The sequence below is a fragment of the Streptomyces sp. M41 genome (assembly GCF_043673425.1).
In the GTDB taxonomy this organism is placed as follows: domain Bacteria; phylum Actinomycetota; class Actinomycetes; order Streptomycetales; family Streptomycetaceae; genus Streptomyces.
The window spans coordinates 1-115,343 of sequence record NZ_JBIMKE010000017.1 but is presented as its reverse complement, the minus strand read 5'-3'; the positions used below and the strand labels follow the sequence as shown (position 1 = coordinate 115,343).

Genomic DNA, 115,343 nt, shown 5'->3' with positions numbered 1-115,343 from the left:
TAGTCCATGTCGAGGGTGACGCCGATGACAGGGTGGGTCGCCCTGCCGGTGTTGATCAGCTCCTCCGCGACCCGCTTGGCCTGGTTGACCGGGATGGCGAAGCCGAGGCCGATGGAACCGGCCTGCCCGCCGTCGAGGTCGGAACCGCTGTCGGCGGAGCGGATGGCGGAGTTGATGCCGATGACCCGGGCCTCGGCGTCGAGGAGGGGGCCGCCGGAGTTGCCGGGGTTAATGGGCGCGTCGGTCTGCAGGGCGTCCACGTACGACACGTCGCTGGCGTCCCCGCTCTCGCCGCCGGCCGTGATGGGCCGCTCCTTGGCACTGATGATGCCGGAGGTGACGGTGCCCGCCAGGTCGAAGGGGGCGCCGATGGCCACGACCGGGTCGCCGACGCGGACGTTGTCGGAGTTGCCGAGCGGCAGGGGCTTCAGGCCGCTGACGCCGGTGACCTTGACGACGGCGAGGTCGTAACCACCGTCGCGCCCGACGACGGTGGCCTTGGCCGTGTCGCCGCTGTGGAAGGTCACCGTTATCTCGCCGTCCTCACCGGCGGGTTCGACGACATGATTGTTGGTGAGGATGTGGCCCCGGTCGTCGAGCACGAAGCCGGTGCCGGTGCCTTGCTTCTCCTGTCCGCTCACATGCAGGGTCACGACGCTGGGCAGGGCCCGCGCGGCGATCCCGGCGACGCTGTCCGGCGCCCGCCCGGCGGGCTCGGCGTCGGCCTGCGGCAGCTCCACGGTCCCCACGCCACCGTTGCGCTCCAGATAGGCCCCCACGATGCCGCCGACGCCCCCGGAGACCAAGGCGACCAGCAGCACCACGAAGACCAGCACCTTCTTGACCCGCCCACGCCGCTGCCGCTCGGTGGCCACGCCGACGCCGTTCTGCTGGAGAGGTGCCATGGGATGCGTGGAGCGGGCCCAGGGGTCGTAGTTCTGCCAGGGGTCGGCGGGCGGCGGGGCGTCGGCGTGGGCAGGAGTGGGGGCGGGAGTGGGCTGGGCGGGGATGTCGAGGGACGCGGACGCGCCGGCCACTGTGGGGGCGGAGGCGTCGACGGCGGTGGAGACCGGGGGCGGCACGGGGGTGGGGGGCGCAGGGGCCGGGACCGGGGGTGCGGGCGCGGCGGGGATGCCGGGAGCGGGTGACTGGGCGGACGGGCCGGACGTGGGCGTCCGCAGGCCCTGTGCCGACGGCTGCGGCATCGGTACGGCCGTCCCGTGTGCGGGCGTGGTCGCCGGGTGCTGCACCGGTGGAGCGGGCGCCCAAGGGCCGGGCTCGCCGTAGGGCGGGGTGCTGTAGGGGTCGGGGTCGTGCAGCGGCTTGGGGCGTTCGGCTGCGGGGGCCCGGTCTTCTCCGGTGGGGGTGGGGGCGGAGTTGTCGGTGAGAGCAGGGGCCGGGTGGCCGATGGCCTCGGAGGTGGCGGGGTCGGTGGCCTCGGCGGCGGGACCCGCCTGCACGGCGACCGAGGCACCGGCGTCGGCGGAGGCAGGGCGGCCGGTGGAAGCAGGGGCGCAGTGGCCGGTGGTCTCGGCGGCGGGGCCCGCCTGCACGGCGACCGAGGCACCGGCGTCGGCGGAGGCAGGGCGGCCGGTGGAAGCAGGGGCGCAGTGGCCGGTGGTCTCGGCGGCGGGGCCCGTCTGAGCGGCGGCCGAGGCACCGGCGTCGGTGGAGACGGGGCGGCCGGTGGCCTCGGCGGCGGGGTGGTCGGTGGGAGCAAGGGGCGGGTGGCTGACGCCCTCGGAGGCGGACTGGCCAGTGGTCTCGGCGGCGGGGCCCGTCTGAGCGGCGGCCGAGGCACCGGCGTCGGTGGAGACGGGGCGGCCGGTGAGAGCAAGGGCGGAGTGGCCGGGGCCCTCCGAGGCGGCGGGGCCGGTGCCCTCCGAGGCGGGGCCCGTCTGCGCGGCGGCCGAGGCGTTGGTGTCGATGGAGGCGGGCCCGGCTGTCGTGTCTGTCGGCGGCGTGACCCCCCTCTCCCCACTCGGCCGTGCCAACTCGAAGTCACCCTCGTCGGAAGCCGCGTCGAAGCCGCTGCCGCCCGCGTCGGGCCGGCGAAGCTCGAAGTCACCCTCGGGCGAGATCGCGTCGCCGCCGCTCTGCGCCGCGGGGCGGGCCAGCTCGAAGTCGCCCTCGGACGAGGTCGCGTCGGCGGAGGGGCGGCCGGCCGCCGGACGTGCCAGCTCGAAGTCGCCGCCCGGGTCCATGGGGAGGGCCTGCTGGGCGGGGCCGCCGGCTGTCATGGGTGCGTCGGCGTGCGGCCCCGCCGCTGCCGTCCCGGTGTCCGCCCTCACCGGCGCCGGCCCGGTCATCCGGCCCGGCGTCAACTCCATGCCGCCCGCCGACGCATCGGTGCCGCCCGCCTCGGCCGAAGGCCCCTGGGGGCGAGGGCGCTGCCACCACTTCGGCTTTGTGGGCTTCCCCTCGTTCATGCTCTGCTTCCTACTCCGCTGCTGACTGTTGCTCGAGCAGGACGTCGCACTCTTTGTCGTGTCCGAAGAGACACGGCACCGGTCCACGGCAGGCCCGCCACCGGGGCGCCCCGGTGCCGATGCCTGCTCAACCCTGCGCTGTCGCACTCGAGTTCCCTCACGGAACCGGCGACCTGGTGCTACCTCCCCCTCAGGCACGCGGCGGCCCACCCCGGATTCAATCAGGTTCGCGGGCCGCTGCGCAGAGGCCGGGTCAGCGACCGGTCACAGGGGAGGCGGAGGGGGAGGAGGGCGCGTCGGTGACGGGTGCGGTGAGCAGGTCCGGAGCCGCCGTGACCTCGGTCGCCATGGACCAGGCGGTCAGGGCGAGCGGCGGGGTCGCGGTGAGCGGACGTATCAGCGGGGACATGGCAGCCGCGCCGGCCACCACGGGCGCCGTCAAGGTGTGTACCTCCTGGTCGGCCGCCTTGGCGGGCGTCCCCGGCAGCAGGGGAGCCGATACCTCGGTCGGCGCGACCGCCGCGTCGAGGGAACGGTCGCCCTGCCCCTGCGCGACCAGCGGGCCGGACACCCGCCGACGCTGGTTGTCCGGCGTCGGAGTGGCGTTGGTGCCCTGCGTACGCGTGGGCGTCACCTTGCTGCCGCTGCCGGAACCGCCGCGTGCCTCGGCGTCGGTCGGCACGCTGGTCGTGACGCCGCCCAGCGCGATCGCGGCCAGGGACACCGCGCCCGCCGCGACGAACGCGAACCGCATCCGGGAGGATGCCGGGCGATCGGTGTCGTGACGGCCCACGGGGTGGGTGCGGAAGCCGCCGTCGGAGGCGGGGAGCGCGGTGGCGTGCGCCCGGGCAGGGGCGTATCCGAACTCGAAGCGGTCGCCGCGCTTCATTCCGAACGCCCCGGCGCCGTCCGACCGTCCGGACAGTCCGCCGAAGCCTCCCCCGCCGAGCGGCGAGCCACCGCCGTCCAGGTCCCCGCCACCGGGGAGGCCCTGAAGACGGGCGAGGAAACTCTCGGAGGGAGGCGGCGGGGCCGCCTCCGCGAAGACGTTCTTCAGCCGGCGCTGTGCGTCGACCTCGGCCTTGCACTTGGCGCAGGTCGCCAGGTGGGCCAGGACACGCTCGCGCGTCTCATGACCGAGCTCCCCGTCCACGAGGGCGGAGAGTCGGTCGCCGAGGTGCTGCTCGGCCAGGAGCCGTTCGGCGGGGTTGGGTCGGGAGCCGTTCACGCGGTCGCGCCCCCTCCCCCCAGAGCTGCCACACGCGGCACGAAGGAGCGGCGCTCGGCACGCGCCTCCGGCGAGCGGTGGGCGAGGGCCTTGCGCAGCTGCGAGCGGCCCCGGTGGATACGGGACCGGACGGTGCCGAGCTTGACGCCGAGGGTCGCGGCGATCTCCTCGTACGACAGCCCCTCGATGTCGCACAGGACGACCGCGGCGCGGAACTCGGGCGCGAGGGTGTCGAGCGCCTGCTGGACGTCCGCGTCGAAGTGGGCGTCGTTGAAGACCTGCTGCGGGGTGGGCTCCTTGCTGGGCAGCCGCTCGGCGGCGTCCTCGCCCAGCGCGTCGAAGCGGATGCGCTGCTTGCGGCGGACCATGTCCAGGAAGAGGTTGGTCGTGATGCGGTGCAGCCAGCCCTCGAAGGTGCCGGGCGTGTACGTCGACAGGGAGCGGAAGACACGGACGAAGACCTCTTGCGTCAGGTCTTCCGCGTCGTGCTGGTTGCCGGTGAGGCGGTAGGCCAGCCGGTAGACCCGGCCGCTGTGCGTGCTGACGATCTCCTCCCAGGTGGGCGGAGTCCACGCCTGCCCGTCCGCGTCGGTGGAGAAGGTCGCGGTCTGGGCGAAGTCGCCGGCGTGGCTGTGGTCAGCGGTGTCGTTCACGGATTTCGGCCTGCCCGCCGATCCGAGGAAGCGCCGCAGCACTCCTCCCCGATCCACAGGCGCAGCCGCACCTCCCCTGTCGGCTCTGGTGGTGTCCAGCGGAGCCCCTACCATAGCCACCTCGCCCGTTAGCTCCGGATAAGCGGTTTTACGAGAATTTGATCTGGGCTGACACGGCTGGTGCGCCTGCGTCAGCACTTGCTCGCGGCCGTGCTCGGCATCGTGATCCAACTGTGTCCCCCCGCTCGTCTTCCCACCCCTCTAAACGCCTGGTCCCATCTGCGGGTTCCCGGCCGCAACGGATACAGTCACGCCCAGGCAACCACGGGGACAGGAGAGGGTCATTACCGGCAACCGGCAGACGAGCTGGGCGTTCGCCGACGCCTATGTCGCCGAGGACGACGCGCTCCGCTGGGCCCGCGACCGGGCCCGTGAGGCGGGGCTGCGCTCGGTGTCGCCCGGCACGGGTGCCGCGCTGCGGTTGCTGGCCGCGTCGGTGGACGCGAAGGCCGTCGCGGAGATCGGCACCGGCACCGGTGTCTCCGGGATCCACCTCCTGCACGGCATGCGCCCCGACGGCGTGCTGACCACCGTCGACCCGGAGCCGGAGCACCAGCAGTTCGCCCGCCAGGCCTTCCGCGCCTGCGGCTTCGCCAGCAACCGGGCCCGCTTCATCCCCGGCCGGGCCCTGGACGTCCTGCCCCGTCTCGCCGACGCCGGCTACGACCTGGTCTTCTGCGACGGCGACCGGCTGGAGCTCCTCGACTATCTCGCTGAATCGTTGCGCCTGCTGCGTCCGGGTGGACTCGTCGTCTTCGAGGGCGTCTTCGCCAACGGCCGCACCGTCGACTCGGGCCCTCAGCCCACCGAGGTCATACGCATCCGGGAGCTGCTGCGGGCGGTGCGCGAGAGCCAGGAGCTGGTGCCGTCGCTGCTCCCGGTCGGGGACGGGCTGCTGTGCGCGGTCAAACGCTGATCATACGGGTGACCGGGCGCCGCCGACGCACCGGACGAGCGGGGCGGGCCGGACGAGCGGCGACCCCGGCACCATGCACGATGCCGGGGTCGCCGAAAGGGTAGGGTCGCTGCCGCGTCAGCCGACGACCTTCTTGAGGGCGTCGCCGAGCGCGTCGGCCTCGTCCGGGGTCAGCTCGACGACGAGCCGACCGCCGCCTTCGAGCGGAACGCGCATGACGATGCCCCGCCCCTCCTTGGTCACCTCGAGCGGGCCATCGCCCGTCCGCGGCTTCATGGCCGCCATGCTCGTTCCCCTTCCTGAAACCAGCTCATCGTCAAAGCCGACGGCCCCATGGAGGGCACGCGCGTCAGGCATGAGACACGCGACACCGGCATCGAACACATTGCTTCCAAGCCATTATCCCGCATCTCAGGACCCGATGACCAACATCAGTAGGCATCGCTTGGGCAACGCACGCGAGCAAAACCACTCAATTCGGCGATGTGACTGCGATACTGCGCCACCGCACGTACTTCGGCCGAACGGAACCGGGCGACGATTCTTTGACGCAGGTCACACGTCCGGTCAGACCCGTTGTCCGTGATCTCCGCCATGCTGTCCTTCAGACGAGCGCGTACCGACGAGTACGCCGAGCCGCTACCGGAGGGGATACGCCATGACCGACGCCGTGCTCTACGAGGTGAGCGACGGACTCGCGACGATCACGCTGAACCGCCCCGAGGCGATGAACGCGCTGAACGTCGCGGCCAAGGTCGCCCTACGGGACGCGGTGCAGGCCGCGGCGGACGACGACGCCGTACGGGCCGTGCTGCTGACGGCGGCCGGGGACCGGGCGTTCTGTGTGGGGCAGGACCTCAAAGAGCACATCGGGCTGCTGGTCGCCGACCGGGAGACCGGGTCGCGGCAGACCATGAGCACGGTGCGGGAGCACTACAACCCGATCGTGCGGGCGCTGGCCGGCATGCGGAAGCCCGTGGTGGCCGGGGTGAACGGCGTCGCGGCGGGCGCCGGATTCGGGTTCGCGCTCGCCGCGGACTACCGGGTGGTGGCGGACACGGCCGCCTTCAACACGTCGTTCGCGGGGGTCGCGCTGACCGCCGACTCCGGCGTCTCCTGGACGCTGCCGCGGGTGGTGGGGCCGGGGCGCGCCGCCGACCTGCTGCTCTTCCCGCGGAACATCAAGGCGCAGGAGGCGTACGAGCTGGGTATCGCGAACCGGCTCGTCCCCCAGGCCGAGCTGCGCGGGGAGGCCGAGAAGGTGGCGCGGGCGATGGCCGAGGGGCCGACGGTGGCGTACGGGGCGATCAAGGAGGCGGTGGCCTTCGGACTGTCGCACTCCTTGGAGGAGACCCTCGAGAAGGAGGACGAGCTCCAGACCCGGGCGGGGTCCTCGGAGGATCACGCGATCGCCGTGCAGGCCTTCGTCAACAAGGAGAAGCCGAAGTACCTGGGCAGGTGAGCTCGGGGCCGTAGCGTCGTCGGGGCCGGGAGCGCGTGGGGCTGCTCGCGCGGTTCCCCGCCCCTCCTACCGCGCCCCTAAACGGCGCTTCTCGCCACGCACGCTTCCAAGTGGTCGTCCACCAAGCCGCACGCCTGCATCAGCGCATATGCCGTCGTCGGTCCTACGAACCTCAGTCCCCGCTTCTTCAGCGCCTTCGAGAGGGCCGTCGACTCCGGGGTGACGGCAGGGACGTCGGCGATCGTCTTCGGTACCGGGCGGGCAGCCGGATCCGGGGCGTGGGACCAGATCAGCTCGTCCAGCTCGCCCGGGGCCCAGTCGGCCAGCACGCGCGCGTTGGCGAGGGTCGCGTCGATCTTCGCCCGGTTGCGGATGATGCCCGCGTCGGCGAGGAGCCGCTCCCTGTCGGCGTCCGTGAAGGTCGCGACCTCGGCGATCTGGAAGCCCGCGAAGGCCGCGCGGAAGCCCTCGCGGCGGCGCAGGATCGTGATCCAGGACAACCCGGACTGGAAGGCCTCAAGGCTGAGGCGTTCGAAGAGGGCGTCGTCGCCGTGGACCGGGCGGCCCCACTCGTCGTCGTGGTACGTCACATAGTCCGGGGTGGACAGGGCCCATGGGCAGCGCAGGGCGCCGTCCGCGCCCGCCAGGGCCGTGCCGTCGCTCACTGCTGGTCCTCGCCTGCGGGCTTCTCCATCGACACATGGCCGGTCGGGGCCTGCGCGCCGGCCAGCGCGGACTCCAGGTCGGCGATGCGCGCGTCCCGCTCGGCGAGCTCGGCGCCGAGGCGGCCGAGGGCGTCGTCTACGTCGGCCATGCGGTAGCCGCGGACGGTGAGGGGGAAGCGGAGGCTCTCGATATCGGTGCGGTCGACCGGGCGGTCCAGGGGCAGCAGGTCCTGGAGTCGCTCGGGCGGCGCCTCCGGCAGCGGGCCGTCGCCCTCGCCTCCGCCCACCACGGCGAGGGTCACCGCGGCGACCACGACGGCCAGCGCGACGACCAGGAACAAGAACATAACCATCGCTGTGGCCCCCACGGTCGGTGAATGCGAGCGGTCGAGTGTGTCAGTGTCCGATCGTGCCATGCGACTCTGACAGTTAGGGTCGCAGGCGGCCGAAAGGCCGGACGGACCAGGACGGACAAGGAAGAGGTCACAGGGGATGCTCAGGCTGGGCAGGCGTGAGTTCGACACGCACGAGCCGGTGATCATGGCGATCGTGAACCGGACCCCGGACTCCTTCTACGACCAGGGGGCGACGTTCCGCGACGAGCCGGCCCTCGCGCGCGTGGAGCACGCCGTGGCGGAGGGCGCGGCCATCGTCGACATCGGCGGGGTCAAGGCCGGGCCGGGCGAAGAGGTGACCGCCGAGGAGGAGGCACGGCGGACGGTCGGGTTCGTGGCCGAGGTGCGGCGGCGTTTCCCGGATGTCGTGATCAGCGTGGACACCTGGCGGGCCGAGGTCGGCGCGGCCGTGTGCGAGGCGGGGGCGGATCTGCTGAACGACGCCTGGGGCGGGGTGGACCCGGGGCTGGCGGAGGTCGCCGCCCGGTACGGGGTGGGCCTGGTGTGCACGCATGCCGGTGGCGCGGAGCCCCGGACCCGGCCGCATCGGGTGACGTACGACGACGTCATGGACGACATCCTGCGGGTGACCGTGGGCCTGGCCGAGCGGGCGCTCGCGCTGGGGGTGCCGCGGGAGTCGATCCTCATCGACCCCGGGCACGACTTCGGAAAGAACACCCGGCACAGCCTCGAGGCGACCAGACGGCTCGGGGAGATGGTTCGGACGGGGTGGCCGGTGCTGGTGTCCCTGTCCAACAAGGACTTCGTCGGGGAGACGCTGGACAAGCCGGTGAAGGAGCGGCTGCTGGGGACGCTGGCCACGACCGCGGTGTCGGCGTGGCTGGGGGCTCAGGTGTACCGGGTGCACGAGGTCGCGGAGACGCGGCAGGTGCTGGACATGGTGGCGTCGATCGCGGGTCACCGGCCGCCGGCGGTGGCGCGGCGGGGGCTGGCGTAGCGAGGCCGTTCCCTCGCCCGAGCAGGGGGCCGGGGCTGGTCGCCCCGGCCCCCTGCTCGCCTCGCATTCCGGTGCTAGCGGCCCGCCTCCTTGGACACCAGCGCCACCGCCTCCTGCACGTCGTCCGTGACATGGAACAGGAGCAGGTCCTTCTCCGACGCCTTGCCCTGGGCCGCGACCGTGTTCGTCAGCCAGTCGACGAGACCGCCCCAGTACTCGGTGCCGAACAGGACGATCGGGAAGCGGGTGACCTTCTGGGTCTGGACCAGGGTGAGGGCCTCGAAGAGTTCGTCGAGGGTGCCGAGGCCGCCGGGGAGGACCACGAACCCCTGGGCGTACTTGACGAACATCATCTTGCGGACGAAGAAGTACCGGAAGTTCAGGCCGATGTCGACGTAGGGGTTCAGACCCTGCTCGAAGGGCAGTTCGATGCCGAGGCCGACGGAGGTGCCGCCCGCCTCGCACGCGCCCTTGTTCGCCGCCTCCATGGCACCGGGGCCACCTCCGGTGATCACCGCGAAGCCGGCCTCGACCAGCCCTCGGCCGAGCCGGACTCCCGCGTCGTACTCGGGCGTGTCGGCCGCCGTGCGCGCCGAGCCGAAGACGCTGATCGCGGGCGGGAGTTCGGCGAGGGTGCCGAATCCCTCGATGAACTCCGACTGGATGCGCAGGACTCGCCACGGGTCCGTGTGGACCCAGTCGGAGGGTCCGCCCGCGTCCAGCAGGCGCTGGTCGGTCGTACTCGCCGTCACCTGGTCCCGCCTCCGGATGACCGGGCCCAGGCGTTGCTCCGACGGTGGCTGCTTCTTCCCCTCGGGGTTACCGGTAGCCATGTACGCTCCCTCCGCTGCGGGGCCTGCGGTCGTGCAGGTCGTTCCACCTCAGCGTAGATCCACCCGGGTTACGGACGAGGGACGTGAGCATGTCCGCCGTGCAGCGCCGGGCCCGAAAGGCGGCCGCTACGCCGTGAGCCACGCCCTCAACCGCTCCTCCCCCGCGAGGATCTTCGCCGTTTCGACCCGTTCGTCCCGCTTGTGCGCAAGGTGCGGGTTGCCGGGGCCGTAGTTCACCGCCGGGACGCCCAGGGACGAGAAACGGGAGACGTCCGTCCAGCCGTACTTGGGCCGCGGGGTGCCGCCGACCGCCGCCATGAACGCCGCGGCGGCGGGGTGGGACAGCCCCGGCAGCGCGCCGCCGCTGTGGTCGTCCACCACGAACTCCTCGACCCCGCAGTCGGCGAAGACCTCGCGGACATGCGCGATCGCCTCCTCCTCCGTACGGTCGGGCGCGTAGCGGAAGTTGACCGTCACCACGCATTCGTCGGGGATCACGTTGCCGGCCACACCGCCCGAGATGCCGACCGCGTTCAGGCCCTCGCGGTACTCCAGACCGTCGATCACCGGGTAGCGCGGCTTGTACGAGGCGAGGCGGGCCAGGATCGGGGACGCCGCGTGGATCGCGTTCGAGCCCATCCAGCCGCGCGCGGAGTGGGCGCGCTCGCCCTTGGTCCTGAGCAGCACCCTGAGCGTGCCCTGGCAGCCGCCCTCCACCTCGCCGTCCGACGGCTCCAGCAGCACCGCGAAGTCGCCCTCCAGCCACTGCGGGCGGTGCTCGGCCACATGCTTGAGGCCGTTGAGTTCCGCCGCGACCTCTTCGTTGTCGTAGAAGACGAAGGTCAGGTCGCGGTTGGGGGCCGGGACCGTCGCCGCGATCCGGAGCTGGACCGCGACGCCCGACTTCATGTCACAGGTGCCGCAGCCCCACAGCACGCCGTCCTCGTCCAGCCTCGACGGGACGTTGTCCGCGATCGGCACCGTGTCGATGTGACCGGCGAGGATGACGCGCTCGGTCCGTCCGAGGTCCGTCCGCGCCACGACGTTGTTGCCGTACCGCTCGACCGTCAGATGCGGCAGGGCGCGCAGGGCGGCCTCGATGGCGTCCGCGAGGGGCTTCTCCGTCCCGCTGACGGAGGGGAGGTCGACGAGCTGCGCGGTGAGCCGCGCGGCGTCGAGCGTGAGGTCAAGGGAGGTGTCGGCCATGGTGCCGACCCTAACGCGCGTGGCCTTCCCCCCACTTTTCGCTCCGGCCTCATACCCCTCAGTAGCCTCGGCTACCTTGTAGGCGTGCCAGAGCTGTCCCCTTCCCCCAAGCGCCGTGGCCGCCTCCTCCGCCGAGGGGCGTCCTTCCTGGTCCTGCTCGCCGTCGCGGGCTATCTCGCGGTGCAGTACGTCACCGGAGGCACAGGGGCGCCGGGCTGCCAGGTCGTCTCGGGCAAGGGCGACGGGGCACGGTACGAGTTCACACCGGAGCAGGCGGTGAACGCGGCGACCATCGCCGCCGTCGGCACCGGGCGCGGGCTGCCCGAGCGGGCGGTGACGATCGCGCTCGCCACCGCCCTCCAGGAGTCGACGCTGCGCAACATCAGCCACGGCGACCGTGACTCGCTCGGCCTGTTCCAGCAGCGGCCCTCCCAGGGCTGGGGCACCGAGCGGCAGATCATGGACCCGATCTACTCGGCCGGCATCTTCTACGAGCACCTGGTCAAGGTCCGGGACTACACCGAACTGCCGCTCACCGTCGCCGCGCAGCGCGTCCAGCGCAGCGGCTTTCCGGACGCCTACGCCAAGCACGAGCCGGACGCGGCACTGCTCGCATCCGCTCTCACGGGGCGTTCTGCGGCCACGCTGACCTGCGAGGGGCGCCCCGGGATCACGCGGACCGCCGGTCCGGACGCCGTACGGGCGGCGCTGGTACGGGACTTCGGGCGGGACGCGCTGCTGCCGGCCGGGGCCGAGGTGGGCGCCTCCGACACGACCGACCCGGCACCCACCGCGTCCGGCGACGGGGGCGACGAGCGGACCGTCGTGCTGCCGGTGACCGGGGACGGGGGCGCGAAGGGCGGGCGCGCCGTCGATGAGCGTGGCTGGCAGCTGGCCCACTGGGCCGTGGCCAACGCCTCCGATCTGCATATCAAGCGGGTGTCGTACGCGGGGCGGGAGTGGACCGCGGGGAACACCGACAGCCAGTGGCGCGCGGGCGGTGCGCCGGGGGCTTCGGGGGCGGACGGCGATCTCAAATCGGTCCGGATCATGACGAGTCGGTAGTACGCCCAGCCGTTCGGGAGCTCACTCCGCGGAGTTACCCGGGGTGTTGGCCGGCCGGGGTGTGGGCAGGTTTAGGCGGGGTCACCCTTCGATCCACCAAACCCCTTGAGAACAAAGGGCTGTAAGGATTCGGCAGGCTTTCCGTCGGGAAGCGTTTTGACCGTTTTTATCCGCAGGCGATTATGCGACGCATTGCCAACTCTTTACGTTGTGCCGCCGCAACCTTCGAGGGCTTCGAGCGGTAGTCACTGCGTCCGAGCCCGGAGATCAACAGCCAGTCGGTCAACTGCCGGGAGCGGTCGGACACTTCATCGTTCTCATCCGACATACCCGTCGAAGGAGCATCATGTCCCTCCCCCTGTCCCGCCGGATCGCCCGTGCCGCGCTGATCGTCGCTGCGGGAGCGGCTGCCGGGGTCGGTGCGGCCGGCTCCGCCAGCGCGGCCCCCGAAATGCCCGACGCCTCGAAGGCCGGCCTGACCGCCCTGGACGGCGCGAGCGTCGTCGACGGTGCGGCCCAGAACGCCACCGGGATCGCGGGTGGCGCCGTCAACACGGCGGTCGACAAGGCGCTGCCGGCCGCGCAGAAGGCCAGTGGCAAGGTGACCAAGACCGGCGGCAAGGCCGCGAAGAAGGCGATGCCCGCGGCGGCCAAGGCCGGCAGCAAGGTCACGAAGAAGGCGACGCCTGCCGCGCAGGCGACCGCGGGTGGTGTGGCCGGGTCGGTCGGGACCGTGCTCGGTGACGCCGCCGGGACGGCGACGCAGGGTGGCGTGCCGGCGACCGGGTCGCTGCCGGTGCAGGGTCTGCCGATCAGCTGACGGCCGGCCGCGCCCGCTCCAGCCGGCGGAGTGCAGGGAGTTCCCTGGGCTCCGTCGGCTTTCGTATGTCGAGTCCCTACTTCAGGCGTTCCACCGCAGCCCTGACGCGTTCGTCCGTCGCCGTGAACGCCACGCGCACGTGGCGGGCGCCCGCGTCGCCGTAGAAGTCGCCCGGGGCCACCAGGATGCCGCGCTCGGCGAGGTGGGCGACCGTGGCCCAGCAGGACTCCTCCCGCGTGGCCCACAGATAGAGGCTGGCCTCGCTGTGCTCGATGCGGAAGCCGTGGGACTCCAGGGCCTCGCGCAGGGCGATGCGGCGGGCCGCGTAGCGGTCGCGCTGGACGCGGACGTGCTCGTCGTCGCCCAGGGCCGCGACGACCGCCGCCTGGGTCGGCGCCGACGTCATCATGCCGCCGTGCTTGCGGATCTCCAGGAGGGGCGCGAGGACCGCGGGGTCGCCGGCCAGGAACGCGGCACGGTACCCGGCCAGGTTCGAGCGCTTGGACAGGGAGTGGACAGCGACGATGCCGTCGTACGAGCCGCCGTTCACATCCGGGTGCAGGACCGAGACGGGGTCGGCCTCCCAGCCCAGCTCCAGGTAGCACTCGTCGGAGAAGACGAGGACGCCGTGCGAGCGGGCCCATGCCACGATCCGGGTGAGTTCCGCCTTCGACAGGACCTTGCCGGTGGGGTTGGACGGCGAGTTCAGCCAGAGGAGCTTCAGGCCCCGCGGGTCCAGCTCGGCCGGGTCGTCGTACACCTCGTGGTCGGCGCGGGCCAGGCGGGCGCCCACCTCGTACGTCGGGTACGCGAGCCGCGGGTAGGCCACCCGGTCGCCGGGGCCGAGGCCCAGCTGGGTCGGGAGCCAGGCGACGAGCTCCTTGGAGCCGACGATGGGCAGGACGTGCCGGTGGGTGACCTCACGGGCGCCCAGCCGGCGCTCCACCCAGCCCGTGATCGCGTCGCGCAGCGCCGGGGTGCCCCAGACCGTCGGATAGCCCGGCGAGTCCGCCGCGTCGACCAGCGCCTTCTGGATCAGCTCGGGGACGGGGTCGACCGGCGTGCCGACGGAGAGGTCGACGATGCCGTCCGGGTGCGTGGCGGCCGTCTTCTTGTACGGCTCCAGCTTGTCCCAGGGAAACGTCGGAAGGCGGTCGGAGACTGCGGACACGGGATCAGGCTCACTTTCTGGTACTGCCGGATACGGCAACGCCTCGGTCCCGTACGGCGATCAGGTGATCAGGCCCGATCAGGCCGTACGGGACCGAGGCGGCACGCTGTGCGGGTCGCCGGGGGTGACTACTCGGCCTGCGGCGGCAGCGCGGCGATGAACGGGTGGTCCCGCTCGATCAGGCCCAGCTTGCTGGCGCCGCCCGGGGAGCCGAGCTCGTCGAAGAACTCGACGTTGGCCTTGTAGTAGTCCTTCCACTCCTCCGGAGTGTCGTCCTCGTAGAAGATCGCCTCGACCGGGCATACCGGCTCACAGGCACCACAGTCGACGCATTCGTCCGGGTGGATGTACAAGGACCGCTGGCCCTCGTAGATGCAGTCGACCGGGCACTCCTCGATGCACGCCTTGTCCTTGACGTCGACACAAGGCTGCGCGATGACGTAGGTCACGCTGTCGTTCCTCCTCCATAGGGCGCTGGCGGGCCTCCGTAGGCTCCGCCGCCTGGCGCGCGGGAGCGCGGCGTCGTCGATGCCCGCCCCTAGTATCTCCGTTCTTGGGCATGATCCGAACAGGAGGGGTGAACCGACCTGTGGAAATCTCTGCGACGGGGCGCTTCGAGGTCCGTATCACCGCTGCTGACGTGGGCAAACGAGTCTCCGTACGCTGCCGACACGATCCTCGTCGCGAGGGTGAGAAGTTCACCGACACGGTGGGTGTTCTCGCATCCTGGGACAACGGTGTGCTGCTGATCACACGGAAGAGTGGCGAGACCGTCCACATTCCGGAAGCGTCGCTGGTCGCGGGCAAGGTCGTACCGGCCGCTCCGGCCCGGCGACGGGGCCCGGCGGCCTCGTACGCGGAACTCGCGCGCGTCGCCACGCGCGCGTGGCGGCCGGTGGAGAGCGAACGGCTCGGCGAGTGGGAGCTGCGCGCCGCGTCCGGATTCACCCGGCGGGCCAACTCGGCGCTCCCGCTCGGCGACCCCGGCATGCCGTTGCCGGCCGCCCTGGACGCCGTGCGGCGCTGGTACGGCGACCGTGGGCTGCCCGCGTACGTCCAGACCGCGACCGGGGCCCCGACGGGCGCTGAGGGCACCCAGGAGCTGCTGTGCGCGGAGCTGGAGCGGCTGGGGTGGGTGCGGGAGGTCTCCGCCGAGATGTGGATCGGGGCGCTCGCGCCGCTGGCCGACCGGGACGAGCCGGCCGAGGTGACGCTGTCCCGGGAGGCGGACGAGGCCTGGCTCGCGCGCTACCAGCGCAAGGGGGTGAGTGAGGTGGCCCTGAAGGTGCTGGGGGCGGGCCCGTCGGTGTGGTTCGCGACGGTGCCCGGTGCCGGGGGCGGTGTGCCCGCCGCGATCGGGCGGTGTGTCGTGGACGGGCGCTGGGCCGGGTTCGGCGCCGTGGAGGTGGATCCGGCGCTGCGTCGGCAGGGGCTGGCCACCCGGGTGATGGCCGCGCTGGCCCGGCGGGCCCTGGACGAGGGGGCCTCGGCGGCCTGGCTCCAGGTCGAGGCGGAGAACGCGGGGGCGCGGGAGCTGTACGCCGGGATGGGGTTCACCTCGCATCACGCGTACCACCACTACCGAGCGCAGTGAGCAATCACCGCCGTCGGCGGTACCGATCGCCGTGAAAGGGCACGAGCCAGCTATGCGTCCCCCCTACCCCCCATCGCCCGAGCGTTCCGCCGAGCTGCGGCGGCGGTTCGCCGAAGAGGCGCGGTCCGAGCGGCCCGATCTGTCCGTGCTGTGTCTGCTGGTGGGCGCCGAGGCGGACCGCGAGCTGGACGAGGCGGGGATGGACGCCGTGCAGGTGGAGCTGGACGGCCTGGCGGGGCAGCTGCCGTTCCGGCCCGGGGGGCCGCGGGCGTGGGCGGTCGCGGTACGGGACCTGCTCGGGGAGCGGTACGGGTTTCGCGGTTCCGCCGCCGACTATCAGCGGCTCGAGTCGTCGTTGCTGCATCAGGTGCTGGAGCGGCGGCGGGGTCTGCCGATCCTGCTCTCGGTGCTGTGGATGGAGGTCGCGCGGCGGGCGGGGGCCCCGGTGTACGGGGTCGCGCTGCCGGGGCACTTCGTCGTGGGCTTCGGGCCGGCCGATGAGCAGGTGCTCGCCGATCCGTTCGACGGCGGGCGGGTGCTGACCGGGGGCGATGCGGAGCTGCTGGTGGCGGGGGCCACGGGGGCGGCGTTGGAACCGTCGATGCTGACGCCGGCCGATCCGCTGGAGGTGGTGCAGCGGATTCTGAACAACGTGCGGGCGTGGGCCGCGGCCCGGCCCGAGCGGACGGATGTGGCGCTGTGGGCCGTGGAGCTGGCACTGCTGCTGCCGTCGCATCCGGCTCGGCTGCGGTTCGAGCGGGCGCAGTTGCTGGTGCGGCGCGGGGAGTTCGTCGAGGGGGCCGTGGAGTTGGAGGGGTACGCGGAGTTGATCAGTGCGGTGGATGAGGGGGCGGCGGAGCGGGTGCGAGGGGAGGCTCGGGCGGCTCGGGCGATGTTGAACTGAGTTCGCCTGTTGCCTGTTCGCCTGTTCGCCGTGGGGGGTCTGGTGTCGGGCGGGTGCGGGTTTGTTGTGGCTTGGCGCGCAGTTCCCCGCGCCCCTGGGTGGGATGGGCAGCCCGGCGAGCGGAGTGCGGGCGCCTGAACGCCGTGGGGGGTCTGGTGTCGGGCGGGTGCGGGACTGTTGTGGCTTGGCTTGGCGCGCAGTTCCCCGCGCCCCTGGGTGGGATGGGCGGCCCGGCGAGCGGGGTGCGGGCGCCTGAACGCCGTGGGGGGTCTGGTGTCGGGCGGGTGCGGGTTTGTTGTGGCTTGGCGCGCAGTTCCTCGCGCCCCTGGGTGGGATGGACAGCCCGGCGAGCGGGGTGCGGGCGCCTGAACGCCGTGGGGGGTCTGGTGTCGGGCGGGTGCGGGACTGTTGTGGCTTGGCGCGCAGTTCCCCGCGCCCCTGGGTGGGTGGGGCACCCGGGGTGGGTCGGGTGCCCCGGGTGTGGGTGGGTCAGGTGGGGTTTGTTTCGATTACTGCTGTGCGGGCGCCCTTGCTCTTCAGGGCCTGGCGGAGGGCGCCGTACACGTCCTCGGGCGTGACCGGTGTCTTCTTGCCGTTGCCCCTGGTGATGAGCACGCCGTCGAACGCGCCGCCGTAGAGCTGCTTCAGCGCGGCCAGGTCGGGGCTGTCGACGAGCTTGCCGTTGACGGCCTTGACCCGCAGGAACTTCCAGAGGGACTTCTCCGGGCTCATGGGGACGGGGCTCACCCCGGCCGCCTGAACCGTCACGGGGGCCGACATGGCCGGCTGCGCGAACTCCTTCATCATCCGGTCGACCTCGGCGTTCGAGACCGTCGGCTGCTGTGTCGTCGTCGGGACGGTCACCGGGTCGGACGAGCCGGTCTCGACCTGGGTGCGGTAGGCCTGCTCGACGGCCGCGGTGGACTTGGCGACGTCGATGCCCTTGCCCGCCTTGCCGTAGACGGCGACGGCCTTGCCCGCCTGGAACTTGATCGTGCCCTCGGTGACGGAGCCGGAGCCGCCGGACGCGGACTCCAGTGCGGCGTGCAGCTTCTCCTCGTCGGTGGGCATGACCGGGTCGACGACCCGGTGGTTGCCGAAGAGGGAACCGATCACCGAGACCGGGTTGTAGTCGCTGGACGCGGCGGCGCTGACCGTCTGCTGCATGTCGAACTGGAGGCCGGCCTTGTCGGGCTCGAGGCTGACGGTCCTGCCGCCCACGGAGAGCTTCAACGGCTTGCCGACCTGCTCGTCGAAGGCGTCGTTGAGCTTCTTGATCGCGTCGTCACGGGTGCCGCCGCCGATCTCGACGCCGAGCACGGTGGTGCCCTTGGGCACGTCGGAGTGGTTCATCAGCAGGCCGGCGCCGTAGAGGCCACCGCCGAGGACGATCACGCCGCTGCCGATCAGGGCCAGCTTGTTGCGGCCCTTCTTCTTGGGCGCGCGGGAGGTCGACGTGTTCGAGGCGGCCGGCTCGGGCAGCTTCGGGGGCGTGTGCGGCACCGGGCCGTCGCTGCCGCCCGGACCGAAGGGGCCGCCCTGGGCGCCCGGCGGGACGACGGGGATGCCGCTGGTGACGGTGTGGCCGGAGACGTTGTCGGCGACGCCGCCGTACTGCGGGTTGCCGCCGGGCTCGGGGGCCGGTTTCTGCGGGGTGAGGATCGCGGTGTCGTCGCTCAGTCCGCCGCCCGGGCCACGGCCCGGGGTGTGCGGGGAGGCGCCGGGACCGGCGGGGCCGGGAGGACCGCTCGGGCCCGTGGAGATGCCGGAGCCCGGGCCGTTGGAGATACCGGGTCCACCGGGCGCGCCGGGGCCGCGCAGCCCGCGCTGTCCGCCGCCGGTGACCGGCGGGACCGGCGGGCCGTCGCCGGTGACCGGACCGGTCGTCGGGCCAGAGGGGCCCTGGCCGGCCCGGCCGTTCGGGCCGCTGAAGTCGCCCGGCCCGTTGAAGTCGGCGGAGCCGTCGAAGCCGTTGGGGGCGTTGAAGTCGGCGGCCGGGTCGAACCCGCCGGGGCGGCCCTGGGCGCCGTAACCACCGCCACCGCTGCCGCTCCGGTCGCTCTGACCGCCGTTCTCCGAGAAGTACGGCAGGTCGTCGCGGCGGGCCTCGGCGCCGGGGCGGGAGCCGTTGCCATTGCTGCTGTTGCCCGTGCTGTTGCTGTTTCCGTTGCTGTTGCCGTTGCCCAGCGGCCCGGCCGCCAGGGCCTCGGTCACGTCGAAGGAACCGGTGCCGCCGCCGTGCCCGGGAGCCACGGGACCGCCGGTCGCGCCGGGGAGGCCCGCACCCTTCGCACCGCCGGGGCGGGAGCCGCCCGGCGCGCTCATCGAGCCGACGACGCCACCGGGCCGCCCGGCACCCGCGCCACCGGCCCCGCCGGCAGCGGGACCCGAACCGCCGGGCAGACCGGCGCCGTTGCTGGGCGGGCCGCCCTGACCGGGCTTGCTCGGCGAGGACTTGCGCGGCGCGAACCAGTCGCTCGTCTTCTCCTCCGGCTGCGCGGCCGGCCCGGCCGCAGGCTCGACGGTCCCCGTGGACGCGGACGCGGGCGGGGCCGTGGGCGCGGTCGGTGCCGGCGCCTCGGCGTCGGTCTTGGCCGCGGAGCTCTCGGCTTCGGCGACGGGCTTGCGCACGACCACGGGCGGAATCGGCCGCGATCCGGGGATGTTGATCCGGATCCGGGTCGTCAGCGTGGTCTCGGTCTTGCGCTCCTCCGGCTGCGTGGCCGCACGGCCCGCGTCCGCACCACTGTCGGAAACCATGGGGGTCCCGTACGGCGGTGTGCCCGAGGGGTATGCGGCTCCGCCGCGCCCGTTGGGCCCGGAGGACGGAGTGTCAGTTTCACGACTCAAGGCAGGTTCTCCCGGTTGGCTCCGCCGCCCGTACCTCACTGCTTCGGGCGGCTCGGCGGCGCGCACCACCATACTGGCCACGTCTGTCCCGTATCCCACGACCGCCGGGGAAACCCACACGGGACTCGCACGAGTGCGCCGTGGAGAAGTGGTACGTCACTTGCCAAGTCGGGCGTCGTCAGCGACCGGTTGCCGCACGGGTGCGAGGGTGGCGCAGATCACAGCCACGGCCATGCCGCCGAGCAGGAAGAGATAGGACGCGGCGCTGGTGCCGAAGACGAAGTCGCCTTCCGGGCGGCTCGCGGTGAGCAGGATGACGGTGATCATCCAGCCGCCGGCGGGCGCGACGGCCCCGGCCCGGCTGCCCGTGAGCCGGGCACCGCCCAGACAGAGCCCGGCCTCGCCCGCGAGCGCGAGCAGCAGGCCGCCCGGGAACCAGGCCGGCTGGACGAGTGCTCCGGCCACGCCGACGACCGCGCCGAGCACGAAGAGCCCCAGGCAGGCGAGGATCCGCAGGCCGGAGGGCCGCTTCAGGGGCTGGGTGAGCAGCGAACTCATGACGCCTCCTCGGCGACGACACCGGCGAACAGGTCGGACTCCGTGCCCGCCGACTCCCCCGGGCCCTCGGCCGTAGGCACCCCGGTTTCGCTTCGCTCGCCGCGTACCAGTTCGTAGTACTCGGTGGTGAAGAGGGGTTGCGCGAGTTCGTTGGAGAGCGCGAAGTACAGATCGGCCACGTCGATCTGGGTGGCGTGCGCCCGCATCGCCGCTGCCTTGGCGGCGGCGTACGCGGTGCCGTCGATGACGGTGGTGACGCGCGCGTCGTCGATGACTCCGGGGACGTCGTCGACGGTGGCGGCCTTACTGAACGGCAATCCGGGCAGATCCGCCTGAAGTTGGGCGAAGGCCGCTTCGGCGACCGTGCGCGGGACGCGGTTCCAGAAGACCCTGGGGATCCGCCAGCCCGCCGCGTCCGCCAGCTCGGCCGCGCGCATGGCGATCCGGTGGGCCTGGATGTGGTCGGGGTGGCCGTAGCCGCCGTCGGGGTCGTAGGTGACGAGGACCTGGGGGCGTACCTCCAGGATCACCTCGACCAGGGCCCGGGCCGCCTCGTCGACGTCCGCCTGCCACAGGCTCGCCGGGTCGTCGTTGTCGGCGATGCCCATCATCCCCGAGTCCTCGTAGCGGCCCTTGCCGCCGAGGAGACGGAAGTCCTCGACGCCGAGCTCGCGCATCGCCGCGGTGAGCTCGGCGAGCCGGTGTTCGCCCAGCTCGGTGCCGGTCAGGTGGCGCAGCTCGGGGGGAATGACCTCGCCGTGCTCGCCGAGGGTGCAGGTCACCAGGGTCACCCGGGCACCCTCGGCCGCGTACTTGGCCATGGTCGCGCCGTTGTTGATCGACTCGTCGTCCGGGTGCGCGTGCACCAGCAGCAGACGCCGAGCAGGCAGTTCCGTCATGGCCCCACCCTACGAGCAGAGCGGGTCGCTCAGAACTTGATGCTGCCGATCATGCCCGCGATGTTCGTCGTCAGCTCACTGATGGTGGGCGCGACGGTCGAGGACGCCAGGTAGAACCCGAGCAGCATGCAGACAACCGCATGGCCGGCCTTCAGACCTGATTTCTTGATCAGCAGGAAGACGATGATCGCCAGCAGCACCACCGCCGAAATCGAGAGTGCCACGGCGGCTCACCTCCAAGAATCCCAGGCGCGGGGTCGGACTATGGGGGCAGAAAAATCGCAGATAAATCCATGCAGCAGCCAGCAGGTTCATACCCACTATGCGCTTGTGATCATAACTATCCGTCCGTGCGCATCGATCGGCGCACAGCCGCACAAGGGGCGCACTGGCCAATATGGTCAGGGCATGACGACCGAGCCTGTCTCCTTCCCCCGACGGCACGCCCGCACCCAGAGGTTCACGCTCGGCGCGCCCCGCGCGTTCACGGTGGCGCCCGACGGTTCGCGTGCCGTGTTCCTGCGCTCCACCTCCGGTACGGATCCGGCGAATTCGCTGTGGGTGCTCGACACGGCGGACGGCGGGGAGCGCGTGGCGGCCGACCCGCGCGCCCTCCTGGGCGGCGCCTCGGAGGACCTCCCGCCGGAGGAGCGGGCCCGGCGCGAACGCAGCCGTGAGGCCGGCGCCGGCATCGTCGCCTACGCCACCGACACGGCCGTGGAGTGGGCGTCTTTCGCCTTGTCAGGGCGGCTTTTCACGGCCGAGCTGCGGGTCGGCACGGCACGCGAACTCGCCGTCCCCGGGCCGGTGATCGACCCCCGCCCCTCCCCCGACGGACGGCACATCGCCTACGTCGCGCAGGGCGCCCTGCGGGTGGTCGGCGCCGAGGGCGAGGGCGACCGTGCGCTCGCCGAGCCGGAGTCGGACGGCGTGACCTACGGACTGGCCGAGTTCATCGCCGCCGAGGAGATGGGGCGTTACCGGGGCTTTTGGTGGGACCCGGAATCGGACCGGCTCCTAGTGGCGCGCGTGGACGACACGCCGGTGCGCCGGTGGTGGATCGCCGATCCGGCGCGTCCGGAGCGGAAGCCGCAGCGGGTGGCGTACCCGGCGGCGGGGACCGCCAACGCGGACGTACGGCTGTTCGTGATCGGCCTGGACGGGGCGCGTACGGAGGTCATCTGGGACCGGGCTCGCTATCCCTATCTGGCGCGAGTGCACTGGTCAGCGGCGGGCGCGCCGCTGCTGCTCGTACAGGCGCGCGATCAGCGCAGCCAGCTCTTCCTGGCCGTGGACGCGGCCACCGGGGCGACTCGGATGGTGCACGCGGACGAAGATCCACAATGGCTGGATCTTTTCCCTGGTGTGCCCTGCTGGAGCCCTTCCGGGCATCTGGTGCGCATCGCCGACGAGGGCGGCGCGCGGGTACTCACGGTGGGCGAACGTCCGTTGACCGGACACCAGTTGCATGTCCGGGCGGTGTTGGACGTCTCCGACGACGACGTACTGATCTCGGCGTCCGCCGGTGAGGCCGCGGCCGATCCCGAGCTCGGCGAGGTGCATGTGTACCGGGTGAACGAGCTCGGTGTGGAGCGTGTGTCACAGGAGCCCGGCGTGCACTCCGCGGTGCGCGCCGGGGGCGTGACGCTGCTGGTGTCCCACACGTCGGACCGGCCCGGGGCCCGGGTGCGGGTACTGCGGGACGGGAAGCAGACGGCGACGGTCCGGTCGTATGCCGAGGACCCCGGGCTGACCCCGCGCGTGACTTTCACCGAAGGGGGCGCACGCCGCATCCCGTGCGCCGTGCTGTTGCCTCGGAACCACCAGGGGGACGCCCCCCTTCCCGTCCTGCTGGATCCCTATGGCGGTCCGCACGCCTCCCGGGTGGTCGCCGCGCACAACTCCCACCTCACCTCGCAGTGGTTCGCCGACCAGGGGTTCGCGGTGGTCGTCGCGGACGGACGCGGCACACCGGGGCGCTCGCCCGCCTGGGAGAAGGCGGTCCACGGGGACTTCACGGTCTCCCTCGACGACCAGGTCGACGCCTTGCAGGACCTCGCCGGGTCCCACCCCCTCGACCTGTCCCGGGTGGCGATCCGGGGGTGGTCGTACGGCGGCTGGCTGGCCGGGCTGGCGGTGCTGCGCCGCCCGGACGTCTTCCACGCGGGCATCGCCGGGGCGCCGGTCACGGACTGGCGGCTCTACGACACGCACTACACGGAGCGCTACCTGGGCGACCCGGCCGCGCAGCCGCAGCCGTACGCCAAGAGCTCGCTGGTGACCGACGAGGGCCTGTCCTCCGCCGCCGGGCCGCACCGCCCGCTGATGATCGTGCACGGCCTCGCCGACGACAACGTGGTGGTCGCCCACGCCCTGCGCCTGTCCTCGGCGCTGCTGGCCGCCGGCCGTCCGCACGAGGTGCTGCCGCTGTCCGGGGTGACGCACATGACCCCGCAGGAGCAGGTCGCGGAGAATCTGCTGCTGCTCCAGGTGGACTTCCTGAAGCGCTCGCTCGGGCTGAACTGAGGCGTCGGGGACGTCAGTTGTGGGCCAGATGGCGAGGCAGGTGCCGTCCTGAGCCGCACTCAGGGCGGCAAGGCAACGAGCCGGGGTGGCAAGACGCACCCCGGCTCGTTTCACGGCACCCGCACGGCCGTACGCTGTTCAGCCTGACGCGTCCGTATATCGGGATCGGGTCGGTGAAGTTGCCTGCGTGTTAACGAAGTTCATGGGTGTTTGTACAGCTATCGGCTGCCGGGGTCATGACTCCACCGCCGCCGCGACCACCGTCTTCTCGTCCGCGAAGTGGCAGGCGGAGTCATGTGCAGCGGGCCCGCCCGTCCCCCGCAGATGCGGCGGCACCGCGAGCACCGGTACCTCCTGCGCGCAGCGCTCCCGGGCCTTGAAGCAGCGGGTGCGGAAGCGGCAGCCGGAGGGGATGTTCGTCGGGGAGGGGACGTCGCCCGCGAGGATGATGCGCTCGCGCAGTTCGCGGGCCTCCGGGTCGGGGACCGGGACCGCGGAGAGCAGCGCCTGGGTGTAGGGATGCGTCGGGTGGTCGTAGATCTCGGTGTCCCTGCCGGTCTCCACGATCCGGCCCAGGTACATCACCCCGACCCGGTCGGAGATGTGCCGGACGATCGACAGGTCGTGGGCGATGAAGACGTACGACAGGTCGAACTCGCTCTGGAGACGGTCCATCAGGTTGATGACCTGGGCCTGGACGGAGACGTCGAGCGCGGAGACCGGTTCGTCGGCGACGATCACCTCGGGGCGCAGGGCGAGGCCGCGGGCGATGCCGATGCGCTGGCGCTGGCCGCCGGAGAACTGGTGGGGGTAGCGGTTGATGAACTCGGGGTTGAGGCCGACCACGTCCAGCAGGTCCCTCACCTTGCGCCGCCGGTCTCCCTTCGGGGCGACCTCGGGGTGGATGTCGTAGGGCTCCCCGATGATGTCTCCGACCGTCATCCGGGGGTTGAGGGAGGTGTACGGGTCCTGGAAGACCATCTGGATATTGCGGCGTACGGTCTTCAGGGCGCGGCCGGAGAGTCTGGTGATGTCCTCGCCCCGGTACTTGATCGCGCCGGCCGTGGGGCGTTCCAGGTTGACCAGCATCTTGGCGACCGTCGACTTGCCACAGCCGGACTCGCCAACGATGCCGAGGGTTTCGCCGCGGTGGAGGGTGAAGTCGACGCCGTCGACCGCCTTCACCGAGCCGACCTGTTTCCTGAAGAGGATGCCCTGGGTGAGCGGGTAGTGCTTGACGAGCCCGCTGACCTCCAGAATCGCCTCAGCCATGCAGGCACTCCCTCCAGAAGTGACAGGCGCTTGTGCGGTCCGCGTCCGAGTCGGTGACCTGGTGCGACCCCGGTACGTCGGTGCGGCAGACGTCCTGGGCCAGCGGGCAACGGGGGTGGAAGGCGCAACCGCGCGGGATGTTCGTGAGGCTGGGGGGCAGGCCCTTGATCGCGTAGAGCTCCCGGCCCTTGAGGTCCAGGCGCGGGATGGAGTCCAGCAGGCCCCTGGTGTACGGGTGGGCGGGGGCCTTGTAGATGTCGTGGACCGGCGCGGACTCCACGATCCGCCCGGCGTACATGACGGCGATCCGGTCGGCCACGTCGGCGACCACGCCGAGGTCGTGGGTGATGAGGATGAGCCCCATGCGGTACTCGCGCCGCAGCTCGGCGAGCAGCTCCATCACCTGGGCCTGGACGGTGACGTCGAGGGCGGTGGTGGGCTCGTCGGCGATGATGAGCTTCGGTTCGAGGGCGAGGGCCATCGCGATCATGATGCGCTGGCGCATGCCCCCGGAGAACTGGTGCGGGTACTGCTTGACGCGCTCCCTGGCGGCCGGGATGCGCACTCGGTCCATCAGCTCGACGGCCTTGGCCCGGGCGTCCTTCCTCGACATCCCCCGGTGCACCACGAACATCTCGCCGAGCTGGTCGCCGACGGTCAGCACGGGGTTCAGCGACGACAGGGCGTCCTGGAAGATCATCGCCAGCTCGGCGCCGCGGATCCTGCGCCGCTCCTCTTCTTTCAGCTTCAACAGGTCCCGCCCCTGGAAGAGGATCTCGCCGCCCGTGATCCTTCCCGGCGGCATGTCGAGGATCCCCATCACGGCCTGGGCGGTCACCGACTTGCCCGACCCCGACTCCCCGAGCACGGCGAGCGTCTCCCCCTCGTCCACGCCGTAGCTGACACCGTTGACGGCCTTGGCGACGCCGTCCCGGGTCCGGAACTCCACCTGAAGGTCACGCACTTCGAGCAACATGCCGCCGCCTTACGTCAGCTCCGGATGAAGGGCGCCGCGGACCGCGCCGCCGGGTGGGACGCCGGGTCCGGTGACCGCGACCCCCTGAGCCGCCGCGGTGCCGGCGAGCCGGACCACATGACGGGCTCGACGCCTCCGCGGGCCCCCGGCACGGGGCGCCACCCGGCGCCGCCGCCTCCCTCGCCCGCGCGGCAGCGCAGGCATTGCCGACCGCACTCGGAACCACGGCCCCGGCGCCGTCCGCCGACTCCACCGTGAACCTTCCGGTGGCATCCCCACAGCCTCGACACGAGGCCGGACGCGGCGCCGCCGGCCGACAGCGGCCGCCACCACAACAACCGACGCGCGGAGCAGCTGCCGCTCCCGCATGCCCAGCAAGGGAACCGCCACGGACCCGCCCCGCATCCGTGCCCACGCCACCGACCGCAGACCCCGCCCCGAAACCCCAGACCGCGTGCCCCCGGCCTCGATGCGAGAGCGCCGGACGCCGAGTCGCCGGCCGACAACAGCCGCCACCACAAGAGGCCGCGCCCGGAGCCGCTTCTCCCCCGGTCGCATTCCCGCAAGCTCGAAGCGAGGGCGCCGGACGCCGTGTTGACGGGTAGGAACAGGCGCCAGGGTGAGGGGCGGGGCGGGGGCGGGGCGTCCGGGCTCATGGTCGCGGTCACCTCAGCTTCGGGTCCAGGGCGTCGCGGACCGCGTCGCCCAGCATGATGAAGGCCAGGACCGTGAGGGCCAGGGCGCCGGAGGGCCAGAGGAGGGCGTGGGGGGCGTTGCGGATGTAGGGGGAGGCCGCGGAGATGTCGATGCCCCAGGAGACGCTCGGGGGTTTCAGGCCCACGCCGAGATACGACAGGGTCGCCTCCAGGGCGATGTACGTGCCCAGGGCGATGGTCGCGACCACGATCACCGGGGCGACGGCGTTGGGCGCGATGTGGCGGAGCAGGATGCGGGTGTTGGAGGCGCCCAGGGCCCGCGCGGCCTGTACGTAGTCGTTCTGTTTGGCGGTGATGACCGCGCCCCGGGCGATGCGGGAGATCTGCGGCCAGCCGAGCAGCACGATGAAACCGATGACCGGCCAGACGCTGTTGCTGGTCACCACCGACAGCAGGACCAGCCCGCCGAGGACGACCGGGATGGCGAAGAAGATGTCGGTGACGCGGGAGAGGAACGAGTCCGGCAGGCCACCGAAGAACCCGGCGAGCGCGCCCAGCGCGGAGCCGAGGACGGCGACCCCGAGCGTGGCGCAGACGCCGACGACGACGGACGTACGGGCCCCGTAGACCGTACGGGTGTAGACGTCGCAGCCCTGGCCGTCGTAGCCGAAGGGGTGGCCGGGCGAGGAGCCCTGCTGGGCCTTGGCCAGGTCGCACTTGAGGGGGCTGCCGGAGGCGATCGCCGAGGGCCAGAGCGAGATGAAGAGCAGGAAGAGGATGATCAGGGCCGAGACGATGAAGACGGGGTTGCGGCGCAGGTCGCGCCAGGCGTCGGACCACAGGGACCGCGCCCTGTCCTCTGCTTCCGTCCCGTCCGGCCCGTGCGGCGCCCCTCCCGCCGAGGCGCCCGGCGGCTGCGCCTGCTTGGTCTGCGTCTCGGTCGCGGACAGCTCCACGGCACCCGCCACACCGGCGCCGGCGAGCGCGCCGTCGGGCTGGAAGGGCTGTTCAGGCATAGCGGATCCTCGGGTCGAGCACGGCGTACAGGAGGTCGACGACCAGGTTGCAGAGGAGGAAGACGAGGACGAGCACGGTCACGAAGCCGACGACGGTCTGGGTGTTCTGGCGCAGGATGCCTTGGTAGAGCTGATAGCCGACGCCGTGGATGTTGAAGATCCGCTCGGTGACGATCGCCCCGCCCATCAGGAAGCCGATGTCGGCGCCGATGAAGGTGACGACCGGGATCAGGGAGTTGCGCAGCAGATGCCGCGTGACGACCCGGCGCCGGGGCAGGCCCTTCGCGATGGCCGTACGGACGTAGTCGGAGCGCCGGTTCTCCGCGATGGACGTGCGGGTCAGGCGCGTGACGTAGGCGAGGGAGACCGAGGCGAGGACGAGGCCCGGCAGGAGCAGTTCGCCGAAGGGTGCCTGCGGGGACACCGACGGCCGGATCCACCCCCACTCGACGCCCAGCAGCAGCTGGAGCAGCAGGCCGGTGACGAAGGTGGGGACGGAGATGACGACGAGGGTGAGCAGCAGGACCCCGGTGTCGACGGGGCGGCCACGGCGCAGGCCGGTGAGGACGCCGAGGGTGACCCCGATGAGGACCTCGAAGACGATCGCCACGATGGTGAGCCGGAAGGTGACCGGGAACGCCGTCGACATCAGCTCGGTGACCTCCTGACCGTTGAACGCCGTACCGAAGTCCCCGGTGAAGACGTTGCCCATGTAGGTCAGGTACTGCTGCCACACCGGCTGGTCGAGGCCGAACTCCTTGCGCAGCTGGGCGGCCGTCGCCGGGTCGCACTGCCGGTCGCCGCACAGCCCCGCGACGGGGTCGCCCATCACGTTCACCATGAGGAAGATCAGCAGCGTGGCCCCGACGAACACCGGGATCATCTGCACCAGGCGCCGGACGACGTACCGCCCCATGGCGTGCTCAGCCGACCTTGATCTGGTCGTACACCGGGACGCTGAACGGGTTGAGGGCCACGTTCGACAGCCGCGCGGACCAGCCGGCGCTGCCGTTCTGGTACCACAGCGGGATGGACGCCATGTTGTCCCGGACGACTTCCTCGGCCTGCTGGAACATCTCCACCGCCTTGGCGGGGTCGGTCTCGGCGTTCGCCCGGTCGACGAGCCTGTCGAACTCGGGGCTGGACCACTTGCCGTCGTTGGAGGAGGCGTTGGTGTAGTAGAGCGGCTGGAGGAAGTTCTGCGGCAGCGGGTAGTCCATCTGCCACCCCGCCCGGAAGGGGCCGGAGAGCTTCTGGGTGGTGGACTTGCTCCGGAAGTCGGCGAAGGTGCCGATCGGGTTGCCGACACAGGCCCGGTCGTTGTCGAGGGCGTTGTTGATGGAGTTGCAGACGGCGTCCACCCACAGCTTGTGGGAGCCGGTGTCGGCGTTGTACGTGATCTTCACCTGGCCGCCGGGCAGCCCGCCGCCCTCCTCGATCAGCTTCCTGGCCGCCGCGGCGTCGTACTCGCACCACTTGCCGCACAGCCCCGCCTTGTAGCCGCCCTCCACGCCGAGGACGGGCGAGGTCCAGTCGGTGGCGGGGGTGCGGGTGCCGTGGAAGATGGTCCTGGTGATCTGCTCGCGGTCGATCGCCCGGGAGAGCCCCTGGCGGACCTTGACCGAGCCTTTCTTGTTCCAGTCCTTGTCGTAGTGGGGGAAGGACAGGGTCTGGATGATACCGGCCGGGGTGTTGAGGTAGCGGTCGCCGAGGTCGCTGCGGACGTTCCTCAGCTGCTGGGCCGGGACGTCGTCGACGAGGTCGAGGTTGCCGGCGATCAGGTCCGTGTAGGCCGTGTTGTTGTCCGTGTAGACCTTGAGGGTGACGCCGTCGTTGCGGGCCGCGTCGTCCCCCGGGTAGGCGTCCCACTTCGTCAGCCGCATCTCGGAGCCCTTGGTGTAGGAGTCCACGGCGTACGGCCCGTTGCCGACGGGCTTGGCCAACCAGGCGGCGTGGTCGTCGAAGAACGCGCGGGGCAGCGGGACGAAGGCGTTGTAGCCGAGGGTGTCGGGGAAGCCGGAGAACTTCTGGCTGAGCTCGACGGTGAACGTCCGGTCGTCCACCACCTTCAGCCCGGACATCGTCTCGGCCGACTGCGCGCCCTTCTCCGGGTGGACCTGGTCGTAGCCGTCGATGTAGCTGAAGAAGTAGGCGTTCTTCTGGTTGTTCTTCAGGCTCGCCCCGTAGTTCCACGCGTCCACGAAGGACTTGGCGGTGACCTTCTCGCCGTTGCTGAAGGTCCAGCCGTCCTCGAGGGTGACGGTGTAGTTCTGCGAGTCGGTGGTCTCGATGCTCTCGGCGAGCATGTCCTCGGCCTCGCCCGTCTTCGGGTTGTACTGCTTCAGCCCCCGGAAGATCATGGAGAGCACCTTGCCGCCCTGCACCTCATTGGTGTTGGCCGGCTCCAGCGGGTTCTGCGGATCCGTCCATGAGGAGCTGAGCACCGCGCCACCGGCGCTGCCGCTGTCTCCCCCGTCTCCGCAGGCGGTCGTCGCGAGGGCGACCGCCACCGCGCAGGCGGCCCATCGGGCGTGCGTGGCTCCGCGCATGGAGTGCCTCCTCTGATTGATCCCTTACGGGCCAATATCAAGTCAAAAGGCACATATCGCACATGGGCTCCGGCCAATGGGGCGACGTTCCATCCGGATGCACGAACCCATGCGGGCGACGAAACGGACTTCTCCCCTCAGCTCTCCACACCCGAGCCGTCGATCTCCGTGCAGGACGCAATGGATCTTCGCGATCCGATGCTGAACCGTTTTATTTCGACCCTTGGATGTACACATTTCGGCACAGGTGCATCCGCATATCGAACCCGTCGCCCGATTAGTCCAGTTGGTCCATGTCAAGGCACGACTCGATCACGTTGCGCTACCCGCGTAGCTACGGAATGGTCAAGGCAGGGTAAAGAACGTAAAGAGACAACCAAGTCGGCCGAGAATTTATTGACCTTGAATGAATTGCGTTGAAAAAGTCCGGCGTAGCCCGTAGGGGAGCGTGCCCTGCGGAGTCATCAGACCCTCCCTTGGGCCAGGAGCACCATGACCCCCCCAACTCCATCCGCGGCTGCCCCGCTTGAGGCGACTGACGAAAGCATCGACAAGTCGCCTTCGCCCTCCACCCCTAAGGGCAACGAGAGCCGCTCGCCGGGACGGCTGGCGTGGAACCGCTTCAAGCGGGACCGCACGGGCGTCATATCGGCGTACGTCGTGATCTTCTTCTTCCTGATCGCGATCTGTGCGCCGCTCATAGCCAAGCTGTACGGCAAGGACCCGTACACGACCTACGCGAGCGAGCGGCCCGAGCTGCTCAACGCCTTCGCATACCCGGCGGGTCCGAACGGCGGTATGAGCTCCGAGTTCTGGTTCGGTGTCGAGCCCCAGCTCGGACGCGACGTCTTCACCTTCCTGCTCTACGCGATCCGCACGTCGCTGGGCATCGCCGTCGCCGCCACCCTGATCACCGTGCTCCTCGGTGTCGTCATCGGCACCACCGCGGGCTATCTCGGGGGCAAGACGGACTATTTCGTCGGCCGGGTCATCGACATCCTGCTGTCGTTCCCGTCCACCCTCTTCTTCATCGCCTTCATGCCGGTGGTGTTCGGGCTCTTCGTCGCCCCCGACGAGAACATCCCGACGTCACTGCGGGCCGCCGCCCTGATCATCGTCCTCTCCGCCTTCGGCTGGGCGTCCATCGCCCGACTGCTGCGCGGCCAGGTACTCGGTCTGCGCGAGCGGGAGTTCGTCGAGGCGGCCAAGGTCACGGGCGCATCACCGCGGCGTATCGTCTTCAAGGAACTGCTTCCCAACCTGTGGACGCCGATCATCATCCAGGCCACGCTGATGCTCCCGGCGTACGTCACCGCCGAGGCGGGTCTCGCCTTCCTCGGGGTCGGCATGATCGACCCGACCCCGGACTGGGGCGTCATGATCGCCCGCGGCGCCCAGTTCTACACCGAGGACCTCACCTTCATGCTCTTCCCGGGCATGTCCATGGTGATCTTCGTGCTCGCGTTCAACCTCCTCGGTGACTCGGTGCGTGACGCACTCGACCCCAAGTCCAAGCGCTAGCTCCGGCCCTCTTCAGGACCACGGCTGACGCCGGGGTGCCGGATCTCTCTCATCACTCCCACTTTCAAGGCAGGAAGCATGTCCTTCTCGCGTAGAAACTTCCTCATCGCCACCGGTGTCGCCGCGGCGTCGACCTCGGTGCTGAGCGCGTGCAGCAGCGGCAGCGAGGGCGGTTCGCAGAACAAGGCCCCCAAGGTCACCGGCTCCAAGACCACGGAGATCCCGGTCGGCACGAAGGCCGACTCCACCGGTCCGGCTCCCGAGGTCAAGGGCGCGGTCAAGGGCGGGACGATCTACTCGCTCCAGCAGTTCGACATGGACCACATGGACCCGGGCCAGATCTACGTCTCGACCGAGGGCGCCATCACCGTCCCGATCATGCGTGGTCTGACCGGCTACAAGCTGGACGACAAGGGCGGGGCGACCCTGGTCGGCGACGCCGCGACCGACGCCGGCACGATGAAGGACGGCGGCAAGACCTGGTCCTTCACCATCAAGGACGGCATCAAGTGGGAGGACGGCGCCGACCTCTCCATGGACGACGTCCGCCACACCTTCGAGCGCCTCTTCGCGAGCTTCATCACCGAGGGCCCGATCTACGTCCAGGAGTTCCTGGAGGGCGGCGAGAAGTACGAGGGCCCGTACGAGGGCAAGCACCTCGACTCCATCGAGATCGACGGCAAAACCATCACCTTCCGTCTCAAGGAAGCCCGCGTCGACTTCAACTACACGCTCGCGATGCGTGGTTACTCCCTGGTGCCCAAGAAGGGCGACACCAAGGAGAAGTACGACAAGAAGCCGGTCTCCTGCGGCCCGTACAAGATCGAGAGCCGTAGCATCGGCAAGTCGATGACCTACGTGCGCAACGAGCACTGGGACCCGAAGACGGACCCGATCCGCAACGCCTACCCGGACAAGTTCATCTTCCAGATGGGCTACGAGCTCGTCGCCTCGACCGACCGCTGGATCGCGGACCAGGGCAACGACCAGTACGCGGTGCCGATCTTCAACGAGGTCGCCCCCGAGCGCCTCGCCCAGGTCCTCACCAAGCCCGAGCTGAAGAAGCGCGTCCTCACCGCGGTCGACACGGTCACCTACTACTGGCCGATCAACATGACCCGGGTCAAGGACCTCAAGGTCCGTCAGGCCATCAACCACGCCTGGCCGCACCAGCAGCTCCAGACCATCGGCGGCGGTGCCGCGTCCCAGGAGATCGCCACCACGATCTTCGCCCCGGTGACGCCCGGCTACACCAAGTTCGACCTGTACGGCGTCGACAAGAAGCCGGGCGGTGACCCGGCGAAGGCCAAGGCCCTGCTGAAGGAGGCCGGCAAGCTCGGCTACAAGCTGGTCATCGCCTACCAGCAGTCGGACACCGCGGTGAAGACCGCCGTCGCCATCAAGAACGCGCTGGAGGCGGCCGGCTTCAAGGTCGTCAACAAGCAGGTCGACAAGTCGACCTTCTACACCCAGATCGGCAAGATCGACAACGACTTCGACCTGTTCGCCGCCGGCTGGAGCCCGGACTGGCCGGGCGGTTACTCGCAGTTCTACCCCTGCTGGAGCGGCAAGAACATCGGCGACGGCCGCAGCAACTACGCCCAGCTGGACGACCCGGGCGTCAACAAGGCCATCGACGCGGCCTCGAAGATCGCGGACGTGGAGGAGGCCAACAAGGCCTGGGGCAACGTCGACAAGATGATCATGGAGCTGGCGGCGGTCGTTCCGGACTACCACAAGATCCGGAACTACCTGTACGGCTCCAAGGTCGGCAACGTCGTCTGGGACGGCGGCAACACCTGCGTCGCGCTCACGAAGCTCTACGCCAAGAAGTAAGCGAGCACGACTCCTCGGGGGCGGCCAACACCCATGGCCGCCCCCTGCGGCCCACCCCCCTCTCCTCACCCCGGCGACGGCGCCCCGTCCGGAAAGTCACGCCTCATGTTCCGCTTCCTTGTCCGCCGAGTCACCGGCGCGCTGGTCATTCTGTTGATCATCAGCGCCATCACCTTCTGGCTCTTCTACGCCGTGCCGCGTGACCCCGCGATGATGTCCTGCGGCAAGAACTGCACGCCCGAGAACCTCGCGCAGATCCGGCAGAACCTGGGCATCGACAAGCCGATCCCGGTGCAGTACTGGCTGTGGCTGGTCGGCGTCTTCGTCGGACGCGACTACAGCACCTGGGGCTACTGCGAGGCCCCGTGCCTCGGATACTCCTTCGCGAACAACGAGCCCGTCTACGGCACGATCATGGACCGTCTGCCGACGACCCTCTCGCTCGCCTTCGGCGCGGCCGTCGTCTTCCTGATCCTCGGCATCGGCGCCGGCATGCTCGCGGCCCTCAAGCAGGGCAAGTTCCTGGACAAGTTCGCCAGCTCGGCCTCGCTGCTCGGCTCCTCGCTCCAGATCTACTTCGTCGGCTACATCGCGATGTTCTTCTTCGTCGCCCAGCTGGGATGGCTCGACCAGCCGCAGTGGACCCCGCTGACCGACGACCCGAGTGCCTGGTTCTCCGGGCTGCTGTTGCCCTGGCTGGTCCTCGCGATCATCTTCACGGCCAACTACACCCGTATGACCCGCTCCCAACTGGTGGAGCAACTGAGCGAGGACTACGTCCGTACGGCCCGGGCCAAGGGTCTGTCCCGGTCGAACGTCTTCTTCCGGTTCGCCTGGCGCGGCGCGATGGGCCCGATCGTCACGGTGTTCGGCATCGACCTGGGCACGCTGATCGGCGGTGCCATCATCACCGAGTCGACGTTCAGCCTCCCGGGCATCGGGCGGCTCGCGGTGAAGTCGGTGGACCAGAGCGATCTGCCGATGCTGCTGGGTGTGACCCTCCTGGCGGCCGGCGCGATCGTCTTCGCCAACATCATCGTGGACGCCGTCTACGCACTCATCGACCCGCGGATCCGGCTCGCCTGACCTCCGCCCCCCTGTTCCTCCCACCGCCCCACCCGGCGAACTCCCGCATCACCCCTCAGGAGCGTCCCCGTGACGAGCACCGATCAGCAGCCGTTCCTCTCCGTCAAGGACCTACAGGTCCACTTCTCCACCGAGGACGGCATCGTCAAGGCCGTCGACGGGCTCAGCTTCGACCTCGCCAAGGGCCAGACGCTCGGCATCGTGGGCGAGTCGGGCTCCGGCAAGTCGGTCACCAACCTGACGATCCTCGGTCTGCACGACCGGCACCGCACCTCGATCGACGGTGAGATCCTGCTCGACGGCAAGGAGCTGCTCACCGCCTCCGAGCGGGAGCTGGAGCGGCTGCGCGGCAACAAGATGTCCATGATCTTCCAGGACGCTCTGGCGTCCCTGTCGCCGTACCACACCGTCGGCACGCAGATCGCCGAGACGTACCGCAAGCACACCGGTGCCTCCAAGAAGGAGGCCCGGGCGCGGGCGATCGAGATGCTGCGCCGGGTCGGCATCCCGCAGCCGGACATGCGGGTGGACGACTACCCCCACCAGTTCTCCGGAGGTATGCGTCAGCGCGCGATGATCGCCATGGCGCTGGTCTGCGACCCCGAGCTGCTGATCGCCGACGAGCCGACCACGGCCCTCGACGTGACGGTCCAGGCGCAGATCATGGACCTGCTCAAGGACCTCCAGCAGGAGTTCGGCACCGCCATCATCTTCATCACGCACGACCTCGGTGTCATCGCCGACATCGCGGACGACGTGCTGGTGATGTACGGCGGCCGGTGCGTGGAGCGCGGCACCAAGAAGGAGGTGCTGAGCGACCCTCAGCACCCCTACACCCTCGGCCTGCTCAGCTCCATGCCGAGCCTGGACGGCCCGGTCGACGTGCCGCTGTCGCCGATCCCGGGTTCGCCGCCCTCGCTGCTCAACCCGCCCTCCGGCTGCCGCTTCCACCCGCGGTGCACCTTCACCGACAAGGTCGCGGGCGGACTGTGCTCCACGGAGCGACCGCTGCTGGAGACGGTGGACGGCCGGGGCTCCGCCTGCCACCTCCCCGCCGAGCAGCGCGAGGACCTCTTCGCCGACTTCACCGCTGCACGGCACTGACTGACGTACACGAGACGGGATTCACCATCATGAGCAACGCGCAACCGCTCCTGGACGTCAGCGGTCTGACCAAGCACTTCCCCATCAAGGGCGGCTTCCCGATCAAACGCACCGTCGGCGCCGTCAAGGCCGTCGACGGGCTCGACTTCCAGGTCTCCGAGGGCGAGGCCCTCGGTCTGGTGGGCGAGTCGGGCTGCGGCAAGTCGACGACGGGCCGGCTGATCACCCGGCTCCTGGAGCCGACCGGCGGCAAGATCTCCTACCGCGGACAGGACATCACGCACGCGGGCCGCAGGCAGCTGGCGCCGATCCGCTCCGAGATCCAGATGATCTTCCAGGACCCGTACGCCTCACTGAACCCGCGGCAGACGGTCGGCAAGATCATCTCCGGCCCGATGGAGATCAACGACATCAACCCGGCCGGCGGGCGCGAGAAGCGCGTGCGCGAACTGCTGGAGATCGTCGGCCTGAACCCCGAGCACTACAACCGCTTCCCGCACGAGTTCTCCGGCGGCCAGCGCCAGCGCATCGGCGTGGCACGGGCCTTGGCCCTGGAGCCGAAGCTGATCGTCGCCGACGAGCCCGTCTCGGCCCTCGACGTCTCCATCCAGGCGCAGGTCGTGAACCTGCTCCAGAAGGTCCAGCAGGAACTGGGCATCGCCTTCGTCTTCATCGCCCACGACCTCGCTGTCGTACGGCACTTCTCGCAGCGCGTCGCGGTCATGTACCTCGGCAAGATCGTCGAGATCGCCGACCGCGACGACCTGTACGGCAACCCGCGTCACCCGTACACCCGGGCGCTGCTGTCCGCCGTGCCCGAGGCGACCGTGGACGACACTCCCCGCGAGCGCATCCGCCTCCAGGGCGACGTGCCCTCGCCCATCAACCCGCCCTCCGGCTGCCGCTTCCGCACCCGCTGCTGGAAGGCGACGGACAAGTGCGCGAGCGAGGCGCCGCCGCTGGTCCAGGTCGAGGGCAACAAGCCGGGCCACCTCACCGCCTGCCACTACCCGGAGACGGACGAAGCCGTCCCCGCGCCCCGTCTCTCCAAGGACCCCCAGCCGGCGGTCTGACACACCCCTTTTCGTCAGCCACGGCTCACGGAACGGACTTCACCGGCCCATTGACCCGAGCCCATGAACGTCCGGTTCCAGGGGAAGGAGGGCCCGTGCTCACCCCTTCGGGTGCGCTCGGGCCCTCGTCTCTTCCGCGCGAGGCCGCCGATACCGGGCCCATGGCGAACCGAGTCGCGGTGCTCTCCGACATCCGCTGCGCGGACCGGGAGTTCAGCCGCGGCGCACACTGCTGGACGTCCCGTCGGCGATCGCCCGGGGCACCGCGCAGTCCGCGTACCGGGAGGCCGGTGCGTGGGCCGAGTACTTCCTGAACGCCCGGGCCACCGAGGCGGACGCCTTCGCCGCATTCGCGCCACGGGACGGCCGCGAGGGCTGACCCCGCCGGAAACGCCCGGGCAGACTCCCCGGCCGCTCCCCTACGTTGGGCGGATGGCCCTCCACCTGCGTGGCACACTCCTCCCCCACGGCACCCCCCGGGACCTCTGGATCCTCGGCGACCGCATCACCTTCGACCGCCCCACGGCGCCGGCTCGGACGGTGGCCGACGGCGGCTTCCTGCTCCCAGGACTCGTCGACGTGCACACGCACCCGGGATCCCGTTCGGAAGAGGACGCGCGCTGGGACCCGGAGGCCTTCGCCGAGCAGATCGCCGCGCATCGGGACACCGGGACGGCGGCGTTGCGGTTCCCCGGGCTCCTCGGCGAGATACCTCTCGGGCTGCGCGAGGCGCCCGACGCACCCCGCATGATCACCGCCGGGCGCTGGCTGGCGTGGGCGGGGCTGTCGAAGAACGCCGGCTTCCACACCGTCACCGACGACCTGGTCGCCGCTGCCGTCGCCGAGGCCAAGGCCCATGACGGCTGGTGCAAGCTGATGGGCGACTGGGACTTCGAGGCCGACCCGGTGCCGTACGAGCTGCTGCGCGCCGTCACCGACGCGGTGCACGCGGCGGGGGGACGGGTCGCGGCGCACTGCATGTCCGCCTCGGGAGTGCTGAACGCCGTCCGCGCCGGCGTCGACTCCGTCGAGCACGGGATGGCCATGCCGCAGGAGTGCGTCGAGCTGATGGCCGCACACAAGATCACCTACGTCCCCACGCTCACCGCCTTCGCCCGCCGCGCACCACAGATCATCGACAACCCGCGCGGCCGGCTCTGGCACGAGGGTCACCGCATCATGATCCGCCGGGTCCGTGAGGCCCATGACGCCGGAGTCACCGTCCTCGCCGGTACCGACTCCGCGCCCTTCGGCAACATCGCCACCGAGGTCGAGCACCTGATCGCCGCCGGACTGCCGGCCGAAGTGGCGGTGGGGGCGGCGAGTTGGGCGGCCCGGGACTTCCTGGGGCTGCCGGGCCTGGAGGAGGGCGGCCTCGCCGACGTCACCGTGTACGACGCGGACCCGCGACGTGAGCCGGGGGTACTGCGACATCCACGCCGGATCGTGCTGCGGGGGCGGGTGGTGCGCTGAGGGCGGGGGGTAGGGGGTGCTGAGGCCGGGCGGTGTGCGCGGGGGTGCACTGGTACGGGCAGCGGGCTACGGCAGAGGTTCGGGGGCGCTGAGGCCGGGCGGGGGTGTGTGCTGAGGCCCGGCGGCGGGCCGGGGGCGGTGATGCGCTGCGGCCCGGCAACGGGCCAGGGGGCATGCGTTGAGGCCCGGCAACGGGCCAGGGGGCATGCGTTGAGGCCCGGCAGCGGGCGCGGGGTGCGCTGCTACCGGGCGACGGACGCGGGTGCTGCCCTGAGACCCGGCAGCGGGTGCCGGGATGCGCGCTGTGGCCCTGCGGTGGGGGCGGGGGCGGGCGGTCCGTGGTACGAGCTTCAGCTCGAATCCGTCGCATGGCCCGAGGACGAGAGGCCGGTCGGAGGAGGCCGGGTGCGCTGCACCGAGACGGTCGCCTGAGCCGACGCCCTGACCGTCCTTCCCCCGGGAAGCCGCCCTCAGCGTCGAGGAGCAGTACGGGGGCGGAGCCGTCGGCGGCGGGTGTGCCCGCGGTCATCGTCGTGGCACGGCGGATTCGGGGAGGCGGACGGGAACGTTCCGCTGGGTTCTCGGCGTTTGCCCTGGGTCACTGAACTTACGTCCCTGGGAGCAACGTGCCCGAGACCACGCCCGTCACCTCCGACTTCCTCACCGACCTCCCGCCCCTCGGCGCACAGGCCGAGCGGCTGATCGAGTTGGGGGTGCACGAGTCGGCGGGGCTGTCCGCCGCCGAGTTGCGGGCCTTCGCTGAAGCCGCCGCCGACAGTGAGGGCACTCTGCTCGCCGTGCACCCGGACCGCGTCCCAGCCTCCGCCCTCGCCCCGCTGCTCCGCCGTGAGGACAAACCCGGCTTCGTCGTCACGGACATGCCCGATGTCGACGACTTCGCCCCCAGCGGCATCGAGCTGCCCGACGCGCCGCTCTATCTCCTCGCCGGCCTCGACCGCGGCGACCACATGGCCAACTGGAGCCCGGACGAAACGCTGCCCGCGCTCACCAAGGAGGACCGCACCCCGCTGCTGCTCACCGAAGGCATCCACTGGGTGCTCCAGCAGCCGGCGGCCCTCGAGCGCAACCACTGCTTCATGACGATCGGCTCCCGGCTGCGCAAGGCCAACGGCACCCTGGACGCCCGTACTCCGGCGATCTGGATCAGCAACGGCACCGGACGGGACGGCCGCGAGCGCCGTAACGCGCCCAAGGTGGGCTGGTGCTGGTGGAACAACCGGCACACCTGGCTCGGGTTCGCCTCCACGACGGGCCGCCGGGGCCAGGTCCAGGAGGTCGCGGGGACGTGATCGCGTGGCGGGGGTGAAAGCCGTGCGGTCCGGTCGGCTGGGCACGCGACCGAACCGCACGGCTGAAGCCCCCGCCGGTCGTCAGTCGTCCCGGGTCTTGGCCGTCCCCTGCTCCGAGTCCTCCAGCGCCGCCAGCGCCGGGTCCAGCACGATGTCCTCGTCCCGCGCCTCGGTCGACGGCTCCTCCGGGAAGTGGCAGGCCGTCAGGTGGCCCGCGTGGTTCCCGGAGATCCGGATCAGCGGCGGCTCCTCGGCCGCGCACCTGTCCTGGGCCTTCCAGCAGCGCGTACGGAAGCGGCAGCCGGAGGGCGGGGAGATCGGCGAGGGCACGTCGCCGGCGAGGCGGATCCGCTCGCGCTGGGGCGTGTCCTCGTCGGCCACGTGCACCTCGGGCACGGCGGACAGCAGGGCGTGGGTGTAGGGGTGCCGGGGGCGGGTGTAGATGGAGTCCCGGTCGCCCACCTCGATCACCTTGCCGAGGTACATGACCGCGACGCGCTGCGAGAAGTGCCGTACGACAGCGAGGTCGTGGGCGATGAACAGGAACGCGATGCCCAGTTCCTGCTGGACCTTCTGGAGCAGGTTCACGACCTGCGCCTGGATGGAGACGTCGAGGGCCGAGACGGGCTCGTCGGCGACGATCAGCTTCGGCTCCAGGGCCAAGGCCCGTGCCACGCCGATGCGCTGGCGCTGGCCGCCGGAGAACTCGTGCGGGAAGCGGTTGTAGTGCTCGGGGTTCAGGCCCACGATCTCCAGCAGCTCACGGACGCGCTTCTCGCGCCCGCCCGCCGGGTTGATGCCGTTGATCTCCATCGGGCCGGAGATGATCTTGCCGACCGTCTGCCGCGGGTTCAGCGACGAGTACGGGTCCTGGAAGATCATCTGGATCTCGGAGCGGATCGGCGCCAGCTGCCTGCGCGAGGCACGCGTGATGTCCTTGCCGCGGTACTCGATCCTGCCGCCGGTCGGTTCCAGCAGCTTGGTGATCAGCCGGCCCGTCGTCGACTTGCCGCAGCCCGACTCCCCCACCAGGCCGAAGCTCTCTCCGACGTGCACGGTCAGGTCGATGCCGTCCACCGCCTGCACCTGGCCGACCGTACGGCGGATCGGGAAGCCGCCCTTGACCGGGAAGTGCTTGACGAGGTTCTCGACGACCAGGAGCGGTTCGCCGGAAGCCTCGAGGGCGGCCTCGCGGGGAGCGGGGAGGACGAGGTCCTCTGTCATGTCCGTAGTCCTCCTAGCCCAGTCGGGGCTTGATCTCTTCGATGAAGATGGTCCGTTTCTCCTCGGCCGTGAGGTGGCAGGCCGAGGAGCGGTCCGGGCCGAGCAGCGGGATCTCGGTGACACAGCGGTTGCCGCCCACGCGGTCCTGGAAGGTGCAGCGAGGATGGAAGCGGCAGCCGGAGGGCGGCCTGAGCAGGGACGGCGGAGTGCCCGGGATGGGCGCCAGCGGGGCGTTCGGATCCGAGTCGAGACGGGGCATCGAGTTCAACAGGCCCCAGGTGTAAGGATGTTGGGGCGCCCTCAGCACCTCGTCGACCGTGCCGCGTTCCACCGCGCCGCCCGCGTACATCACCATGATGTCGTCGGCCATGTCGGCGATGACCCCGAGGTCGTGCGTGATGAAGATGATCGCCGAGCCGAACTCCTGCTGGAGGTCCTTGAGCAGGTCCAGGATCTGCGCCTGCACGGTGACGTCCAGGGCGGTGGTCGGCTCGTCGGCGATCAGCAGGTCGGGGTCGCAGACCAGGGACATCGCGATCATCGCGCGCTGGCGCATACCGCCGGAGAACTGGTGCGGATAGTCCTTCGCCCGCTGCCTCGGGTTCGGGATGCCGACCTTGCCCAGCATCTCCACGGCCCGCTCCCACGCCGCCTTCTTGGAGGCGCGCATGTGCTTCATGTACGGCTCGGCGATCTGCCGGCCCACCGTGTAGTACGGCGACAGCGCGGTGAGCGGGTCCTGGAAGATCATGGCGACTTTGTTGCCGCGCAGCTTCTCCAGCTCGGACTCCCGGGCGGTGGTCAACTCCCGCCCTTCCAGGAGGATCTCGCCCTCGACGGTGGTGAACATCGGGTTGTGCAGCCCGAGGATCGTCAGGTTGGTCACCGACTTCCCCGAGCCGGACTCGCCGACGATGCCGAGGGTCCTGCCGCGCTCCAGGTCGAAGGAGAGCCCGTCCACGGCCCGGACGACGCCGTCCTCGGTCCTGAAGCTGACGTGCAGGTCGCGCACCGAGAGGAACGCGTCCGCGTCGGCCGGGACCGGGGCGCCGGCCTCCTTGGTCAGAGTGGTCACGTCAGTGCTCCCAATCAACAGTCCTCTGGAAGGGTTCCCCGCCGCGCCCTAGGCCAGGCGTACCCGCGGGTCGATGAAGGCGTACGCGGCGTCGACGACAATGTTGCAGAGCAGGATCATGGTGGCGGAGAAGAGCATCACGCCCAGCAGCAGCGGCAGATCGCTGAAGAACACCGACTCCACCGCCAGCCGCCCCAGGCCGGGCAGGCCGAAGGTGTACTCGGTGATGATGGCGCCGCCGAGCAGCGAGCCGAGGTCGATGCCGAAGATGGTGACGATGGGGATCAGTGAGCCCCGCCAGGCATAGCGGAGGAAGACGTACCGCCGGGACATGCCCTTGGCGCGGGCGGTGCGGACGTGTTCCTCCTGGAGTTGCTCGATCATCGAGGAGCGCGACATACGGGTGTACTGCGAGGCGAAGATCGTGGACAGCACCACCCACGGGATGATCAGTCCCCCGAACCAGGCGGCCGGGTTCTCGGTGAACTCGTTGTAGGCGGGCTTGTCGAAGATCTGGGTCTGGTAGACGAGGATCGCCAGGGCCAGCGGGCCGAGGAAGTAGATCTGCATCGAGCTGATCACCATGGCGCCGGCCGTGAAGGTCTTGTCGAGGAGCGTGCCGCGCTTCCAGGCGGCGATCAGGCCGGTGCTCAGACCGATGACCAGGAAGCAGACCGCCCCGCCGAGGGTGAGCGAGACGGTGGTGGGCAGGCGGTCCATCAGGGTGCCCCAGACCTGCTCGTTGGAGTGGTACGAGTACCCGAAGCAGGGGGCGGGGCAGGGTCCCTGGGCGAAGTCGTCGCTGCCCGTGACGAGGTTGGTCAGGAAGATCCAGTACTGCTCGGGGATGGGCTTGTCGAGGCCGAGGACCCGGTGCAGGTTCTCCAGGTTGGCCGGGGTGCACGTCTTGCCGCACATCAGAAGCGCCGGGTCACGCGGCATTCCGAAGAACAGCAGGAACGTGACGATGCTCAGCAGGAAGAGGATGACGACGGCGCCGATGGACCGGCGGACCAAAAAGCGCAGCATGGCAGGCAGCTCTCAGACGTCGGCGGGGCCGGGGCGGCACCCGGTGCGCGGCCCTCACGGGAGGGCGGGCGCACCGGGTGCCTGGCGGGCGGGGTTACTTGACGTACAGTCGGCGCGGGTCGACGCCGCCGATGATGTCGTCGTAGACGAGGCCGCCGATCTTGGATCCGGCGATCTGGGTCTGCTTGTAGTAGGCGGTCGGCACGACGTTGACCACCTTGGTGAGCAGGTACTTGTCGAGCTTCTCCCACTCGGCCGCGGCCTTGACCGGGTCGGTGATCTTGTTGATCCGGTCGATCTCGCTGTTGACCTTGGAGTCGTTGACCTGGGAGTAGTTCTGGGCGCCCTCGGCGATCGCGCGTCCGTCGTACAGCGGCGGGATCACGGTCGAGGCGGACGGCCAGTCGGCACCCCACGCGGTGTGGAAGATGTCGTAGTTGTTGTCCAGCTTGCTGACCTGGTCGTAGAAGGTCTCGGCCGGGATCTCCTGGCGCTGCACGTCGAAGCCGGCCTTCTCCAGGCCCGCCGCCATGGCGGTGGAGTACTGCTGGCCCTCCGGGGTGTTGATGTAGCCGAAGGTCAGCTTCATGCCGGTCTTGCCGGCCTCTTCCAGCAGCTTCTTGGCCTTGGCCGGGTCACCCGCGGGCTTCTTCTTCTTGCCGAACGGGTCGAAGGAGGCGTCGTGGCCGCTGACGGTCGGGCCGACGATGCCGCCCGCGACCTCCATCGCGTCGGTGCCGCCGTAGGCACGCACGAACGGCGTGATCGGGAGGGCGTAGGCGATGGCCTGGCGGACCTTGAGGTCCTTCATCTCCGGGTGGCTCATGTTGATGTTCATCTGGCCGACGTAGGGCTGGTGGCCGGAGACGGTGCGGGACTTCAGCTTCGGATCCCGCAGGACCTTGGACAGGTTGCCCGCGTCGACCTGGTTGCTGAAGCTGACACCGGTCCGGTCGGTGCCGCTGTCGGCGAGGAGCGCCTTGGTGGAGTCCTCGTACTGCTGGTTGAAGGTGATGTTGAACCGGTCGGCGTACTGGTGCCGCAGCGGGTCCGTGGCCGGGTCCCAGTTCTCGTTCTTGACGAGCACCATCGACTTGCCGGACTTGAACTCCTGGATCTTGTACGGGCCGGTGACCACCGGGGCCTTGTCGTACTTCTCCTTGGTGTCGCCCTTCTGGGAGACGATGGCGTAGCCCGTCATGGCGAGGGCGTACGGCAGGTCGGGGTGCGGGGTCTTGAACTTGAAGACGACCGTTTTCTCATCCGGTGTCTCCAGGATGCTGTCCGGGAGGTGCTTGCCCTTGAACGGGCCGTCCGGCAGCAGCTTGCGGTAGTCGGTGCCCGGTGTGTCGCCCAGCCACTGCTGGATGTACGGCGGGCCCTGGTTGATGAAGGACGCGAACTGCCGCTCGAAGGTGTGGCGGACGTCCTTCGAGGTGATCGGGGAGCCGTCCTCGAACTTGATCCCGTCCTTCAGCGTGTACTTCCAGGTCTTGCCTCCGTCGGTGGTCGTCCCGGAGTCCGTGGCGAGGTCGCCGACGACCTCGTGCTCGGCGCCGTCGTTGCTGGTCGCCTTGTATCCGGTGAGACCTCTGTGCAGCAGTTGGGAGACCGCCATCTCGTCCTGGACGTAGATCTGCGCCGGGTCCAGGTGGGCGTAACTGTCCCGGGCCAGCACCGAGATGGTGCCGCCGGGCTTGGCGCCGGGGACCTCGGCAGCGGGCCCCTTGGAGGCGGCGGCGTCCCCGAACTCGATGGACGCCTGCTGCCGTTCGGCGTTCTCCTGCTGTTTCTTGTCCTCGCCACCGCCCTTGCTGCCCCCCTCGCTGCACCCGGTCAGCACCAGTGCGCCGGCCGCGAGCACCGAGATCGCCGCGTATGCGTGGCGTCCGCCCCTACTCATCACTCAGTTTCCACCCATCTGTGTGTCACCAGTGCCAAGGAAGTGCCATTACGAAGTGCCAACTACGAAGTGCCGATCGGTGGGTCAGCGTGCCGTCTTGGGATCGAAGGCGTCCCTGACGGAGTCCCCGAGCAGGTTGAACGCGACGATGAAGATGATCATCGAGATGCCCGGGAAGAACATGTAGGTGATGTCGTTCTGCATCACGAGTTCGGTCGACGCCTTGGAGAACATCTGCCCCCAGTCCGGCGTCGGTTCGACGATGCCCACGCCGAGGAAGGACAGACCGGCCTCGGCGGTGACGAAGTTGGGAAGCATGTAGGTGCCCTGCACGAGGATCGGGGTGACCACGTTCGGCAGGATCTCCTTGCGGATGATCCGCCACGGCGGGGCGCCGCTGACCTTGGCCGCCTCGATGAACTCCCGTTCTCGCAGGGCGAGTGTGGTGCCTCTGAGGATCCTCCCGAGGCTCATCCAGCCCAGGAACCACATCACCAGGATGAGCGAGACCACCCGGACGTAGACCGGGGTCTCGTCGCGCGGGCTGACGAAGAGTGAGACCACCACCGGCATGCTGGCGATGAAGAACAGCTGGGAGGGGAAGGCCAGCAGGAAGTCGATGACCCTGCTGATCCAGTAGTCCGTCCTGCCGCCCAGATAGCCGGCGGTGACGCCGAGCAGGATGCCGGTGAGCACGGTCGCGATGGTGACGGCGACCGAGATCCCCAGCGAGGTCCGGATGCCGTAGAGCAACTTGGTGAAGACGTCGTATCCGTTGCCCGGTTCGAGACCGAACCAGAACTCGCCGCTGATCCCGCCGTTGGGCTGTACCGGCACGCCCGCGCTGTCGAACAGCTCGGGCCGCTCGTCGGCGTACACGGTGTACGGGTCCTTGCCGTACAGCCAGGAGATCACCGGTGCGAGCAGGCCGATGAGGAAGAAGAAGATGACGACATAGGCCGAGATCACGCCGGTGCGGTCGCGCTTGAAGCGGATCCACATCAACTGGCCGGGAGAGCGCCCGACGAGCTGCTCGTCGTCGGTCTTCTCGGCCGGCGGTGGTTCGCCGTCCGTGATGACCGAGGTCCCGCCACCCTCAATGCCGATACGACTTGTCACATTTCGCCCGTTTCGCTGGTATGAGTATGCCAAAGCGAGGCGTACGGAATTCCGCAGCCGGACGCGCGTAGGAGGTGGTGCACCTCTTCCTCCGACACCCCTGACGGAGGAGCAGGCAGCCCCCAATTGCTCGTGAGTCGAACACTGTCCCCACAGTGCGAGACCCATTGACCCGAGCGCTGCCGCTAACTATCTGCCATGTGCCAACTACCGACCACTGTCTTTAAATCTCAATTCAGTCACAGCTGCTGGCAAGATCTTCCAAAGTCCGGACAAAGTGTTTGCGGGGAGAAGGGCGCGAAACGGACTTGTTACGTGGCTATCGTGCGAGGATCTCCGCATTTCGGACAGGGGGGCGAGTCTCGGCCACAGGAAAACGGCTTGCAAAAAGCCCGGGCTCCCCCATGAACGGGGGAGCCCGGGCTCAAGTGCGTGATGCTCAGCCGTGCTTGGCGCGGCTCGCGGCGCGGGCACGCTCGCGGGCGTCCAGGTTCACCTTGCGGATGCGCACCGCCTCCGGGGTCACCTCGACGCACTCGTCGTCGCGGCAGAACTCCAGGGACTGCTCGAGCGACAGCTTGCGCGGCGGGACGATCGACTCGGCCACATCGGCCGTGGACGACCGCATGTTGGTGAGCTTCTTCTCCTTGGTGATGTTGACGTCCATGTCGTCGGAACGGGAGTTCTCGCCGACGATCATGCCCTCGTAGACCTCGGTGCCGGGCTCGACGAACAGCACACCGCGCTCCTGGAGGTTCGTCATCGCGAACGCGGTGACGGCACCGGCGCGGTCGGCGACCAGGGAGCCGTTGTTACGGGTCTGCAGCGCACCGAACCAGGGCTCGTGGCCCTCGTGGATGGAGTGCCCGATGCCCGTGCCGCGGGTCTGGGTCAGGAACTCGGTCCGGAAACCGATCAGACCGCGGGACGGAACGACGAACTCCATGCGCACCCAGCCGGAACCGTGGTTGGACATGTTGTCCATCCGGCCCTTGCGCACACCCATGAGCTGCGTGACCGCGCCCATGTGCTCCTCGGGCACGTCGATGGTCATGCGCTCGACGGGCTCGTAGACCTTGCCGTCCACGTCCTTCGTCACGACCTGCGGCTTGCCGATGGTCAGCTCGAAACCCTCGCGGCGCATCTGCTCGACCAGGATGGCCAGCGCCAGCTCACCACGGCCCTGCACCTCCCAGGCGTCCGGCCGCTCGGTGTCCATGACACGGAGGCTGACGTTACCGATCAGCTCGCGGTCGAGGCGGTCCTTGACCTGGCGGGCGGTGACCTTGCGGTCCTTCACGGCCGACTTGGCGTCGGCGCCCTTGCCGGTGCCGCCGCGGCCGACCAGCGGGGAGGTGTTGGTGCCGATGACCATGGAGATCGCGGGCTCGTCGACCGTGATCAGGGGCAGCGGGAGGGGGTTCTCGGTGTCCGCGAGGGTCTCACCGATCATGATGTCCGGGATACCGGCGACGGCACAGATGTCACCGGGGCCGGCCACCTCCGCGGGCTTGCGGGTCAGCGCCTCGGTCATCATCAGCTCGCTGATGCGCACATTGGTGACGGACCCGTCGCGCTTCATCCACGCGACCGTCTGCCCCTTCTTCAGCTCGCCCTGGTGCACGCGCAGCAGCGCGATACGGCCGAGGAAGTTGTCGGCGTCGAGGTTGGTGACATGGGCCTGGAGCGGGGCGTCCCCGTCGAACGTCGGAGCCGGGATGTGCTCCAGGATGGTGGAGAAGAACGGCTCCAGGCTGGTGGAGTCGGCGGGGACGGTGCCGTCCTCGGGCTTGGTGAGCGAGGCGATGCCGTCACGGCCGCAGGCGTAGACGATCGGGAACTCGATCTGCTCCTCGTCGGCGTCGAGGTCCAGGAAGAGGTCGTAGGTCTCGTTGACGACCTCGTCGATCCGGGCGTCCGGGCGGTCCGTCTTGTTGATGCACAGGATGATCGGCAGCCGGGCCTGGAGGGCCTTGCGCAGCACGAAGCGGGTCTGCGGCAGCGGGCCCTCGGAGGCGTCGACGAGCAGCACGACACCGTCGACCATCGACAGACCGCGCTCGACCTCACCGCCGAAGTCGGCGTGGCCGGGGGTGTCGATGATGTTGATCGTGATCGGGTCCCCGCCGTCCTTGGGGTGATACTTCACCGCCGTGTTCTTGGCGAGGATCGTGATGCCCTTCTCACGCTCCAGGTCGTTCGAGTCCATCATGCGGTCGTCGACGGAGTCGAGCTGGTGCGCGGCGAAGGCGCCGGCCTGCTTCAGCATGCCGTCGACGATGGTGGTCTTGCCGTGGTCGACGTGGGCGACGATGGCGACGTTGCGGATGTCGTGACGCGTAGACAACGCAGTCATATTGCGGCGTACTCCCGGAGTGTGAGGACGGCCCTGCTGCGTACGTCTGTGTTACGCGGGCCCTGCCGGGCGGAACATGCCACGGCCTCACCCTATGGTACGGGGCCGCTGCCGGTGGGGCTTGGCGGGATACTTCTGTGCAGGTCAGCCCAGGTACGGGCGCTCTTCGGGTGCCGTTCTGGGGGCCTGTGACCCCCAGCCCTGCCCATCGGGCCCGAAGGGGCCCGCCCGCTACTTACGGGGCGCCCGCTACGAGTCATCCTCTACGAGGCATCCGCTACGAGGCCGAGGGCCCCGCTGCCGGCTTCGCGCCCTTCTTCAGGAAGCCCATGTCCTCGTACACCGGCGTCTCGAAGCCGAAGGCGCCCGCGTTGGCGACGCTTCTCTTCGCCGCGGTCAGCTGGGGGCGCTGGTAGAGCGGGATCGAGCCGGCCGCGGCCCAGATGCGGGAGTCGGCCTTGCGGATCAGGGAGCGGGACTCGGACTCGTCGAGCGTGGAGATCGCCTGGTCGAAGAGCTGGTCGACCTGGTCGGTGCCGACGCGGGTGTAGTTCTGCTCGACGTTGAGGGAGCCGTCGGCGGCCGGGACCGGCTTGGCGTAGATGGGCCGGGCGTCGGTGGCGGGGAAGGCGGTGGTGGGCCAGGAGTACAGGGCGAGGTCGTACTGGCCGGACGCGATGTGGTCCTTGAAGTAGCTCTCGTCGGAGACCTTGGTGACCTCGGTACGGATGCCGATCCGTTCCAGCATGACGCCGATCCGGTCCGCCACGGTCCGCAGCGTCCGTGACCCCTCACCCGACGGCACCACGAACCGCAGCACGAGCGCCTTGCCGTCCTTCGCCAGCGGCCGGGCCGCCGCACCGGCCGGAGCGGCGGTGCCCTGCGGGGCGTAGGCGCCGGGCGCCCCGCCCTGCTGGAGCTGCTTGTTGCCGTACTGCTTGCCGTCCTGGGCGAGGTGCTCCCCGCTCCGGCCGCCGCTGTCGCCCGCCTTGCCGTCCTGCCCGACGATGTACGTCCCGTCGTCCCCGCCGGCCGAGTCGGAGTCCGAGGCCGACGCCGAGGCCCTGTCCTTGCCCTTGTCCTTGTTGTCCTTGTCTTTGTTGTCCTTGTCCCTGCCGGACTTCTCGGCCTTGTCCGCCTTCTCGGCCTTCTCGGCCTTCTCGGCCTTCTCGGCCTTCTCGGCCTTCTCGGCCTTCTCGGCGTTCTCGTTCCTGCCGGGCTTCTCGCCGTCCTCGTCCTTGCCGGCCTTCTTCCCCTCCGGTCCGGCCGCCTTCTCCCCCTTCTTCGGCTCCTTGACCGGCCCGCCCGGCACCCAGCCCGCGTCGGTGAGGAGCGCCTGGGCCTCGTCCGTGTCCTGGCCGCCGATCGCGCCGCTGTTGTCGGCGTACGCGGCCTGGCCGGACAGGGCGAGGTGGCTGCCGACCGGCTCGGTGGGCAGGCCGAGCGGGGCCAGGACGAGCTTGGCCAGCTCCTCGCGGTCCAGGGCGCGGGCGACGGCCCGGCGGACCCGCTCGTCGGCGAGCGGCCCGTCGGAGCCGTTGAGGGCGAGCTGTGTGTACGCCGGCTCCAGCGACTTGCGGACCTCGAAGCTCCGGAACGCCACCTCGTCCCGCCGCTGTGCGGGGGTCTTACGGCGCCGGTCCGGGCCCATCAGCGGGGAGGCGGAGGAGCCGGCGCTCGCACTGGCGCCGCTCGTCGCGGGCCGGGGCGGCGCGGCCAGGGCGATGCGCCGCGCCGCGGCGGGGTCGATCTCGGCCAGGTCCAGCCGACCGGCGGCCAGCTCGGCGGCGCGCTCGACGCGCGGTACCGCCCGCAGGACGATCTCGTTCAGTTTGGCGCGCTGCCCCCACCACCGGGGGTTGCGGGTGAGCCGGACCTCGTCGGCCTTGCGGTCGATCTTCTCCAGGGTGAACGGCCCGGCGCTGACCTTCAGCTTCTTGCGCGCCCCGTCGTTGAAGGAGTCCGGCGTGCCCATGACCTCCTTCGGGTACAGCGGCGAGAACAGGGAGCGCCAGTCGGCGTACGGCCGCGCGAAGGTGACCCGGACCTCCAGGTCGCCCTTGCCGCGCTCGATCTGCTCGATCCGGTCGTACCCGGCGTTGCGGGCGGTCCAGTAGGCGCTGTCCTTGCCGGACAGGGCCCGCCACTGGGCGGAGAAGTCGGCGGCGCCGATCTCCCGGCCGTCGCTCCAGACGGCCTGCTGGTTGAGCTTGTAGAGAACGACCTGCTTGGGCTCGGTCTCGACGATCTTGGCGGACTCCAGGTAGTCCGGATTGCGCTGGGCGCGGCCGTGGGAGTCGAGCCGGAACATCGAGGGCAGGGTGGCCTGCGCGATCCGGGTGGTGGTGGCGTCGGCGTCCGACTGGAAGGTGTTGAGCGTCTCCGGTACGGCGTCGACGGCCCAGCGCAGGGTGCCGCCGTCGGCGATCTCGGACCGGGCGGCCGGTGCGATGTCCTGCCCGGCCAGCGGCTTGCCGGCCGGATCGGGGTCACTGCACCCGGCGAGCATGGTCACCGCGAGCCCACCAGCGGTGAGGAAGGCGACCGAGCGCATCACCGCGCGAGAGGGCCTGGTTCCGACGCCGTCGTGGGACATCTCTGCGTACCTCCGGGGAGTGGCTCCCGCCGGTGACAATATGTGCGTTCTGATCACTTTTGGCGGTATTTTGGTGCTGATCAGATCTACGGCACCCCACTGAAGAGGAAAGGGTTCGTCAGGCGGAGACGACACGGCGGCGGGGCATGGAAGGCCACCCGTGTGGAGCAACACACCCCCGCGCCTCCTTCGGCTCCCCCGGCGTACACAGAGCGCGTGCGGGCGTGCGTCACAGGCGTGCAATCCGCCAATCGCTGCACATGCCTTCACAGCGACTGGTGTGACGCGCAACACTCGCAGGCGCATGAACGTTGCCACCCAGGGCCGAACGGCCCACGGAAGTGAGGTCACGTCATGTCCGTACAAGACGACCTGACAGCTGCCCAGCGTTGCCTCGACGACCTGTACCGGTCCGTGGGCCGGCTGGAGAAACAGCTCGGCACCGCCGGGCTGGAGATGCGGCGCGTCCGTACCGACGCCAACCATCTGCGCGAGAGCATCGCGCTGCTGCGGGACGCGGCGCAGGGCACCGCTTCGCAGCGCAAACCGGAGCTCGTCACCATCCCCGACACGCCGTACGACGACTCTCTGTGGATCGACACGGACGACGAGGGTCTAGGCGCCCGGGACCGCCGCGCCCCCTGATCCCACCCCCTGACCCGACCGGAGTCATGCATTGGCCACTGGTACGGAACCCCATCTGAACAGCGGCGGCGTACGAAACGGTACGCGCGCCGCGATCTCCGCCCCGCACCTGCGGACCGACCGCTGGTGGCTGGCCCCGGCCGCCACCGCGGCCGGTCTGCTGGCGTTCATCGTGTACTCCACCTGGCGGGCCTTCGCCAACGCGGACTATTACGCGGCGCCGTACGTCTCCCCGTTCTACTCGCCCTGTCTGGCGGAGAACTGCGAGCCCATGCGCGCCGGGCCGAACTGGGACCTGTTCGGGAGCTGGTGGGGCATCTCCCCCGCGATCATCATCCTGATCTTCCCGCTCGGCTTCCGCCTGACCTGCTACTACTACCGCAAGGCCTACTACCGCGGCTTCTGGATGTCGCCCCCGGCCTGCGCGGTGGCCGAACCGCACAAGAAGTACTCCGGCGAGACCCGCTTCCCGCTGATCCTGCAGAACATCCACCGGTACTTCTTCTACGCCGCGCTCCTGGTCGCCGGGATCCTGACGTACGACACGGTGCTCGCCTTCCGCGACGAGAACTACGAGTGGGGCCACATGGGCCTCGGCACCCTCGTCTTCCTCGTCAACATCGTGCTGATCTGGGCGTACACGCTGTCCTGCCACTCCTGTCGGCACATCGTCGGCGGCAAGCTCAAGCACTTCTCCAAGCACCCCGTGCGCTACCGCATGTGGCGGTGGATCGGGAAGCTGAACGCCCGCCACATGCTGCTCGCCTGGGCGTCGCTGGTGAGCGTGGCGCTCGCCGACTTCTACGTCTATCTCGTCGCGTCCGGGGTCTTCGACGATCCGCGCTTCTTCTAGATTGAGTGGGGACTGAACACATGTCCGTGGTCGAACGGCAGGAGTGGGACGTCGTCGTGGTCGGCGCCGGAGGGGCGGGCCTCCGTGCGGCGATCGAGGCACGTGAACGAGGCGCCCGAACGGCCGTGATCTGCAAGTCGCTGTTCGGCAAGGCGCACACCGTGATGGCCGAGGGCGGCATCGCGGCGGCCATGGCCAACGCCAACGAGCACGACAACTGGCAGGTCCATTTCCGCGACACCATGCGCGGCGGCAAGTTCCTCAACCAGTGGCGGATGGCCGAGCTGCACGCGCAGGAGGCGCCGCAACGGGTGTGGGAGCTGGAGACCTGGGGCGCGCTGTTCGACCGTACGAAGGACGGCCGGATCTCGCAGCGCAACTTCGGCGGCCATGAATACCCGCGCCTAGCACATGTCGGTGACCGCACCGGCCTCGAGCTGATCCGCACCCTCCAGCAGAAGATCGTCTCGCTCCAGCAGGAGGACAAGAAGGAGACCGGGGACTACGAGTCCCGGCTCAAGGTCTACCAGGAGTGCACGGTCACGCGGATCCTGAAGGACGGAAGCCGGGTCTCCGGGGTCTTCGCCTACGACCGCGAGACGGGCCGCTTCTTCGTCCTGGACGCCCCCGCGGTCGTCATCGCGACCGGCGGCATCGGCAAGTCCTTCAAGGTGACGTCGAACTCCTGGGAGTACACCGGCGACGGGCACGCGCTGGCGCTGCTCGCCGGGGCGCCCCTGCTGAACATGGAGTTCGTGCAGTTCCATCCGACCGGCATGGTCTGGCCGCCGTCGGTGAAGGGGATCCTGGTCACGGAATCGGTGCGTGGCGACGGAGGGGTGCTGCGCAACTCCGAGGGCAAGCGGTTCATGTTCGACTACGTCCCCGACGTCTTCAAGGAGAAGTACGCCGAGTCGGAGGAGGAGGGCGACCGCTGGTACGAGGACCCGGACAACAACCGGCGGCCTCCCGAGCTGCTCCCCCGCGACGAGGTAGCCCGGGCGATCAACGCCGAGGTGAAGGCGGGTCGGGGTTCCCCGCACGGCGGGGTCTTCCTGGACGTGTCCACCCGGATGCCGGCCGAGGTGATCCGGCGTCGGCTGCCGTCCATGTACCACCAGTTCAAGGAGCTGGCGGACGTGGACATCACGGCCGAGGCGATGGAGGTCGGGCCGACCTGCCACTACGTCATGGGCGGCATCGCGGTCGAGTCGGACACGGCGGCGGCGCGGGGCGTGCCCGGACTGTACGCGGCCGGTGAGGTGGCCGGCGGCATGCACGGCTCGAACCGGCTCGGCGGGAACTCGCTCTCCGACCTGCTGGTGTTCGGCCGCCGGGCGGGCTGGCACGCCGCCGAGTACGCCGCCGCGCGGGCCTTCGAGCGCCCCGAGGTGAGCGACCTGGAGGTGGACGCGGCGGCGGCGGAGGCGCTGCGCCCCTTCTCGGCGGAGGGCCAGGCGCCGGGCACGGAGGACGGGCGTCCGCCGGAGAACCCGTACACCCTCCACCAGGAACTCCAGCAGACGATGAACGACCTCGTCGGCATCATCCGCCGCGAGGCCGAGATGGAGCAGGCACTGGAGAAGCTGGCGGATCTTCGGGTACGCGCCCGCCGGGCCGGCGTCGAGGGCCACCGCCAGTTCAACCCCGGCTGGCACCTCGCGCTCGACCTGCGCAACATGCTGCTGGTCAGCGAGTGCGTGGCACGGGCGGCGCTGGAGCGCACGGAGTCGCGGGGCGGCCACACCCGCGAGGACCACCCGACGATGGACCGCAAGTGGCGCAACATCAACCTGCTGTGCCGGCTGGCCGATCCGACGGGCGGCCTCGCCGCCACCGACCCGGAGCGCGGCCAGATCGATCTCCTGCGGGAGACCACCGACCCCGTCCGCGCCGACCTGCTCGCTCTCTTCGACAAGGAGGAGCTGGTCAAGTACCTCGCCGAAGAGGAGCTGTACCAGTGAGCAGCTATGAGGCCCGCTTCAAGGTGTGGCGGGGCGATGTGCAGGGCGGCGGCCTGGAGGACTTCGAGGTCGAGGTGAACGACGGTGAGGTGGTGCTCGACATCATCCACCGTCTCCAGGCCACCCAGGCCCCCGACCTGGCCGTCCGCTGGAACTGCAAGGCGGGCAAGTGCGGTTCGTGCTCCGCCGAGATCAACGGGCGCCCGCGGCTGATGTGCATGACGCGCATGTCGGTGTTCACCCGGGAGGAGACGATCACGGTGACGCCGCTGCGGGCGTTCCCGGTGGTCCGGGATCTCGTCACGGATGTGAACTTCAACTACGCCAAGGCGCGCGAGGTCCCGTCCTTCGTACCGCCGGAGGGTGTGGGCCCCGGTGAGTACCGGATGATGCAGGAGGACGTGGACCGCTCGCAGGAGTTCCGCAAGTGCATCGAGTGCTTCCTGTGCCAGGACACCTGCCATGTCGTCCGGGACCATGAGGAGAACAAGCCGGCGTTCGCGGGTCCCCGCTTTCTGATGCGGGTCGCCGAACTGGACATGCACCCCCTGGACGCGGCCGGGGAGGCGGGCCTGGATCGCAAGGCCACGGCCCAGGACGAACACGGCCTGGGCTACTGCAACATCACCAAGTGCTGCACGGAGGTCTGCCCCGAAGGCATCAAGATCACGGACAACGCGCTGATCCCCTTGAAGGAACGTGCCGTGGACCGCAAGTACGACCCCCTAGTCTGGCTGGGCTCGAAGATCAGGAGGCGCTCTTCGTAGCGCCGGCCGGCGGGCCGTACCCGGTGCGGCGCATCCCGGTCGCGTGCGGGCGATCCTGCTCATACGCTCCGAAATGTGACGTCATCCTTCCCTCGGGGCCGGCCGCGGCGTGGCCGCTCGCAGATATCGGTGCGGGTGGTGCACGCGCTGGCGGGCGGGCTGGTCGCTGTGATGTGGCTGACGCTGCCCGGGACGGCCGTCGACGGCGGGGTCGGGGGCGGGGCGGACCGGCCCGTCGCCGGGGCCGTGGGGCAGGAGGAGGACGAGGGGAACGGGGGGAACGCCGCCGTCGATCTCGTCCTGCCGGTGGCCGCCCTGGTCGCGACGGGGGTGCTCGCCGGGTACGGCTTCTTCAGGCGCAGACGGCGGGCGCGCGGGCGTACGACTCCCGGTGGAGCCGCGGCGCAGGCCGGGGAGCCGCCCGTCGGGGAGCTGGACGAGCGAGCCCGGGCCGCGCTGGTCGAGGCCGACGACTGGCTGCGGGTCAGCACGGAGGAGCTGGGGTTCGTCACGGAGCGGTTCGGGGCGCAGGACGCCGCGCGGATCGAGCCCTTCACGCGGGTTCTGCGGGACGCCGAGGCCGAGTTGGCCGTCGCGTTCCGGATGCGGTGGCAGTACGAGGCCGGGGTCCCGGAGGAGGCCGCGGCTCGGCGGCATGCGCTGGCCGGGGTCGTCGGGCGGTGCGAGGAGGCCGGGCGGCTGCTGGACGGGCAGGCCGCCGCGTTCGATCAGACGCGGGCGCTGGAGGAGGGGCTCGGGGGCGGACTGGGACACGCCCTGGTCGTCGCCGAGGGCCGGTTCCGCGAGCTGACCGCGCGGACCGGGGGCGCCGGCAAGCTCCTCGGCGAGCTGGGCGAACGGTACGGTCCGGCCGCGACCGCCGCCGTCGCGGGCCATGTCGAACAGGCCAAGGACCGCCTGGTGTTCGCCACCACGCGCCTCAACCACGCCCGCCAGCTGGCCGACTCGGGCGAGGTCGGGCGGTCGGCGGCGCAGTTGCGTGCGGCCGAGGGCGCCACCGCCCAGGCCGCCGTCCTCATCGACGGCGTCGAACGCCTCGCGGAGGCGCTCGCCACGGCCACGGCGATGGTTCCGGCCGCGTTGACCGGCGGCGAGATGGAGATCGCCGGGGCGCGGGAGCTGCTGCGGGGATTCGATGCCGGGCTCCGGGCCACCGAGGGGGCGGAGCCCGCCGGTGAGCTGGACGCCCCCGGGACCGCGGGGGACTCCGGCCCACCGCGCTCGCCCGGATCACCCGGGCCACCCGAATCGCCGGGCGCCGTCGACGTGCCTCCAGGGGAGCTGCGTGCCCGGGTCGTGCACGCCGACCTCGCCCTGAGCCGCGTACGGGAAGAGCTGACCTCGGGGCGGCCGTACGATCCCCTCGGCCTGCTGCGGCACATCGTGCGGGCCGTCGCGCCGCTCGCCGCGGGGCGGGCCGGGGTGCTTCCGGCAGCCGCCGCGGTCTGTGCGCACAGCGCCGTCGCCGGGGCGGACGGCGTCGTCGCGACGCATCGGGCGGCAGTGGGCTGCGCGGCGCGCACCCACCTGGCGGAGGCACGGCGGCTGCTCGGCACCCCGGCGGACGGATCGGCCGGGCGGGGCGCGCGTCGGGTCCTCGCGGATCTCGTCGTCGCCGACACCCTGGCCCAGCAGGCCCATGACCTCGCCGAACAGGACATCCGCGCGCACGGCCACCCCATCGACATCCCCGGCGCCGACATCAGCGGACTCACGGGCGCCGTCCTCGGCGGAGTCATGCTGGGCCAGGAGCCGGACGGAGGGCCGCCGGTCAGCTTCGGCGGCTCGCGCAGCCGGGGGCGGCGGGGGGATCAGGGCCGGACCTGAGTCCCCCGCTCCCCGCTCAGAACAGGCTCAGCAACGCCTCCGCCGGGTCCGTCAAGCCGTTCTCCCCGTCCGGCAACGGCAGTTCGAACCACACCGTCTTGCCTCGCGGGGTGCGGCGGGAACCCCACGCGGCGCTGAGCAGGCCGACCAGTTGGAGGCCCCGGCCGCCCTCGTCGGTGTCCCGGGCGCGGCGGCGGCGGGGCTGGACCAGGCCGGAGTCCCAGACCTCGCACACCAGGGTGCGGTCCAGGAGCAGGCGGAGCCTGATCTCGCCCTCGCCGTAGCGCAGGGCGTTGGTGACGAGTTCGCTGACCAGGAGTTCCGTCGTGTCGACGAGGGGTTCCAGGTCCCATGACAGGAGCTGGGCGCGGGCGTACTCGCGGGCGCGGCCCACGCTGCGCGGCTCGCGCGGCAGCGTCCAGTCACCGACGGAATCGGCCGGCAGGCCCTGGACACGTGCCATCAGCAACGCGATGTCGTCCTCGCCGTGGTGGCTGTCGAGGGTGTTGAGGACGTGGTCGCAGACATCCTCCAGGGGGCGGGTCGGGTCGGTGAGCGCGCCGACGAAGGCTTGCAGGCCCTCGTCCAGGGGGTGGTCGCGGGACTCGACCAGTCCATCCGTGTAGAGGGCCAGCAGCGCGCCCTCGGGCAGCTCGACCTCGACCTCCTCGAACGGCTCGCCGCCCACGCCCAGCGGCATCCCCGGCGGCACGTCCAGCATCAGCGCGGCCTCGCCGGGTTCGACGAGGACCGGTGGGAGATGGCCGGCGTTGGCGAAGGTGCAGCGGCGGGTGACGGAGTCGTAGACCGCGTACACGCAGGTCGCGAGGTACACCTCGGACAGGTCCGCCTCGCGGGGCCGGCGGGCGGCGCGAGTGGCCTGCTGGACGCCGCCGGGGGCGCCGAGGCCCCGCGCGATCTCGTCCAACGCAGAGAGCACTTCGGCCGGTTCGAGGTCGAGGAGGGCGAGCGTCCGGACGGCCGAACGGAGTTCGCCCATCGCGACTGCCGCCCGCAGGCCGCGGCCCATGACGTCGCCGACGACCAACGCCGTACGGTGTCCGGGGAGTTCTATGACGTCGAACCAGTCGCCACCCACCTCGCTCGGCCGGTCGGAGGAGGCGTTGCCCGGCAGATAGCGGCAGGCGATGTCCAGGCCGGATGCGACCGGGTCCCCCGGCGGCAGCAGCGACCGTTGCAGTATCAACGCGCGCTCGTGCTCGCGCCGGTACAGCCGGGCGTTGTCGATGCACACCGCCGCCCGGGCCGCCAGCTCCACCGCGAGGTCACGGTCCCGTTCGCCGAACGGTTCGCTGCCCTTCGTCCGGGCGAACTGGGCCAGTCCCACGACGGTGTCGTGGGCGACCATCGGCACGGCCAGCGTGGACTGCACGAGGCCGCCCTCCTCGCCGGGCACATGCTGCGGCCGTGCGGTGCGCAGGGCGTCCGCGCAGGGCGAGTTGAAGGGGTAGTGGTGGACGGCTCCGACCGCGACCTCGGCCCCGCCGCCGACGAACGGCGCGTCGGAGACCGCGCTGGAGAAGGCCACTCGCCGCACCTCGGCGCTGCCGTCGGCGAGGCCGGGCGGGGTCTCGTCGCCGGCCAGCAGCCCCTGGTAGAGGTCGACCGTGGCCAGGTCGCAGAAGCCGGGGACGACGACGTCGAGGAGTTCGCGGGCGGTGGTCTCCAGGTCGAGGGAGTTGCCTATGCGGGCGCCTGCCTCGTTCAACAGGGCGAGATTGCGCCGGGCGGCGGCGGCCTCGCGGGCGGCGGCGCGGCGGGCGGTGATGTCGATTCCGAGCCAGGCGATGCCGATGGGACGGCCGCTGCCGCTGTGCACCCGGTAGAGGTTGATGGACCAGTGGCGGCGCTCGTCGGAGCCGGGCACGAAGCCCGTGATGTGCATGTCCGTGATGGACTCGCCGCTCTCCAGGACGCGGCGCAGGGTGGCCGTCACCCGGTCCGCCTCGGGGCGGGTCAGATAGTCGTGGACACCGCGGCCACGGTGGTCGTCCGGGGTGCCGCCGAAGAGCGAGGCGAACCGCTGGTTGGCGCGGCGCACCCGCAGATCGGAGTCGATGAGCAGGAAGCCGAACGGAGACTGACTGAAAATCGCCTGCGAGGCGGCAAGGTCGGTCTCGATGCGGCGAAGGGTGCGCACGTCGACGACGATGCACACGGCCGCCTTCTCGCCGTCCTCGGTCTTCGTCGGCATGACGTAGACCTCGGCGAGCCCCTCCCGGCCGCGCTCCTCCTCGGCCGTGTCCGGCACCCGGAAGGGGACGACTCCGGTCCACTCCCGCCCGTCGAGGATCTCGGCCATCTTGCGCTGGCCCCGCTCGCGCCGGTCGGGGTCGATGAACGCCTCGATGGGGTCCAGGCCGACCGCACGCCGGGCAGGGATGCCGAAGAGCTGTTCGGCGCGCACGCTCCACTGGTCGACGAGTCCGTCGGGGCCGATGGAGAAGGAGGCGACCTTGATGTAGTCGTAGATCGAGCCGGGCGGGCTGCTCTGCCAGACCGGGTCACCGGGGCGGACCTCGTCGGAGGCGAAGCCGGGACGGCGGGGGGCGGTGGCGCCGGATGTTCGTATGTCACCGGCGGCTTGTGCGTCCCGGGAGTGTGCGTCACCGGCGGTTTGTGCATCCTGGGAGTGTGTGTCGCGGGGGGCCCGTGTGGCCCGTGTGTCGTGGGCCGCCCCCTCTCGTGCGGCCTTCCTCCTCGCACCGTCCGACGGGTCCTCGGACTCCGTGGCCCTCGCTGGTATCTCGCTCACGCGAACCGTCCCCTCCAGCTCACCGCGTCCGGCACCGGTCACCGGCAGCGGCTGCCCGCAGTATCCAGCACTACGGTCCCGCACAACACGGTGTTCACGATCACAGCACGTTCCCGATCGTTTTCGGTCCCGGCAGCGGAAACACTTCCAGTCTTCTAACCAGCGGACACGCAGTCGAACCACACGATTCGTCGACCGCCACCGGCCTGTACCAGTTGTTCGACAGGGCGGGGCCCGACGTATACCGGTGTTGACGCTTGCTGACGGGTCGTGGGGCCCGCGCTCGTCCTCATCCGGGAACGGCGAGTTCGAACCACACCGTCTTGCCCGCGTTGCGTCCCGGCCGGGTTCCCCAGCGGCGTGAGGAATGCGCCACGAGTTGGAGCCCGCGCCCGCTCTCGTCCTCGGGGTGAGCGGCGCGTTCGCGGGGCGGGTCGGGAAGGGGGTCGGAGACCTCGACGAGGAGGACGCCGTCGAGTTCGGCGGGGCGGACCAGGCGCACCCCGATGGGGCCGGTGGCGTGCCGCAGCGAGTTGGTCACCAGCTCGCTGACCAGCAGCGCCGTGATGTCGGCGAGGCTGTCCAGGTCCCATTGGCGCAATCGGCCCCGGACGGCGGCACGAGCGGCCCGCACGGCGCCCGGCTCGGCGGGAAAGGTCCACTCGACGCATTCACCATCGGTGTCGATCACGCCGATCACTTCCCAGGCCAGCGGGGCGCCACCCATGTCCGGTTTCATAGGGTTAATAGCCACATACCCGATATTCAGGCCGGGTATCGCGGGATCACCCCAGGCGTGCGGCCACTTCCCGCACCGCCAACACGTCCTGGTCCAGCCAGTCCACGTCCCAGAGTTCCGCCCGGGTCAACCAGCGCAGGGCATCGTGGTCCTGGAGCGGCTCGGGGCCTGTCGCCCCGGGCAGGAGACGGGCGGTCCACACATGCAGAACATAGGGCGGCTTCAGCGGCCATGCTCCGGGCACCCGGTCGATCACCTCGGCGTCCACGCCGAGTTCCTCCCGCAGCTCCCGCACCAGCGCCTCCTCGGGCGCTTCGCCGGGCTCGACCTTCCCCCCGGGCAGCTCCCAGCGGCCGGCGAGGTCCTCGGGCGCACTGCGGCGCGCGGCGAGCAGGCGGCCCTGCTCCAGCAGCGCGGCGCCGACCACGATCCGTTCCGTCATGCGCCGGAGCCTACGGGAGGCAGACGCAGGAGGCAGAACGGACGGAACGAAGGGAAAACGAAGAGAAGGCGGAGGGTGGTCAGCCGTCCGCCTTGCCGTTCTGAGCTATCCGCTCCACCCAGTACAGCTGTTTATGGCCTCGGCTGTCGAGGCTGTCCGCGATCTTCTGGGCCTCCGCCCGGGTCGCGTACCGGCCGACGCGATAGCGGTTGCCGTTGTCGTCCTGCCGGACGACGAGCCAGGGAAGAGTGATCGTGCTGTCGGTCATCGCGCCCCACTGCTCCTTCCCGCCCACGACCGCCCGAGTCCCTCCCCCAGCCTTCGGCCGGAGGGACCCCCATCTCGCTTCGCTCGCGGCCTGTGCCGTGCCCCGCCCGCTAAGGAAACCGCAATCCGCATATGCCCGAGCCTACGCCTTACCTTCACTCAGCGAATACGGCTTTTCACAAAGAGGTACGCAACCAGCCAAGCCGCAGGGGGCGCACGGCATCGAGTGCGCCGTGCGCCAACGCCGATGCATCCGGTCACGGGCATGCCGGACATGCCCGCCACGACCTGCGAGAACGGCCAAAATGCAACGGCTTGGGAAGGGACGCGAGTTGAGGAGCGGCAGGGGCAACTGCCGTAAGGAGAGGCGCTACAGCGCGGAAGGTGTGCGCTACTTCACCGGGAGGTGGTACGCGACGCGGTAGCGGTCCGCCGGGATCACCACGTCCGCGGTCTCCACGGGGCGGCCGGACGCGTAGTAGGTGCGCTGGACGACGAGGACCACATGACCGGGGACGCCGCCCAACGCCAGCAGTTCTTCCGCCAGTCCGGGGCGGGCGCCGACCTCCTCCGTCATGTTGTCCACGACGATGTCGATGGCCGCCATGCGCTCCACGACACCCATGCCGCCGAGGGGGCCCTCCTCGGGCAGCATCACGGGTGTCCGGCCGGTGACGGCGAGGGGCTCCCAGGACGTGGAGAGCATCATCGCCTCGCCCGCGTCCCGGTAGACGTACCGAGTGCACATCACGCGGTCGCCGGGCCGGATGCCGAGCCGCTCGGCGACGGCGACGCTCGCCAGCGCCTGCTCGCTGCGGGACTCCCAGGTGCCGCGCGTCTCGCCGTCGGCCTGCTCCTGGCGGAAGGGTGTGGCGCCGCTCGGCGGGCGGAAGCCGGAGCGGGCGATCCGGCGGGGCACGGGACGCTCGCGCACATACGTCCCGGAACCGGAGCGTCCCTCGACCAGACCCTCGGCCATCAGCACCTTGCGCGCCTCCAGCGCGACGGTGTCGGAGACGCCGTACTCCTCGCGGATCCTGGCCTGGGACGGGAGGCGGGTGTGGGGGGGCAGCGAACCGTCGACGATCTTCTTGCGGAGATCACCCGCGACGCGCAGGTACGCCGGCTGCTCACCGAAAGTCACTGGCCGCTCCCATCAGGTTGTACAGACAGCAACAGCCTGGCAACCATGAGTTGTCCCGTGCAAGCAAAGGCCAGAGAATCACTCGATGTGATGACTTGTGCCAGTGAAGGGCTTTACCCAGGCACTTTCTTTCCGTATAGGGGCCGTTCACACATCCAGGCCGCCCTCACTGCCGCCGTCGCCGCCGCCGTCGGAGTCGTCCTCGTACTTCGGAACCGTCGTGTCCAAGCCCAGAGCCTTGCGCGCGGTGACGGTCGAGGGGCCGTCGACATAGCCGTACGCCTTCTCGTAGTGCACGTAGAACGAGTCCGCGTCCTCGGCCGCCGCCGCCTCCGCCCACTGCTCTGCGGACTTCTCCATGTCCGCGCAGAACGCGGTGACCGAGTCCTCTGCGGCCTCCGGCCAGGGCTGCGAGCGAAGCCACTCGGCCTGCTCGTCGACGACCCGCCGGACGTCCTTCGCCCAGGCCCGGTTCGCCGCCAGATCCTCGTCCGGGTAGGCCTCGGGCTCCTCGTAGAGCACGGTGTCGATGCGGTTGGACGCGGACAGGAACCTGACCTGGTAGCCGTCCAGCGTCAGGTGGTCGCGGCGCAGGGACTCGGTCAGGGGCTTGCCCTGAGTGCTGCCGAACATGCATGTGATCACCCGGTCCCCGAAACGCCAGCTCCGCCGGGTCGGTACGAGGTAGTACACCTGCACGTCGTCCCGCAGCGCCCAGGCGTCCAGGGCGTACTGGCTCTGGAGCCCGTAGCACTTGTCCTCGGCGGTGCGCGTCAGCTCGTCGTCGCCGGGATAGGAGCCGCCCGGAACCCGCACGACGGCGAAGACCTCCGCGTCGTGTTCCGCGGTGCACGCCACCTCGTCGACGTCGTAGGTCTCGCCCTCCAGGGTTCCGGTCGAGGAGTTGAAGCAGTCGCCCTTGGCGAGCGCGTACGCGGTGCCCTCGCCCTTCGCCGCGTCCCGGAAGCCCTCCCAGAAGTCGCCGGCCGACCCCGTCGACAGCGCCATCACCCACAGCGCGAGCCCGACCGAGGACAGCACCGAACCGGCGATCGCCATGCCCTTGCCGCGCTCGCCCCGCTTCTTGATCTGCGTGAGCGCGATCAGCCCCAGCACCAGCCCGACGGCCGGCACGAAGCACAGGATGCCGAGGACGAGGGCGCCGATGGCGACACCGTTGACGGGCGCCGGACGGCCGTAGGGGCCGTGAGGCTGGTAGGCGTACGGTCCCGGGGCGCCGGGCGGGCCGTAGGGGTAGGGCGTCGGCGGCGGGAACGGGCCCGGCGCGTGCGGCCCTTGGGGCTGCTCCGGGGATCCTTGCGGCTGCGCGGATCCGGGGGGCGGGGGAATGGACACGGGTACCGTGCTCCTGGCTCGGGCGGCGGGGCCGGGGTGGGAACTGGCGTACGACTGGGCGAATCGTATGCGTGGGAGGAGGGGGTGCGTCATGCGAGTAACCGATGGGACGGTTCGTGCGGTGAACCGGCTGACGGCCGCTGCCCGCGGGCGAGGCGGTGGGCACGGCACGGGAGTTGCCGGGCGCGTTGGGCGCGGATGCGGGGGCCGGCCGCCGCGCTCGGGCTGTGGACCGGGCTGCGAGCGCGCCGGCGGTGCGGACCACCTGGCCGCGCTCGCCCGGCACCGCCACACACGGCTCGTCCTCGCGGCCGGCTGGGTCACGGACCCGGTGCCGTACCGCGAGGACGAGGAGGATCACTGACCCGGGCGCCGCGAGAGGGCCGGCGGTCCGGGGCTGAAGCGAACGGGAGAACGGGCTAGAACTGGAGCGCCCAGGCGTCGATCCGGCCCGTGTCGTAGTTCGCGTTGTCGCTCACCCGCAGCTTCCACGTGCCGTTGGCGGCCTCGGAGGAGGCGTTCACCGTGTACGTGGTGTTGATGTTGTCCGAACTGCCGCCCGTGCCGTACGACTTGAGGGTGTACGCCGTGCCGTCCGGGGCGATCAGCTGGACCTGGAGGTCGCCGATGTAGGTGTGGACGATGTGGACCTCGACGGCCAGGGCCGAGGGCGCGTTTCCGGTGACGCCGGAGACCGTCACCGGGGACTCGACGGTGGAGTTGTCGCTGATCGCGTGGTCGGCGGTGTTCTCGAAGCGCGGCCCGGGCGGGGTGGTGGTCCCGCCGCCGACGTGCAGCAGTCGGTTGGGCGAGCCCGAGCCGGGGTTGGTGACGACGCCGGTGGTGGCGGCGGACGTCAGCGCCGCGGCGATCTGGGCCGGGGTGGACGAGGGGTTGTCGGCGAGGTGGAGGGCAGCCGCGCCTGCTACGTGCGGGCTGGCCATCGACGTACCGGAGATGGTGTTGGTCGCCGAGTCGCTGCTGTTCCAGGTCGAGGTGATGGACGATCCCGGCGCGAACAGGTCGAGCACCGAACCGTAGTTGGAGTAGCTCGCGCGGGCGTCGGAGCTGGTGGTGGCGCCGACCGTGATGGCCTCGGCCACGCGCGCGGGCGACCTGGTGGAGGCGTTGGTCGACTCGTTGCCGGCCGCGACGGCGAAGGTGACGCCGGAGGCGATGGCGTTGCGTACGGCGGTGTCGAGGGCGGAGTCGGCGGGGCCGCCGAGGGACATGTTGGCGACGGCCGGCTTGACCGCGTTCTGGGCGACCCAGTCGATGCCGGCGACGACCTGGGCGGTGGTGCCCTGGCCGGAGTTGTTCAGCACCCGGACGCCGACGACCTTCGCCTTCTTGGCGACGCCGTGCGCCGTCCCGGCGACCGTGCCCGCGACATGCGTGCCGTGGCCGTGGCCGTCCTGGGCGGTGTTGTCGTTGTCGATGGCGTCATAGCCGTAGGAGGCCCGGCCGCCGAAGTCGCCGTGGGTGATGCGGACGCCGGTGTCGATGACGTACGCGGTCACGCCCTGCCCGGCCGAGTCCGGGTAGGTGTAGGAGCTGTTGAGCGGCAGGTTGCGCTGGTCGACGCGGTCCAGGCCCCAGGAGGGCGGGTTGGTCTGGGTCGCGGCGATGCCGAAGGTGCGGTTCTGGACGACGGAGGCGACGGCCGGGTCGGCGGCGAGGCGCTTCGCCTCGGCCTCGGAGGCCGCGATCGCGTAGCCGTTGAGGGCCTTCTTGTACGTCCGCTCGATCGTGGCGCCGTACCGCTGGGCGATGGCCTTGCCCGCCGCGGAACCGGCGCGCGCCGCGCCCGGCTTCAGCGTCACGAGGTAGCTGTCGGCGACGGCTCCCGCCGCGCCCGCGTACTGGATACGGCCTTCGGGAGCCGCGGCGGCGGGGAGAGCGGAGACGAGGCCGGCGGTGAGTGCCGCGGTGGCCGCCGTGCTGAGCAGAGCCAGTCTTCGCCGGGTGGAACGCATCACTGCCATCTGAGGGTCCTCCTCGAGAGGTGGTGCGCTTGTGGGGGTGACACCCGGGAGGACACGAAGCAGGGGGACGAACCTGAGGGACGGACCCGAGGGAATGGTGCATCCGATGGGCCGTTCCACTCGATAGACAGGTCCATGTCAAAGCGGCGGGCCGTTCCTGGGTGTCAGCCGAAAGATTGAGGCCTCCACAGGAATTGCACAAGAGCCGTGCACGGACGGAACGGTCGTAGTGCCGGCACGGGCGCGGGCGTGCGCGCGCGTGCGCGTGCCCGGCGACCTCAAGGCGGTCGCCGGGCATGTACGGCCCCGAGGCGGACCGGCGTCAGTCGTCGAAGCTCGTGGCCCGGGTCCGCTTCTCCCAGGCCGCCACGTCCTCGCGCACCTGGTCCAGGTGGCCGAGCACGGCCGTCACCCCGTCGTCGCCCAGCGGCAGACGCAGAGGCGTCTGCTCGGCCTCCAGGGCGGCCAGGATGAGCGCCGCCGCCTTCGCCGGGTCACCGGGCTGGGCACCGTCACCGCCGGAGACGAGACCGCGCGTCCGGCTCACCTTGGGGTACAGGCCGCTGTCCGCGCTGGTTCCGGCCCGCCCCGTCTCGAACAGCGAGGTGCGGAAGGAACCCGGCTCGACGATCAGCACCTTGATGCCGAACTCGGCGACCTCGTCCGCGAGCCCCTCGGACATGCCCTCCAGCGCGAACTTCGTGGCGCTGTACGCGGAGAAGCCCGCGAAGGACATCTGCCCGCCCATGCTGCTCATCTGCACGATCGCTCCGGCCCGCCGCTCCCGCATGTGCGGAAGCACCGCACGTGTGAGGGCGGCGGGCCCGAAGACATGCACATTGAACAGCTTGCGCAGTTCGTCCTCGGTTGTCTCCTCGAATGCGCCCACATGGGTTCGGCCCGCGTTGTTCACCAGGACGTCGATGCGTCCATGACGGGCGATCACATCCCGTACGGCCGCCTCCGCGGCCCCCGTCTCACCGACGTCCAGCCGCAGCGCCTCCACCTGGTCGGGGTGCGCGGCCACCAGATCGTCCAGCCCTTCGGGGCGCCGTACGGCACCCACCACCACGTCGCCCTCGGCGAGCGCCGCCTGGGCGATCGCCCGTCCGAAACCGCTGCTCGCGCCGGTGATCAGCCACACCTTGTTCATGACAGCTCCCTCGTGATCGCACGGTCGTCCTGTTGCACGGTCTTCCTGTTGCACGGTCGTCCTGTTACACGGTCAACACTGCTGCCCCGGCCGGTTGCGCGTCCAAGACCCGCGCTGATAACCGATGGTTATGACCATGGACGTCCATGTGCGGGAACTGCGTTATTTCGTGACCGTGGCCGAGGAGCTGCACTTCACCCGGGCGGCCGAACGGCTGTACGTCTCCCAGCCCGCGCTCAGCAAACAAGTGCGGGCACTGGAGCGGCAGTTGGGCGTGGAGCTGTTCCGCCGTGCGCCACAGGGCGTGACGCTCACCGAGGCCGGAACGGCACTGCTTCCGCACGCCCGGCAGGTACTGGCGGCCTGGTCCCAGGGTGCGGCGGCGATGGAGGCCGCCCGGGCCGCGGCGCGCGGCACCCTGGTCGTCGGCATGAGCACCAGCCCGGGTCGCGGCGGGCTCCTCCCGGCGATCCGCTCCCGCTTCACCGCCGCGCACCCGGACGCCGTCCTGCGGCTGCGTCAGGTGAGCTGGGAGGACCCGACGGCGGGCCTCGCGGACGGTGACACGGACGTGGCCTTCGTCTGGCTGCCCCTGCCCGACGCCGACCGTTACGCCTGGACGGTGGTCGCCGAGGAACCCCGGCTGGTCGCCCTCCCGGAGGGCCACCCCCTCGCCTCCCGACCGGAGATCGACTTCACGGACCTGCTCGACGAGCCGTTCCTCGCCCTGCCGGCCGAGGCGGGGCCGTTGCGGGAGCACTGGCTGGCGCTGGCGGAGCGGGGCGGCCGGGAGCCGCGCGTCGGGGCCGATGTCGCGAGCACGGAGGAGACGTACGAGGCGCTGGTCGCGGGGCTCGGCGTCTGCCTGGTGGCGGCGGGCAACGCTCCGTTGATCACGCTCGGCGGGGTGGTGACCCGGCCGGTACGGGGGCTTTCGCCGAGTCGTTACGCGCTGGCCTGGCGCAGGCAGGACGAGGGGCGGTCGCTGGTGCGGGGTTACGCGGAGGCGTGCCGGAAGGTCGCCGACGAGTGATTCCCCGCTCCTGAGCTTCGGCCCCACGTCGGTCGGTTCCACCGGCGGACCCGCCTTCTCCCCGTACTCGGCGGCGTTGTCAGTGCCCCCGGCTACTGTGACGGCCACTTGATCGAACGATCACCGGCCGGGGGGCCGGCGAAGGGGAGGGGCCGTGCGGCGCTGGGAGTCTGTCGGGGGAGGGTCGGCCAAGTTCTGGGAGGCGCAGGCCGACGGCGCCGCTGTCACCGTGCGCTACGGCCGCGTCGGCGCCGAGGGCCGTACGCAGGTCAAGGAGCTGGAGTCGGCCGGGGCGGCGCAGCGGTATCTGGCGAAGGTGATCGCCGAGAAGGAGCGCAAGGGGTATCAGGAGGTCGCCCCGTCGGCTCCGGTCGAGGGCGGGGCCGGGGGTGGCGGCGGGGTCGAACTGCCCGACGAGGAGACCTTTGTGATGCCCACCGCCTGGCGCCGGCTGGTGTACCCGAGGCGGGGCGGGATCCGGCGGACCGTCGGTGAGCCGCACCCCGAGGCCGAGGAGCTGATCGCCCGCCGGCTGAAGGAGGAGGCGGACTGGGTCGAGGAGGTGCTCGGCGCGCCCAAGAGCGACCCCCGGATCGTCGACGCGGCCCGCGCGCATCTGAAGGGCAGTCCCAGCCCGCTCGGTGCCGCCGCCCTGGCGGCGATCAGCATGCATTACCAACTCCCCGACGGTGTCTTCGTGGACGCCTGGGTCCGCGCCCACAGTTTGGCGTTCGCCGCGCGCGCGGTGGTGGAGTACTTCGACGTCGAGGCGCACTGGATGCAGTACGGCGGGCATCGCCAGGACGCCTGGATCGGCTTCCGTCCCGGCGCCGCCTCCGACGGCGGCCACTGGGCCCGGCCCAAGTTCGCCGACCGCATGCGCGCCCTGCTGACCGTGGCCGACGAGGACGGCTACCAGCAGGCCGTCGCCACGCTGGCGGGATGCAGGGACGGGGCACGCCGCCGCATCGTGGTGTCGTACCTGGTGCCGGGAGAGCGGGAGTGGCTCGCCGAGACCTGTGCGGACGCGGGCGTCATCGACGAGGTTCTGCGGGCGATGCTGCTCTGCTCGCTGAACTCCCCCGCCCAGCTGGAGCACTTCGCGGGCCGGTTCGAACTCGGCTGGAACGACTGGGGGATGCCGCTCGTCGCCACGCTCGCCGAGGGCGTCGGCGCCGGCTTCACACCGGTGCTGGAGCGGGGCATCGACGTCGGATACGGCTCCGACCGGGTGAAGGCGTTCGCGGGCGCGCTGGCGGAGCTGCCGACCGACGACGCCTTTTGGGCCCTGGTGTCCCGTGTCGAGGACAAGCATGTCCGCCCCAACCTGCTGGAGGCGATGCGGCGTTACCCGGTCCGCGCCCTGCGGCTGCTGGGCCGGGCCGCGCTCGGCACCGCCACATACGCGTCGATGACACAGCAGTTGCTGGCCGCACACGTCCAGGCACACCACGACCTGACCGCCACCGTGCTGCCGGACCTGCCCGCCGAGGTGGCCGCCCTGGTGGAGCCGCTGCTCACCCGGGAGGACCGGGTGGCGGAGGCTCCCGCCGAAGCACTGCCCGAGCTGCTGGTCAGCCCGCCGTGGTCGAGGAAGCGCACGGCCCGCAAGGCCCGCGTGGCGGCCGGGGCGCCGGTGGCCCCCGAGCCCAGGGTCGTCTGGCTGCCGGGCGAGCAGGAGGACTGGGCCGGCACCGACTCCTGGTTCGCCAGGTGGCGCGAGAAGTACAGCTGGTCCAAGGAGATCGAGACCCTCCGGACGGGCGGGCAGCTGAAGGACGTCCGGGACGCCCGGCTGTTCGTCGTCGGCGCGCAGGACGTCGTACGGCCGCTGCTGGCCCGCTGTGCCCCGGAGGACTTCTGGGACGGCGAGGCCGCCCTCAAGCCCGTCGCGGCCAAGCACGAGGTGCACGCCCTGCCGCTGCTGCTGCGCGCCGCCGCCCGGCACCCCGCCACGCTGGGGACGCTGATCCTGCCGTATCTGGCCGTCGAAGCCGCCGCGCTGGTGTGCGACTGGCTGGCCCGGCTCAAGTCCGCCGACGCCACCGCCCGCGCCTGGCTGACCCGGCACGGTCCGGCGGCCGTACCCGTTCTCATCCCGCACGCGGTGGGCAAGGCCGGCACGGCGCGGCGCGGCGCCGAGCGGGCGCTGCGGCTGCTGGCGGACACCCATGGCGCCGCGGCGGTGCTGGCGGCGGCTGCCGGGTCGGGACAGGAGGCCGTGGGCATCGTGGAGGAACTGCTGTCAGCCGATCCGCTGGAGAGTGCGCTGCCGGCGCGGATGCCGGTGGTCGGCGCCTGGGCCGAGCCCTCGCTGCTGCCGCAGATCCTGCTGAAGGAAGGCGGCGCGCTGCCCGCCGACGCGGTACGGCACGCCCTGACCCTGCTGGCGCTGTCCAAGCCCGGCGAGGTCTACCCCGGCCTCGACGTGCTGAGCGAGCACTGCACCGCCGACTCACTGGCCGCCTTCGCCTGGGGCCTGTTCGAGCAGTGGCGGCTCGCCGGGATGCCCCCGAAGGAGAGCTGGGCGCTGCACGCGCTGGGCTGGTTCGGGGACGACGAGAGCGTGCGGCGTCTCACCCCCGTGCTGCGCGCCTGGCCCGGTGAGGGCGCGCACCACCGGGCGGTGGAGGGGCTGAACGTCCTCGCGGCGATCGGCACCGACGTGGCGCTGCTGCATCTGCACGGCATCGCCCAGCGGGTGCCGTTCAAGGCCCTGAAGGTCCACGCCCAGGAGAAGATCGCCGAGGTCGCCGAGGGTCTGGGCCTGACGGCGGAGCAGCTGGGCGACCGTCTCGTCCCCGACTTCGGCCTCGACGCGCACGGCAGCACGGTCATCGACTACGGCACGCGGCAGTTCATCGTCGGCTTCGACGAGCAGCTGCGCCCCTACGTCCGTGACGCCGACGGCAAGCCCCGCAAGGCGCTGCCCGCCCCCGCCGCCAAGGACGACCCGGAGCTCGCGCCGGCCGAGCGCAAGCGGTTCGCGGCGCTGAAGAAGGACGTCCGCACCGTCGCCGGTGACCAGGTGCGGCGCCTGGAGGCGGCGATGGTCCGCGGACGCTCCTGGACGGCCCAGGAGTTCCGGGAGCTGTTCGTGGCGCATCCGCTGCTGTGGCATCTGGTGCGGCGCCTGGTCTGGCTCAGCGAGGTGGACGGCGAGGTGACGGCGTTCCGGGTGGCCCAGGACCGTACGTTCGCGGACGTCGAGGACGACGAGCTGACCCTGCCCGACACGGCGAGCGTCCGGGTGGCCCATCCGCTGCATCTGGGCGAGGACCTCGGCGCCTGGTCGGAGCTGTTCGCGGACTACGAGATCCTTCAGCCGTTCCCCCAGCTGGGCCGGGCCGTGCACGCGCTCACCGAGGAGGAGACCGCGGGCCACCGACTGGCCCGGTTCGAGGGCGCTACGGTGCCGGTCGGCAAGCTGCTCGGGCTCACCAAGCGCGGCTGGGAGCGGGGTGAGCCGCAGGACGCGGGCGTGGAGCGCTGGTTCCACCGGCGTATCGACGAGGACCAGTACCTGGTGATCGACCTCGACCCGGGCATCGCCGTCGGTGTCGTCGAGCTGCTGGGCGACCAGACGTTCCGGGCCGTCTGGCTCGACACCCGTCCCGACGACTACTACGAGCGCAACCGCCGGTTCCCGCACCGCTTCGGCGGCCTCGACCCGGTCACCGCCTCCGAGATCCTGGCCGACCTCACCGAGGTGACCGCGAAGTGACCGCGCTCACCCACCGCGCACGAGTGGCGCCCCCTCACCACAACAAGCCCCCGCACGCCCGCCCCATAAGGGGTAATTCCCCGCGCCCTGGGCCCCCCGCCGTCCCTCCCTCCCCCATCGTCGACCCGTGACGAAGCCCCACCTCCCCCACCTCACCGCCCCCCACCTCATCGCCCCGCTGCTGGCCGCCGCCCTCCTCCTCCCCCTCCCCCTCCTCCCTGCGCAGAGCGCCCACGCCACCCCTCGCTCCACCCCCCACTCCCCGAGCGTGGACACGGACACGGGCGCCCACTCCGACTGCTCGGCCCCCGGCTGGACCCCGGCCGCCACCCGCATCGATCCGAAGGACGCCCACCACCCCTACGTCGGCAACGGCTACCTCGCCACCCGTGTCCCGCCCGCCGGCGCCGGCTACGCGGCCCCCGGCGAGAAGACCGGCTGGCCGCTGTACACCCCGCGCTACGACGGCACGTTCGTCTCCGGCCTCTACGGCCGGGGCCCCGAGCACACCGCGGGTCGCGAGGCCCGGGCCGCGCTGCCCGGCTGGACCGGCCTCGACGTCACGGCCGGTGGCGAGACCTATGGCGCCGCGAGCCGTGTCACCGGCTACCGTCAGGCCCTCTCCCTGCGCTGCGGCCTCGTGCGCACCACCCTCACCTGGACCGCCCCCGACGGCCGCCGCACGGACCTCGTATACGACGTCCTGGCCTCCCGCGACGACCCGCACACCGGCGCCGTCCGCCTGCGTGTCACCCCGCACTGGGACGGCGAACTCACCCTCACCGACCGCCTCGACGGCCGCGGTGCCCGTCGCGTCACCCCGACCGGAGCGGGGCCGGTCGACGCGCGCACGATCGCCGTGGGATTCCGCACCGACGGCACCCGGGTCGACGCAGCGGTCACGTCCACGCTGGACGCGCCGCCCGGGCGACGGCACCGGCAGAGCCGTACGGCGAAGACGTTGAGCGCGCGGCAGGCGGTGACCGTCCCGGTGCGCGCCGGACGCACGTACACCGCGACGAAGTACGTCGGTGTCGACACCGCCCTCACCTCCCGCGATCCCGGCCGCACCGCCCGCACGGCCGCGCACCGGGCCGCCGGGCGGGGCTGGGCGGCGCTGTTCGCCGCGCACCGGGCCGCCTGGCGTGCCCTGTGGCGGGCCGACATCGAGGTGCCGGGCCACACCGACCTGCAACTGTGGGTGCGTTCGGCGCAGTACGGCCTGCTGTCGTCGCTGCGCGCGGGTGCCCTCGACAGCATCGCGCCGACCGGGCTGACCAGCGACGACTACGCGGGCATGGTCTTCTGGGACGCGGAGACATGGATGTTCCCGCCGCTGCTGGCCACCCGGCCCGAACTCGCCCGCCCGGTCCTGGAGTACCGCCACCGCACCCGCGCGGCTGCCGCCGACAACGCCGCGCGGACATCCGTGGACGGCCTGTTCTTCCCGTGGACGAGCGCGAGCCGCGGCCGGCTGTGGAAGGAGTGCCAGAGCTGGCGGCCCCCGCACTGCGTCACCCAGAACCACCTCCAGGGCGACATCGCGCTGGCCGCCTGGCAGTACTACCTGTCCACCGGCGACCGGGCCTGGCTGCGCGAACGGGGCCGGCCGCTGCTGGACGGGATCGCGCGCTACTGGGCCTCGCGGGTGACGCGGAACCCGGACGGCTCGTACTCCATCAGGGAGGTGGCCGGTCCCGACGAGTACAGCAACGGCGTCACCGACGGCGCCTACACCAACGCCGTCGCCGCCACCGCCCTGCGCGCCGCGGCCGACGCCGCCCGCGAACTGGGCAGGCCCGCACCGGCCGACTGGCGGCGCATCGCCGGGCGCCTGCGCATCCCGTACGACGCCGAGCGCAAGGTCTTCCTCCAGTACGACGGGTACGACGGCGCCCCGATCAAGCAGGCCGACACCGTGCTGCTGGTGTATCCGCTGGAGTGGCCGATGCCGCCCGGCGCGGCTGCCGCCACGCTCGAGCACTACACCGCGCGCACCGACCCGGACGGCCCGGCCATGACCGACTCCGTGCACGCGATCGCCGCCGCCGCGACCGGTGAGCCGGGCTGCGCGGCGTACACCTTCCTGCGGCGGGCCCATCAGCCGTTCGCGCGGGGCCCGTTCGCGTTGTTCTCGGAGTCGCGTGGTGAGAAGCCGGGGGCCGCCGACCCGCTGGCGGGCGCCCCGGCGCAGGACTTCCTCACCGGCAAGGGCGGCTTCCTCCAGGTCTTCACGCACGGCCTGACCGGCCTGCGGCTGCGCCCCGACGCCCTGCGCCTCGACCCGACCCTGCCGCCCCAACTGGACGACGGAGTGCGGGTGTCGGGGCTGCGGTGGCGCGGTCGGACGTACGACATCGCGATCGGGCCCGAGATCACCACGGTCCGGCTCCGCTCGGGTGCCCCGATCCCCCTGGACACCCCCGAGGGCCGCTACACGCTGGCCGGCACGGTCACCCTGAAGACCCGGCGTCCCGACCTCGTCCCCACCCCCGACCTGGCCCGTTGCCGGCCGGTGACGGCGACCTCCGCCGAGCCGGGGTCGTATGCGGAGGCGGCCGTGGACGGCAGCGCGGCCACCGTCTGGTCCCCGTCCGCCGAGCGCGCCTCCCTCACGGTCGACCTGGGCCGTGCGGTGTCCGTCGGGACGGTACGGCCCACGTGGGTGAAGCGGCCGGAGTCGTACGCCGTCGAGGTGTCCGTGGACGGGCGCACCTGGCGGCGGGCGGACGGCGACGGGGCGCGGTTCGTGCGGGTGCGCGTGCGCGGGGAGGCCGAACTGGCCGGACTCGACGTTCGCACATGAGCGCGGGAGCGCGCGGCATGGGCGGCGTGCGGGTCACCCTGGCTTGACAACTCGGGTGCACGTGGCGCTCGTTGCCATACCGTGGGCATATGGCGCTGCATCACCACAGTGACAATCCGTGGCGGGTGAGGGTGGACGACGAGGACGGCACGCCCTGTGGCGCCGGGGTACTCCTCGACGACCGCCATGTGCTCACGTGCGCGCATGTCGTCCGGTACGCGGGCGGAGGGCCCACGGACGGGGGCGGTGCCGGGGGCGGGAATGGGCGTGGCTCGGGTCATGTGCGCGTCAGCAGCGTGGCGTGCCGTCCGGAGTGGAGCCGTGTCGCGCGGGTGGCACCGGGGACATGGGTGCATGAGAACGGCACCCAGCGCGGTGACGTGGCACTGCTCGAACTCGACGAACCGGCCCGGTGCGGCACCCGGACCACGCTGTGGAAGGTGCCCATCTCCGGCGGCACGGTGCGGGTGTACGGCTTTCCCGAGGCGGACCCGGCCGGCATGGGCTCGGACGCCCGGCTGGCGGGGTCCGGTGGCCGGCAGGGCGAGTGGGGGCTGCTGAAGCGGGTGCGCGAGGGCGATCCATGGATCAAGCCGGGGTACTCGGGCGCCGGGGTGATGGCGCTGGGCGGCGAGTTCGACGGACGCGTCATCGGCATCGTGGTCGCCGACTACGTCGACGGCGAGGCGAAGGCGGCCTGGATGCTGCCGACCGAGACGGTGCTGACGTATCTGCCCCGGATCGGGGAGCTGGGCTTCACCGACGGCGACCCCACCGACGAACTGGGGCGCACCCGGGGCGAGTTGGCGGACGACGTGCTGCGCGATCCGCTGCGGCTCGCCCTGACGCAGGAGCTGACCCGGCTGCTCGACAGCGGCCGGCCCGGCACCGTCGTCGTCGGCACCGGCGGCACGACCGCGGTGGGCGACTCGTGGCTGGTGCGCCTGGTGCGTACGGCCGACCCCGCGGCCCGGGCCACCGTCTCCGACGCGGAGCTGACCGGTGCGCCCGGTGACACGGTGCTCGGGCTCGGCTCCATCGACGCGGCCTACGACGCGCGCGGCCGGTCGGTGGCCGACGTGTGCGGCTATCTCGCGCGCCGGTTCGGGCTGCCGGGCGGGGATGCCGGGGCGGTCGCGAGGCAACTGCTGCGCCGCAGGCCGCCCGCCTGTCTGGTGGTGGGCGGGGTCGACCGGGCGCGGGATCCGGTGGCCCTGGTGGAGGAGCTGCTCCGGCCGCTGGCGGGCCGGGCCCGGTCGCGGGGGCTGCGGCTCGTCCTCGGCTTCGAGGGCACGCCGCCGGACGGCCTCGCCCCTGATGTGTCCCTCGACCCGGAACCGATCCGCGGGCCCGCCGCAGGGGGCGTGAGCGCCGCTCGGGTCCAGGAAGTCGTCGGCCTGCTCGCGGCCGAGGAGGACGCGGCGATGACGCTGGAACAGGAGTGGGGCGTACGGTTCTTCGCCGCGCCCCGGCTGCCACCGCGCGCCGCGCCCCGGCTGCGGGTCCGGCTGGCCGTCGCCCGGGCCGCGGCGCCGAGCCCCGAACTCACCGCCGTGCACGACCAGGCCGTCGCGGCCCGCGCCGCCGTGGCCCGCTTCGACCGCGACCTGCGCCGGATGGCCGCCGCCCACGAGGACCTCGCCTCGATCCTGGAGCTGCACCGGGTACGGGCCGCCCGGTACTTCGGTGACGAGGACCGGCGCCTCGCCGAACTGCACGCCCCCGCCGCCCGCGCCCTGCGGATCGTGCCGATCGACCTCACGACGGCCCGCGACTCGGTCGCCCGGTACACCGCCGAGGTCAACCGGCGCATCGAGGAGCGCTGACTCCGTGGGCGGACCGCGACCACCCCGCTCGGGAGCCGCGGAACACCCCGCCCTCGCCCTCGCCCACACCCCCGACTCCCGATCGCCCACACCCCCGACCCCCGATGTCCTCGAAGTCCTCGAAGTCCCCGAAGTCCCCGAAGTCCCCGAAGTCCCGTCCCCCCGAAGTGCGGAGAGGCTGAACACCATGCGGAGCTGTAATCGGCCCGACTGCGGGCGTGGTGAGATCGACGCCCAGGGGTTCTGTGACGCCTGCGACCGAAGGCCCTTGCCGCGGGATCGCGCGGACGCGGTGATCCGGGTTCCCGAGCCGGTGCGGGGGGCGGGCGTCGGCGTGGCGCATGTGCGGCCGGATCCCTGGTACGGGCTCGGGCTGGTCGACTCCGATCAGGGGCCCGAGGTCCCGGAGCCGACGGCCAGACCGGCGGAACCGGTCCCCGAGGAGCACCGCGTCTGCGCCGACCCCGCCTGCGGCCGGCCGGTCGGCCGTGGCGCGGCCGGCGAACCGGGCCGGATCAAGGGCTTCTGCCCCGCCTGTGGCACCGGCTTCGACTTCGGCCGGCCCAGCGGCCTCACCATCGCCGAGCGCTACGACGTCGAACGCGTCCTCGGCCAGGGGGCGTACGGCGCGGCCTACCTCGCGCACGACCGCAACCTCGCCACCCATGTCGTACTCAAGGCCCTGAACAGGTCGGTCGCCAGGACCGCGCTGCACGAGCGGGACGTGCTGGTGGGACTGCGGCACGACAGCATCGTCCGCATCCTCGGCTATGAACACCAAGGGCCCCATCTGGTCCTGGAGTACGTGCCCGGCGTCCCCCTCACCGCGGGCGACGGCGACCGGCTCGAAGCGCTCCTCGCGCACGGCATCCGCATCCTCCAGGCCCTCGACTATCTGCACGAACGGGGCCTGCTGCACTGCGATGTGAAACCCCTGAACATCATCCGCTACCGGGAGCAGAGCCCGGCCGGCACGCTGGACCGGGTCCGGCTGATCGACTTCGGCGCGGTGCGCAGCCAGAAGGACACCGGACCGATCGTGGCGCACACCCCCGCGTTCGCGCCCCCCGAAGGCGATCCGGAACATCGCCGGCCCACGCCGGGCTTCGACCTCTACTCCCTGGGCATGACCCTGCGCGAGGTGTGCCGTTCGCGCTGGACCGACCGTTCGGCGCCGGGTGTCGACTCGCTGCATCTGCTGCTGGACCGCGCCACGGACACCATCCAGCCGTGGCGGCGCTTCGTGTCGGCCCGCCAGTTCGCGGAACAGCTCAGCGGCGTCATACGGCAGGTCGTCGCGGCACCGCCGATCAGCCGTCAGGTGGCCCGGCCCTCCGCCCTGTTCGGCTCGATGCCGGAGTCGCTGCACGGCGGCCTGGGTGCGGCCCGGCCGCTCGCCCACTGGGTCGAGGCACGCCCCGCCGAGGACGCGACGCTGACGATGAGCCCGCCGTTCTCCTCCCCCGGGGCCGGCGACATCGCCGCCGCGCTGCCGGCGCCGCTGTCCGACCCCGATGCCCCGAACCTCGCCGGGGAGACAGGACGCGCCCTGGCCGAGAGCCGGCTCGCCCTGCGCCGCAGGGACCCCGAGCTCGCCGAGCGGGCGCTGGCGGCGGCGGGTCTGCCCGACTGGCACTGGCTGCACGCCTGGTACTCCGGCCTGATCGCGCTGGCCCGTGCGGACGCGCGGCGGGCCAACTCGGCTTTCCTCCAGGTGCGCAGGGCCGTGCCCGGCGAGTTGATACCGCACCTGGCCCTCGGTCTGTGCGCCGAGCTCAGCGGTGACCTCGACACCGCCCGCTCGCACTTCGGCGCCGTCTTCGACACGACCCCCGCGCTCGGCACGGCCGGCTTCGGGCTGGCCCGTGTCCATCTGCTGGCCGGCGAGCGCACCGCGGCGGTGGGCACGGCCGTACGCCTGGCTCAGGAGTTCCGCTACGAACGGGAGGCGCGTGTGGCGGCCGTCCGGCTGAGTGTCATGGTTCTCGACGAATCCGCCCAGCCGGCGCCCACCGCGGACGATCTGGAACGGGCCGAGGCGGGTCTGGCCGGGCTCGAGGTGGACCGGGCGGCGAGGGCGGGACTGCGCGCCGAGATCCGGTACGCGCAGTTCCTGCACCACCGCGACCGCGAGCAACTCTCCGATGCCGTACGGGAACTCGGTCCGCATGCACCCACCGAGCGTGACTACGTCGCACTGGTGGACCTGGCGAACCGGCTGCGTCCCCCGCTTCGGTGGGCAGGGGTGTGGCGGCGTACCAGAACGGGTCATTCCCGTTTCGGCGGAACACCCCGGACGCTAAGCTCCTGATACGCCAAGTAGCGGACGCATCGACGCTCCGTGAGGAACCTGTAGCGACACGATCGGGTGGTGCCGGTGGGGGACAGGTCGCCCTTGGGGCTCAGCTTTGCCCTGGAAGTGGACGCACCCTCGGATCTGGCCCACGACGAACAGCGTGCCGACGCCCTCGTCACCGTCACGGCACACTCCGCCGCGGACGCGGCGCCGGACCCGCCGGGCGCCGAGATCCTCATCATGGACCGGTCGTTGTCCATGTACGGGCGCAAGCTGGACGAGGCGAAACGCGCGATGTGCGCGGCCATCGACACCCTGCGGGACGGCACCCTCCTGGCCATCGTCGCCGGTCACCACGAGGCGGAGGTGATCTTCCCGGCCTCCGGCGGTCTGGCCAGGGTCGACGCCGCGACGCGACAGGACGCCAAGCTGCGGGTCGTCGGCCAGCTCGCCGAGGGCGGCACGGCGATCGGCGAGTGGCTGATCTGCGCGCGCCGGCTGTTCGCGGCTCTGGACTCCCCCGGCACCGTGCGTCACGCCGTGCTCTACACGGACGGCAAGGACGAGCACGAGACCTACGACCGGCTCGGCGAGGCCCTCACGGCCTGCACGGACCAGTTCGTCTGTGACGCCCGCGGCCTGGGCGACGACTGGCACTACGCCGAACTGCTGCGCATCACCGAGGCGCTGCACGGCACCGCCGAGGCCGTGGTCACCATCTCCGACCTCACCGAGGACTTCACCCGGCTGATGCGGCAGGCGCAGCGCATCGTCGTTCCGCGCGTCTATCTGGGGCTGCGTCTCAACGACCGCTTCGAGCTCGCCTTCGTACGCCAGACCCGCCCCGTCGATGCCGAACTGACGGCCCGGCAATCCCACGGCGACGAGACTCATGTTCCCCTGGGCGCCTGGCCCCCCGAGTCCCGCCAGTACCAGGTCTCCCTGCGCTTCGACCCACGGTCCCTGACCGTCGACGAGGACTTGCGTGCCGCCCGCATCACCCTGCACGCCGAACGCCCCGACGGCAGCCGCGGCCCGTGCTCGGACACGGCGGCCATGGTCGTACGGCGCCGCTCGACACCCGGCTTCGGCATCCCCCGCTCGGCCGACCTCACCCGGGTGGAGAACGAACGCGAACTCGGGATGGCCATGCGCGCCTGCGCCGACGCCCGGTTACGCGGCGACCTGGACCGGGCCGACCACGAACTGCGCCTCGCGACCGGCCTCGCGGAGGATCTTCAGGACGCTCTCCGGCTGCGCCTGTTGCGCGCGGTGGCGACGACCGGGCCCGACGGACGACTGCGGATGCGACGCGACGTCTCCCGAGCGGAGCTCCAGAGGATAGGTGTCGACTCGACGAAGACGGTGGCTCCTGTGTGGGGAGGACCGACGGGACCGTCGGGGCCGATGGAGCCCATGGACGCGGTGCCACCAGCCGCCCCGGCCGCCCCGGCCGCCCCGCCGACCGAGATCTGGTCGCCACCACGCACCTGCCCGCACTGCGCGACCGTGTCGGCGTCGCCGTCAGCCAAGTACTGCGAGGAGTGCGGGCATCGGCTGGGAGACGGCGCGCCGGATGATGCGCCGGTGGACGCCTCATGAAGGTGGGGACACGGGCCTTCTGGACCGGACTGCGCGCCACCCACCCCATCGTGGTGCTGCGGTGGTTGAGAGCGGGGCTGCTGGCGATCGTGGCCCTGACCGCGCTGCTGTACGTCGTGGTCGCCAACCGCACGGGCGACCAGGCCGATGCCGCCAGGCGGACCGACATCGCCGTCCGTCAGCTGGAGGCCGCGCGGGCGTCCGCCGGCGAGGCGAACAAGGCGCTCGCCGACGCCATCGGCACCAGGGCGGAGAACCTGATCGGCCCCGGCGCGGACTTCGCAAACCGTATCGCCCAGGTCGGCACCCTGCTCACCTCCGCGGCCGAGGGCAACGCGGATGCCGAACAGGGGCTGCGTCAGTTCCAGTTCGTCGAGGGCCAGTTGAACACATGTGTACAGCTGGCCAACCGGATGGTGAGCGAAGGTCCGTCGTGCATGTCGGCGAAGCATGCGGTGGTGGCCGCCGAGAAGGAGCAGGACGGGACGGCCGAGGTCCCGTTCACGGGCGGTCTCATCCAGTCGCTCCAGGACCTGGAGACGATCCAGGGGGCTGCCGTCGCACAGCAGCGCGGGGCCCACTGGCTGAACCCCGCCCTGCTCTGGCCGCTGCTCATCGTCCCGGTGGCGGTCATGCTGCTGCTGGTCTGCGCCACCTGCCGGGTTGTCGCCCGCCACTTCCGGCAGTACCCGAGCCCCGCGCTCGGTCTGGCTTGGCTGCTGACCGCGTCCGTCGCCGTCACCACCTGCTTGCTGTGCCGCAGCGGCGACGCCGACGAATGGGTCATGGCGATCATGCTGCCGCTGCTCGTCGCCGCCGGGGCGCTCACCTACCTGGCCTTCAGACCCCGTATCGCCGAGTACAGGTTCCCTCGCCCATGACAAGACTGACGGCACCGCTGGTGCGCTGCGCTCTGGTTCTCGGTCTGCTGCTGGCAGCGGTCGGCTGCGGTAAAGCCGCGAAGGACCAGGTGACGATCATGGTCCCCTGGACCGAGACCGAGTTCCAGGCCTTCTACGCGGTCATCAACGACTTCGAGGACCGCTACCCGGCCATCGACGTCGTACCGCAGGTGACCCGCGACCTCACACCTCAGCTCGACGCCGCGGTGGCCGCGAAAGCGGCGCCCGACCTGGCCGTGCTGGCGAGCGTGGGAGCGATCACCAAGTTCCGCAACGACAAGGTCCTCGAGGACCTCGAGGTCGGCACCGCCGCGTTCATACGGCCTTTTCGCGACCTGGCCATGCACCGCGGAGACGTCTATGCGGTCCCCGTGAAGGCCGACGTCAAGAGCCTGGTCTGGTACGACCCGAAGGTGGTCGTGCCGGCCCCGCCCAGCACCTGGCCCGCCCTGGTCGCCGACCCTGAGCCCTGGTGTCTCGGCCTGGCGTCCGGGCCGACCTCCGGCTGGCCGGGCGCGGACTGGATCGCCGACATCCTGCTCGCCGAAGAGGGGATCACCACGTACAAGGACTGGGCCTCGGGCGCCAGAGAGTGGTCTTCGGATCCGGTCGCACGGGCCTGGTCCATGTGGCACGACGTCATCGAGGAGAGCGACCGCTCCCAGGCGTCGACCCTCAAGTTCAGCAAGGCGTCCAAGGGCATGGCCGACAGCACCTGTTCACTGAGCCACGGCGCACTGTCCGCGATGGACTTCGCTCCGGGCAAGGAGGAGAAGTACACGTACGCGCGGCCTCGGGAAGGCCAACCCCTGGAGGTCTCAGCGGACTTCGTCGGACAGTTCACCACCAGCGAGCACGCGACCACCCTGATCAAGTACCTGGCCACCGCGAAGGCCCAGCAGATCTGGGTGGACCAGCCCGGCTTCGCGCTCTCGCCGCACAAGAAGGTGATCTACCCCGATCCCGACTCCGCCGAGGCCCGCACGGCCCAACTCCTCCGCTCGGGCCACCCCCTGTGCTTCAGCGCCGCCGACGCCATGGACCCCGATGTGTCCGCCGCGTTCTACCGGGCCGTCCTGGAGTACGTGAAGGGCGGGGAGCTGCGCCCGCTTCTGGAGTCCCTGGACAGAGTCCAGGAGAGGCTGGGAAACGACGACTCCCCTCCCTCCGCCCCGCTCTGCGGCCCCCCGAACCGCCCCTGACCCGCCCCCTCTCACCTCCCGGGAGCCTCCGTGCCCGACGCAGTCCAGTTCACCCTCTCCGACGGCACCGTCGTCCTCGTCGCCCCGCCGGCCCGCGCCGGCACCGGGGCGGTCGGCCTGGGCACGCGGCTGGAGAGCGCGGGCAGAAGCCTGCGGGAAGCGCTGACGCCGATCACCACGGCCGCCTCCGAGGTGATCGGCCAGTTCCGCAACGTCGCCCAGCGCCCCGACGAGGTACAGGTCACCTTCGGCGTGGTCCTGGACGGCAAACTCGGCGCGGTCCTGGCCAGCGCCAACGCCAGCGCCCACCTGGACGTCACCCTCAGCTGGAGCGCCACGAACCCACCGCCCACTGATCCGCAGCCCGCGGCTCTCCCGCCCACTGATCCACAGCCCACGGCCCCACAGCCCACGGCCCCACACCCCACGGATCCACGCCCCACGGCCCCACCGTCCCCGCCACCGTCCTGAGCACGCCCCCGGACGAACAAACCGCAGCACTCCCACCCCGCCCCCTCTACGATCAAGACACCCGTGATCGCGAAGAGGAGGCTCAACAGCCGTGACGGACGAGCGAGTTGTCATCGTGACCGGTGCCGGGTCGGGCATCGGCGCGGCCACCGCCGAGCTCCTGCGCGAGGAGGGGCACCAGGTGATCGCCTCGGGGCGTCGGACCGAACCCCTGCGGCGCCTGGAGCGGGAGACCGGCGCACTGGCACATCCGTCCGACGTCGGCGACCCGGCCTCCGCCGAGGGCCTCGTCCGCACCGCCCTCGCCGCCCACGGCCGCATCGACGGCCTCGTGCTCAACGCGGGCATAGGACGCGGTGGCACGGTCGGGGACCTGTCGCTGACCGACTGGGACGACGTCATCCGCACCAACGTCACCGGCCCGCTGCTGCTCCTGCGCGCGGCGATCCCGCATCTGCTCCGGTCACGGGGAGCCGTGGTGGCCGTCGCCTCGGTCTCCGCCCTGCGCAACGGCCGGGCGAACGCGCCGTACGCCGCGTCCAAGGCCGCCCTGCTCCAGCTGTGCCGCTCCGTGGCCGTCGACCACGGACGCGAGGGCGTGCGCGCCAACGTCGTGTGCCCCAGCTGGGTGCGGACCGAGATGGCCGACCGCCGCATGGCACGCTTCGCCCAGGAAGCGGCCCTGAAGGACGGCAGCGTGGACTCCGCCTACGAGGAGGCGACCAGACTCCTGCCCATGGGCCGCCCGGGCGAGCCCCGGGAAGTCGCCCGGGCCATCAGCTGGTTGCTGTCCCCGGCGGCGTCCTTCGTCAACGGCGCGGTACTCCCCGTCGACGGCGGAGCGACGGCCCTGGACCCGGGAACGCTCGCCTTCGACTTCCACATCGAGCCTCGATGACGAGGGAGCCGACTCCGAGGTGCTGCGCAAGTACCAGGAATGGGAAGAGCGCGAGATCAACCGGATCATCGACGAGCGCATGGCCGATCCGGCCCCCGGCGTCCCGATCGAGGACATCATGAGGGAGACGCTGGCGCGCAGTGAGTGCGTGCCGCGCCGTCTTCCGCCCGCGGCCCAGACCGAGCTTCGGAAGATTCCGCGCGACATGGCACTGCGCATCCTGGCCAAGCTGACCGAGCTGGAGAGCGATCCCCTCGCCTTCAACACCATCCAGCACGGTGACGACGAAGGGGTCGGCCCCATCAGGAGCCGACCCCTTCTGACCTGCATGCTTGACGATCATCTAGCATGCAGTAGCAGATCGATCACACGTTGAAGCGGAACTCCACCACGTCCCCGTCCTGCATGACGTAGTCCTTGCCCTCCATCCGCGCCTTCCCCTTGGCGCGGGCCTCCGCCACCGACCCCGTCTCCACCAGGTCGGCGAAGGAGATGACCTCGGCCTTGATGAAGCCCTTCTGGAAGTCGGTGTGGATGACTCCGGCGGCCTCGGGGGCGGTGGCGCCCTTCTTGATGGTCCAGGCTCGGGATTCCTTGGGGCCGGCCGTGAGGTAGGTCTGCAGGCCCAGGGTGTTGAAGCCGACGTGGGCGAGGGTGGCGAGGCCGGGCTCCTCCTGGCCGACGGACTGTAGGAGTTCGAGGGCCTCGTCCTCGTCGAGCTCGGCGAGGTCCGCCTCCAGCTTGGCGTTCAGGAAGATCGCCTCTGCGGGGGCGACCAGGGCGCGCTGCTCGTTCTTGAAGGCTTCGTCGGTCAGCTCGTCCTCGTCGACGTTGAAGACGTAGAGGAACGGCTTCGTGGTGAGGAGGTGCAGGTCGTGCAGGAGCTCGTTGCGCTCGGTGCCCTGGACGATGCCGTGGGCGAAGAGGGTGTCGCCCTTCTCCAGGATCTCCTTGGCCTCCTCGACGGCCTTGACCTTGGGCGCGATGTCCTTCTTGATCCGCGACTCCTTCTGGAGCCGGGGCAGGACCTTCTCGATCGTCTGGAGGTCGGCGAGGATCAGCTCGGTGTTGATCGTCTCGATGTCGTCCTTGGGCGAGACCTTGCCGTCGACGTGGACGACGTTCTCGTCCTTGAAAGCGCGGATGACCTGGCAGATCGCGTCGGACTCGCGGATGTTCGCGAGGAACTTGTTGCCCAGGCCCTCGCCCTCGGAGGCGCCGCGCACGATGCCGGCGATGTCGACGAAGTCGACGGTCGCGGGCAGGACGCGCTGCGAGGAGAAGATCTCGGCCAACTTGGTCAGGCGCGGGTCGGGGACGCCCACGACGCCCACGTTCGGCTCGATCGTGGCGAACGGGTAGTTGGCCGCCAGCACGTCGTTCTTGGTCAGGGCGTTGAACAGGGTCGACTTGCCGACATTGGGCAGACCGACGATTCCGATCGTGAGCGACACGTTGCGACTTCCCGTACGTGAGAGGACTTCAGGGGCTGGGCTGGGGCCCGGTCCTTCTTCGATCTTCGATGCAGATGACGCAGATGCACGGGCCGATCCACCAGTCTACGGCGTGCCGGGCCGGGCCCCCGTGCGCTGTCGAACACGTGGCCAAGGTCCGCCCCCGGGCGTGTCTGTGGGGCGATTGAGCACATAAGCCGACCTAAGTTGGTCCAGTGGAGCATCACAGGGCGCGATCTGCCGGGTACGAGTCGCGACGCGGGACGCCACCGCCGTTGCCACCGCAGGCTGCGCGGGGTGGGGACACGCCGGGCAGGGGCGAAGGCGGAGTCGGTCGGGGCGGGGACGCGTCGGGGAGGGGTGGCGGGGGGCTCTCGCGCGGGCAGGGCGGCGGCTCGGGCCGCTCCGCCGGGCAGGCCGAGTCGACGGGGCGGGCCGAGTCGACGGGGCGGGCCGAGTCGACGGGGCGGGCTCAGTCTTCCGGGCAGGGTCAGTCTTCCGGGCGGGCCGGTTCCGGTCAGGGGCCCCGGTCTCCCTGGTCGTCCCGCGGCTTCCGGGCTGCCCGTCCGGCCCGGCCCGCTCCGTCCCGCCGGCCCGTCTCCCAGCGCCGACCCGGTAACGCTCCCGCGGCAGCGGCGGTACGGCACCCCGGGCCGCCACCCGCGCCGCAGGCCGTGCGCCGGTTTCCCAACCCCCGGCTGACCGGGCTGGGCAGCGGGCTGTTCTGCGGGGCCGTGATGCTGCTGCTCGGCTATGTCGACGCGCTGCTGTTCGGGGCGTCGCTCACCCTCTACAGCGTGCTGTTCCTTCCGGTGTGTGCGCTGACCGCGGTCTGGGTGCGCAGGGGGGACCTGATGAGCGCACCCGTGGTCGTGCCGATCGCGTTCGCCGTGGGGCTGATCCCGCCCGCCGACACGGGCGGGGGCCTCGGCGACCATCTGATGGGTCTGGTGACGGCCCTCGCCACACAGGCCGGCTGGCTGTACGGGGGAACGCTGATCACCGGCCTCGTGGTGCTCGTACGCAAAGCCCGCCTGATCGCCCGCAGGGCAGCCGTCCGCCGCCGGCCCATGTGACGTGGCGACGGCATCCGCGAGCGGGCGGACGGCGAGGACACACCGTGCCGTGGTGCCGTCCCTGCGCTCGCCGGCGTCGGCCTACGCCTGAGCCCTCTCCCCCGCCCGCATCGCCGCCCCCACGATCCCCGCGTTGTTCTGCAACTCGGCCGGGACGATCTCCGCCTTGATGCCCTGGATGTGGGGCAGGAACTTGTGGGACTTGCGGCTCACCCCGCCGCCGATGATGAACAGCTCCGGGGAGAAGAGCATCTCGACATGGGCGAGGTACTTCTGGACGCGGCGCGCCCAGTGCTCCCAGGTGAGGTCCTCGTCCTCCTTGGCCTTGCTCGAGGCGCGCTTCTCGGCGTCGTGGCCGTGCAGCTCCAGGTGGCCCAGCTCGGTGTTGGGGACGAGGGTGCCGTCGATGAACAGCGCGCTGCCGATGCCGGTGCCGAAGGTGAGCAGGATCACGGGGCCGCGCCGGTCACGGCCCGCGCCGAAGTGCATCTCGGCGACACCGGCCGCGTCCGCGTCGTTGACCACGGTCACCGGGAGGCCCCCGAGGCGGTCGCGGAACAGGGCGCGCGCGTCGGTGTCGATCCAGCTCTTGTCGACGTTGGCGGCCGTACGGATCGTGGAGCCGTCGGTGACGACGCCGGGGAAGGTGAGCCCGACGGGACCCGTCCAGCCGTAGTTCTCGACGACCTGCCGCACGCCGTCGGCCACTTTGTCGGGCGTGGCCGGGTGCGGGGTGAGCACCTTGAAGCGCTCCTGGGCGAGGTCGCCTCTGTCCAGGTCCACCGGGGCACCCTTGATCCCGGATCCGCCGATGTCCACACCGAAGATCTGCATGGCCCTACGTTACGACGGAGGACTGACAGTCACGACGGCGCCGGTCGGCGCTCATGTCCCTGAGCCGCCGTCCGACTCGCCACGGTCGTGCCCCTTCGTGCCGGGCGTCCCGGTCGCCTCAGCCGGCGGACCCCTTGCGCTCGGCGATCAGGGCCGCCGCCTCCTCGCGCAGGTCACGGCGCAGCTCCTTGGGCAGGGAGAACGTGATGGACTCCTCGGCCGCCCGCACCAGCTCGACATCGCCGTAGCCGCGCTGGGCGAGCCACTCCAGGACCTCCTCGACGAGGACCTCGGGCACGGACGCACCGGAGGTGACGCCGACCGTCGTCACGCCCTCCAGCCAGGCCTCGTCGATCTCGCTCGCGAAGTCCACGAGGTAGGCCTCGCGCGAACCGGCCAGCTTGGCGACCTCGACGAGCCGCTTGGAGTTGGAGGAGTTGCGGGAGCCGACCACGATGACCAGCTCGGCCTCGCCGCCCATCTGCTTCACCGCGAGCTGACGGTTCTGCGTGGCGTAGCAGATGTCGTCGCTGGGCGGGGAGATGAGCTGCGGGAACTTCTCCTTCAAGGCGTCGACGGTCTCCATGGTCTCGTCGACCGACAGCGTGGTCTGGGAGAGCCAGACGACCTTCGACTCGTCGCGGACCTCGACCTTGGCGACATCACCCGGGCCGTCGACGAGCTGGATGTGCTCGGGGGCCTCGCCGGACGTGCCGATGACCTCTTCGTGGCCCTCGTGCCCGATGAGGAGGATGTCGTAGTCCTCGTTCGCGAAGCGGACGGCTTCCTTGTGGACCTTGGTGACGAGCGGGCAGGTCGCGTCGATGGTGGCGAGCTTGCCGCGCGCGGCCTCCTCGTGGACGACGGGGGCGACGCCGTGCGCCGAGAACATGACGATGTTGCCCGGCGGCACCTCCTCCGTGCGCTCGACGAAGATGGCGCCCTTCTTCTCCAGGGTCTGCACGACGTACTTGTTGTGGACGATCTCGTGCCGGACGTACACCGGAGCGCCGTACTGCTCCAGGGCTTTCTCGACGGCGATCACGGCGCGGTCGACACCCGCGCAGTAGCCACGGGGGGCGGCGAGCAGGACACGGCGGCCAGGCGAAGCAGTCATGCGTCCCATCGTAAGGGTGCGTTCGCCGCCTTGAAGATCGCCCTGGTGACGGGTTGGTGGGGAGTGTGACGGTGGGCGGTGGGGGGCGCGGTGAGGGGTGCGCGGTGACTCGAGCAGCTCGGCCGCGCGCCCCTGTGGGCCGCGGACCGGTGGCTGGGCGGCTTTGTCGGTGGCGGCCGTTACGCTCGGCGCATGGCTGTGAACACGACCCCCGAATCCCCCATCCCCGTCGGTGAGGTGTCGCGGCTCATCGGGGGGTGGATCGACCGGCTCGGGGCCGTGTGGGTCGAGGGGCAGATCACCCAGCTGTCGCGGCGGCCCGGTGCCGGCGTCGTGTTCCTGACCCTGCGCGATCCGTCGTACGACATCTCCGTGAGCGTCACGGCGTATCGCCAGGTGTTCGACACCGTCGCCAACGTGGTGAGCGAGGGCGCCCGGGTCGTCGTGCTCGCCAAGCCCGAGTGGTACGCCCCGCGCGGCCAGCTGTCCCTGCGCGCCGCCGAGATACGGCCCGTGGGCGTCGGTGAGCTGCTCGCCCGGCTGGAGATGCTGAAGAAGGCCCTCGCCGCCGAGGGGCTCTTCGCGCCGGAGCGCAAGAAGCCGCTGCCCTTCCTGCCCCAGCTCATCGGCCTGGTGTGCGGCCGTGCCTCCGCCGCCGAGCGCGATGTGCTGGAGAACGCCAGGCACCGCTGGCCCGCCGTCCGCTTCGAGGTGCGCAATGTCCCCGTGCAGGGCGTGCACGCCGTACCGCAGGTCGTGCAGGCGGTGAAGGAGCTGGACGAGATCGACGACGTGGACGTGATCATCGTCGCCCGCGGCGGGGGCAGCGTGGAGGATCTGCTGCCCTTCTCCGACGAGCAGCTGGTGCGGGCCGTCGCCTCCTGCCGTACGCCCGTCGTCTCCGCGATCGGCCACGAGCCCGACAATCCGCTCCTGGACCATGTCGCCGACCTGCGCGCGTCGACCCCGACGGACGCCGCCAAGAAGGTCGTACCGGATGTCGGCGAGGAGTACGAACGGGTGCGGATGCTGCGCGACCGGGCGCGGCGGTGCGTCGAGGCGTTCGTCGACCGGGAGGAGCGCGGTCTCGCCCATGCCCTCGCACGGCCCTCGATAGAGGATCCGCACCGCATGATCGACGAGCGGGCCGACCATGTGGCCTCGCTCCTGGACCGCGGCCGGCGCTGTCTCGGCCATCACCTCGACCGCGCCGAGTCGGAGCTGACACACACGCACGCACGCGTGGTGGCCCTCTCCCCCGCGGCGACCTTGAAGCGCGGCTATGCGGTGCTTCAGAAGGCCGACGGGCATGTGGTCCGCGACCCGGACGAGGTGACGGCGGACGAGGCACTGCGGGCGCGGGTCGCGGACGGCGAGTTCTCCGTACGAGTCGAGGCCGGGGCCGAAGCCCGGACCCAGGTTTCACAGGGCGATGGACGAAGCGACGCAGCGAGCGATGCATAGGGTGGGCGCATGACCAGCAAGGTGGAAGAGGCCCTCGGGTACGAGCAGGCCCGGGACGAGCTGATCGAGGTCGTACGGCGGCTGGAGGCGGGCGGTACGACGCTGGAGGAGTCCCTCGCGCTGTGGGAGCGGGGCGAGGAGCTGGCCAAGGTGTGCCGGCGCTGGCTGGACGGCGCGCGGGCCCGGCTGGATGCCGCGCTGGCCGAGGAGGCCGAGGCCGAGCGGGAAGAGGTGGCGGGCGACTCCTGACGCACGCCTCGGGGGCCCAGGACAGACGCGGGAAAGGGCAGGGATGTTGTGAAGTGGATCACGACACCCTTGATTTTGTTGAACCTTGAACTTGTCTCGCGTACGGTCGTCCATGTAACCGGTCCCCGGTCCGCTTAGCGCACGACTCACTACTTCGAGAAGGTTCACGAATGTCTCTCGTCCTTGACCCCGCCGCCCAGGACCTGCTGTTCCGCGAGGCCCGCACCGCGAACACCTTCACTGACGAGCCGGTGACCGAGGAGCAGGTCCAGGCGATCTACGACCTGGTCAAGTACGGCCCGACCGCCTTCAACCAGACCCCGCTGCGCATCACCCTGGTCCGCTCCGCCGAGGCCCGTGAGCGCCTGGTCCAGCACATGGCCGAGGGCAACCAGGCCAAGACGGCCACCGCCCCGCTGGTCGCGATCCTGTCCGCGGACAACGAGTTCCACGAGGAGCTGCCGGTCCTCTTCCCGGCGTTCCCGCAGGCCAAGGACGTCTTCTTCAGCGAGCGCGCGGCCCGCGAGGGCGCAGCTGGGATGAACGCCGCCCTCCAGGCCGCCTACTTCATCGTCGGTGTCCGCGCCGCCGGTCTGGCCGCCGGCCCGATGACCGGCTTCGACTTCGAGGGCGTCCGCAAGGAGTTCCTCGACGACGACCACACCCCGCTGATGGTCGTCAACATCGGCAAGCCGGGCCCCGACGCCTGGTACCCGCGCTCCCCGCGCCTGGCCTTCGACCAGGTCGTCACCACGGTCTGATCCTCGTCACCACGGTCTGAACCTCGTCACCATGGTCTGAACCTCGTCACCACGGCCTGAACCAGGCCCGCCGAGCACCACGAAGGCCCCCGGAAGCAATCCGGGGGCCTTCGTCATGCGTCAGCGGTCACTGGAAGCAGTCCAGGGGCCTGCGTCATACGGCTGAGGTCACTCGGACTTCAGGGCCTTCGCCATCTGGGTCAGCTGTCCGAACGAGCCCGTGCCCGCGACCACCGTCGTCGCGCCCTTCTCCTGGTGCACCAGCGCGTCGTACCGGCCCCCCGTGTACCGCGTCCATGTCCGGTCGCCGATCTTCTCGGTGACCTTGGTCTCCCGGCCGCCCTGAGTGGCTTCCTCGATGAACGTCACAGGCTTGTCGGCCGACTGCTGGACCTGCACGTACTGCCCGCCGGATGTGTGGAAGCCGAGATGCCAGGCGTCGAAGTCGTCGCCCTTGAAGCGCACGGACGTCGCCTTCCAGGACTCGGGCAGCCCCTCGGGCGCGAGCACCGGGTAGGACGCCGCGCGGCGAGCCGTCAGCAGCTCCACGCGATAGTCGACCCGCGGGAGGTCGGGATCGCCCTCTTCATGGGGGATGAAGAGATAGATGAACCCTGCCGCGAGCACGGTCACCCCGAGGGAGAGGACCATGTTGCGGACCGACTTCTGCTTGCCGTTCGAACCTGCCACGCCCCCTATCGTCGCAGGTGCCCCGGCTTGCTCATCCGTGGGGCCCCCTGCTCATTCTGTCCGCCCGAGGATAGAGTCAGGGCTCGTCACCCTCATCCGGCCGTCGTCGTATCAGAAAGGTGCGCTCCGATGACCGAGAATCATCATCATCTCCCGTCCGAACTCGAGGTTCCCAGCGAAGCCCCCGACCGTAACCTCGCCCTGGAACTGGTCCGTGTGACCGAAGCCGCGGCGATGGCCGCGGGCCGCTGGGTCGGGCGCGGCGACAAGAACGGCGCCGACGGCGCAGCGGTCCGCGCCATGCGGACCCTCGTCCACACCGTGTCGATGAACGGCGTCGTCGTCATCGGTGAGGGCGAGAAGGACGAAGCACCGATGCTCTTCAACGGAGAGCGGGTCGGCGACGGGACCGGGCCGGAGTGCGACATCGCCGTCGACCCGATCGACGGAACCACGCTGACCGCGAAGGGCATGCCCAACGCGATCTCGGTGCTGGCCGCGGCCGACCGGGGGTCCATGTTCGACCCGTCGGCCGTCTTCTACATGGACAAGCTCGTCACCGGCCCCGAGGCCGCCGACTTCGTCGACATCGACGCGCCCGTGGCGGTGAACATCCGCCGGGTCGCCAAGGCCAAGCGGTCCACGCCGGAGGACGTGACCGTGGTCATCCTGGACCGGCCCCGGCACGAGGGCATCATCAAGGAGATCCGGGACGCCGGCGCGCGCATCAAGCTGATCTCCGACGGCGATGTCGCGGGGTCGATCTACGCGCTGCGCGAGGGCACCGGCGTCGACATGCTGCTCGGCATCGGCGGTACGCCGGAGGGCATCATCTCGGCCTGTGCCGTGAAGTGCCTCGGCGGCACCATCCAGGGCAAGCTGTGGCCGAAGGACGACGAGGAGCGGCAGCGCGCCCTCGACGCCGGGCACGACCTGGATCGCGTGCTGCTCACCGATGACCTGGTCGCCGGGGACAACGTGTTCTTCGTCGCGACCGGCATCACCGACGGCGAGCTGCTGCGCGGGGTGCGGTACCGCTCGGAGAACGCGACGACCGACTCGATCGTGATGCGGTCGAAGTCGGGGACGGTGCGGCGGATCGACTCCGAGCACCGGCTGAGCAAGCTGCGGGCCTACAGCGCGATCGACTTCGACAGGGCGAAGTGACCCAGCGCGGCTGAAAGAAGCGCCCTCAAGGGCGTGGGGCGCCCCCGGTGCGGAGGGGGCGCCCTTTTTTTGCTTCTCAGCCCGCCTGGGCTATCCGGTTCGCCGCCCTGGCCGCCTTCTTCAGTTCCATTTCGCGGCGGCGGCGCCTTGCCAGGACCACACGGCGTTCTGCCGCGGTCAGGCCGCCCCAGACTCCGTAGGGCTCGGGCTGGAGGAGCGCGTGTTCGCGGCACTCGACCATGACCGGGCAGCGGGCGCAGACTCGCTTGGCCGCCTCCTCGCGGGAGAGCCGGGCCGCGGTGGGCTCTTTCGACGGCGCGAAGAACAGGCCGGCCTCATCGCGTCGGCACACCGCTTCCGTGTGCCATGGGGCGTCTTGGTCCCTGTCTCGCACTGGCACCCGCTGGGCCGGAACGGCAGCTACATGCAGGGACGAATGCGGCGGTTGCAGCACGGTCTACTCCTGACGACGGCTTCGCGAGCGAGAGACGATGCAGCAAGGTCTACCCGCTGTGCGCGCGCCTATGCAGGGAGTTGTGAACCGCTGGAACCACGGGGGGCCGGCGCGCCCCGGTGGGCCCTCCGCAACAGCCGAAAGGTGCGGTGGGAGACGGTCCGCTTTCCGGTCGTCAACGATCCGGATGCTTGCGCAAACCCTTGGCGCCCCGGTCCAGATGACGCTGGACCCGGTCGAGGATGTCGGCCACCAGCTTGCCCCGCTTCGCTCTGCCCTCGATGCTGCCGAGCACGGCCCAGCCGTCGACATGGACGACCGGGGCCTCGGGCTCCTCGGCGTCCAGGTGGTCCACCTCGAAGCTGCCGAGCACACCGCCGCCCGCGCCACGCAGCGAGACGTTCTCCGGGACGCGGACCTCGACGCTGCCGAAGACCGAGATCGCGCGGATCACGACCTGCTGGTACTCGAAGAGGGCCTCGCTGAGGTCTATCTCGACACTGCCGAAGACGGCGTACGCGTGGATACGGCGGCCCGCGCGCCAGCGGCCCTTGCGGACCGCACTGCTGAAGACCGCGACCACGTTCTCGTCGGGGTCGAGCGGCACCGCGGCGGGGGCGGGGCGGCTCGCGGCGGGGACGTAGGGCGTGCGGCGGGCGTGGGCGGCGGGCAGGTCCCGTATGAAGACCTCCAGTTCACCGACCGTCTTGGCGGCGAGCGCGCCCTCGACCCGCTCGGCGTGCTCGTCGGCGGTGAGGCGGCCCTCGGCCAGGGCGTCGCGCAGGATGTCGGCGATCCGGTCGCGGTCGGCGTCGGACGCACGGAGCTCGGTGGCGGCGGTGGGCACGGTCTGCTTCTGAAGGTCCACGGCAGCAGCGTACCCAAACACGATAGATCGCGATAGCCCCCATTCTGCCTGCCTGCTTCTCGCATTCGCTCGCCGAAATCCAACTGAGCCTTACCTCACAAGCTCGCCGTCAGTGGCAGGTTCTACGCTGGTGGACGCTGCCAATGGAGGCCAGCCGCTGTCTGTCGAGTGAGGAATGGGCGAGATGCCTGAGTTCGCGTACACCGATCTGCTCCCCATGGGAGAGGACACCACCCCCTACCGGCTGGTGACCTCCGAAGGTGTCTCCACCTTCGAGGCCGACGGGCGGACGTTCCTCAAGGTGGAGCCCGAGGCGCTGCGCAAGCTCGCCGCGGAGGCCATCCACGACATCCAGCACTACCTGCGCCCGGCCCACCTCGCGCAGCTGCGCCGGATCATCGACGACCCCGAGGCGTCCAGCAACGACAAGTTCGTGGCGCTGGACCTGCTGAAGAACGCCAACATCGCGGCGGCCGGGGTGCTCCCGATGTGCCAGGACACCGGCACGGCGATCGTCATGGGCAAGCGCGGACAGAACGTGCTGACCGAGGGCGGCGACGAGGAGGCCCTCAGCCGGGGCATCTACGACGCGTACCTGAACCTCAACCTGCGCTACTCCCAGATGGCTCCGCTCACCATGTGGGAGGAGAAGAACACCGGCTCCAACCTGCCGGCGCAGATCGAGCTGTACGCCACCGACGGCGGCGCCTACAAGTTCCTGTTCATGGCGAAGGGCGGCGGCTCCGCCAACAAGTCCTTCCTCTACCAGGAGACCAAGGCCGTCCTGAACGAGTCCTCCATGATGAAGTTCCTGGAGGAGAAGATCCGTTCGCTCGGTACGGCCGCCTGCCCGCCGTACCACCTGGCGATCGTCGTCGGCGGCACCTCCGCCGAGTACGCGCTGAAGACCGCCAAGTACGCCTCCGCGCACTACCTGGACGAGATCCCGGCCGAGGGCTCGCCGCTCGGGCACGGGTTCCGGGACAAGGAGCTCGAGGAGAAGGTCTTCGAGCTGACGCAGAAGATCGGCATCGGCGCGCAGTTCGGCGGCAAGTACTTCTGCCACGACGTGCGTGTGGTGCGGTTGCCGCGGCACGGTGCGTCGTGCCCCGTCGCCATCGCCGTGTCCTGCTCGGCCGACCGCCAGGCCGTCGCGAAGATCACCGCCGAGGGCGTCTTCCTGGAGCAGCTGGAGACCGACCCGGCGCGGTTCCTGCCGGAGACGACGGACGAGCACCTCGAGGCCGACGGTGACGTGGTCAAGATCGACCTCAACCAGCCGATGGACTCGATCCTCGCCGAGCTGACCAAGTACCCGGTGAAGACCCGGCTTTCGCTCACCGGTCCGCTGGTCGTGGCCCGTGACATCGCGCACGCCAAGATCAAGGAGCGGCTGGACGCGGGCGAGGAGATGCCGCAGTACCTGAAGGACCACCCGGTGTACTACGCCGGGCCCGCGAAGACGCCCGAGGGGTACGCGTCCGGGTCCTTCGGCCCGACGACCGCCGGGCGCATGGACTCCTACGTCGAGCAGTTCCAGGCGGCGGGCGGCTCCAAGGTGATGCTCGCGAAGGGCAACCGCAGCAAGCAGGTCACGGACGCGTGCGGCAGCCACGGCGGGTTCTACCTGGGCTCCATCGGCGGTCCGGCCGCGCGGCTCGCCCAGGACTGCATCAAGAAGGTCGAGGTCGTCGAGTACGAGGAGCTCGGCATGGAGGCCGTCTGGAAGATCGAGGTCGAGGACTTCCCGGCGTTCATCGTGGTCGACGACAAGGGCAACGACTTCTTCCAGGACCCGGCGCCCGCGCCGACGTTCACGTCGATTCCGGTGCGGGGGCCGGGGCTGGGCTAGTCCCTGCGGTGCGGTGGGCCGGATTTCGCCCCCGCCGCCCCTACCCGTCCCATCCCCGGGGGCTGCGCCCCCGGACCCCTGCTTTCGGCCCTGAACGGGCGCGTCCTCGAACGCCGGAAGGGCTGAAGAACCAGCCCCTCCGGCGTTTGAGGGGCGGAGCCCCAGAAGGACGGGACGGTTAGGGGCGGCGGGGCGAAGAAGTCTCCCCCTCGTGGCCCAAACCCGGAACATCCCCGCTCGCCCGATCGCTGAAGGCGGTATGAGCGACTACCGCATCGAGTACGACTCCATGGGCGAGGTCCGCGTCCCCGCGCACGCCAAGTGGCGGGCCCAGACACAGCGTGCCGTCGAGAACTTCCCCGTCTCCGGCCAGCGCATCGAACGCGCTCACATCGAGGCCCTCGCCCGCATCAAGGGCGCCGCCGCGAAGGTGAACGCGCGGCTCGGGGTGCTCGACAAGGACATCGCCGAGGCCATTCAGGAGGCGGCCGGCGAGGTCGCCGAGGGGCGTTGGGACGAGCACTTCCCCGTCGACGTGTTCCAGACCGGGTCCGGGACCTCGTCCAACATGAACACCAACGAGGTCGTCGCCACCCTCGCCACCGAGCGGCTCGGCCGGGACGTCCACCCGAACGACCACGTCAACGCCTCGCAGTCGTCCAACGACGTCTTCCCCTCCTCCATCCACATCGCCGCCACCGCCGCCGTCACCCGCGACCTCGTCCCGGCACTGGAGCACCTCGCCGCGTCGCTGGAGCGCAAGGCCGAGGAGTTCGCCGACGTCGTGAAGTCGGGCAGGACCCATCTGATGGACGCGACCCCGGTCACGCTGGGCCAGGAGTTCGGCGGCTACGCGGCGCAGATCCGCTATGGCGTCGAGCGTCTGCACGCCTCCCTCCCCCGCCTCGCCGAACTCCCCCTCGGCGGCACGGCCGTGGGCACCGGCATCAACACGCCGCCCGGCTTCTCCGCCGCCGTCATCGAGGAGGTGGCCCGGACGACGGGGCTGCCGCTCACCGAGGCGCGGGACCACTTCGAGGCGCAGGGCGCTCGGGACGGCATCGTCGAGACGAGCGGGCAGCTCAGGACGATCGCGGTCGGTCTGACCAAGATCGCGAACGATCTGCGCTGGATGTCGTCCGGGCCGCGCACCGGGCTCGCCGAGATCTCCCTCCCCGATCTCCAGCCGGGGTCCTCGATCATGCCCGGCAAGGTCAATCCGGTGATTCCGGAGGCCGTACTCATGGTCGCCGCGCAGGTCGTCGGCAATGACGCGACGGTCGCCGCGGCCGGCGCCGCGGGCAACTTCGAGCTGAACGTGATGCTTCCGGTCATCGCGAAGAACGTCCTGGAGTCGATCCGGCTGCTCGCGAACGCCTCCCGGCTGCTGGCCGACCGGACCGTCGACGGCATCGTCGCCCACCGGGAACGCGCCCTGGAGTACGCCGAGTCGTCACCCTCCGTGGTCACGCCGCTGAACAAGTACATCGGGTACGAGGAGGCCGCGAAGGTCGCCAAGAAGGCCCTGGCCGAGCGGAAGACCATCCGCCAAGTCGTCCTGGAGAGCGGGTACGTGGAGCGCGGCGACCTCACGGTCGAGCAGTTGGACGACGCCCTGGACGTCCTGCGGATGACCCGGCCGTAGCGCGGGCGCACCGGCGTGTGAACCGTGAGCGACGCCGCAGCGTCGTATGCCGGTGGCACCTAATATCTGTACATGGCAGAGGGCGGAGCGATGACGACGGGCGTGGCGGCGGGCGGGTCGACGGACTTCTGGGCGCCCGGGACACAGATCCTGTGGCGGTACCGGGAGAACGGCGGCGCGGGTTTCCACATCGCCCGCCCGGTCACCGTCGTCCGTGACGACGAGGAGATCCTCGCCGTGTGGCTGGCTCCGGGCACGGAGTGCGTCAAGCCCGTGCTGGCCGACGGCACAGCCGTGCATCTGGAGCCGCTGGAGACGCGGTACACCAGGCCGCGGGCCGTTCAGCGGGACCGCTGGTTCGGGACCGGGGTGCTGAAGCTGGCGCGGCCCGGTGAACCGTGGTCGGTGTGGCTGTTCTGGGAGCCGGGATGGCAGTTCAAGAACTGGTACGTGAACCTGGAACGGCCGCTGGCCCGTTGGGCGTCCGGCGTGGACTCCGAGGACCACTTCCTCGACATCTCCGTGCACCCGGACCGCAGTTGGCACTGGCGGGACGAGGACGAGTTCGCGCAGGCACAGCGGGACGGGCTGATGGACGAGCGGCTCGCCGAGCAGGTGCGGGAGGCCGGGCGCGGGGCGGTGGAGGTGATCCGTGGCTGGGGGCCGCCGTTCTGCGACGGCTGGCCGCACTGGCGCCCGGATCCCTCCTGGGCTGTACCTTCTTTGCCGGAGGACTGGGATCGCACACCCGCGCACATGTCGTCGTGAGACCCTTGATGCGCCCCCGGGCAAGAAACGTAGGATCGTCCTCCGCAAGGGCGCGCAGGGGCAACTGCCCGAGTGCGCGCAGGGCTTGACCGATCGTCACCGAGGGGCGGCAGGACGTGAGCGAGGGTTACCAGGGCAGTGCCGGGACGCGCAGACGCTCCCCCGGCGGCACAGGAACCACCCCTGGCCACGCGGGGATTCCGTTCCTGGGGCACGTATTGCGGGTATCGGAGTCTCGGCGGGACGAACTGCACGCGTGGCGCGCGGCCCCGGACGGATGGATTCGAAAGGCGTGACGGAGCAGCCGATCTCCTTCGAACGCCCCGAGACGGGCGTGGACCCCGCGGAGCCCCGCGGGGCGCTTGTGCGTACCTCGACACCGCCGACGGCCCGCCCCGCGCCCCCGCACCCGCCCTGTGGCGGCACCGCGGGTGCCGCCGCCTTACCCGCGCAGGCGCGCACCGGTGAGACCCCTTCCACGCCGGGCACCACCGCCCCGTCCGGCCCGAGCAAGGAGCCCTCAGTCATCGCCGGCAACGGCCCCGAGCACTCACAGCCCTCCGTCGCCGCCGAGCCCGACACGCATCGGCCACGGCCCGCTCCGGAGTCCATCCCGCCCCAGCCGGGCACGGATCAGTCGCAGACGTCCGGCGAGCGCCGCACCGGGCAGTCAGTGGTGGCCGGACGGCCGACACCGATGCGGCGGGACGGCGACCGGCTGCGCTTCGTGGGCGCGGCCACCCGGCGGATCGCCCGCGGCATCGACCTGGACGAGATCGTGATGGGGTTGTGCCGGGCGACCGTGCCGACCTTCTCGGACGCGATCCTCGTCTATCTGCGTGACCCGCTGCCCGTCGGCGACGAGCGGCCCACCGGACCCGTGGTGCTGCGCCTGCGCCGCACCGACCGCATCCCTGAGGAGCGGGACACCGACAGCGGCGGCTTCCTGCCCGCCCAGCAGCAGCCGGAGACGACCGAGCTGGCCGACCTGTCCGCCGTCACCGCCGAACTGTGCGAGGTACGCCCCGGCGGCGCGCTCGCCGAGGTGCTGCGCGGTGTCCGTCCCGTCTTCGCCGACGCGCCCGCCGCCCGTGCCGCGCTGCCGGAACTGCTCGGCGACGACGGTGAGTTGATCATCCCGGACGGTCAGCGCGCGATCCTCGCCCCGCTGCGCGGCCGGCGCCGCGTGATCGGTGCCGCCGTCTTCCTGCGTCGCCCCGAGCGCCTGGCCTTCGAGCCGGACGACCTCCTGGTCGCCGCCCAGCTCGCCACCCACAGCGCCCTCGGCATCGACAAGGCGGTGCTGTACGGCCGTGAGGCGTACATCGCCGACGAGTTGCAGCGCACCATGCTGCCGGAGACGCTGCCGCGTCCGACGGGCGTACGACTCGCGTCCCGCTACCTCCCGGCGGCCGAGACGGCCCGGGTGGGCGGCGACTGGTACGACGCGATCCCGCTGCCGGGCAGCCGGGTGGCGCTGGTCGTGGGTGACGTCATGGGCCACTCCATGACCTCGGCCGCGATCATGGGCCAGCTGCGGACGACCGCGCAGACCCTCGCCGGTCTGGACCTGCCCCCGCAGGAGGTCCTGCACCACCTCGACGAGCAGGCGCAGCGCCTGGGCACCGACCGCATGGCGACCTGCCTGTACGCCGTCTACGACCCGGTCTCGCACCGCATCACCATCGCCAACGCCGGTCATCCGCCGCCCGTCCTGCTGCATCTGGGCGGCCGGGCGGAGGTCCTGCGGGTGCCTGCCGGGGCGCCGATCGGGGTCGGCGGTGTCGACTTCGAGGCCGTCGAGCTGGACGCGCCCGCGGGAGCGACGCTGCTCCTCTACACCGACGGTCTCGTCGAGTCGCGGCTGCGCGACGTGTGGACCGGCATAGAGCAGCTGCGCGAGAAGCTCGCGGCGACCGCCCAGCTCACCGGGCCGGACCATCCGCCGCCGCTGGAAGCCCTGTGCGACGAGGTGCTGGACATGCTCGGCCCGGGTGACCGGGACGACGACATCGCGCTGCTCGCCGCCCGCTTCGACGGGATCGCGCCGAGCGATGTGGCGTACTGGTTCCTGGAGCCGGAGGACGCGGCGCCGGGGCGTGCCCGGCGGCTCGCGCGGCGGGCGCTGGCCCGGTGGGGCCTGGAGGAGCTGACGGACTCCGTCGAGCTGCTGGTCAGTGAGGTCGTGACCAACGCGGTGCGATACGCCTCGCGGCCGGTTACGTTGCGGCTGTTGCGGACCGATGTGCTGCGCTGCGAGGTCGGGGACGACGTGCCGCAGTTGCCCCGGCTGCGGCAGGCGCGGGCGACGGACGAGGGCGGGCGCGGCCTGTACCTCGTGAACCGGCTGGCGCGACGGTGGGGGGCCACCCGGTTGAGCACCGGCAAGGTCGTCTGGTTCGAGTTGAATCACGGCTGAGCGCCGCGGGGGAACCGCGGACCGCCGGACGCGGGCGCATCGTGGCTGATCGCGCCCGCGCGGCGGGGCCGCATGTCGATCACGGCCCCGCGCCCCTGACGGGGCGCTGCCCTACCGTTCGTTCCCGGGTCGGACCGGGTCGAGGGTGATGTCGTCGGTGGGTTCGCCCGTCGGCTCGTCCGTCGGCTCCTCGGTCGTCGGCTCGTCCGTCGGTTCCCCGGTCGTCGGCGTATCCGTCGGCTCCTCGGTGGTCGGCTCGTCCGTCGGTTCCTCGGTCGTCGGCTCCTCGGTCGGTTCCTCGGTCGTCGGCTCCTCGGTCGGGGTGGTCGGCGTCCAGGTCGGCTGGACGGCCGCGCCCTGGTCGGTGTCGAGGTCGAACTTGGCGTCCGTCTTCGTCACGCCGAACATGTACGCCGCCCAGACCTCCGCCGGGAAGCCGCCGCCGTCGACGCGGTCCCGGCCGCCGGCGCCGTACATCTTGGTCTGCGCGTGCGTCTTGGCGTCCTCGCCGAACAGGCCCACGGAGGTGACCAGGTCGGGTGTGTAGCCGGTGAACCAGGCGGACTTGTTGTCGTCGGAGGTGCCTGTCTTGCCGGCCACCTTCTGGCCGTCCCGCTCGGGGTTGTCGCGCACCGACCGGCGCGCCGTACCGTCGTCGACGACGCCGGTCAGGACCGAGGTCACGGTGTCGGCGGTCGCGCGGCTGATGACCTCGTCGCCGATCGCCTCCGGGAAGGTGACCTTGCGGAAGTCGTGGTCGACCGACTTGACGAGGGTCGGGGTGACCTTCTTGCCGTGGTTGTTGAGGGTGGCGTAGACGCCGGCCATCTCCATGGGGCTGGCGCCCATGGTGCCCAGGGTCTGGGCGGGCACGGCCTGCTGGCCCTTGGTGTCCATGCCGAGGTCGCCGGCGACCTTCATCACCTCGGGCATGCCGACGTCGACGCCCATCTGCGCGAACACGGAGTTCACGGACTTGTTCATCGCCGTCTGGACGGTGACGTCGCCGTAGTTTCGGTCGTCCTCGTTCTCCGGGGCGAACCCGACCTTCCGGCCGTCCTCGACGACCGGGCGCTTGCTCGTGCCGTCGTAGATCGTGTCGGCGGTGATCGGGTTGCCGTCCTGGGTCTCGGCGTTCTCCTCCAGGGCCGCGGCGAGGATCACCGGCTTGAACGTCGAGGCGGGCTGGTAGTCCCTGCGGGTGGCGTTGTTGAGGTAGTGCTTCAGGTAGTCCTGGCCGCCGTACATCGCGACGACCGCGCCGTTCTTCGGGTTCACGGAGACGGCGCCGGCCTGGATGTTCGCGTCGACCTTGCGCTTCTTCGGGTCCAGTTCGGCGGTCAGCTGGGCGCGGGCGGCCTTCTCCAGCGCCTTCTGCTTCTTCTTGTCGATGTTGAGGGTGATGGTCCAGCCGCCCTCGTCGACCATCGCCTCGGCCTGCTTCAGGTCCTCGGCGGTGCCCTGGTCGACGAGTTGCTTCTCCAGCGCGCTGTCGGCGGCCTTCACCAGATAGCCGGTCTGGCCCCCCATGCCGGGGTCCTCCTTGACCGGCTTGGGCTCCTCGAACTTCATGCCCGCGCGCTCGGCCTTGTCGAGCCAGCCCTGCTCGACCATGTTGTCCAGTACGTAGTTCCAGCGGGCCTTGGCCATCTGCTTGCCCTTTTCACTGGCGAGGGCGAAGTCGTACTGGTTCGGCGCCTGGAGCAGCGCGGCGAGGTAGGCGCCCTGCTCGACGCTGAGGTCCCTGGCGTCGACGCGGTAGTAGGCCTGGGCGGCGGCCTGGATGCCGTAGGCGCCGCGGCCGTAGTAGCTGGTGTTGATGTAGCCGGCGAGGATGTAGTCCTTGGACTTCTCCCGGTCCAGCTTCAGGGAGATGACCAGTTCCTTGAGCTTGCGGGTGACGGTCTGTTCCTGCGTCAGGTAGTAGTTCTTGACGTACTGCTGGGTGATCGTCGAGCCGCCCTGGGCGCCCTTGCCGGTGAGCGTGTTCGCCAGACCCCGGGCGGTGCCCTTCAGGTCGACGCCGGAGTCCTTGAAGAAGGTCTTGTTCTCGGCGGCGACGAAGGTCTTCTGCACGGGCTTGGGCACCTCGGCCAGATCCACGATCTCGCGGTTGAGGTCGCCCCTGCGGGCCAGGACCGAGCCGTCGCTGTACTTGTAGACGTTGCTCTGGAGTTTGGCCTCGGCGTTCCCCTTCGGAATGGGGATCAGCATGTACAGCACGATGAACGCGGCCATGCCGAGCAGGACCAGACCGAGGAACGTGCCGAGGATCTTCTTCCAGGTGAACAGCCGGCGTATCCGGCCCTTGCCGTCGGCGCCCTTGCTCCCCTTCTTCGCCGCCCGGCGGGCCGCGGCACGGCCTCCCTCGGCGGCCGGCGGGCCCACCACGGTGGCCGGCGCTTCCTCCGCGGCAGCCGACGGCGTCCCGGACGAACCGCGGGGCGCGGCCCGGCGCCCGGCACGCTGACGCGCTCGTCTGTCTTCCGCTCGTCCCATGGGTCCGTTCCGCTCCGCTTCGGTCTTGTGTGCACTCCTGCCACACAGGTTCGCCGCTCAGGTCAGCTCAGAAAGCTAACACCCGAAGTTGTGACAAAGGGCAGTCGATCCGGTCCATTACGGACGTGACAATCAGCACCTGCCCCAACGGAACCGACGACTGAGGGATGCATAGGGTTGCTTGCGCAGGGTAAAGTGATAGCACTTAGATAGTGTAGAGCTAGTGGCACAGCCGCCGGCTCCCCTAAGGAAACGGGGGAAATCACCCATGTCGAACGAACCGAGCACGACGCACGCCGAGACCGGCGCCAAGGCCGCCACCGCCGACGTGCCCGACATGCCAGCGCCACGCGTCCGGGAGTTCACGGCCCACAGCATCGGCGGCGGCCTCGCCCTGCTGCTCGGCCTGCTCGGCCTGCTGATCGGCGCGGGGCTGATCGCGAGCGCCGTGACCGTCTCCGGGGCCGGGGGCAAGGCGGCACTGATCGTCGCCGGCATCGTGGTCGCCGTGGCCGCGCTGCTGGCGATGTCCGGCCTGAACATGGTCGCCCCCGGCGAGGCACGGGTCGTCCAGCTCTTCGGGCGGTACCGGGGGACGATCCGGGAGGACGGACTGCGCTGGGTGAACCCCTTCACGTCCCGCACTAAGATCTCGACGCGGGTGCGCAATCACGAGACGGCCGTCCTCAAGGTCAACGACGCCTACGGCAACCCCATCGAGCTCGCCGCGGTCGTGGTGTGGAGGGTGGAGGACACCGCACAGGCCACCTTCGAGGTGGACGACTTCCTGGAGTTCGTCTCCACCCAGACCGAGGCAGCCGTCCGGCACATCGCCATCGAGTACCCGTACGACGCCCATGACGAGGCCGGACTGTCGCTGCGCGGCAACGCCGAGGAAATCACCGAGAAGCTCGCCGCCGAACTGCACGCGCGCGTGGAGGCGGCCGGGGTCCAGATCATCGAGTCCCGCTTCACGCATCTCGCGTACGCCCCCGAGATCGCCTCGGCGATGCTCCAGCGGCAGCAGGCCGGCGCGGTCGTCGCGGCGCGGCGGCAGATCGTCGACGGAGCGGTGGGCATGGTCGAGGCGGCCCTCGCGCGGATCTCCGAGCAGGACATCGTGGAGCTGGACGAGGAACGCAAGGCGGCGATGGTGTCGAACCTGATGGTGGTGCTGTGCGGCGACAGGGCCCCGCAGCCGGTCCTCAACACCGGGACGCTCTACCAGTGACGGTTCCCTCCGATCCTCCCGAGGACACCGCGGGCCCGACCCCCCGGCGTCGGCCGCAGCAGCGCAAGCAGGTGCTGCTGCGGCTCGACCCGGCCGTCTACGAGGCGCTGGCACGCTGGGCCGGTGACGAACTGCGCTCGGCCAACGCCCAGATCGAGTTCCTGCTGCGCCGCGCGCTCGCCGAGGCCGGGCGGCTGCCGGGCGAGGCCAAGCCGATCCCGCGGCGCGGCCGGCCACCCGCGAATCCGCCCGCGCACCCACCCGTCAACCCACCCGCGAATCCGGGCGCGAATCCGGGCGAGCCTCAGTAGCAGAACCGTGACATTCGGCCTCCACCTGGGCCGTCGCAACCGCGCCGTACCCACCGCCACGATCTGCACACTCGGCGTATACATGGTGCGTATACACACCATGTAGAGTCATGGCCATGTCCATCGGTCACACCCTTCTAGGGCTCCTGGAGTCGGGCCCCCGCCACGGTTACGACCTGAAGCGGGCCTTCGACGAGAAGTTCGGTCACGACCGGCCGCTGCACTACGGCCAGGTCTACTCGACGATGTCCCGCCTGCTGAAGAACGGCCTCGTGGAGGTCGACGGCATCGAGCCGGGCGGCGGGCCCGAGCGCAAGCGGTACGCCATCACCGACGCCGGGATCACCGACGTCCAGCAGTGGCTCGCGACGCCCGAGAAGCCCGAGCCGTATCTCCAGTCGACCCTCTACACGAAGGTCGTCCTCGCACTGCTCACCCGGCGCAACGCGGCCGATGTCCTCGACACCCAGCGCTCCGAGCATCTGCGCATGATGCGGATCCTCACCGACCGCAAGCGCAAGGGTGACCTCGCAGATCAGCTGATCTGCGACCACGCCCTGTTCCACCTCGAGGCCGACCTTCGCTGGCTGGAACTCACCGCCGCACGCCTGGACAAGCTGGCCGAGGTGGTGACCAAGTGACCGCGCCTCCCGGTTCCCTGCTCGCGGCCGAGAACCTGCGCAAGGCCTACGGCCCGACCGTCGCGCTCGACGGTGCCGAGTTCTCCATCCACCCGGGCGAGGTCGTCGCCGTGATGGGGCCGTCCGGCTCCGGCAAGTCGACCCTGCTGCACTGTCTCGCCGGGATCGTGCCGCCCGACTCGGGATCCATCACCTACAACGGCCGCGAACTGGCCACCATGAGCGACGCCCAGCGCAGTGCCCTGCGGCGCTCGGAGTTCGGGTTCGTCTTCCAGTTCGGGCAGTTGGTGCCGGAGCTCACCTGCGTCGAGAACGTCGCCCTCCCGCTGCGGCTGAACGGCACGTCCCGCAAGGACGCCGAGCAGGCCGCCCTGACCTGGATGGAGCGCCTGGAGGTCGACGACCTGCGCAAGAAGCGGCCCGGCGAGGTCTCCGGCGGACAGGGGCAGCGCGTCGCCGTCGCCCGTGCGCTGGTCACCAACCCGCGTGTGCTGTTCGCCGACGAGCCGACCGGCGCGCTCGACTCCCTCAACGGCGAGCGGGTGATGGAGCTGCTGACGGACGCCGCCCGGTCCACCAACGCCGCCGTCGTCCTCGTCACCCACGAGGCGCGGGTCGCCGCCTACTCCGACCGCGAGATCGTCGTACGGGACGGCAAGTCCCGGGACATGGAGCGCGTCGTATGAGTGCCGTCAGCCGCTGGGCCAAGGACCTGGGCATGGGCGTCCGGTTCGCCTTCGCCGGTGGACGCGAGGGATGGGTCCGGGCCCTGCTGACGGCCGTCGGCGTCGGGCTCGGGGTGGCCCTGCTGCTGTTGACGACCGCGATCCCGAACGCGCTGTCCGAGCGCGACCGGCGCGGCAGCGCCCGGGACGACTTCACCTACAGCGGGACGGTGCTGCCGAAGGAGGTCGACACGCTGATCGTCGCCAGCGCGGACACCAAGTACCGCGACGACGACGTACGGGGGCGGCTGCTGGAGCGCGAGGGGCCGCTGGCGCCGCTGCCGCCGGGCGTGGACGAGTTCCCCCCGAAGGGCGAGATGATCGCCTCGCCCGCGCTGCAGAAGCTGCTGAAGTCCGACTCCGGCAAGCTGCTGCGGGAACGCATCCCCTACCGGGTCACCGGGACCATCGAGCAGGCCGGCCTGATCGGACCCACCGAACTCGCCTACTACGCGGGCGGCTCGGGACTCGCGGATCAGCTGGCCTCGGGCACCGTCGAGCGGATCGACTACTTCGGCCCCTCCTCCGCGGTGCAGGACGACTCGCTGGATCCGATCCTGATCCTGCTGATCATGATCATCTTCGTGGTGCTGCTGCTGCCCGTCGGTGTGTTCATCGCGGCGGCCGTGCGCTTCGGCGGCGAGCGCCGCGACCGTCGGCTGGCGGCGCTCAGGCTGGTCGGCGCGGACGGGCGGATGGCGCGCCGGGTCGCGGGCGGCGAGGCGCTCGCCGGGGCACTTCTGGGTCTTGTCCTCGGCACCGGCTTCTTCCTGGCGGGGCGCCACCTGGCGACTCTGCTGAAGGTGCGGGACATCAGCGTGTTCCCGAGCGACCTCACCCCGTCGATCGCGCTCGTCCTGCTGGTCGCCGTCGCCGTACCGGCGGCGGCGGTCCTGGTGACGCTGCTCGCGCTGCGCGGAGTCGTCATCGAGCCGCTCGGCGTGGTCCGTACGACGAAACCCCCGCGCCGTCGGCTGTGGTGGCGGCTGCTGCTGCCGGTCGGCGGTCTCGCGCTGCTGTACCCGATGGTGGGACAGGGCAACGACAACGGGAACTTCAACGAGTGGATGGTCATCGGCGGCACCGTGCTGCTGCTGGTCGGTGTCACCACCCTGCTGCCCTGGCTGGTCGAGGCCGTGGTGGCCCGGCTGAACTCGGGGTCGGTCGCCTGGCAACTGGCGGTCCGCAGGCTGCAGTTGAGCAGCGGTTCGGCAGCTCGCATGGTCAACGGCATCGCGGTCGCGGTGGCCGGTGCGATCGCGCTGCAGATGCTGTTCTCCGGAGTCGAGCGCGACTACACCGAGCAGACCGGCAATGACGTGAACCGCGCCCAGATGACGGTCTCCGTGAACGGCGACGTCCCGCTGAACGACGTCGCCCGGCAGTTGGGGGACACCGAGGGCGTGCGCCGGGCGTCGGCCCTCTCGCTGGGCACGCTCGGTGAGAAGGCGAAGGAAGCGGAGTACTCGCTGGAGCTGGCCGTCGGCAGCTGCGCCGAGCTGCGCGAGGTGGCGCGTCTGAAGTCCTGCCGGGACGGGGACACCTTCCGGATCGTCGGCGGCGACTTCGAGGACGGCTCGGAGAAGATCGTCAAGGCGGGCGGCACCCTGTACTTCGACCCGCACTACAGCGGATCGAAGAGCCACACCGTGGCGTGGAAGGTGCCCGGCGACGTCAAGACGGCGGCGTCGCGCGAGGACCCGACCGGCTACGAGCGCGGCGGCATGCTGTTCACCCCGGGCGCGCTGCCCGAGGGGGCCGAGGCCGGCCTCGCCCAGCGGGTGTTCCTCTCGCTCGACCCGTCGGTGCCGGACGCCGCGGACTTCGCGCGCAACACGGCAGCGCGGATGGACCCGCTGGCGGACGTGTTCACGCTGACCACCACCCGGGAGTCCCTGGAGTTCCGCTCCATCCGCAACGGGCTGTTCGTCGGCGCCACCTGCGTCCTGCTGCTGATCGGGGCGAGCCTGCTGGTCTCCCAGCTGGAGCAGCTGCGCGAGCGCAAGAAGCTGCTGTCGTCCCTGGTGGCCTTCGGCACCCGGCGCCGCACGCTCAGCCTGTCGGTGCTCTGGCAGACGGCGATCCCCATCGCGCTGGGCCTGCTGCTGGCGTCGGTCGTCGGGCTGACCCTGGGCGCCGTCCTGCTGAAGATGGCCGGCTCGCCGGTGACCGTGGACTGGGCGAGCGTCCTGACCATGACGGGCGTCGGCGCCGGAGTCGTCCTCGCGGTGACCGTCCTCAGCCTGCCTCCGCTGCTGCGCCTGATGCGCCCGGACGGCCTGCGCACGGAGTGATCGACGGGGTGCTCAAGGGGGCCGGGTCCCAGGACTCGGCCCCCAGGTCGTGTCCGCACCGTCGCCTCGCGGGGCAGGCGGGACTTTGCGGACACGGCCTACCGCCGCTCCCCCAGCACCCGCACCGGCAACGGCCGCAAGGCATCGCGCAGAGCCGACGCCAGTTCCTCGTACTCCGCGGCGCGGGCCGCCCCCGTTCGCATGGCGAGGGCGACGCGGCGGGTGGGGGCCGGGTCGGCGAAGTAACCGGTGAGGAGTTGGCTGCTGCGGGTCGTCTCCAGCTTGAGGGCGGTGCGCGGCAGCAGGGTCACCCCCATGCCGCCGGCCACCAGCTGGACCAGCGTGGACAGCCCGGCCGCCGTCGTGGTCACGGGCGCGTCCTCGCGCCCCGCCTCCCGGCAGATGTCGAGGGCCTGGTCGCGCAGGCAGTGACCCTCGTCCAGCAGCAGCAGGTTCAGTTCCCGCAGCGCCTCCCGAGGAATCCCCTCCCGGCCCCCGAGCCCGTGATCGAGCGGGGTGACCAGCACGAAGTCCTCGTCGAAGAGCGGGAGTTCGGTGACACCGGGCACCCCGAGCGGAACGGCGAGCAGCAGCAGGTCGAGGCGGCCCGTGGTGAGGCCGTCGACCAGGCTCGACGTCTGCTCCTCGTGCACCTGGAGGTCGAGGTGCGGATACCGGTCGTGGGCGAGCCGCAGCACGGTGGGCAGAAGGTACGGCGCGACGGTGGGGATGACGCCGAGGCGGAGCGCCCCGGTGAACGGGGCCCGGACGGCCTCGGCTTCCTCCATCAGCGCCCCGACCTCCGCCAGCACGGCCTTGGCCCGCACGGCCAGCCGCTCCCCCGCGGGCGAGAGCAGCACTTTGCGGGTGGTGCGTTCCACGAGCGTCACCCCGAGTGACTCCTCCAGGGCTGACACGGCACCGGACAGAGCGGGCTGGCTCATGCCGATCGCGGCGGCGGCGTCCCGGAAGTGAAGGTGCTCGGCCACGGCCGCGAAGGCACGCAGCTGGGCGAGACTGGGCTGTCTCCTCTTACCTGCGGTCACTGATAGAACCCTCCGATCAACCCGACCGAGTGTAGCTATTTCCCGTATCAATGCAGCCTGTGCCAGGATCGGTAAGGTCCAACCCAAAGGGAGACACCTGTACCGATCAGGTGTCTCTTCGCTGCAAGGAGAGCGCGTGCTCACTGTCGGTGACAAGTTCCCCGAGTTCGAACTGACCGCCTGCGTCTCGCTGGAGAAGGGCTCGGAGTTCGAGACGATCAACCACAAGACCTACGAGGGCAAGTGGAAGATCGTCTTCGCCTGGCCGAAGGACTTCACCTTCGTCTGCCCCACCGAGATCGCGGCCTTCGGCAAGCTGAACGAGGAGTTCGCCGACCGCGACGCCCAGGTCCTCGGCTTCTCCGGTGACTCGGAGTTCGTCCACCACGCCTGGCGCAAGGACCACGACGACCTGCGCGACCTGCCGTTCCCGATGATGGCCGACTCCAAGCACGAGCTGATGCGCGACCTCGGCATCGAGGGCGAGGACGGCTTCGCCAAGCGTGCCGTCTTCATCGTCGACCAGAACAACGAGATCCAGTTCTCCATGGTGACCGCCGGCTCCGTCGGCCGTAACCCCAAGGAGGTCCTGCGGGTCCTCGACGCCCTCCAGACGGACGAGCTGTGCCCGTGCAACTGGACCAAGGGCGAGGACACCCTGGACCCGGTCAAGCTGCTCGCGGGAGAGTGACCCCATGTCCCTCGACTCCCTCAAGTCCCGCATACCGGACTACGCCAAGGACCTGAAGCTCAACCTGGGCTCGGTCATCGGCAATTCGGACCTCCCGACGCAGCAGCTGTGGGGCACGGTGCTCGCGACCGCGATCGCCGCGCGCTCCCCGATCGTGCTGCGCGAGCTGGAGCCGGAGGCGAAGGCGAACCTCTCGCCGGAGGCGTACGACGCGGCGAAGTCCGCGGCGGCCGTGATGGCGATGAACAACGTCTTCTACCGGACCCGGCACCTGCTCTCCGACCACGAGTACGGCAACCTGCGCGCGGGTCTGCGGATGAACGTCATCGGCAACCCGGGTGTCGACAAGGTCGACTTCGAGCTGTGGTCGTTCGCGGTGTCCGCCATCAACGGCTGCGGCATGTGCCTCGACTCGCACGAGCAGGTGCTGCGCAAGGCGGGCCAGGACCGTGAGGTCGTCCAGGAGGCGTTCAAGATCGCGTCCGTGATCCAGGCGGTCGCGGTGACGCTGGACGCGGAAGCGGCTCTGGCGGAGTAGCGGTTCCCCCGGGAACACGAAGGCCCGTTCACCCTGCGAGGGTGAACGGGCCTTTCCCATTGCGGGGCCCTCTTATCGCGGGGCCCTCTCATCGGGGGCCCCGTCTCATTCCTGCGACGCCGGCGTGTCCTTGCCGGGCGGTGGCGTCTGTGCGGGTGCCCCGCCCAGCGCCGTGGCGCCGTGCGGTTCGGGCGCGTAGCGACCCGACGCCTCCTGCGAGTACGCCCGCAGATACCCCACGATCGTGTTCGACACCGCCACCAGCGGTACGGCCACCACCGCGCCGCCGATGCCGGCGACCATGCCGCCGGCCGCGACCGCCAGCACGACCGCCAGCGGATGGACGCGGACCGCGCGCCCGAGGATGAACGGTTGGAGGATGTGGCCCTCGATCTGCTGGACGGCCAGGACCACGACGAGGGTCATCACCGCGGTGAAGACGCCCTGGGTCACCAGCGCCACGACCACGGCCAGCGCGCCGGAGGCCACGGCACCGACGAGCGGGATGAACGAGAACAGGAAGATGAAGACGGCCAGCGGGACGGCCATCGGCACATCCAGGAAGTAGATGCCGATGCCGATGAATACGGCGTCGATCAGGGCGACCAGGACCGTGCCGCGCACATACGCGGTGAGCGTCGCCCACGCGCGCGGGCCGGCGCCGGCGACGCCCGGCCGGGCCGCGGCGGGCACCAGCTTCAGCGTCCATTCCCAGATGCGCTTGCCGTCGTAGAGCAGGAACAGCGTCGAGAAGGCGGCCAGCAGAATGCCGGTGAGGGCCTCCACGACGACCGTGACGCCTTCCAGACCGGCCGAGGTGATCTCCTCGGTGTTGGCGCCGACGGCCTCGCGGAGGTTCTCGGCGATCTCGTTGATCTGCTTGTCGGTGACATGGAACGGGCTGTTGAGCAGCCAGTTGCGCAGTTCGTCGATGCCGTCCTGGATCTCGTCGGAGAGGTTGTCGATGTTCTCCATGACCTGCCAGGTCACGAACCAGCCCATCAGACCGATGACCACGAACCCGAGGATCGCCGTCAGGGCGGTCGCGAGCCCGCGCGGCACACCGCGCCGCATCAGCCAGGCCACCGAGGGCTGCATCAAAGCGGTGAGCAACAGGGAGATGACGAACGCCAGCACGACGAGCTGTACGGCGCTGATGACCCGCATCAGCACCCAGACCGTGCCGGCCAGCACCAGCAGCCGCCAGCCGGCCTCCGCCGCGACCCGTACGCCCCATGGCACGACCTGTGCGGGGTCGGGTCGGGGCGCCGCCGCCGTGGGCGGGTAGTCGGGCGGCCTGGGGACGTGGTCGTCGGGCGGCGGGGTGTCGGCCGCGGCGGAGCCGGTCTCGGGCGACCGCCCGGCCGGCTGGAGCTCGGAGTCCTCCCGCTCCACCGCGGCGCGGCGCTCGTTCAACCGTTCACTCATCTTCGTCAGTCCGGCGCCGAGCCGACCGAGCCACCTTGGCACTCGCGACATGATCCGTCCTCTTCCCCCGTCTGTCCCCACCACTCCCCCCTGGAGTCGTTGCGTCCGACCGTACATGGCACCGTCCGCGGACACGCGAAAGCCCCTCACCCGAAGTCGGTGAGGGGCTGCGCGACGGTCGAGCGGCGGCTCAGTACCAGTGGTTGGCCTGCCAGAAGTCCCAGGCGCCGCACGGGCTGCCGTAGCGGTCGTTCATGTAGTTCAGGCCCCACTTGATCTGGGTGGCCGGGTTCGTCTGCCAGTCGGCGCCGACGGACGACATCTTGGTTCCGGGCAGGGCCTGGAAGAGGCCGTAGGCACCGGAAGAGGGGTTGACCGCCTTGTAGTTCCAGTCGGACTCGTGGTCGACGATGTTGCTGAAGCACTGGAACTGGCCGCTGGGCACCATCTGGCGCGCCATCGACTGGATCTGCGAAATGCTGTACGAGCCCTGGACCGGGAAGTCGGCAGAGGAGGACCGGGAGGCCTTCGTCGCGGCCTCTTCACGCTCCTTGGCTGCCTGCGCCGCCTTCTCGGCGGCTTCCTTCTTGTCCTTCGCCGTCTGTGCGGCAGCCTTGCGGGCCGATTCCTCAGCGTCCTTCTTGGCGGTCGCGTCCGCGGCGATCGCCTGGACGTCGGCCTGGGCCGTGAGGGACTCGGTCTGTACCTGGGCCTGCTGGCCCGCGGGTATGTCCGCGAGGAGCGTCGAATCGGCTGCCGTCGCCTCGGCGTCGTTGTTCTGCGCGGTGCTGCCCGAGGCAACGCCGACGACGCTTCCGACAGCGGTGACCGCGGTGGCCGACGCCACTGCGAATCCCCTGACCGAAATCGGACTCACACGGTTTCCTTCCAGCATCGCCCGCTTCGGTGACCCTGGCGGACGCAATCGTGCCCCTGGCGCTGGCCTCCCAACTGCGGGGTCACGGGAGGCACGGACCCGGTGGGCAACTCCCGTGCAGAGAGCGCCGCGTGAAGACTCGGGCGGCATACGACGACGCTATGGAGTTGGCTGTGTGCTGCTGTGGTGCCATACCGCTGGGGGTACAGATGTGTCGTATGCGGGGCCTGACAGGAGTGAGACTCTGCCGTACCCCGACACCGCAAGGCAATTCTGCGTTGCGTGTTAAAGCTCACACCTCGTTTGTCCCAGGTGATTTCCGGAAAGCTGCACACGCCAAGGCGCCGCCCGGCTAGGCTTTTCGCCTTTTCGGACGGCGCCAACTACTGCGTAACCAGCCTCAATTGGCTGGAGTTTCTCAGATCTGCCCGTCTTCGAGCATTTCGGTCACAAGGGCCGCGATCTGGGACCTCTCGGACCTCGTCAGCGTGACGTGGGCGAAGAGCGGATGTCCCTTCAGCTTCTCCACGACGGCGACCACACCGTCGTAGCGTCCGACCCTGAGGTTGTCCCGCTGGGCCACATCATGGGTGAGAACCACCCGCGAATCAGCACCAATTCGGGACAGAACAGTCAGCAGGACATTCCTTTCCAGCGACTGCGCCTCGTCCACGATCACAAACGCGTCGTGCAGCGAACGGCCGCGGATATGGGTGAGCGGCAGGACTTCCAGCATGCCGCGCGCGGTGACCTCTTCGATGACCTCGCGGCTGGTGACCGCGGACAGCGTGTCGAAGACCGCCTGGGCCCAGGGGCTCATCTTCTCGGCCTCGGTGCCCGGCAGATAGCCGAGCTCCTGCCCCCCGACCGCGTACAGCGGCCGGAAGACCATCACCTTCTGGTGCTGACGCCGCTCCAGCACGGCCTCCAGACCCGCGCACAGCGCGAGCGCCGACTTGCCGGTGCCGGCCCGGCCGCCCATGGACACGATCCCGACGTCCGGGTCCAGCAGCAGATCGAGCGCGATCCGCTGCTCGGCGCTGCGCCCCTTGATACCGAAGGCCTCCCGATCGCCGCGCACGAGGCGGACATTGCCGTCGGGGGCGATCCGGCCGAGCGCCTTGCCGCGCTCGGAGTGGATCGTCAGCCCGGTGTGCACGGGCAGGCCGCCGGCCTCGGGGACGTGGATGTGTCCTTCCTCGAAGAGGATGTCCACCTGTTCGCCGGGCAGGGTCAGTTCGGACATTCCGGTCCAGCCGGAGGAGTCCGTGATGGCGAGTTCGGCGCGGTACTCCTCGGCGAGGAGACCGACGGACGAGGCCTTGATCCTGAGCGGCAGGTCCTTCGACACGACGGTGACGTCGAACCCCTCGGCCTGCAGATTGCGGGCGACCGCGAGGATACGGGAGTCGTTGTCCCCCAGGCGGTAGCCGGAGGGCAGCACGCTGGGGTCCGAGTGGTTGAGCTCGACACGCACGGTCCCGCCGAGGTCCCCGGTCGGGATGGGGGCATCGAGACGGCCGTACCGCACCCGCAGGTCGTCGAGCAGGCGCAGTGCCTGCCTGGCGAAGTAGCCGAGTTCGGGATGGTGCCGCTTGGCCTCCAGCTCCGTCACCACGACGATGGGGAGCACGACCTCGTGCTCGTCGAAGCGGCTCAGGGCGTTCGGGTCGGCCAGCAGGACGCTGGTGTCGAGGACGTAGGTGCGCCGGTCTGGCTTGTGGCGCTTTGTGCTGGTCACCACGGAAGGACGTACCCCCTCGGATGAGGTCGGGGAGCGACGGAGTGGGAGCTGGGCCGGGAGTGTGGGGATCCCGACCGGCAGGGTGAGACGAACCCGACCGGTCGACGGCCGCTCTGCACGGGCCGAAAACCGGCCCTCCGCGTCTTCTTCCGTGCTGAGACCGCACGGTGGGGCTGGTGCAAAGGGCCTCCCGGGCGGACGGCTCCGGCGCCGCCCGCTGAGATACGACACCCGTGGTTCGGGTGTCGACCTGCTTGCCTTATGCCCTCGAACAAGCGCTGCCATGCCGATGCATATGACGGCGCGCTGGTGAACTCCTTGTTACTTCTGCCCCTGACCGCCCCCGCGGCGAGGTGTGTCAGCCGCCGTAGCGGCGGTGCCGGGCGGCGTAGTCGCGCATCGCCCGCAGGAAGTCGACCTTGCGGAAGGCCGGCCAGAAGACGTCACAGAAGTAGTACTCCGAGTGGGCCGTCTGCCAGAGCATGAATCCGGACAGCCGCTGCTCGCCGCTGGTACGGATCACGAGGTCCGGGTCGGGCTGGTCGCCGGTGTAGAGGTGGCGGCCGATCATGTCGATGTCGACGGCCTCGGCGAGCTCCTCGAGCGGGGTGCCCTTGTCCTGGGCGTCGAGCAGCATCGAGCGCACGGCGTCGGCGATCTCCTGGCGCCCGCCGTAGCCGATGGCGACGTTGACCACTATTCCGTCGACGTGCGCGGTGGTCTCCTCGGCCTCCTTGAGGATGGTCTGCATCCCGGACGGCAGCAGGTCGGGCGTGCCGACGTGGTGCACCCGCCAGCGGCCGTCGGCGGCGAGGGCGCGGACGACGTCCTCGATGATGCCGAGCAGCGGGACGAGCTCTTCCTGCGGGCGGTCGAAGTTGTCCGTCGACAGCAGCCAGAGCGTGACGACCTCGACGTCCGTCTCACTGCACCAGCCGAGGAACTCCTCGATCTTCTCCGCGCCGACCCGGTGACCGTGCACGGTGGAGGAGCCCGCCGCCTTCGCCCAACGCCGGTTGCCATCCATGATCACGCCGATGTGCTTGGGCACCTGAGCGTGGTCCAGGTGGCCCTCCACCCGGCGTGCGTACAGCCTGACCAGCAGGTTACGCAGCTTGTCGCGCAGGTTCACGTGATTGTCAGCCCCTCCGTACGGATCGGACAGGCGCGGCCCCGGCGCGGTCGCGGTGGTCGCGATGATGGGTGCGCGGCGGTGGTCGCGGCGCGGTCGAGGCGGTCCCTGTCCCTATGGCGGTCCCCGGAGGCGAAGCCTACCGCTGCGGGGCTTGGGCCGGGTTTATGGGGGGCGGGGAGTCGGGTGGGCGTCGTAGGCGGGGAAGGGGGAGTCGGTGTGCGCCGGGGGGGTGCCCCTATGGGTTTCGTCAAGCTGATGGGGCGGGCTGTGGGTCGTAGAAGGTGCCGTCGCGGAGCATCG

General features: G+C 70.7%; 92 protein-coding genes and 1 pseudogene (1 of these 93 running past the window's edge). 47 read left to right on the top strand and 46 right to left on the bottom strand.

What is annotated here, in order from left to right:
* The 3 genes from ACHBTE_RS21550 to sigE form a co-directional block, all read right to left on the bottom strand.
* Positions 1 to 1,460: the 5' portion of a trypsin-like peptidase domain-containing protein gene (locus ACHBTE_RS21550; RefSeq protein WP_394725676.1), read on the bottom strand. 259 nt of this gene lie to the left of the window's left edge; only the first 1,460 of its 1,719 coding nucleotides appear in the window; the start codon lies at positions 1,458 to 1,460; its stop codon lies beyond the left edge, outside the window.
* 1,222 nt (positions 1,461 to 2,682) lie between these two features.
* Positions 2,683 to 3,657 (bottom strand): anti-sigma factor family protein, encoded by a 975-nt coding sequence (locus tag ACHBTE_RS21545; protein ID WP_394725627.1) that lies wholly within the window; start codon positions 3,655 to 3,657, stop codon positions 2,683 to 2,685.
* Positions 3,654 to 4,352, bottom strand: coding sequence for an RNA polymerase sigma factor SigE (gene sigE, locus ACHBTE_RS21540; protein WP_107903137.1), 699 nt, complete (start codon positions 4,350 to 4,352; stop codon positions 3,654 to 3,656). The genes ACHBTE_RS21545 and sigE overlap by 4 nt, the downstream gene beginning before the upstream one ends.
* A gap of 235 nt (positions 4,353 to 4,587) precedes the next feature.
* Here sigE and ACHBTE_RS21535 point away from each other — a divergent pair, with 235 nt between their 5' ends.
* A complete protein-coding gene (locus ACHBTE_RS21535; RefSeq protein ID WP_394725675.1) occupies positions 4,588 to 5,286 on the top strand; it encodes an O-methyltransferase in 699 nt (232 codons plus the stop codon).
* A gap of 117 nt (positions 5,287 to 5,403) precedes the next feature.
* Here ACHBTE_RS21535 and ACHBTE_RS21530 read toward each other — a convergent pair whose 3' ends face one another.
* A complete protein-coding gene (locus tag ACHBTE_RS21530) occupies positions 5,404 to 5,571 on the bottom strand; it encodes a DUF3117 domain-containing protein (RefSeq protein ID WP_003966491.1) in 168 nt (55 codons plus the stop codon).
* 373 nt (positions 5,572 to 5,944) lie between these two features.
* Here ACHBTE_RS21530 and ACHBTE_RS21525 point away from each other — a divergent pair, with 373 nt between their 5' ends.
* Complete coding sequence (locus tag ACHBTE_RS21525) at positions 5,945 to 6,748, top strand: enoyl-CoA hydratase/isomerase family protein (RefSeq protein ID WP_394725626.1); 804 nt, start codon at positions 5,945 to 5,947, stop codon at positions 6,746 to 6,748.
* A gap of 77 nt (positions 6,749 to 6,825) precedes the next feature.
* On the opposite strand, the gene ACHBTE_RS21520 is transcribed toward ACHBTE_RS21525, so the two are convergent.
* Together ACHBTE_RS21520 and ACHBTE_RS21515 are read right to left on the bottom strand one after the other, a co-directional pair.
* The gene (locus ACHBTE_RS21520) at positions 6,826 to 7,413 is read right to left on the bottom strand and encodes a DNA-3-methyladenine glycosylase I (RefSeq protein ID WP_394725625.1); all 588 of its coding nucleotides are present in this window, start codon (positions 7,411 to 7,413) and stop codon (positions 6,826 to 6,828) included.
* Positions 7,410 to 7,760 (bottom strand): DivIVA domain-containing protein, encoded by a 351-nt coding sequence (locus ACHBTE_RS21515; RefSeq protein ID WP_394725674.1) that lies wholly within the window; start codon positions 7,758 to 7,760, stop codon positions 7,410 to 7,412. Before ACHBTE_RS21515 ends, ACHBTE_RS21520 begins: the two co-directional genes overlap by 4 nt.
* 145 nt (positions 7,761 to 7,905) lie before the next feature.
* Here ACHBTE_RS21515 and folP point away from each other — a divergent pair, with 145 nt between their 5' ends.
* A complete protein-coding gene (gene folP / locus ACHBTE_RS21510) occupies positions 7,906 to 8,766 on the top strand; it encodes a dihydropteroate synthase (protein ID WP_394725624.1) in 861 nt (286 codons plus the stop codon).
* A 74-nt stretch (positions 8,767 to 8,840) separates the two neighbouring features.
* Here the strand turns inward: folP and ACHBTE_RS21505 are convergent, their stop codons facing one another.
* The gene (locus tag ACHBTE_RS21505; RefSeq protein WP_394725623.1) at positions 8,841 to 9,599 is read right to left on the bottom strand and encodes a TIGR00730 family Rossman fold protein; all 759 of its coding nucleotides are present in this window, start codon (positions 9,597 to 9,599) and stop codon (positions 8,841 to 8,843) included.
* Positions 9,600 to 9,725: 126 nt separating this feature from the next.
* Complete coding sequence (gene dapE / locus ACHBTE_RS21500) at positions 9,726 to 10,805, bottom strand: succinyl-diaminopimelate desuccinylase (RefSeq protein ID WP_394725622.1); 1,080 nt, start codon at positions 10,803 to 10,805, stop codon at positions 9,726 to 9,728.
* Positions 10,806 to 10,889: 84 nt separating this feature from the next.
* Here dapE and ACHBTE_RS21495 point away from each other — a divergent pair, with 84 nt between their 5' ends.
* Positions 10,890 to 11,870 (top strand): heavy metal transporter, encoded by a 981-nt coding sequence (locus ACHBTE_RS21495; RefSeq protein ID WP_394725621.1) that lies wholly within the window; start codon positions 10,890 to 10,892, stop codon positions 11,868 to 11,870.
* 346 nt (positions 11,871 to 12,216) lie between these two features.
* Positions 12,217 to 12,690 carry an ATP-binding protein gene (locus ACHBTE_RS21490; protein ID WP_394725620.1) on the top strand — a complete coding sequence of 158 codons (474 nt, stop codon included), beginning with the start codon at positions 12,217 to 12,219 and terminating at the stop codon, positions 12,688 to 12,690.
* A gap of 76 nt (positions 12,691 to 12,766) precedes the next feature.
* On the opposite strand, the gene ACHBTE_RS21485 is transcribed toward ACHBTE_RS21490, so the two are convergent.
* Together ACHBTE_RS21485 and fdxA are read right to left on the bottom strand one after the other, a co-directional pair.
* Positions 12,767 to 13,861 (bottom strand): bifunctional succinyldiaminopimelate transaminase/glutamate-prephenate aminotransferase, encoded by a 1,095-nt coding sequence (locus ACHBTE_RS21485; protein WP_394725619.1) that lies wholly within the window; start codon positions 13,859 to 13,861, stop codon positions 12,767 to 12,769.
* 128 nt (positions 13,862 to 13,989) lie between these two features.
* Positions 13,990 to 14,310 (bottom strand): ferredoxin, encoded by a 321-nt coding sequence (fdxA, locus tag ACHBTE_RS21480; protein ID WP_030929316.1) that lies wholly within the window; start codon positions 14,308 to 14,310, stop codon positions 13,990 to 13,992.
* Between the two features lie 110 nt (positions 14,311 to 14,420).
* Here fdxA and ACHBTE_RS21475 point away from each other — a divergent pair, with 110 nt between their 5' ends.
* Both ACHBTE_RS21475 and ACHBTE_RS21470 read left to right on the top strand, forming a co-directional pair.
* Positions 14,421 to 15,455, top strand: coding sequence for a GNAT family N-acetyltransferase (locus ACHBTE_RS21475; RefSeq protein WP_394725618.1), 1,035 nt, complete (start codon positions 14,421 to 14,423; stop codon positions 15,453 to 15,455).
* Positions 15,456 to 15,507: 52 nt separating this feature from the next.
* Entirely contained in the window at positions 15,508 to 16,359 is an 852-nt protein-coding gene (locus ACHBTE_RS21470; RefSeq protein WP_394725617.1) for a tetratricopeptide repeat protein, read from the top strand.
* Between the two features lie 489 nt (positions 16,360 to 16,848).
* Here ACHBTE_RS21470 and ACHBTE_RS21465 read toward each other — a convergent pair whose 3' ends face one another.
* The 4 genes from ACHBTE_RS21465 to ACHBTE_RS21450 all read right to left on the bottom strand — a co-directional run bounded on the left by ACHBTE_RS21465 (position 16,849) and on the right by ACHBTE_RS21450 (position 20,890).
* Entirely contained in the window at positions 16,849 to 19,209 is a 2,361-nt protein-coding gene (locus ACHBTE_RS21465) for a hypothetical protein (protein ID WP_394725616.1), read from the bottom strand.
* 156 nt (positions 19,210 to 19,365) lie between these two features.
* Positions 19,366 to 19,767 (bottom strand): DUF6113 family protein, encoded by a 402-nt coding sequence (locus ACHBTE_RS21460; protein ID WP_394725615.1) that lies wholly within the window; start codon positions 19,765 to 19,767, stop codon positions 19,366 to 19,368.
* On the bottom strand, positions 19,764 to 20,666 hold the full coding sequence (gene mshB / locus ACHBTE_RS21455) for an N-acetyl-1-D-myo-inositol-2-amino-2-deoxy-alpha-D-glucopyranoside deacetylase (RefSeq protein WP_394725614.1): 903 nt from the start codon (positions 20,664 to 20,666) through the stop codon (positions 19,764 to 19,766). Before mshB ends, ACHBTE_RS21460 begins: the two co-directional genes overlap by 4 nt.
* A gap of 29 nt (positions 20,667 to 20,695) precedes the next feature.
* Complete coding sequence (locus tag ACHBTE_RS21450) at positions 20,696 to 20,890, bottom strand: hypothetical protein (RefSeq protein WP_019755516.1); 195 nt, start codon at positions 20,888 to 20,890, stop codon at positions 20,696 to 20,698.
* A 184-nt stretch (positions 20,891 to 21,074) separates the two neighbouring features.
* Here ACHBTE_RS21450 and ACHBTE_RS21445 point away from each other — a divergent pair, with 184 nt between their 5' ends.
* Complete coding sequence (locus tag ACHBTE_RS21445) at positions 21,075 to 23,192, top strand: prolyl oligopeptidase family serine peptidase (RefSeq protein WP_394725613.1); 2,118 nt, start codon at positions 21,075 to 21,077, stop codon at positions 23,190 to 23,192.
* Positions 23,193 to 23,426: 234 nt separating this feature from the next.
* Here the strand turns inward: ACHBTE_RS21445 and ACHBTE_RS21440 are convergent, their stop codons facing one another.
* From ACHBTE_RS21440 to ACHBTE_RS21420, 5 genes are all read right to left on the bottom strand, one after another.
* A complete protein-coding gene (locus tag ACHBTE_RS21440) occupies positions 23,427 to 24,464 on the bottom strand; it encodes an ABC transporter ATP-binding protein (RefSeq protein WP_394725612.1) in 1,038 nt (345 codons plus the stop codon).
* The gene (locus ACHBTE_RS21435; protein WP_394725611.1) at positions 24,457 to 25,440 is read right to left on the bottom strand and encodes an ABC transporter ATP-binding protein; all 984 of its coding nucleotides are present in this window, start codon (positions 25,438 to 25,440) and stop codon (positions 24,457 to 24,459) included. The genes ACHBTE_RS21440 and ACHBTE_RS21435 overlap by 8 nt, the downstream gene beginning before the upstream one ends.
* Before the next feature lie 664 nt (positions 25,441 to 26,104).
* A complete protein-coding gene (locus tag ACHBTE_RS21430) occupies positions 26,105 to 27,112 on the bottom strand; it encodes an ABC transporter permease (protein ID WP_394725610.1) in 1,008 nt (335 codons plus the stop codon).
* Positions 27,105 to 28,028 (bottom strand): ABC transporter permease, encoded by a 924-nt coding sequence (locus ACHBTE_RS21425; protein WP_394725609.1) that lies wholly within the window; start codon positions 28,026 to 28,028, stop codon positions 27,105 to 27,107. Before ACHBTE_RS21425 ends, ACHBTE_RS21430 begins: the two co-directional genes overlap by 8 nt.
* Positions 28,029 to 28,035: 7 nt before the next feature.
* Positions 28,036 to 29,661, bottom strand: coding sequence for an ABC transporter substrate-binding protein (locus ACHBTE_RS21420; protein ID WP_394725608.1), 1,626 nt, complete (start codon positions 29,659 to 29,661; stop codon positions 28,036 to 28,038).
* 492 nt (positions 29,662 to 30,153) lie between these two features.
* Here ACHBTE_RS21420 and ACHBTE_RS21415 point away from each other — a divergent pair, with 492 nt between their 5' ends.
* The 7 genes from ACHBTE_RS21415 (at position 30,154) to ACHBTE_RS21385 (ending at position 39,064) form a co-directional block, all read left to right on the top strand.
* On the top strand, positions 30,154 to 31,182 hold the full coding sequence (locus ACHBTE_RS21415) for an ABC transporter permease (RefSeq protein WP_394725607.1): 1,029 nt from the start codon (positions 30,154 to 30,156) through the stop codon (positions 31,180 to 31,182).
* 78 nt (positions 31,183 to 31,260) lie between these two features.
* Positions 31,261 to 33,018: an ABC transporter substrate-binding protein gene (locus ACHBTE_RS21410; RefSeq protein WP_394725606.1), complete on the top strand. Its 1,758-nt coding sequence runs from the start codon at positions 31,261 to 31,263 to the stop codon at positions 33,016 to 33,018.
* A 105-nt stretch (positions 33,019 to 33,123) separates the two neighbouring features.
* Positions 33,124 to 34,104, top strand: a complete 981-nt coding sequence (locus ACHBTE_RS21405; RefSeq protein WP_394725605.1) for an ABC transporter permease — start codon at positions 33,124 to 33,126, stop codon at positions 34,102 to 34,104.
* 69 nt (positions 34,105 to 34,173) lie between these two features.
* Positions 34,174 to 35,208, top strand: a complete 1,035-nt coding sequence (locus tag ACHBTE_RS21400; RefSeq protein WP_394725604.1) for an ABC transporter ATP-binding protein — start codon at positions 34,174 to 34,176, stop codon at positions 35,206 to 35,208.
* A gap of 29 nt (positions 35,209 to 35,237) precedes the next feature.
* Positions 35,238 to 36,281, top strand: a complete 1,044-nt coding sequence (locus ACHBTE_RS21395; RefSeq protein ID WP_394725603.1) for an ABC transporter ATP-binding protein — start codon at positions 35,238 to 35,240, stop codon at positions 36,279 to 36,281.
* 432 nt (positions 36,282 to 36,713) lie between these two features.
* Positions 36,714 to 37,754 (top strand): amidohydrolase family protein, encoded by a 1,041-nt coding sequence (locus ACHBTE_RS21390; RefSeq protein ID WP_394725602.1) that lies wholly within the window; start codon positions 36,714 to 36,716, stop codon positions 37,752 to 37,754.
* Between the two features lie 626 nt (positions 37,755 to 38,380).
* A complete protein-coding gene (locus ACHBTE_RS21385; RefSeq protein WP_394725601.1) occupies positions 38,381 to 39,064 on the top strand; it encodes a DUF5701 family protein in 684 nt (227 codons plus the stop codon).
* Positions 39,065 to 39,145: 81 nt separating this feature from the next.
* Here ACHBTE_RS21385 and ACHBTE_RS21380 read toward each other — a convergent pair whose 3' ends face one another.
* The 7 genes from ACHBTE_RS21380 to ACHBTE_RS21350 all read right to left on the bottom strand — a co-directional run bounded on the left by ACHBTE_RS21380 (position 39,146) and on the right by ACHBTE_RS21350 (position 50,366).
* Positions 39,146 to 40,288 carry an ABC transporter ATP-binding protein gene (locus tag ACHBTE_RS21380; protein WP_394725600.1) on the bottom strand — a complete coding sequence of 381 codons (1,143 nt, stop codon included), beginning with the start codon at positions 40,286 to 40,288 and terminating at the stop codon, positions 39,146 to 39,148.
* A gap of 13 nt (positions 40,289 to 40,301) precedes the next feature.
* Positions 40,302 to 41,363 (bottom strand): ABC transporter ATP-binding protein, encoded by a 1,062-nt coding sequence (locus tag ACHBTE_RS21375; RefSeq protein WP_394725599.1) that lies wholly within the window; start codon positions 41,361 to 41,363, stop codon positions 40,302 to 40,304.
* A 48-nt stretch (positions 41,364 to 41,411) separates the two neighbouring features.
* Positions 41,412 to 42,392 carry an ABC transporter permease gene (locus tag ACHBTE_RS21370; protein WP_394725598.1) on the bottom strand — a complete coding sequence of 327 codons (981 nt, stop codon included), beginning with the start codon at positions 42,390 to 42,392 and terminating at the stop codon, positions 41,412 to 41,414.
* Positions 42,393 to 42,486: 94 nt separating this feature from the next.
* Positions 42,487 to 44,295: an ABC transporter substrate-binding protein gene (locus ACHBTE_RS21365; RefSeq protein WP_394725597.1), complete on the bottom strand. Its 1,809-nt coding sequence runs from the start codon at positions 44,293 to 44,295 to the stop codon at positions 42,487 to 42,489.
* An 84-nt stretch (positions 44,296 to 44,379) separates the two neighbouring features.
* Positions 44,380 to 45,414, bottom strand: a complete 1,035-nt coding sequence (locus tag ACHBTE_RS21360) for an ABC transporter permease (protein ID WP_394725596.1) — start codon at positions 45,412 to 45,414, stop codon at positions 44,380 to 44,382.
* A gap of 439 nt (positions 45,415 to 45,853) precedes the next feature.
* Complete coding sequence (gene typA / locus ACHBTE_RS21355) at positions 45,854 to 47,761, bottom strand: translational GTPase TypA (protein ID WP_394725673.1); 1,908 nt, start codon at positions 47,759 to 47,761, stop codon at positions 45,854 to 45,856.
* Positions 47,762 to 48,047: 286 nt separating this feature from the next.
* Positions 48,048 to 50,366 (bottom strand): ABC transporter family substrate-binding protein, encoded by a 2,319-nt coding sequence (locus ACHBTE_RS21350; protein WP_394725595.1) that lies wholly within the window; start codon positions 50,364 to 50,366, stop codon positions 48,048 to 48,050.
* 354 nt (positions 50,367 to 50,720) lie between these two features.
* Here ACHBTE_RS21350 and ACHBTE_RS21345 point away from each other — a divergent pair, with 354 nt between their 5' ends.
* From ACHBTE_RS21345 to ACHBTE_RS21325, 5 genes are all read left to right on the top strand, one after another.
* Positions 50,721 to 51,011, top strand: a complete 291-nt coding sequence (locus tag ACHBTE_RS21345; RefSeq protein WP_394725594.1) for a hypothetical protein — start codon at positions 50,721 to 50,723, stop codon at positions 51,009 to 51,011.
* A gap of 31 nt (positions 51,012 to 51,042) precedes the next feature.
* Positions 51,043 to 51,864: a hypothetical protein gene (locus ACHBTE_RS21340; RefSeq protein WP_394725593.1), complete on the top strand. Its 822-nt coding sequence runs from the start codon at positions 51,043 to 51,045 to the stop codon at positions 51,862 to 51,864.
* A 20-nt stretch (positions 51,865 to 51,884) separates the two neighbouring features.
* Entirely contained in the window at positions 51,885 to 53,828 is a 1,944-nt protein-coding gene (locus ACHBTE_RS21335) for a fumarate reductase/succinate dehydrogenase flavoprotein subunit (protein ID WP_394725592.1), read from the top strand.
* Positions 53,825 to 54,595: a succinate dehydrogenase/fumarate reductase iron-sulfur subunit gene (locus ACHBTE_RS21330; protein WP_394725591.1), complete on the top strand. Its 771-nt coding sequence runs from the start codon at positions 53,825 to 53,827 to the stop codon at positions 54,593 to 54,595. The genes ACHBTE_RS21335 and ACHBTE_RS21330 overlap by 4 nt, the downstream gene beginning before the upstream one ends.
* Positions 54,596 to 54,670: 75 nt before the next feature.
* The gene (locus tag ACHBTE_RS21325) at positions 54,671 to 56,443 is read left to right on the top strand and encodes a hypothetical protein (protein WP_394725590.1); all 1,773 of its coding nucleotides are present in this window, start codon (positions 54,671 to 54,673) and stop codon (positions 56,441 to 56,443) included.
* 16 nt (positions 56,444 to 56,459) lie between these two features.
* Here the strand turns inward: ACHBTE_RS21325 and ACHBTE_RS21320 are convergent, their stop codons facing one another.
* From ACHBTE_RS21320 to ACHBTE_RS21285, 8 genes are all read right to left on the bottom strand, one after another.
* A complete protein-coding gene (locus tag ACHBTE_RS21320; RefSeq protein WP_394725589.1) occupies positions 56,460 to 59,219 on the bottom strand; it encodes a SpoIIE family protein phosphatase in 2,760 nt (919 codons plus the stop codon).
* A 289-nt stretch (positions 59,220 to 59,508) separates the two neighbouring features.
* The gene (locus ACHBTE_RS21315) at positions 59,509 to 59,946 is read right to left on the bottom strand and encodes an ATP-binding protein (protein ID WP_394725588.1); all 438 of its coding nucleotides are present in this window, start codon (positions 59,944 to 59,946) and stop codon (positions 59,509 to 59,511) included.
* Between the two features lie 58 nt (positions 59,947 to 60,004).
* Positions 60,005 to 60,400 (bottom strand): (deoxy)nucleoside triphosphate pyrophosphohydrolase, encoded by a 396-nt coding sequence (locus ACHBTE_RS21310; RefSeq protein WP_394725587.1) that lies wholly within the window; start codon positions 60,398 to 60,400, stop codon positions 60,005 to 60,007.
* 79 nt (positions 60,401 to 60,479) lie between these two features.
* Positions 60,480 to 60,668, bottom strand: coding sequence for an SPOR domain-containing protein (locus tag ACHBTE_RS21305; protein WP_394725586.1), 189 nt, complete (start codon positions 60,666 to 60,668; stop codon positions 60,480 to 60,482).
* Between the two features lie 390 nt (positions 60,669 to 61,058).
* Complete coding sequence (locus tag ACHBTE_RS21300) at positions 61,059 to 61,811, bottom strand: GntR family transcriptional regulator (RefSeq protein ID WP_394725585.1); 753 nt, start codon at positions 61,809 to 61,811, stop codon at positions 61,059 to 61,061.
* Between the two features lie 147 nt (positions 61,812 to 61,958).
* Positions 61,959 to 63,167 carry a DUF4190 domain-containing protein gene (locus tag ACHBTE_RS21295; RefSeq protein WP_394725584.1) on the bottom strand — a complete coding sequence of 403 codons (1,209 nt, stop codon included), beginning with the start codon at positions 63,165 to 63,167 and terminating at the stop codon, positions 61,959 to 61,961.
* Positions 63,168 to 63,586: 419 nt separating this feature from the next.
* On the bottom strand, positions 63,587 to 65,152 hold the full coding sequence (locus tag ACHBTE_RS21290; protein WP_394725583.1) for a S8 family peptidase: 1,566 nt from the start codon (positions 65,150 to 65,152) through the stop codon (positions 63,587 to 63,589).
* Between the two features lie 322 nt (positions 65,153 to 65,474).
* Positions 65,475 to 66,305 (bottom strand): oxidoreductase, encoded by an 831-nt coding sequence (locus ACHBTE_RS21285; protein WP_394725582.1) that lies wholly within the window; start codon positions 66,303 to 66,305, stop codon positions 65,475 to 65,477.
* A gap of 124 nt (positions 66,306 to 66,429) precedes the next feature.
* Here ACHBTE_RS21285 and ACHBTE_RS21280 point away from each other — a divergent pair, with 124 nt between their 5' ends.
* The 11 genes and pseudogenes from ACHBTE_RS21280 to ACHBTE_RS21230 all read left to right on the top strand — a co-directional run.
* Positions 66,430 to 67,338 (top strand): LysR family transcriptional regulator, encoded by a 909-nt coding sequence (locus ACHBTE_RS21280; protein WP_394725581.1) that lies wholly within the window; start codon positions 66,430 to 66,432, stop codon positions 67,336 to 67,338.
* 154 nt (positions 67,339 to 67,492) lie between these two features.
* Entirely contained in the window at positions 67,493 to 71,062 is a 3,570-nt protein-coding gene (locus tag ACHBTE_RS21275; protein ID WP_394725580.1) for a DUF4132 domain-containing protein, read from the top strand.
* Positions 71,063 to 71,189: 127 nt separating this feature from the next.
* The gene (locus ACHBTE_RS21270; RefSeq protein WP_394725579.1) at positions 71,190 to 73,868 is read left to right on the top strand and encodes a glycosyl hydrolase family 65 protein; all 2,679 of its coding nucleotides are present in this window, start codon (positions 71,190 to 71,192) and stop codon (positions 73,866 to 73,868) included.
* Positions 73,869 to 73,957: 89 nt separating this feature from the next.
* A complete protein-coding gene (locus tag ACHBTE_RS21265; RefSeq protein WP_394725578.1) occupies positions 73,958 to 75,694 on the top strand; it encodes a serine protease in 1,737 nt (578 codons plus the stop codon).
* A gap of 268 nt (positions 75,695 to 75,962) precedes the next feature.
* Positions 75,963 to 78,005 carry a tetratricopeptide repeat protein gene (locus ACHBTE_RS21260; RefSeq protein ID WP_394725577.1) on the top strand — a complete coding sequence of 681 codons (2,043 nt, stop codon included), beginning with the start codon at positions 75,963 to 75,965 and terminating at the stop codon, positions 78,003 to 78,005.
* Positions 78,006 to 78,113: 108 nt separating this feature from the next.
* Complete coding sequence (locus tag ACHBTE_RS21255) at positions 78,114 to 79,592, top strand: VWA domain-containing protein (protein ID WP_394725576.1); 1,479 nt, start codon at positions 78,114 to 78,116, stop codon at positions 79,590 to 79,592.
* The gene (locus ACHBTE_RS21250; protein ID WP_394725575.1) at positions 79,589 to 80,473 is read left to right on the top strand and encodes a hypothetical protein; all 885 of its coding nucleotides are present in this window, start codon (positions 79,589 to 79,591) and stop codon (positions 80,471 to 80,473) included. The genes ACHBTE_RS21255 and ACHBTE_RS21250 overlap by 4 nt, the downstream gene beginning before the upstream one ends.
* On the top strand, positions 80,470 to 81,696 hold the full coding sequence (locus ACHBTE_RS21245; RefSeq protein WP_394725574.1) for an extracellular solute-binding protein: 1,227 nt from the start codon (positions 80,470 to 80,472) through the stop codon (positions 81,694 to 81,696). Before ACHBTE_RS21250 ends, ACHBTE_RS21245 begins: the two co-directional genes overlap by 4 nt.
* Positions 81,697 to 81,726: 30 nt before the next feature.
* Complete coding sequence (locus ACHBTE_RS21240; protein WP_394725573.1) at positions 81,727 to 82,167, top strand: CU044_2847 family protein; 441 nt, start codon at positions 81,727 to 81,729, stop codon at positions 82,165 to 82,167.
* 91 nt (positions 82,168 to 82,258) lie between these two features.
* Positions 82,259 to 83,065, top strand: coding sequence for an SDR family NAD(P)-dependent oxidoreductase (locus tag ACHBTE_RS21235; protein WP_394725572.1), 807 nt, complete (start codon positions 82,259 to 82,261; stop codon positions 83,063 to 83,065).
* Positions 83,066 to 83,081: 16 nt separating this feature from the next.
* Positions 83,082 to 83,210: pseudogene (locus tag ACHBTE_RS21230) on the top strand (prevent-host-death protein); the annotation flags it as partial.
* Between the two features lie 220 nt (positions 83,211 to 83,430).
* Here the strand turns inward: ACHBTE_RS21230 and ychF are convergent.
* A complete protein-coding gene (gene ychF / locus ACHBTE_RS21225) occupies positions 83,431 to 84,519 on the bottom strand; it encodes a redox-regulated ATPase YchF (protein ID WP_394725571.1) in 1,089 nt (362 codons plus the stop codon).
* 674 nt (positions 84,520 to 85,193) lie between these two features.
* Here ychF and ACHBTE_RS21220 point away from each other — a divergent pair.
* Entirely contained in the window at positions 85,194 to 85,595 is a 402-nt protein-coding gene (locus ACHBTE_RS21220; protein WP_394725570.1) for a DUF6542 domain-containing protein, read from the top strand.
* Between the two features lie 81 nt (positions 85,596 to 85,676).
* Here the strand turns inward: ACHBTE_RS21220 and ppgK are convergent, their stop codons facing one another.
* The gene (gene ppgK, locus ACHBTE_RS21215) at positions 85,677 to 86,429 is read right to left on the bottom strand and encodes a polyphosphate--glucose phosphotransferase (RefSeq protein WP_394725569.1); all 753 of its coding nucleotides are present in this window, start codon (positions 86,427 to 86,429) and stop codon (positions 85,677 to 85,679) included.
* A 118-nt stretch (positions 86,430 to 86,547) separates the two neighbouring features.
* Positions 86,548 to 87,546: a 4-hydroxy-3-methylbut-2-enyl diphosphate reductase gene (locus ACHBTE_RS21210; protein ID WP_394725568.1), complete on the bottom strand. Its 999-nt coding sequence runs from the start codon at positions 87,544 to 87,546 to the stop codon at positions 86,548 to 86,550.
* Between the two features lie 192 nt (positions 87,547 to 87,738).
* Here ACHBTE_RS21210 and xseA point away from each other — a divergent pair, with 192 nt between their 5' ends.
* The 3 genes from xseA (at position 87,739) to ACHBTE_RS21195 (ending at position 90,020) form a co-directional block, all read left to right on the top strand.
* The gene (gene xseA, locus ACHBTE_RS21205) at positions 87,739 to 89,010 is read left to right on the top strand and encodes an exodeoxyribonuclease VII large subunit (RefSeq protein ID WP_394725567.1); all 1,272 of its coding nucleotides are present in this window, start codon (positions 87,739 to 87,741) and stop codon (positions 89,008 to 89,010) included.
* 9 nt (positions 89,011 to 89,019) lie between these two features.
* Positions 89,020 to 89,259: an exodeoxyribonuclease VII small subunit gene (locus ACHBTE_RS21200; protein WP_394725566.1), complete on the top strand. Its 240-nt coding sequence runs from the start codon at positions 89,020 to 89,022 to the stop codon at positions 89,257 to 89,259.
* Between the two features lie 170 nt (positions 89,260 to 89,429).
* Positions 89,430 to 90,020, top strand: coding sequence for a malonic semialdehyde reductase (locus ACHBTE_RS21195; RefSeq protein ID WP_394725565.1), 591 nt, complete (start codon positions 89,430 to 89,432; stop codon positions 90,018 to 90,020).
* Positions 90,021 to 90,188: 168 nt separating this feature from the next.
* Here the strand turns inward: ACHBTE_RS21195 and ACHBTE_RS21190 are convergent, their stop codons facing one another.
* Complete coding sequence (locus ACHBTE_RS21190; protein WP_394725564.1) at positions 90,189 to 90,710, bottom strand: DUF4245 domain-containing protein; 522 nt, start codon at positions 90,708 to 90,710, stop codon at positions 90,189 to 90,191.
* 129 nt (positions 90,711 to 90,839) lie between these two features.
* On the opposite strand from ACHBTE_RS21190, the gene glpX reads away from it, so the two are divergent.
* Positions 90,840 to 91,877, top strand: a complete 1,038-nt coding sequence (glpX, locus tag ACHBTE_RS21185; RefSeq protein ID WP_394725563.1) for a class II fructose-bisphosphatase — start codon at positions 90,840 to 90,842, stop codon at positions 91,875 to 91,877.
* Positions 91,878 to 91,953: 76 nt separating this feature from the next.
* Here glpX and ACHBTE_RS21180 read toward each other — a convergent pair whose 3' ends face one another.
* Positions 91,954 to 92,331 carry a WhiB family transcriptional regulator gene (locus ACHBTE_RS21180; RefSeq protein ID WP_394725562.1) on the bottom strand — a complete coding sequence of 126 codons (378 nt, stop codon included), beginning with the start codon at positions 92,329 to 92,331 and terminating at the stop codon, positions 91,954 to 91,956.
* Between the two features lie 175 nt (positions 92,332 to 92,506).
* Positions 92,507 to 93,199 carry a DUF1707 domain-containing protein gene (locus ACHBTE_RS21175; RefSeq protein ID WP_394725561.1) on the bottom strand — a complete coding sequence of 231 codons (693 nt, stop codon included), beginning with the start codon at positions 93,197 to 93,199 and terminating at the stop codon, positions 92,507 to 92,509.
* Between the two features lie 184 nt (positions 93,200 to 93,383).
* Here ACHBTE_RS21175 and ACHBTE_RS21170 point away from each other — a divergent pair, with 184 nt between their 5' ends.
* The 4 genes from ACHBTE_RS21170 to ACHBTE_RS21155 all read left to right on the top strand — a co-directional run bounded on the left by ACHBTE_RS21170 (position 93,384) and on the right by ACHBTE_RS21155 (position 99,883).
* Complete coding sequence (locus ACHBTE_RS21170) at positions 93,384 to 95,051, top strand: fumarate hydratase (RefSeq protein WP_394725560.1); 1,668 nt, start codon at positions 93,384 to 93,386, stop codon at positions 95,049 to 95,051.
* Between the two features lie 259 nt (positions 95,052 to 95,310).
* Positions 95,311 to 96,696 carry a class II fumarate hydratase gene (locus ACHBTE_RS21165; protein WP_394725559.1) on the top strand — a complete coding sequence of 462 codons (1,386 nt, stop codon included), beginning with the start codon at positions 95,311 to 95,313 and terminating at the stop codon, positions 96,694 to 96,696.
* A 72-nt stretch (positions 96,697 to 96,768) separates the two neighbouring features.
* Positions 96,769 to 97,464 (top strand): DUF402 domain-containing protein, encoded by a 696-nt coding sequence (locus ACHBTE_RS21160; protein WP_394725558.1) that lies wholly within the window; start codon positions 96,769 to 96,771, stop codon positions 97,462 to 97,464.
* A gap of 277 nt (positions 97,465 to 97,741) precedes the next feature.
* Positions 97,742 to 99,883, top strand: coding sequence for a SpoIIE family protein phosphatase (locus ACHBTE_RS21155; RefSeq protein WP_394725557.1), 2,142 nt, complete (start codon positions 97,742 to 97,744; stop codon positions 99,881 to 99,883).
* A 111-nt stretch (positions 99,884 to 99,994) separates the two neighbouring features.
* Here the strand turns inward: ACHBTE_RS21155 and ACHBTE_RS21150 are convergent, their stop codons facing one another.
* A complete protein-coding gene (locus ACHBTE_RS21150; RefSeq protein WP_394725556.1) occupies positions 99,995 to 102,382 on the bottom strand; it encodes a transglycosylase domain-containing protein in 2,388 nt (795 codons plus the stop codon).
* Between the two features lie 268 nt (positions 102,383 to 102,650).
* On the opposite strand from ACHBTE_RS21150, the gene ACHBTE_RS21145 reads away from it, so the two are divergent.
* From ACHBTE_RS21145 to ACHBTE_RS21125, 5 genes are all read left to right on the top strand, one after another.
* Positions 102,651 to 103,613 (top strand): SPFH domain-containing protein, encoded by a 963-nt coding sequence (locus ACHBTE_RS21145; RefSeq protein WP_394725555.1) that lies wholly within the window; start codon positions 102,651 to 102,653, stop codon positions 103,611 to 103,613.
* The gene (locus ACHBTE_RS21140) at positions 103,610 to 103,924 is read left to right on the top strand and encodes a hypothetical protein (RefSeq protein ID WP_394725554.1); all 315 of its coding nucleotides are present in this window, start codon (positions 103,610 to 103,612) and stop codon (positions 103,922 to 103,924) included. Before ACHBTE_RS21145 ends, ACHBTE_RS21140 begins: the two co-directional genes overlap by 4 nt.
* 116 nt (positions 103,925 to 104,040) lie before the next feature.
* Positions 104,041 to 104,565, top strand: coding sequence for a PadR family transcriptional regulator (locus tag ACHBTE_RS21135; protein WP_394725553.1), 525 nt, complete (start codon positions 104,041 to 104,043; stop codon positions 104,563 to 104,565).
* The gene (locus ACHBTE_RS21130; protein ID WP_394725552.1) at positions 104,562 to 105,251 is read left to right on the top strand and encodes an ABC transporter ATP-binding protein; all 690 of its coding nucleotides are present in this window, start codon (positions 104,562 to 104,564) and stop codon (positions 105,249 to 105,251) included. The genes ACHBTE_RS21135 and ACHBTE_RS21130 overlap by 4 nt, the downstream gene beginning before the upstream one ends.
* Positions 105,248 to 107,584 carry an ABC transporter permease gene (locus ACHBTE_RS21125; protein ID WP_394725551.1) on the top strand — a complete coding sequence of 779 codons (2,337 nt, stop codon included), beginning with the start codon at positions 105,248 to 105,250 and terminating at the stop codon, positions 107,582 to 107,584. Before ACHBTE_RS21130 ends, ACHBTE_RS21125 begins: the two co-directional genes overlap by 4 nt.
* Positions 107,585 to 107,682: 98 nt before the next feature.
* Here ACHBTE_RS21125 and ACHBTE_RS21120 read toward each other — a convergent pair whose 3' ends face one another.
* On the bottom strand, positions 107,683 to 108,630 hold the full coding sequence (locus tag ACHBTE_RS21120; RefSeq protein WP_394725550.1) for a LysR substrate-binding domain-containing protein: 948 nt from the start codon (positions 108,628 to 108,630) through the stop codon (positions 107,683 to 107,685).
* 136 nt (positions 108,631 to 108,766) lie between these two features.
* On the opposite strand from ACHBTE_RS21120, the gene ACHBTE_RS21115 reads away from it, so the two are divergent.
* Positions 108,767 to 109,321, top strand: a complete 555-nt coding sequence (locus tag ACHBTE_RS21115; protein WP_394725549.1) for a peroxiredoxin — start codon at positions 108,767 to 108,769, stop codon at positions 109,319 to 109,321.
* A gap of 4 nt (positions 109,322 to 109,325) precedes the next feature.
* Positions 109,326 to 109,859, top strand: a complete 534-nt coding sequence (locus tag ACHBTE_RS21110; protein WP_394725548.1) for an alkyl hydroperoxide reductase — start codon at positions 109,326 to 109,328, stop codon at positions 109,857 to 109,859.
* A gap of 105 nt (positions 109,860 to 109,964) precedes the next feature.
* Here the strand turns inward: ACHBTE_RS21110 and ACHBTE_RS21105 are convergent, their stop codons facing one another.
* The 4 genes from ACHBTE_RS21105 to ACHBTE_RS21090 all read right to left on the bottom strand — a co-directional run bounded on the left by ACHBTE_RS21105 (position 109,965) and on the right by ACHBTE_RS21090 (position 115,040).
* Entirely contained in the window at positions 109,965 to 111,338 is a 1,374-nt protein-coding gene (locus ACHBTE_RS21105; protein ID WP_394725547.1) for an AI-2E family transporter, read from the bottom strand.
* Between the two features lie 139 nt (positions 111,339 to 111,477).
* Positions 111,478 to 112,182: a transglycosylase SLT domain-containing protein gene (locus ACHBTE_RS21100; RefSeq protein WP_394725546.1), complete on the bottom strand. Its 705-nt coding sequence runs from the start codon at positions 112,180 to 112,182 to the stop codon at positions 111,478 to 111,480.
* Between the two features lie 400 nt (positions 112,183 to 112,582).
* Positions 112,583 to 113,908 carry a PhoH family protein gene (locus ACHBTE_RS21095; RefSeq protein ID WP_394725545.1) on the bottom strand — a complete coding sequence of 442 codons (1,326 nt, stop codon included), beginning with the start codon at positions 113,906 to 113,908 and terminating at the stop codon, positions 112,583 to 112,585.
* Positions 113,909 to 114,266: 358 nt separating this feature from the next.
* Positions 114,267 to 115,040: an isoprenyl transferase gene (locus ACHBTE_RS21090; RefSeq protein WP_394725544.1), complete on the bottom strand. Its 774-nt coding sequence runs from the start codon at positions 115,038 to 115,040 to the stop codon at positions 114,267 to 114,269.
* Positions 115,041 to 115,343: the final 303 nt, after the last annotated feature.

Bases quoted from the DNA above. Each gene is read 5' to 3' on its own strand.
- ACHBTE_RS21285 (WP_394725582.1), bottom strand. From the start codon at position 66,305: ATGAACAAGGTGTGGCTGATCACCGGCGCGAGCAGCGGTTTCGGACGG.
- ACHBTE_RS21245 (WP_394725574.1), top strand. From the start codon at position 80,470: ATGACAAGACTGACGGCACCGCTGGTGCGCTGCGCTCTGGTTCTCGGT.
- ACHBTE_RS21100 (WP_394725546.1), bottom strand. From the start codon at position 112,182: ATGCTGGAAGGAAACCGTGTGAGTCCGATTTCGGTCAGGGGATTCGCA.
- ACHBTE_RS21150 (WP_394725556.1), bottom strand. From the start codon at position 102,382: ATGGGACGAGCGGAAGACAGACGAGCGCGTCAGCGTGCCGGGCGCCGG.
- ACHBTE_RS21415 (WP_394725607.1), top strand. From the start codon at position 30,154: ATGACCCCCCCAACTCCATCCGCGGCTGCCCCGCTTGAGGCGACTGAC.
- ACHBTE_RS21105 (WP_394725547.1), bottom strand. From the start codon at position 111,338: ATGTCGCGAGTGCCAAGGTGGCTCGGTCGGCTCGGCGCCGGACTGACG.
- ppgK (WP_394725569.1), bottom strand. From the start codon at position 86,429: ATGCAGATCTTCGGTGTGGACATCGGCGGATCCGGGATCAAGGGTGCC.
- ACHBTE_RS21160 (WP_394725558.1), top strand. From the start codon at position 96,769: ATGGCAGAGGGCGGAGCGATGACGACGGGCGTGGCGGCGGGCGGGTCG.
- ACHBTE_RS21350 (WP_394725595.1), bottom strand. From the start codon at position 50,366: ATGTCCCACGACGGCGTCGGAACCAGGCCCTCTCGCGCGGTGATGCGC.
- ACHBTE_RS21445 (WP_394725613.1), top strand. From the start codon at position 21,075: ATGACGACCGAGCCTGTCTCCTTCCCCCGACGGCACGCCCGCACCCAG.
- ACHBTE_RS21165 (WP_394725559.1), top strand. From the start codon at position 95,311: ATGAGCGACTACCGCATCGAGTACGACTCCATGGGCGAGGTCCGCGTC.
- mshB (WP_394725614.1), bottom strand. From the start codon at position 20,666: ATGACGGAACTGCCTGCTCGGCGTCTGCTGCTGGTGCACGCGCACCCG.
- ACHBTE_RS21250 (WP_394725575.1), top strand. From the start codon at position 79,589: ATGAAGGTGGGGACACGGGCCTTCTGGACCGGACTGCGCGCCACCCAC.
- ACHBTE_RS21265 (WP_394725578.1), top strand. From the start codon at position 73,958: ATGGCGCTGCATCACCACAGTGACAATCCGTGGCGGGTGAGGGTGGAC.
- ACHBTE_RS21170 (WP_394725560.1), top strand. From the start codon at position 93,384: ATGCCTGAGTTCGCGTACACCGATCTGCTCCCCATGGGAGAGGACACC.
- ACHBTE_RS21425 (WP_394725609.1), bottom strand. From the start codon at position 28,028: ATGGGGCGGTACGTCGTCCGGCGCCTGGTGCAGATGATCCCGGTGTTC.
- ACHBTE_RS21410 (WP_394725606.1), top strand. From the start codon at position 31,261: ATGTCCTTCTCGCGTAGAAACTTCCTCATCGCCACCGGTGTCGCCGCG.
- folP (WP_394725624.1), top strand. From the start codon at position 7,906: ATGCTCAGGCTGGGCAGGCGTGAGTTCGACACGCACGAGCCGGTGATC.
- ACHBTE_RS21435 (WP_394725611.1), bottom strand. From the start codon at position 25,440: ATGTTGCTCGAAGTGCGTGACCTTCAGGTGGAGTTCCGGACCCGGGAC.
- ACHBTE_RS21310 (WP_394725587.1), bottom strand. From the start codon at position 60,400: ATGACGGAACGGATCGTGGTCGGCGCCGCGCTGCTGGAGCAGGGCCGC.
- glpX (WP_394725563.1), top strand. From the start codon at position 90,840: ATGACCGAGAATCATCATCATCTCCCGTCCGAACTCGAGGTTCCCAGC.
- xseA (WP_394725567.1), top strand. From the start codon at position 87,739: ATGGCTGTGAACACGACCCCCGAATCCCCCATCCCCGTCGGTGAGGTG.
- dapE (WP_394725622.1), bottom strand. From the start codon at position 10,805: ATGGCCGACACCTCCCTTGACCTCACGCTCGACGCCGCGCGGCTCACC.
- ACHBTE_RS21365 (WP_394725597.1), bottom strand. From the start codon at position 44,295: ATGAGTAGGGGCGGACGCCACGCATACGCGGCGATCTCGGTGCTCGCG.
- ACHBTE_RS21305 (WP_394725586.1), bottom strand. From the start codon at position 60,668: ATGACCGACAGCACGATCACTCTTCCCTGGCTCGTCGTCCGGCAGGAC.
- ACHBTE_RS21200 (WP_394725566.1), top strand. From the start codon at position 89,020: ATGACCAGCAAGGTGGAAGAGGCCCTCGGGTACGAGCAGGCCCGGGAC.
- ACHBTE_RS21515 (WP_394725674.1), bottom strand. From the start codon at position 7,760: ATGTTCTTGTTCCTGGTCGTCGCGCTGGCCGTCGTGGTCGCCGCGGTG.
- ACHBTE_RS21505 (WP_394725623.1), bottom strand. From the start codon at position 9,599: ATGGCTACCGGTAACCCCGAGGGGAAGAAGCAGCCACCGTCGGAGCAA.
- ACHBTE_RS21395 (WP_394725603.1), top strand. From the start codon at position 35,238: ATGAGCAACGCGCAACCGCTCCTGGACGTCAGCGGTCTGACCAAGCAC.
- ACHBTE_RS21440 (WP_394725612.1), bottom strand. From the start codon at position 24,464: ATGGCTGAGGCGATTCTGGAGGTCAGCGGGCTCGTCAAGCACTACCCG.
- ACHBTE_RS21530 (WP_003966491.1), bottom strand. From the start codon at position 5,571: ATGGCGGCCATGAAGCCGCGGACGGGCGATGGCCCGCTCGAGGTGACC.
- ACHBTE_RS21335 (WP_394725592.1), top strand. From the start codon at position 51,885: ATGTCCGTGGTCGAACGGCAGGAGTGGGACGTCGTCGTGGTCGGCGCC.
- ACHBTE_RS21345 (WP_394725594.1), top strand. From the start codon at position 50,721: ATGTCCGTACAAGACGACCTGACAGCTGCCCAGCGTTGCCTCGACGAC.
- ACHBTE_RS21475 (WP_394725618.1), top strand. From the start codon at position 14,421: ATGATCCGAACAGGAGGGGTGAACCGACCTGTGGAAATCTCTGCGACG.
- ACHBTE_RS21210 (WP_394725568.1), bottom strand. From the start codon at position 87,546: ATGACTGCTTCGCCTGGCCGCCGTGTCCTGCTCGCCGCCCCCCGTGGC.
- ACHBTE_RS21490 (WP_394725620.1), top strand. From the start codon at position 12,217: ATGTCCCTCCCCCTGTCCCGCCGGATCGCCCGTGCCGCGCTGATCGTC.
- ACHBTE_RS21280 (WP_394725581.1), top strand. From the start codon at position 66,430: ATGGTTATGACCATGGACGTCCATGTGCGGGAACTGCGTTATTTCGTG.
- ACHBTE_RS21420 (WP_394725608.1), bottom strand. From the start codon at position 29,661: ATGCGCGGAGCCACGCACGCCCGATGGGCCGCCTGCGCGGTGGCGGTC.
- ACHBTE_RS21405 (WP_394725605.1), top strand. From the start codon at position 33,124: ATGTTCCGCTTCCTTGTCCGCCGAGTCACCGGCGCGCTGGTCATTCTG.
- ACHBTE_RS21315 (WP_394725588.1), bottom strand. From the start codon at position 59,946: ATGGGTGGCGCCCCGCTGGCCTGGGAAGTGATCGGCGTGATCGACACC.
- ACHBTE_RS21145 (WP_394725555.1), top strand. From the start codon at position 102,651: ATGTCGAACGAACCGAGCACGACGCACGCCGAGACCGGCGCCAAGGCC.
- ACHBTE_RS21470 (WP_394725617.1), top strand. From the start codon at position 15,508: ATGCGTCCCCCCTACCCCCCATCGCCCGAGCGTTCCGCCGAGCTGCGG.
- ACHBTE_RS21135 (WP_394725553.1), top strand. From the start codon at position 104,041: ATGTCCATCGGTCACACCCTTCTAGGGCTCCTGGAGTCGGGCCCCCGC.
- ACHBTE_RS21525 (WP_394725626.1), top strand. From the start codon at position 5,945: ATGACCGACGCCGTGCTCTACGAGGTGAGCGACGGACTCGCGACGATC.
- ACHBTE_RS21290 (WP_394725583.1), bottom strand. From the start codon at position 65,152: ATGGCAGTGATGCGTTCCACCCGGCGAAGACTGGCTCTGCTCAGCACG.
- ACHBTE_RS21155 (WP_394725557.1), top strand. From the start codon at position 97,742: ATGGATTCGAAAGGCGTGACGGAGCAGCCGATCTCCTTCGAACGCCCC.
- ACHBTE_RS21125 (WP_394725551.1), top strand. From the start codon at position 105,248: ATGAGTGCCGTCAGCCGCTGGGCCAAGGACCTGGGCATGGGCGTCCGG.
- ACHBTE_RS21380 (WP_394725600.1), bottom strand. From the start codon at position 40,288: ATGACAGAGGACCTCGTCCTCCCCGCTCCCCGCGAGGCCGCCCTCGAG.
- ACHBTE_RS21430 (WP_394725610.1), bottom strand. From the start codon at position 27,112: ATGCCTGAACAGCCCTTCCAGCCCGACGGCGCGCTCGCCGGCGCCGGT.
- ACHBTE_RS21110 (WP_394725548.1), top strand. From the start codon at position 109,326: ATGTCCCTCGACTCCCTCAAGTCCCGCATACCGGACTACGCCAAGGAC.
- ACHBTE_RS21390 (WP_394725602.1), top strand. From the start codon at position 36,714: ATGGCCCTCCACCTGCGTGGCACACTCCTCCCCCACGGCACCCCCCGG.
- ACHBTE_RS21195 (WP_394725565.1), top strand. From the start codon at position 89,430: ATGTCTCTCGTCCTTGACCCCGCCGCCCAGGACCTGCTGTTCCGCGAG.
- ACHBTE_RS21370 (WP_394725598.1), bottom strand. From the start codon at position 42,392: ATGCTGCGCTTTTTGGTCCGCCGGTCCATCGGCGCCGTCGTCATCCTC.
- ACHBTE_RS21460 (WP_394725615.1), bottom strand. From the start codon at position 19,767: ATGAGTTCGCTGCTCACCCAGCCCCTGAAGCGGCCCTCCGGCCTGCGG.